Source organism: Fuchsiella alkaliacetigena (assembly GCF_023227765.1).
Lineage (GTDB): Bacteria > Bacillota > Halanaerobiia > Halobacteroidales > Acetohalobiaceae > Fuchsiella > Fuchsiella alkaliacetigena.
In genome coordinates this window covers 1-95,242 of sequence record NZ_JALKBZ010000004.1, presented here as the reverse complement: position 1 = coordinate 95,242, position 95,242 = coordinate 1, and the positions used below count along the sequence as shown (strand labels likewise).

Annotated in this window: 92 protein-coding genes; 19 read left to right on the top strand and 73 right to left on the bottom strand. The window is 35.0% G+C overall.

The genetic code is table 11. The features are described 5' to 3' along the window. Window positions 1–109 precede the first annotated feature (109 nt). Together MWH30_RS02250 and MWH30_RS02245 are read right to left on the bottom strand one after the other, a co-directional pair. Window positions 110–754, bottom strand: coding sequence for a uracil-DNA glycosylase (locus MWH30_RS02250; protein ID WP_248662421.1), 645 nt, complete (start codon window positions 752–754; stop codon window positions 110–112). Between the two features lie 18 nt (window positions 755–772). Then, entirely contained in the window at window positions 773–1,252 is a 480-nt protein-coding gene (locus tag MWH30_RS02245; RefSeq protein ID WP_248662420.1) for a hypothetical protein, read from the bottom strand. Between the two features lie 117 nt (window positions 1,253–1,369). On the opposite strand from MWH30_RS02245, the gene MWH30_RS02240 reads away from it, so the two are divergent. Continuing rightward, complete coding sequence (locus tag MWH30_RS02240; RefSeq protein ID WP_248662419.1) at window positions 1,370–2,773, top strand: flagellar hook-length control protein FliK; 1,404 nt, start codon at window positions 1,370–1,372, stop codon at window positions 2,771–2,773. A 14-nt stretch (window positions 2,774–2,787) separates the two neighbouring features. Then, complete coding sequence (locus MWH30_RS02235) at window positions 2,788–3,063, top strand: EscU/YscU/HrcU family type III secretion system export apparatus switch protein (protein ID WP_248662418.1); 276 nt, start codon at window positions 2,788–2,790, stop codon at window positions 3,061–3,063. Here the strand turns inward: MWH30_RS02235 and nth are convergent. After that, window positions 3,060–3,701, bottom strand: a complete 642-nt coding sequence (gene nth, locus MWH30_RS02230) for an endonuclease III (protein WP_248662417.1) — start codon at window positions 3,699–3,701, stop codon at window positions 3,060–3,062. The genes MWH30_RS02235 and nth overlap by 4 nt on opposite strands. Window positions 3,702–3,714: 13 nt before the next feature. Beyond that, window positions 3,715–4,485: an alpha/beta hydrolase gene (locus MWH30_RS02225; protein ID WP_248662416.1), complete on the bottom strand. Its 771-nt coding sequence runs from the start codon at window positions 4,483–4,485 to the stop codon at window positions 3,715–3,717. A 269-nt stretch (window positions 4,486–4,754) separates the two neighbouring features. On the opposite strand from MWH30_RS02225, the gene MWH30_RS02220 reads away from it, so the two are divergent. Genes MWH30_RS02220 through MWH30_RS02210 form a run of 3 tightly spaced genes read left to right on the top strand, consistent with a single transcriptional unit; the run spans window position 4,755 to window position 7,626 of the window. Further along, entirely contained in the window at window positions 4,755–6,065 is a 1,311-nt protein-coding gene (locus MWH30_RS02220) for an FAD-dependent oxidoreductase (protein WP_248662415.1), read from the top strand. Next, complete coding sequence (locus tag MWH30_RS02215; protein WP_248662414.1) at window positions 6,065–6,361, top strand: ferredoxin family protein; 297 nt, start codon at window positions 6,065–6,067, stop codon at window positions 6,359–6,361. Before MWH30_RS02220 ends, MWH30_RS02215 begins: the two co-directional genes overlap by 1 nt. A 20-nt stretch (window positions 6,362–6,381) precedes the next feature. Further along, window positions 6,382–7,626 carry an MFS transporter gene (locus MWH30_RS02210; protein ID WP_248662413.1) on the top strand — a complete coding sequence of 415 codons (1,245 nt, stop codon included), beginning with the start codon at window positions 6,382–6,384 and terminating at the stop codon, window positions 7,624–7,626. Here MWH30_RS02210 and MWH30_RS02205 read toward each other — a convergent pair. From MWH30_RS02205 to MWH30_RS02135, 15 genes are all read right to left on the bottom strand, one after another. Next, window positions 7,614–7,790, bottom strand: a complete 177-nt coding sequence (locus MWH30_RS02205) for a hypothetical protein (RefSeq protein WP_248662412.1) — start codon at window positions 7,788–7,790, stop codon at window positions 7,614–7,616. The two genes, MWH30_RS02210 and MWH30_RS02205, sit on opposite strands and share 13 nt — an antisense overlap. A gap of 9 nt (window positions 7,791–7,799) precedes the next feature. Beyond that, the gene (locus MWH30_RS02200) at window positions 7,800–8,252 is read right to left on the bottom strand and encodes a DUF441 domain-containing protein (RefSeq protein WP_248662411.1); all 453 of its coding nucleotides are present in this window, start codon (window positions 8,250–8,252) and stop codon (window positions 7,800–7,802) included. A gap of 27 nt (window positions 8,253–8,279) precedes the next feature. After that, window positions 8,280–9,014 carry a 2-phosphosulfolactate phosphatase gene (locus MWH30_RS02195; RefSeq protein WP_248662410.1) on the bottom strand — a complete coding sequence of 245 codons (735 nt, stop codon included), beginning with the start codon at window positions 9,012–9,014 and terminating at the stop codon, window positions 8,280–8,282. Window positions 9,015–9,040: 26 nt separating this feature from the next. Further along, window positions 9,041–9,868 (bottom strand): phosphosulfolactate synthase, encoded by an 828-nt coding sequence (gene comA, locus MWH30_RS02190; protein WP_248662409.1) that lies wholly within the window; start codon window positions 9,866–9,868, stop codon window positions 9,041–9,043. Between the two features lie 24 nt (window positions 9,869–9,892). Further along, window positions 9,893–10,165 carry a YqhV family protein gene (locus tag MWH30_RS02185; RefSeq protein ID WP_248662408.1) on the bottom strand — a complete coding sequence of 91 codons (273 nt, stop codon included), beginning with the start codon at window positions 10,163–10,165 and terminating at the stop codon, window positions 9,893–9,895. Between the two features lie 123 nt (window positions 10,166–10,288). After that, window positions 10,289–11,284: an ADP-ribosylglycohydrolase family protein gene (locus MWH30_RS02180; protein WP_248662407.1), complete on the bottom strand. Its 996-nt coding sequence runs from the start codon at window positions 11,282–11,284 to the stop codon at window positions 10,289–10,291. A gap of 36 nt (window positions 11,285–11,320) precedes the next feature. Continuing rightward, window positions 11,321–11,992, bottom strand: a complete 672-nt coding sequence (locus MWH30_RS02175; protein ID WP_248662406.1) for a hypothetical protein — start codon at window positions 11,990–11,992, stop codon at window positions 11,321–11,323. 96 nt (window positions 11,993–12,088) lie between these two features. Beyond that, window positions 12,089–12,838 carry an HTH domain-containing protein gene (locus MWH30_RS02170; RefSeq protein ID WP_248662405.1) on the bottom strand — a complete coding sequence of 250 codons (750 nt, stop codon included), beginning with the start codon at window positions 12,836–12,838 and terminating at the stop codon, window positions 12,089–12,091. A 93-nt stretch (window positions 12,839–12,931) separates the two neighbouring features. Beyond that, on the bottom strand, window positions 12,932–13,453 hold the full coding sequence (pgsA, locus tag MWH30_RS02165) for a CDP-diacylglycerol--glycerol-3-phosphate 3-phosphatidyltransferase (protein WP_248662404.1): 522 nt from the start codon (window positions 13,451–13,453) through the stop codon (window positions 12,932–12,934). A 53-nt stretch (window positions 13,454–13,506) separates the two neighbouring features. Beyond that, the gene (locus tag MWH30_RS02160) at window positions 13,507–13,788 is read right to left on the bottom strand and encodes an acylphosphatase (RefSeq protein ID WP_248662403.1); all 282 of its coding nucleotides are present in this window, start codon (window positions 13,786–13,788) and stop codon (window positions 13,507–13,509) included. Between the two features lie 299 nt (window positions 13,789–14,087). Further along, window positions 14,088–14,297, bottom strand: a complete 210-nt coding sequence (locus MWH30_RS02155) for a hypothetical protein (protein WP_248662402.1) — start codon at window positions 14,295–14,297, stop codon at window positions 14,088–14,090. Window positions 14,298–14,503: 206 nt separating this feature from the next. After that, window positions 14,504–15,943 carry a TrkH family potassium uptake protein gene (locus MWH30_RS02150; protein ID WP_248662401.1) on the bottom strand — a complete coding sequence of 480 codons (1,440 nt, stop codon included), beginning with the start codon at window positions 15,941–15,943 and terminating at the stop codon, window positions 14,504–14,506. Between the two features lie 12 nt (window positions 15,944–15,955). After that, window positions 15,956–17,353 (bottom strand): Trk system potassium transporter TrkA, encoded by a 1,398-nt coding sequence (gene trkA / locus MWH30_RS02145; RefSeq protein WP_248662400.1) that lies wholly within the window; start codon window positions 17,351–17,353, stop codon window positions 15,956–15,958. 81 nt (window positions 17,354–17,434) lie between these two features. After that, window positions 17,435–17,878, bottom strand: coding sequence for a type II toxin-antitoxin system RatA family toxin (locus tag MWH30_RS02140; RefSeq protein WP_248662399.1), 444 nt, complete (start codon window positions 17,876–17,878; stop codon window positions 17,435–17,437). A 489-nt stretch (window positions 17,879–18,367) separates the two neighbouring features. Then, entirely contained in the window at window positions 18,368–19,606 is a 1,239-nt protein-coding gene (locus MWH30_RS02135; RefSeq protein ID WP_248662398.1) for an aspartate aminotransferase family protein, read from the bottom strand. A gap of 253 nt (window positions 19,607–19,859) precedes the next feature. On the opposite strand from MWH30_RS02135, the gene MWH30_RS02130 reads away from it, so the two are divergent. After that, window positions 19,860–20,705, top strand: coding sequence for a methyl-accepting chemotaxis protein (locus tag MWH30_RS02130; protein WP_248662397.1), 846 nt, complete (start codon window positions 19,860–19,862; stop codon window positions 20,703–20,705). A 7-nt stretch (window positions 20,706–20,712) separates the two neighbouring features. On the opposite strand, the gene MWH30_RS02125 is transcribed toward MWH30_RS02130, so the two are convergent. Then, on the bottom strand, window positions 20,713–21,132 hold the full coding sequence (locus tag MWH30_RS02125) for a threonine/serine exporter family protein (protein ID WP_248662396.1): 420 nt from the start codon (window positions 21,130–21,132) through the stop codon (window positions 20,713–20,715). 16 nt (window positions 21,133–21,148) lie between these two features. Continuing rightward, complete coding sequence (locus MWH30_RS02120; protein ID WP_248662395.1) at window positions 21,149–21,895, bottom strand: threonine/serine exporter family protein; 747 nt, start codon at window positions 21,893–21,895, stop codon at window positions 21,149–21,151. Between the two features lie 113 nt (window positions 21,896–22,008). Between MWH30_RS02120 and MWH30_RS02115 the strand changes: the two genes are divergently transcribed. Further along, window positions 22,009–22,215, top strand: a complete 207-nt coding sequence (locus MWH30_RS02115; protein WP_248662394.1) for a hypothetical protein — start codon at window positions 22,009–22,011, stop codon at window positions 22,213–22,215. A 38-nt stretch (window positions 22,216–22,253) separates the two neighbouring features. On the opposite strand, the gene MWH30_RS02110 is transcribed toward MWH30_RS02115, so the two are convergent. The 6 genes from MWH30_RS02110 to MWH30_RS02085 all read right to left on the bottom strand — a co-directional run bounded on the left by MWH30_RS02110 (window position 22,254) and on the right by MWH30_RS02085 (window position 28,041). Then, window positions 22,254–22,637, bottom strand: coding sequence for a carbonic anhydrase (locus MWH30_RS02110; protein ID WP_248662393.1), 384 nt, complete (start codon window positions 22,635–22,637; stop codon window positions 22,254–22,256). Window positions 22,638–22,774: 137 nt separating this feature from the next. Continuing rightward, window positions 22,775–23,839, bottom strand: coding sequence for an ABC transporter ATP-binding protein (locus tag MWH30_RS02105; RefSeq protein ID WP_248662392.1), 1,065 nt, complete (start codon window positions 23,837–23,839; stop codon window positions 22,775–22,777). A gap of 643 nt (window positions 23,840–24,482) precedes the next feature. Next, window positions 24,483–25,295: an ABC transporter permease gene (locus MWH30_RS02100; protein ID WP_248662391.1), complete on the bottom strand. Its 813-nt coding sequence runs from the start codon at window positions 25,293–25,295 to the stop codon at window positions 24,483–24,485. Between the two features lie 21 nt (window positions 25,296–25,316). After that, on the bottom strand, window positions 25,317–25,901 hold the full coding sequence (locus MWH30_RS02095) for a CDP-alcohol phosphatidyltransferase family protein (protein WP_248662390.1): 585 nt from the start codon (window positions 25,899–25,901) through the stop codon (window positions 25,317–25,319). 17 nt (window positions 25,902–25,918) lie between these two features. Continuing rightward, complete coding sequence (locus tag MWH30_RS02090; RefSeq protein WP_248662389.1) at window positions 25,919–26,791, bottom strand: ABC transporter permease; 873 nt, start codon at window positions 26,789–26,791, stop codon at window positions 25,919–25,921. 17 nt (window positions 26,792–26,808) lie between these two features. Beyond that, window positions 26,809–28,041, bottom strand: coding sequence for an ABC transporter substrate-binding protein (locus tag MWH30_RS02085; RefSeq protein ID WP_248662388.1), 1,233 nt, complete (start codon window positions 28,039–28,041; stop codon window positions 26,809–26,811). Window positions 28,042–28,167: 126 nt separating this feature from the next. Between MWH30_RS02085 and MWH30_RS02080 the strand changes: the two genes are divergently transcribed. Beyond that, entirely contained in the window at window positions 28,168–28,665 is a 498-nt protein-coding gene (locus MWH30_RS02080; protein ID WP_248662387.1) for a putative ABC transporter permease, read from the top strand. Window positions 28,666–28,689: 24 nt separating this feature from the next. Here MWH30_RS02080 and MWH30_RS02075 read toward each other — a convergent pair whose 3' ends face one another. Continuing rightward, on the bottom strand, window positions 28,690–30,087 hold the full coding sequence (locus MWH30_RS02075; protein ID WP_248662386.1) for a [Fe-Fe] hydrogenase large subunit C-terminal domain-containing protein: 1,398 nt from the start codon (window positions 30,085–30,087) through the stop codon (window positions 28,690–28,692). Window positions 30,088–30,280: 193 nt separating this feature from the next. On the opposite strand from MWH30_RS02075, the gene MWH30_RS02070 reads away from it, so the two are divergent. Both MWH30_RS02070 and MWH30_RS02065 read left to right on the top strand, forming a co-directional pair. Further along, window positions 30,281–30,730 carry a MarR family winged helix-turn-helix transcriptional regulator gene (locus MWH30_RS02070; RefSeq protein ID WP_248662385.1) on the top strand — a complete coding sequence of 150 codons (450 nt, stop codon included), beginning with the start codon at window positions 30,281–30,283 and terminating at the stop codon, window positions 30,728–30,730. Further along, window positions 30,720–32,087: an MATE family efflux transporter gene (locus tag MWH30_RS02065; RefSeq protein WP_248662384.1), complete on the top strand. Its 1,368-nt coding sequence runs from the start codon at window positions 30,720–30,722 to the stop codon at window positions 32,085–32,087. Before MWH30_RS02070 ends, MWH30_RS02065 begins: the two co-directional genes overlap by 11 nt. A 15-nt stretch (window positions 32,088–32,102) precedes the next feature. Here the strand turns inward: MWH30_RS02065 and MWH30_RS02060 are convergent, their stop codons facing one another. The 5 genes from MWH30_RS02060 to MWH30_RS02040 all read right to left on the bottom strand — a co-directional run bounded on the left by MWH30_RS02060 (window position 32,103) and on the right by MWH30_RS02040 (window position 37,470). After that, window positions 32,103–33,356, bottom strand: a complete 1,254-nt coding sequence (locus MWH30_RS02060) for an MFS transporter (RefSeq protein ID WP_248662383.1) — start codon at window positions 33,354–33,356, stop codon at window positions 32,103–32,105. 155 nt (window positions 33,357–33,511) lie between these two features. Beyond that, on the bottom strand, window positions 33,512–33,955 hold the full coding sequence (locus tag MWH30_RS02055; RefSeq protein WP_248662382.1) for a hypothetical protein: 444 nt from the start codon (window positions 33,953–33,955) through the stop codon (window positions 33,512–33,514). Further along, window positions 33,939–34,652, bottom strand: a complete 714-nt coding sequence (locus MWH30_RS02050; RefSeq protein ID WP_248662381.1) for a hypothetical protein — start codon at window positions 34,650–34,652, stop codon at window positions 33,939–33,941. Before MWH30_RS02050 ends, MWH30_RS02055 begins: the two co-directional genes overlap by 17 nt. A gap of 34 nt (window positions 34,653–34,686) precedes the next feature. Continuing rightward, complete coding sequence (locus MWH30_RS02045; protein WP_248662380.1) at window positions 34,687–35,340, bottom strand: hypothetical protein; 654 nt, start codon at window positions 35,338–35,340, stop codon at window positions 34,687–34,689. 471 nt (window positions 35,341–35,811) lie between these two features. Then, window positions 35,812–37,470: an SWIM zinc finger family protein gene (locus MWH30_RS02040; RefSeq protein ID WP_248662379.1), complete on the bottom strand. Its 1,659-nt coding sequence runs from the start codon at window positions 37,468–37,470 to the stop codon at window positions 35,812–35,814. A 348-nt stretch (window positions 37,471–37,818) separates the two neighbouring features. On the opposite strand from MWH30_RS02040, the gene MWH30_RS02035 reads away from it, so the two are divergent. Beyond that, window positions 37,819–38,904 carry an NADH:flavin oxidoreductase gene (locus MWH30_RS02035; protein ID WP_248662378.1) on the top strand — a complete coding sequence of 362 codons (1,086 nt, stop codon included), beginning with the start codon at window positions 37,819–37,821 and terminating at the stop codon, window positions 38,902–38,904. 56 nt (window positions 38,905–38,960) lie between these two features. Here MWH30_RS02035 and MWH30_RS02030 read toward each other — a convergent pair whose 3' ends face one another. From MWH30_RS02030 to MWH30_RS01990, 8 genes are all read right to left on the bottom strand, one after another. After that, window positions 38,961–39,392 carry a MarR family winged helix-turn-helix transcriptional regulator gene (locus MWH30_RS02030; RefSeq protein WP_248662377.1) on the bottom strand — a complete coding sequence of 144 codons (432 nt, stop codon included), beginning with the start codon at window positions 39,390–39,392 and terminating at the stop codon, window positions 38,961–38,963. A gap of 87 nt (window positions 39,393–39,479) precedes the next feature. Beyond that, on the bottom strand, window positions 39,480–40,232 hold the full coding sequence (locus MWH30_RS02025) for an ABC transporter permease (RefSeq protein ID WP_308221593.1): 753 nt from the start codon (window positions 40,230–40,232) through the stop codon (window positions 39,480–39,482). 4 nt (window positions 40,233–40,236) lie between these two features. Beyond that, the gene (locus tag MWH30_RS02020; protein ID WP_248662375.1) at window positions 40,237–41,157 is read right to left on the bottom strand and encodes an ABC transporter ATP-binding protein; all 921 of its coding nucleotides are present in this window, start codon (window positions 41,155–41,157) and stop codon (window positions 40,237–40,239) included. Window positions 41,158–41,278: 121 nt separating this feature from the next. Further along, a complete protein-coding gene (locus MWH30_RS13765; RefSeq protein WP_282706133.1) occupies window positions 41,279–42,658 on the bottom strand; it encodes an ABC transporter permease in 1,380 nt (459 codons plus the stop codon). Continuing rightward, window positions 42,658–43,347 carry an ABC transporter ATP-binding protein gene (locus MWH30_RS02005; RefSeq protein ID WP_248662374.1) on the bottom strand — a complete coding sequence of 230 codons (690 nt, stop codon included), beginning with the start codon at window positions 43,345–43,347 and terminating at the stop codon, window positions 42,658–42,660. The genes MWH30_RS13765 and MWH30_RS02005 overlap by 1 nt, the downstream gene beginning before the upstream one ends. A 140-nt stretch (window positions 43,348–43,487) precedes the next feature. Beyond that, window positions 43,488–44,291, bottom strand: a complete 804-nt coding sequence (locus MWH30_RS02000; protein ID WP_248662373.1) for a hypothetical protein — start codon at window positions 44,289–44,291, stop codon at window positions 43,488–43,490. Window positions 44,292–44,431: 140 nt separating this feature from the next. After that, complete coding sequence (gene gyrB, locus MWH30_RS01995) at window positions 44,432–46,357, bottom strand: DNA topoisomerase (ATP-hydrolyzing) subunit B (protein ID WP_248662372.1); 1,926 nt, start codon at window positions 46,355–46,357, stop codon at window positions 44,432–44,434. Between the two features lie 229 nt (window positions 46,358–46,586). Beyond that, window positions 46,587–47,780, bottom strand: a complete 1,194-nt coding sequence (locus MWH30_RS01990) for a hypothetical protein (protein WP_248662371.1) — start codon at window positions 47,778–47,780, stop codon at window positions 46,587–46,589. 384 nt (window positions 47,781–48,164) lie between these two features. Here MWH30_RS01990 and gyrA point away from each other — a divergent pair, with 384 nt between their 5' ends. Next, entirely contained in the window at window positions 48,165–50,537 is a 2,373-nt protein-coding gene (gene gyrA / locus MWH30_RS01985) for a DNA gyrase subunit A (protein ID WP_248662370.1), read from the top strand. Window positions 50,538–50,597: 60 nt separating this feature from the next. Here gyrA and MWH30_RS01980 read toward each other — a convergent pair whose 3' ends face one another. The 8 genes from MWH30_RS01980 to MWH30_RS01945 all read right to left on the bottom strand — a co-directional run bounded on the left by MWH30_RS01980 (window position 50,598) and on the right by MWH30_RS01945 (window position 58,849). Next, window positions 50,598–51,662 (bottom strand): protein-glutamate methylesterase/protein-glutamine glutaminase, encoded by a 1,065-nt coding sequence (locus tag MWH30_RS01980; protein ID WP_248662369.1) that lies wholly within the window; start codon window positions 51,660–51,662, stop codon window positions 50,598–50,600. A gap of 19 nt (window positions 51,663–51,681) precedes the next feature. Continuing rightward, complete coding sequence (locus tag MWH30_RS01975; protein ID WP_248662368.1) at window positions 51,682–52,041, bottom strand: response regulator; 360 nt, start codon at window positions 52,039–52,041, stop codon at window positions 51,682–51,684. Window positions 52,042–52,053: 12 nt separating this feature from the next. Then, on the bottom strand, window positions 52,054–54,411 hold the full coding sequence (locus MWH30_RS01970; RefSeq protein WP_248662367.1) for a chemotaxis protein CheA: 2,358 nt from the start codon (window positions 54,409–54,411) through the stop codon (window positions 52,054–52,056). 25 nt (window positions 54,412–54,436) lie between these two features. Continuing rightward, window positions 54,437–54,913 (bottom strand): chemotaxis protein CheW, encoded by a 477-nt coding sequence (locus MWH30_RS01965; RefSeq protein ID WP_248662366.1) that lies wholly within the window; start codon window positions 54,911–54,913, stop codon window positions 54,437–54,439. Between the two features lie 118 nt (window positions 54,914–55,031). Further along, entirely contained in the window at window positions 55,032–56,732 is a 1,701-nt protein-coding gene (locus MWH30_RS01960) for a TIGR04190 family B12-binding domain/radical SAM domain protein (protein WP_248662365.1), read from the bottom strand. Between the two features lie 205 nt (window positions 56,733–56,937). Beyond that, window positions 56,938–57,711 (bottom strand): undecaprenyl-diphosphate phosphatase, encoded by a 774-nt coding sequence (locus MWH30_RS01955; protein ID WP_248662364.1) that lies wholly within the window; start codon window positions 57,709–57,711, stop codon window positions 56,938–56,940. Between the two features lie 141 nt (window positions 57,712–57,852). Then, the gene (locus MWH30_RS01950) at window positions 57,853–58,014 is read right to left on the bottom strand and encodes a hypothetical protein (protein ID WP_248662363.1); all 162 of its coding nucleotides are present in this window, start codon (window positions 58,012–58,014) and stop codon (window positions 57,853–57,855) included. A gap of 121 nt (window positions 58,015–58,135) precedes the next feature. Continuing rightward, entirely contained in the window at window positions 58,136–58,849 is a 714-nt protein-coding gene (locus tag MWH30_RS01945) for a cell wall hydrolase (RefSeq protein WP_248662362.1), read from the bottom strand. 231 nt (window positions 58,850–59,080) lie between these two features. Between MWH30_RS01945 and MWH30_RS01940 the strand changes: the two genes are divergently transcribed. After that, window positions 59,081–59,638 carry a metal-dependent hydrolase gene (locus MWH30_RS01940; protein WP_248662361.1) on the top strand — a complete coding sequence of 186 codons (558 nt, stop codon included), beginning with the start codon at window positions 59,081–59,083 and terminating at the stop codon, window positions 59,636–59,638. Window positions 59,639–59,717: 79 nt separating this feature from the next. On the opposite strand, the gene MWH30_RS01935 is transcribed toward MWH30_RS01940, so the two are convergent. The 6 genes from MWH30_RS01935 to MWH30_RS01910 all read right to left on the bottom strand — a co-directional run bounded on the left by MWH30_RS01935 (window position 59,718) and on the right by MWH30_RS01910 (window position 67,320). Beyond that, on the bottom strand, window positions 59,718–61,970 hold the full coding sequence (locus tag MWH30_RS01935) for an adenosylcobalamin-dependent ribonucleoside-diphosphate reductase (RefSeq protein ID WP_372494116.1): 2,253 nt from the start codon (window positions 61,968–61,970) through the stop codon (window positions 59,718–59,720). A gap of 202 nt (window positions 61,971–62,172) precedes the next feature. Then, window positions 62,173–63,312, bottom strand: a complete 1,140-nt coding sequence (locus MWH30_RS01930; protein ID WP_248662359.1) for a muramidase family protein — start codon at window positions 63,310–63,312, stop codon at window positions 62,173–62,175. Between the two features lie 102 nt (window positions 63,313–63,414). Further along, window positions 63,415–64,152 carry a sulfite exporter TauE/SafE family protein gene (locus tag MWH30_RS01925; RefSeq protein WP_248662358.1) on the bottom strand — a complete coding sequence of 246 codons (738 nt, stop codon included), beginning with the start codon at window positions 64,150–64,152 and terminating at the stop codon, window positions 63,415–63,417. Between the two features lie 152 nt (window positions 64,153–64,304). Continuing rightward, complete coding sequence (locus MWH30_RS01920) at window positions 64,305–65,495, bottom strand: glycosyltransferase (RefSeq protein ID WP_248662357.1); 1,191 nt, start codon at window positions 65,493–65,495, stop codon at window positions 64,305–64,307. A gap of 160 nt (window positions 65,496–65,655) precedes the next feature. Continuing rightward, window positions 65,656–66,015 carry a hypothetical protein gene (locus MWH30_RS01915; protein WP_248662356.1) on the bottom strand — a complete coding sequence of 120 codons (360 nt, stop codon included), beginning with the start codon at window positions 66,013–66,015 and terminating at the stop codon, window positions 65,656–65,658. A gap of 123 nt (window positions 66,016–66,138) precedes the next feature. Beyond that, window positions 66,139–67,320, bottom strand: a complete 1,182-nt coding sequence (locus tag MWH30_RS01910; protein WP_248662355.1) for an aminotransferase-like domain-containing protein — start codon at window positions 67,318–67,320, stop codon at window positions 66,139–66,141. A gap of 117 nt (window positions 67,321–67,437) precedes the next feature. Here MWH30_RS01910 and MWH30_RS01905 point away from each other — a divergent pair, with 117 nt between their 5' ends. Beyond that, the gene (locus MWH30_RS01905; protein WP_248662354.1) at window positions 67,438–68,154 is read left to right on the top strand and encodes an AzlC family ABC transporter permease; all 717 of its coding nucleotides are present in this window, start codon (window positions 67,438–67,440) and stop codon (window positions 68,152–68,154) included. After that, window positions 68,147–68,449 (top strand): AzlD domain-containing protein, encoded by a 303-nt coding sequence (locus MWH30_RS01900; protein WP_248662353.1) that lies wholly within the window; start codon window positions 68,147–68,149, stop codon window positions 68,447–68,449. Before MWH30_RS01905 ends, MWH30_RS01900 begins: the two co-directional genes overlap by 8 nt. 13 nt (window positions 68,450–68,462) lie before the next feature. Here MWH30_RS01900 and MWH30_RS01895 read toward each other — a convergent pair whose 3' ends face one another. Both MWH30_RS01895 and MWH30_RS01890 read right to left on the bottom strand, forming a co-directional pair. Beyond that, complete coding sequence (locus MWH30_RS01895) at window positions 68,463–68,828, bottom strand: SHOCT-like domain-containing protein (protein ID WP_248662352.1); 366 nt, start codon at window positions 68,826–68,828, stop codon at window positions 68,463–68,465. After that, window positions 68,821–70,620 carry a diguanylate cyclase domain-containing protein gene (locus tag MWH30_RS01890; RefSeq protein WP_248662351.1) on the bottom strand — a complete coding sequence of 600 codons (1,800 nt, stop codon included), beginning with the start codon at window positions 70,618–70,620 and terminating at the stop codon, window positions 68,821–68,823. Before MWH30_RS01890 ends, MWH30_RS01895 begins: the two co-directional genes overlap by 8 nt. 232 nt (window positions 70,621–70,852) lie before the next feature. Between MWH30_RS01890 and MWH30_RS01885 the strand changes: the two genes are divergently transcribed. Then, complete coding sequence (locus MWH30_RS01885) at window positions 70,853–72,691, top strand: HD domain-containing phosphohydrolase (protein WP_248662350.1); 1,839 nt, start codon at window positions 70,853–70,855, stop codon at window positions 72,689–72,691. 17 nt (window positions 72,692–72,708) lie between these two features. Here MWH30_RS01885 and MWH30_RS01880 read toward each other — a convergent pair whose 3' ends face one another. After that, entirely contained in the window at window positions 72,709–74,058 is a 1,350-nt protein-coding gene (locus MWH30_RS01880; RefSeq protein WP_248662349.1) for an FAD-dependent oxidoreductase, read from the bottom strand. A 12-nt stretch (window positions 74,059–74,070) separates the two neighbouring features. Further along, entirely contained in the window at window positions 74,071–76,599 is a 2,529-nt protein-coding gene (locus MWH30_RS01875; protein ID WP_248662348.1) for a PAS domain S-box protein, read from the bottom strand. 185 nt (window positions 76,600–76,784) lie between these two features. Here MWH30_RS01875 and MWH30_RS01870 point away from each other — a divergent pair, with 185 nt between their 5' ends. Beyond that, window positions 76,785–77,168, top strand: coding sequence for a HepT-like ribonuclease domain-containing protein (locus MWH30_RS01870; RefSeq protein WP_248662347.1), 384 nt, complete (start codon window positions 76,785–76,787; stop codon window positions 77,166–77,168). An 87-nt stretch (window positions 77,169–77,255) separates the two neighbouring features. Here MWH30_RS01870 and MWH30_RS01865 read toward each other — a convergent pair whose 3' ends face one another. Beyond that, window positions 77,256–78,281, bottom strand: coding sequence for a PTS sugar transporter subunit IIC (locus MWH30_RS01865; RefSeq protein ID WP_248662346.1), 1,026 nt, complete (start codon window positions 78,279–78,281; stop codon window positions 77,256–77,258). Between the two features lie 74 nt (window positions 78,282–78,355). Then, window positions 78,356–79,216 carry a mechanosensitive ion channel family protein gene (locus MWH30_RS01860; RefSeq protein ID WP_248662345.1) on the bottom strand — a complete coding sequence of 287 codons (861 nt, stop codon included), beginning with the start codon at window positions 79,214–79,216 and terminating at the stop codon, window positions 78,356–78,358. A 249-nt stretch (window positions 79,217–79,465) separates the two neighbouring features. Between MWH30_RS01860 and MWH30_RS01855 the strand changes: the two genes are divergently transcribed. Together MWH30_RS01855 and MWH30_RS01850 are read left to right on the top strand one after the other, a co-directional pair. Beyond that, window positions 79,466–79,603, top strand: a complete 138-nt coding sequence (locus MWH30_RS01855) for a DUF3796 domain-containing protein (protein WP_248662344.1) — start codon at window positions 79,466–79,468, stop codon at window positions 79,601–79,603. Window positions 79,604–79,798: 195 nt separating this feature from the next. Continuing rightward, entirely contained in the window at window positions 79,799–80,074 is a 276-nt protein-coding gene (locus MWH30_RS01850; RefSeq protein ID WP_248662343.1) for a hypothetical protein, read from the top strand. A gap of 25 nt (window positions 80,075–80,099) precedes the next feature. Here the strand turns inward: MWH30_RS01850 and MWH30_RS01845 are convergent, their stop codons facing one another. The 12 genes from MWH30_RS01845 to MWH30_RS01790 all read right to left on the bottom strand — a co-directional run bounded on the left by MWH30_RS01845 (window position 80,100) and on the right by MWH30_RS01790 (window position 95,085). After that, window positions 80,100–80,897, bottom strand: coding sequence for a 3'-5' exonuclease (locus MWH30_RS01845; RefSeq protein ID WP_248662342.1), 798 nt, complete (start codon window positions 80,895–80,897; stop codon window positions 80,100–80,102). Between the two features lie 43 nt (window positions 80,898–80,940). Beyond that, window positions 80,941–82,842 carry a DUF294 nucleotidyltransferase-like domain-containing protein gene (locus tag MWH30_RS01840; RefSeq protein WP_248662341.1) on the bottom strand — a complete coding sequence of 634 codons (1,902 nt, stop codon included), beginning with the start codon at window positions 82,840–82,842 and terminating at the stop codon, window positions 80,941–80,943. Window positions 82,843–82,981: 139 nt separating this feature from the next. Next, the gene (locus MWH30_RS01835) at window positions 82,982–84,907 is read right to left on the bottom strand and encodes a DUF294 nucleotidyltransferase-like domain-containing protein (protein WP_248662340.1); all 1,926 of its coding nucleotides are present in this window, start codon (window positions 84,905–84,907) and stop codon (window positions 82,982–82,984) included. Between the two features lie 227 nt (window positions 84,908–85,134). Further along, a complete protein-coding gene (locus MWH30_RS01830; RefSeq protein ID WP_248662339.1) occupies window positions 85,135–86,673 on the bottom strand; it encodes a VC_2705 family sodium/solute symporter in 1,539 nt (512 codons plus the stop codon). Between the two features lie 28 nt (window positions 86,674–86,701). Next, window positions 86,702–87,058, bottom strand: a complete 357-nt coding sequence (locus tag MWH30_RS01825) for a DUF4212 domain-containing protein (RefSeq protein WP_248662338.1) — start codon at window positions 87,056–87,058, stop codon at window positions 86,702–86,704. A 394-nt stretch (window positions 87,059–87,452) separates the two neighbouring features. Beyond that, window positions 87,453–88,190, bottom strand: coding sequence for a type I-B CRISPR-associated protein Cas5b (cas5b, locus tag MWH30_RS01820; protein ID WP_248662337.1), 738 nt, complete (start codon window positions 88,188–88,190; stop codon window positions 87,453–87,455). A 13-nt stretch (window positions 88,191–88,203) separates the two neighbouring features. Further along, window positions 88,204–89,118 carry a type I-B CRISPR-associated protein Cas7/Csh2 gene (cas7b, locus tag MWH30_RS01815; protein WP_248662336.1) on the bottom strand — a complete coding sequence of 305 codons (915 nt, stop codon included), beginning with the start codon at window positions 89,116–89,118 and terminating at the stop codon, window positions 88,204–88,206. Further along, window positions 89,118–90,971, bottom strand: coding sequence for a TIGR02556 family CRISPR-associated protein (locus MWH30_RS01810; RefSeq protein ID WP_248662335.1), 1,854 nt, complete (start codon window positions 90,969–90,971; stop codon window positions 89,118–89,120). The genes cas7b and MWH30_RS01810 overlap by 1 nt, the downstream gene beginning before the upstream one ends. Before the next feature lie 16 nt (window positions 90,972–90,987). Continuing rightward, complete coding sequence (locus tag MWH30_RS01805) at window positions 90,988–91,674, bottom strand: CRISPR-associated endonuclease Cas6 (protein WP_248662334.1); 687 nt, start codon at window positions 91,672–91,674, stop codon at window positions 90,988–90,990. Window positions 91,675–91,882: 208 nt separating this feature from the next. Continuing rightward, entirely contained in the window at window positions 91,883–92,083 is a 201-nt protein-coding gene (locus tag MWH30_RS01800) for a cold-shock protein (RefSeq protein ID WP_248662333.1), read from the bottom strand. A 133-nt stretch (window positions 92,084–92,216) separates the two neighbouring features. Then, a complete protein-coding gene (locus MWH30_RS01795; protein ID WP_248662332.1) occupies window positions 92,217–93,194 on the bottom strand; it encodes a glycerophosphodiester phosphodiesterase family protein in 978 nt (325 codons plus the stop codon). Between the two features lie 19 nt (window positions 93,195–93,213). After that, window positions 93,214–95,085 (bottom strand): LTA synthase family protein, encoded by a 1,872-nt coding sequence (locus tag MWH30_RS01790; RefSeq protein ID WP_248662331.1) that lies wholly within the window; start codon window positions 95,083–95,085, stop codon window positions 93,214–93,216. Between the last annotated feature and the right edge of the window lie 157 nt (window positions 95,086–95,242).

The following is a 95,242-nucleotide window of genomic DNA, read 5'->3' as shown; positions in this document are numbered from 1 at the left end:
AAGTCGAAAAATCTTTTTTTCGGCGAGGCACAAAAGGCCTCTTTCTTTCAGGCGACATTTAACAGTCTAACATATAATCTAAACCTTGTCAAGAGATATCTTGATCTTTTTAAAACTTTCCTTGCTCCTTTAACTCCCAGTAGCGTTGATAAGCCTTTTTAATCTTTAAAAAATCGTGCCAAACCGGTTTCTTCCAGCTTTCATTACGCAATAAAGCTGCTGGATGAAAGGTAGGTAAAAAGTAATAACCAGCCTTTTCTATCCACCTCCCTCTCATTCTAGTAATTTTGCCCTCTGGATCTAATAAACCTTTAACTGCTACTGAACCTAAAGGAACAATAATAGTTGGATTTAATAACTTAATCTCCTGAGCCAAAAACCAAAGACAGGACTTCATTTCCTTCAGTTTAGGATTCCGATTATTAGGAGGTCGACATTTAACTACATTGCTAATATAAACATCTTCTCTTTCAATTTTAGCAGCAGCCAGAATCTTATTAAAAAGCTGACCCGCTTTACCAACAAAAGGCAGCCCTTGTTTGTCCTCTACAGCTCCCGGGCCCTCACCAACAAACATCAGTGGGCTATTAGAGTTACCAGTTCCAAAAACAACCTGAGTACAGCCCTGGCGCAAACTACATCTTTGGCACTGTAAAGCTACTTTTTTTAACTCTTGCAAGCTATTCAACTTCTTTTTAGAAGATTTAATTTCAGTTAGTAAGTCTAATTGCTTCTTCCCTTCTTGAAATAACATCACCAAGCTCCTTTCCGCCTAAACCCCCTGTTGATTAGCCACTCTGCCTAAATAAGAAAAATTATTTAATCGCAAACAGCTCCCTTGTTCTAATAAAGCCTCTAAACGTACATAAATATTATTAAATTCATGTGAATCATTTAATAACCTCTTTTCAAAAAACCTATTACCTATTAAAATCAATAGCCGACAATTATCTAAATTAAGCTGTTCTAGCTTCTGATTTTTACAGTTTAATGAATCTTGATAGTAACCTATTCGTTCACTGCTTGATTCGTTAATCAAAGCAGACTGTAAATTAGTAATCCTACTTTCCAATTGACTACAGATTTGTAGATTATTAATCAGTTTAGTTATTAGCTCTTTTAACTCTCCAGATAGTTGTTGATTATATTCTAATATAATTAAAGGATAGTTATTGATAACTTTTTCGCCCAAAGCTATCAATAAATTTTTCACTTTACAATCACTTATTTGATAGTCTTTAAATAAGAACATCTACTTACCAACTCCTAATTACTATTAATCTTAGTAAAATTAACTTTATAAAAGGTTTAATAACTATAAATGCAGAAAACTTATATTAAAGCAAAGAAACAGGAGGCAAAATAACTAATGAAAATTCCTGATCAACCTTTTGAAGTAAAAAAGGACCTTAATTCAAACTCTCAATTTAAAGAAGAACTAAATTCTCAAAACTCAAACGATATTTTAGCTAAATTAGAACTTCCCACAACAGAAAGTAATCAAAAAATAGTAGAAAGTTTACTACAGTACCAACTGCCAATCAGCAAAAAATTAATTACAGAGCTTCAAAACTTAATCTCTACCGAAAAAGATCTATCTTTACTACTAAAATCGATGCTTCTCTTAAAAAAAGCCAATTTGGAAATCAACAAATCAAACCTCCAGTTATTAAACAATTTTTTAAGCAACAAAGAAAATATAAATACTGATTTATTGGAAAATATCAGTCCAGAAAAACTGAAACAAATTATCACTAATCCTCAACTTAAAAAAGAACTAAGTTCTCAAAGTATAAGCGACATTTTAGCTAAATTAGAACTTCCAACAACAGAAAGTAATCAAAAAATAGTAGAAAGTTTACTACAGTACCAACTGCCAATTAGCAAAAAATTAATTACAGAGCTTCAAAACTTAATCTCTACCGAAAAAGATCTATCTTTACTATTAAAATCGATTATTTTCTTAAAAAAAGCCGATCTAAATATTAATCAAGCCAGTATTGATTTATTAGCTAATTTTTTAAACGAAAAGCCTGACTTAGCTGCTGACTTAACAGAATTAATAAATAATAGTCCTCCCAAAACAGCAGAACAATTGAATAGTTTTATTCTTAAAACAAATCAAGGCAGCAACAGTTTTACAGCTCATCAACTTAAGTCCACAATTCTAAATTTAGGTCTGAATCTAGAAAGAGATATATTAATGAACAATCAGTTTAACAATAACTCTAAGCTTAAATCATTATTAATGAGCTTAAAAAGTAGCAGTCAACAGCTACCTAGCAAAACTATCGATAATCTCATTAATAATTTAACCAAGCAACAATTAATTATGCATAATAAAGGAAATGATGACAAGACTTTTCTCTATTTACAGTTGCCTATTCAGTTTAATCAACAGGTAAATACAGGTCACTTAATTATCTACCGTCGTCGCCACCAAAAGTCTGAGCAAGCTACTAAAAATAACAGCTTTAAACTAATCCTACAGTTGGAAACTGATAACTTAGGTCTAATGAATATAAAGCTTGACTTCCACCAACAAAAATTAAACTTAGATATTAAAGCTGCTTCAAAAGATACTTTAAATTTAATTAAGAATAGTATAGATTCTTTAAAGATTAAAATAGAAAGTTGGGACTTTCAAATTCAAAAACTTGATTATTCAATTTTAAAAAACGACCAAGATAATTTTAACTTAGAAGACCAAATTTTAGAACCTAATCCTTCGGACCTAGACTCAATATTACACCAAATAGATATCAAAATTTAAAGGAGGAACAAATAATGTCTGCAAATAAAAATAAAGAAAAAAAGAAAGCTGTAGCTCTAAAATATGATCTAAAAGAAAATGAAGCTCCTCAAGTAATAGCCAAAGGAAATCAAAAAACTGCTCAAAAAATTATTGAAAAAGCTAAAGAAAACGAAATCCCGATTCATAAAGATCCCGATTTAGTAGAAAATTTAATCAAACTGGATCTTAAAGAAGAAATCCCGGAAGAACTCTATCAAGTAGTAGCCGAAGTATTAAGCTTTATCTATCAACTGGATAATAAGGCTTAATTGGAAGCTAAGCTACTATAATAATCACATGAATTACTTAAAAAACATTCCTCACAACGAGGATTCCTAGCCTTACATAGCTCTCTCCCGTGAAAGATAAGCCAATGATGAGCTTGAGACCATTTTTCCTGGGGAATAATTTCCATTAGATCATTTTCAGTTGCTGAAACTCCTTCGCTATTAGCTAATCCCAAACGATTACTAACCCTGAATACATGCGTATCTACTGCAATAGCATCAAAACCAAAAGCACAACTTAAGACTACATTGGCTGTTTTGCGACCTACTCCTGGTAATTCCAACAACTCTTCTCTCGTCTGTGGCACTTGAGAATCATACTTGTCTATTAAAATTTTACAACTATCTAAGATATATTTAGCTTTATTTCTATATAAACCTACTCCTTTAATCTCAGCTATTAACTCTTCTAAGCTCAGCTTTACTAGATCTGTAACCCGAGGATATTTATCAAAAAGCTCTAAAGTTACCTTATTGACCTGCTTATCAGTGCTTTGAGCTGATAAAATAGTAGCAATTAATAATTGAAAAGGAGTGTCATAGTTTAATTCGGTTTCTGGAGCTGGATATTCAGCTGCCAATAGTTCTAAAATTTCAGTTACTTCTTTCTGCTCTTTCATAAAATCCCTCACTTTAAATATTTTCTATTAGCCATTGGGAAGTTCTATTCAAAACTTCTGCCTCCCATTCGGACTTATTATAAGTATGGTCAGCTCCTAATACTATGTGCTTTCGACAGTTTTGAGCAGAAAACAAATCATAGTACTCTTCAGAGTGTTTAACCGGTACTACCTGATCTTCACTACCGTGAATAATAAAGGCGGAACCTTGATACTCTTCAATCTCGGCCAAAGGTTCTATCTGCTCTAACTCTTCTACAAAATTAGCTCCTAACTTCAGTCCACCTAAATCCATATATCCTTGTTCATTTAATGATGCTAAATTTTCAGCGGAACTTTTAGCAGTAAAAACCTCCTCTAAATCAGCAATAGCAGACCACAAAACTAAAAATTTAACTCCTGTTGATCTAGCTGCTACACAACTGGCAATTAAACCTCCTAAGCTAAAGCCTAATAAGGCTAAACGAGAACTATTAACTTGCTCTAGTTTACTAACAAATTTAATTGCTTCTAAGCCATCTTCAATTTGGCTAGATATCTTTGTCTCTTTAAAACTCCCTTTACTATCACCGGAACCACGAAAATCAAATCTAAAAGCAACAATACCTTTTTCTGCTAACTTCCTAGCCATTTTTACAAAAATCCGATGCGGGCCCACTTTATCTCCTTTAAAGCCATGGCAAATTATAACCGCTGGCTTAGGATAATCAGTTTTAGAGTCCGGAATGTGCAAGATACCTACCATTTCACTTCCTTCTTTACCAAATAAAACCGGCTTTTCCACCCCAATCACTCCCTATCGAAATAAATTATATCATTTATATTAGCTGAATTCAAAAAAATATTAGTTAATTTCTTAAAATCAGTATTCTATTAAGTCTTTAAAAATTATTCTATATCTTAATCAAAACTCCTTTACTAAAATAAGATTATTTTAAACTATCCTGTCAAAGAATGTACTATATTACATAATTAAATTAAGGAATAAATTATCTGATAGCGTAAAGACTAAAACTGTATTTATCTAAGTCCAATATATAAGAGGTGACAGAAGTGAAAAGTGATCGTTATGATGCTATCGTGGTAGGGGCAGGGCCCGCTGGCTCTACTGCTGCTTTAGTACTAGCTCAAAATAATATATCTGTTCTGTTGATCGAACGAGGAGCAGAGCCAGGCAGTAAAAATATGTTCGGCGGCAGTATCTATCGCCAGCCAGTTGCTAAAATCATCCCTGCTTTCTGGAAAGAAGCTCCCTTAGAAAGAACTATAGTCAGCGATGAATTATGGCTAATGGACAAAAATTCAGCCGTTAAAGTAGGCTTTACTGGCTTAGACTTCAATCAAGAACCCTATAATAAATTTTCAGTAATCAGAAGTAACTTTGATTACTGGTTAGCTCAAAAAGCCGTTAAGGCTGGAGCTAAATTAATAACTAGTACTCTAGTTACTGATTTAGTTTATGAAAAAACCGGCTTATTAACAGAAAAAGTGGATGGAGTAAAGCTAGATAATGGAGAAATCATTTACGGAGATGTAGTTTTACTAGCCGAAGGAGCTAATGCACCTTTAACTGAAAAAGCTGGTTTAAGAGGTAAAATTGAAAGCTCCGATCTTTTTCTCTATGTTAAAGAAGAAGTAGCTCTACCTGCCGAAGTTATCGAATCACGCTTTCAACTTTCCGAGAATGAAGGAAGTAATATAGGTATGATCGGTTATCCTACTGCTGGCGTTAGCGGTAGAGGTGGAATTTGGACTAATAAAGAATCTCTTTCTATAATTCTAGGTGGTTATTTAAATCAAATTAATAATAAAGGACTCAGTCCCTATCAGCTATTAAGCAACTTTAAAGCTCATCCTTTAGTTAATAGACTAATTGCTGGAGCAGAAACAACTGCCTATAAAGCTCATATTATCCCTAAAGGAGGTTATACTAATCTTCCTCAATTTTATGATGATGGAGTTTTGGTAGCAGGTGATGCAGCTACATTAGTTAGCGGTCGTCGCGGATTAGATCTAGCAATGTTAAGTGGGCTTTATGCAGCAGAAACTATAGCTCAAGCTCAAGCTGCCCAAGATTTCACCAGCAAGCTGCTTCAAAACTACGAAAAAAAGCTTAAAAATAGTTTCTTTATTAAAGATATCAAAAATCAAAAGGGTAAAAATCAATACTATAAAAAACATCCAGATGGCGATTTTTTAATATCTAAAGCAACAAATAAAGCAGCTTATCAATTTTTCACTGTTGGTTTGGAGGAGAAGAAAGCTAAATTTAAAAAAATAAAAAGTAATTTCTTAAATATAGAATCCGATCAAAAATTGCTTAGTGATCTCTATTCAGGATTAAAACATTGGAGGTTTTTCTAATGAGAAATTTCAATAAAGAGCAAAGTTCACCTCTAGATTACGTAGATATTAAAGTAGACGATGAATCTCATATTAGTATTAAAAAGAAGGAAGTATGCTTAGAAAAATGCGAAAATAAACCTTGCACTTACTACTGTCCTACGCGGGTTTTTTCCTGGCAAGGAAAGCAAAATGAAATCAGAGTGGATTACCAAAGATGTATTGAATGTTTAGCTTGTCCTTACGGTTGTCCTTATGAAAATATAGCTTGGGAGTACCCTCACGGAGGTTACGGTGTTATTTATCAACGTTCTTAAGTTTAGGAGGAGTTTAATTAATGGAAAAAAAGTATAGAGCTATGTTAGCATCCTTTGCTACAGTACCTTTTTTAATGGTTTTAGGTAATTCGATGTTGATTCCAGAATTTCCTAGAATCAGTGCTGCTTTAAATATTAGCCAGTTTCAAGTAGGGCTCTTCATTACTCTGTTTTCAGGATCAGCAGCTGTTTCTATTCCCATACTAGGCTTTTTATCAGATCGATATGGGCGTAAAAGAATAATCATCCCTTCTTTAATACTCTACGGCAGCGGAGGCCTAATTGCTGGCTTAGCTGGCTTATTTTTAGGTAGCGATGCTTATAATATTATTCTAGCAAGTCGAGTAATACAAGGCATTGGAGCTGGAGGAACTGCTCCAATTGTAATGGCTTTAGTAGGTGATATATTCTCTATCAAAGAACGTAGCGAAGCTTTAGGAATAATTGAGTCAGCCAATGGAGTTGGAAAGATTTTAAGCCCTATTTTAGGAGCAGCTATTGCTTTAATTATCTGGTATGCTCTTTTCTTTGCCTATGCTTTATTGGCAGTCCCGGTCACTATTGGCATCTGGTTATTAGCTGAAGAACCTGAAGATAATATTAAAAAACAAACCATTAAAGAATACGCAGGACATATCAAGGATATTTTTCAGAAAAGGGGGATTTCTCTACTCTTAAGTCTATTAGGAGGAATGGTAGTTTTATTCCTGCTATTCGGTGTACTCGCCCACATATCTGATATTTTAGAAAGTAGATATAATATTAAAGAATTAACTAAAGGCTTAGTAATTGCCATTCCTATCTTTTTTATGTCTACTACCTCTTATTTTACTGGGCTTTATCTAAAGAAAAAAGAAAAATATTTCAAAGAAGCTCTTTCTTTGGGCTTAGTGATCAACGGAATTATTTTAATTTTACTGCCTTTCTTTCGTAATCTATATCTTTTTATGGCTTTGATTTCTGTTTTAGGTCTGGGAAGCGGCTTAATTCTGCCTACAGTTAATACTCTAGTTACCAGTTCCACTCCCAGTGAAGAACGAGGAGGTATTACTTCACTGTATGGCAGTGTCAGATTTATTGGAGTAGCCTTTGGCCCTCCTACTTTTAGTCTTTTAAACAGAATTAGCGAACAGACCATGTACTTTGGAGGAGCAACTGTAGGAATTTCAAGTGCAGTATTAATCTTCCTTTTTTTAAAAGAGGGAAAAATCATCTCCAGCGAAAATGATAATGAAGATAATAATGATGAAGATCAAGAAGGTTGATCTTTTTTTTCTTGATCTTCATTTTTTTGTTCAGAAACTTGTTTAAAAAAATGACTATAATTATTTTTATCTTTATCCTCTTGATCTTGATAAGGATGCCGAAAATGCAACCACAATAAAACCCCAGCTAAGGGAATTAAAACTAAACTTAAAGTACCACTCATTTAATCACCCTAACTAAGTATTATTTGAAAAACTTGGGCCAGCAAAGCAGTAAGTCCACTAGCCATCAACGGCCCTACTGGAATTCCATCTAAAAATATAATCCCCACTAAAGAACCAAAAACCATACCTATTATCAAACGAGGATCACTTTCTAATAAGTTAAGACCTACTCCGTTTAACTTAGTAGCTAACAATCCTCCTATTAAAGCAGCAATCCCTACCGGGGACTTAAAAATAGCCAACAGCTCTGAACTAGAAGTAGAGTTGCTGACTAAAGGAGTCAAAACGGCTAAAGTTAAAAATAACAAACCTAAATCCAAAGCCTGATTTTCTAAAAAAGGAAATAATAGATTAAGCTCTAAAACTTTAATTACAAAAAGAATCACAGCTGCCAAAGCAATCAAATCCGATTTAGCCAACAGTCCCAGTGCAAAAATAATAAAAAGTAATAGGTATTCCACAGCTAAATTACCACACCTTTTCTTATTTTAAAAGCTATTTTCTAAACTCTTTCTTTTGCAACTGATAACCCCCTCCGAATAACTAGGAACTAAAAAAAGAGCATCTTGTTGTAAAGCATAGTCTATATCAGCCTCTTTATTTAAGGCCAATAACCGTCTTCCATGCTCACTCTCTTTTAAGACCTTAGCTAGTTGACCTTGATTAGTTAAGTAGTTTTGATAAGCTACTAAAGATAGATCACTTAATTTTAAATCACTTTTTAAGCCTTTTAATTTATAAATTAAAGCTCCAGCAGTTAAAAAATCTTCTAAAGAAAATTCACCTCGGCTGCCAGCGCAACAGATTATTAACTCTTTTTCTCCCTTAACCGCTTTAGCTATACTACTTAAATTCAAAAAAGCAGCGATTAATATTCTCCGGGCAGAACTTAAATTTAATAAAAGCTTAGTCCCATTAGTGGTAGTTAAAACTAAGCTTTTATCTTGAATTTGCTGCTCCTGATACTCCACAGGCGAATTACCTAAATCTAAACCTTCAACTTTTTCTCCCTTTCTTTCTCCAGCTATAATTACATCCGAAAGAGTATTTTTATAACTAAGAGCCTCTTCTACGCTTAAAGCAGGAATTACCTCTTTTGCTCCCTGAGCTAAAGCCGTTAAAATTGTACTAGTAGCTCTAAAGGTGTCAATAGCGACTGTTGCTTTACCTTTAACCCGCTCTGTTTTAATTGAATCGGCAGTTAATATTAGTTCAATTTTCATAGATATCACCTCTATTCTTATAATCACTAAACTTGAGAAAAAGTATCCCAGTTATCCTCCTGCAAAAGAGCTGTTCTAAAAGTATCACCTCTTAAACCCACCCGTAGAGACTCTAAAGCTAATATTTCAGTGGGAGCTATATTACCTAAATTGACGTTAGGGCCCAAAGTATTAATCAATTCTACTTGTTGACTCTTCAAAGGAGCCTCCCAAATAACATCATCTTTATTATCCACCCCCAATAATAGCTGTTCTAATTTTCTTTTCTCCAGTTTCCCCTGCTCATCATAAATAGAAATTCCTTTTCCAGACTCTCTAGCCTCAACTATTACTTTGTAAGCACCATCATCTAGATCCTGCTTTAACTGTTTAAGCATTTTAGGTATTTCAAACTCCACTCTTTTATCCTTTTTTCCAATCTCACTCAAAACTTTAAAGCCTTGCTTAACAGCCTTCTTAATAGTTTGGGAACGCAAATCTGAGCTTAGACTAATAGTCCCATCAGAAACCTCAATAGCACTAAAGCCTAACTCTTTAGCTCTTTGTAAGTACTCAGCTAGCTTATCCTGTTTAATAGCTACCTCTAAATAAGTACCGCCAGGATAGATATCTATTCCATAAGCAGTTACTAGCTCTATCTTCTCCTTTAAAAGTTCAGGCTTATAAAGAGCTGAAGTACCAAAGCTCAGTTTATAAAAATCAATATAATCATCAGCCAGATTTAAAATATCTTCAGTTCTAGTCAACCCCAACCCTTTATCCAAAACCATTGTTAATCCTACTTGACGCGGTTTTTTCTGTCGACCCTGTAGCGGAAATTTAATATCTATTTCCCAACCCTTATTTTCCTCCATAACAAATCCCTCCCAGATTATAAATTAAAGTCTAATTCCTATTAAAATTAAAACTACTCCTAAAGCTATAACTACAAAGTTCATCAAGGATATATCTGCCGAAATTCCAGCTAAGCCTATAGCTGTCACTAATACTAATACCGTAGGGCCTACTAAAGCTAAAGCTGAATTTATCTGTAATGCTTTCTCTATTGAATTAAACTTTAACATTAATAAAGCAGCACTAAGCTCAACTATTCCGGAGATGATTCTCAATAAAGCCATGCTTGAAACTACTTTATCTCTAATAAATATCATTATTCAGCCTCCACAAAGTTAATAAATATCTAGGATATGCTATTATATAGTATACTAAAAAAAAATAAAAAAAAGAACTTCTTAAGTATTTTAAAACCAGAAGTTCTTTTAATATATATTAAATTAGATTGATTTATACTTCAATTCAAAGAGCTGCTTACCTAAATCTATGATATATTCTAAACCCTTCTCCTTATTTTCCATTAGCTCTAGCCATTCTTTAGGAACTGCATTTAAACCTCCGTAAGCTCCAGCTATAGCTCCAGTCATAGCTCCCAAAGTATCGGCATCTCCTCCTAAGCCTATAGCATAAGTAACAGCATCAACAAAGTCTCCTTGATTAAGTAAAAAGGAATAAATAGCTGTAGGTACCGAATTAAATACTCTAATATCATTACCTAACTTAGCAACCACTTCTTCCTTAGCAGGAGGCTCCTCTAAAAATTCCCCTACTAATTTCAACTTTTGCTTAAAAAGCTCTTGTGACTCGGTAAAATCTTTAAGCAAATCTAATAAGGACTTAACCGTCAAATCAGTTTCAGGATCCTGATTGCAAGCATAACCCACAGTCAAAGCCTGTAAAGCAGCGCCAGTTTTTCCTAAAGGATGAGCATGGGTAATATGACTCGACTGTCGGGCCCGCTTCACCAATAATTGATAATCATCGTGATAAAATACTCCAATCGGAGCCACTCTCATAGCCGCTGCATTACCAAAAGAGCCATTTCCATGGATTTTCTTACCGGATTCTTGCCAATTAATACCCGCTTCAATATTATTTAAAGCCTGAGAAGTTCCGGCTCCATAACCCCGATTTAAATTAAAATTATTTAAGAATTTCATCGCCATATCCTGCCCATCAAAACCCTGCGAATCAAGCAAAGATTCAGCAACTCCAATCATCATTTCAGTATCATCGGTATAAGTACCAGCACCAAACCTACTATTTATCATATTTACAATTTTTCCGTACTGCTCCTTAACTTCTTGATAACTTTTACCTTCCATAGACATTCCTAGAGCATCACCAACCATAGTTCCAACTAAAGCACCTAAGAACTTATCTTTTATTAAACCCAGCTTCACCAGTCGACTAACTCCTTTCTGAGTTATTTCCAAAGAAGAAACCCCTAATCAAAGATCAGGGACCAGTAATTAAATAACTATCTTTTCAATTTTAGCTAATTTTTCTTGAGCCTTAACTAAGTTCTCATCGAAGTCTAAAGCTCGCTCATACTCACTTTTAGCCTTTGCTAAGGCATCCCATTCCGTTTTCAAACTACCATTTTGGTATAGTGATTCGTTAAACTCTCCCCGTAAGCAGTGATAAATAGCATTCAAATGACGAACTAAATACTTATTCTCATTCAACTCCTGACATAAATTGTTATTAAATATAATAGCAATCTGCATTAAAGACTTTTGAATTTGAGAAATATCCTCAGCAGTAATTTCAGATAAATTATCAATTTGCTTAGAAATTTCATTTAATCTATCATAGATTTTATTACACACCTGCCAAGAATAGCTAGGATCCAAGTCAAACTTATCTTTAATCTTTAAATAGATTTCTTCCTCACTAGCAAAATAAACAAAACTTAAAAAACCGTCACTATCCTTAATCATTTGCTGAGCTCGTTCAGAGTTTTTATTTGCTAAGATTTCAGTTAATTTTTCAAGTTCATTATAAAGCAGCTTCATTTTTGATTTTATCTCCTGCTCTGCTGGTAACAGATCAATTACTAAGTTCTTAGCAAAGTTTAGCTTGTCTAAATAATTAAATCTCGGCTTTGAGCTACTTAAGTCGATTTCCTTTTCGTAACCCACTATGCTTCCTCCCTTTATAAGTTAGTAATTTCTACATTATCACTTATATTATTCTACATTAAATAAAGAATCCCTGCTTAATTTCAAATTAATAGATTAAATATCGAGAGTAAAAATACCTGATAGGCTTTCAACAAAACGAGGATCAGTAGCCAAAAGTTTGGAAATAGGCGGTAAAGGATCTAGCTCAAGCTTAAACTTTCTTTGTTTAGCTTTAAATAACTTAATTAAAATACGTCTTAATAAACGAGCACTACTCATAATACCTTCTTCTTCCTTGAGAACTTCAAAAGCTAAATCTATTAGTAACTTATTCTGCTCTGTTAAATCTAGTTCTGAAGGCGATATATTAAAATCATCTAAGCTATACTTAAAATTATTAATATCTAAAACCTCGATTATCAATTTAGAGCCCGGCTGAAGCTCAAAATCAGCATGCAGCTTATCAGCCATAATGGTCTGTCTACCTCTACTAGAGCAAAGATAAGTTTTAGCTTTTGTTTCAAACTCAATTTCAGTTACTACCTCTTGAATAGGAAAGTAGAACTGATAATCAGTCTTCACCTCCAAAGTCTGACGTTGACAGTCCTGGTAATCCAGTTCATAAATAAAACTTAAACCATCTATTAACCATTCTGCTAAACCCCAATAACCATCCCCCATTCTAATAAAATCATTTCGAGAATAAATGCAGGACTGAACTGAACTAGGATTTTTAACTTCCTTAACTTGAGATATCTTTGCAAAAATTGATTTATAATGCAAGGGTTCATTAGCTTCCGTCAATATCAAATAAGCCATCTCTGAAATGGTCATGGCCTCTTTTAACTTATCAGTCTCAAGCATATTTTTAATTCCTCCCTAAATCAATAAAAGCTAATTTATATAGATCATAAATCGTACTTAATAACAAAAGTAAATAGGTAGACCCTAGTCTACCTACTTTAAAAAGTAACTATATGCTTTTAAAGAATAGTCAACTCCAGATATTATAGTCAAAGGAATAGCTAAAAATATGAAAAACTGTAGAGCCTCCCACTTTACTATATAAGCAAAAGCAGTTATATAAAGAGCCACTGTGGCAAACTTACCAAACTTACTTGATTTGATAATTTGTACATCATCTTTTCTAAAGTAAACCAAAAGTGCTCCCGCTAAGATAATCACTTCCCGCCCAATTATCACTGCTAAAAACCAAACTGGCAATAAACGATTAATAGCTAAAGCAACAAAAACAGCAATCATTGTTAACTTATCAGCTAAAGGGTCTAATAATCTGCCTAATTCTGAGGTCTGATTAAAGGTTCTAGCTACATAACCATCCAAAAAATCAGTTGCTGCTGAAATAAAGATTAATAAGCCAGCAATTAATCTATGATACGGTAATTCAATCAAAAAAACAACTAAAAATATAGGGATTATTAGAATCCTGCTTAGAGTTAGTTTATTAGCCATATTCATTTGTAATCCCCTCCACCTCTCCCCAACATTATTAAAAAATAATCTCTTTTTATTTAATAGTTAATACTAAATCTAATAAAGTCCCCAGTATGTTCAATCCATTCCCAATTAACATCTTCAATTTCGGCTCTATTAGGACCTGACTCCAAAAGCTCCAATAGTTCTTCTAAAGAATCTTCTGCTCCTTCAGCAATTACTTCTACCTCACTCCCATCAGAATTTCTAATATAGCCTTTAAGACCTAATTTAGTTGCTTTTTGTTGGACAAAAGCTCTATATCCAACCCCTTGAATCCTCCCTGCTACTGACACCTTAATTGCTTTTTTTTCAGACATAATTATACCATCCTTTCAATTATTCAATATTTTATAATTTTACTCCTAACTTGAATAATTAAGAGCCTCTTAATTATTCAAGTATCCATTACAGAAGAACTCTATTAAGTATTATTCCCATAAAGACTATTTTTAACAATTATGTAAATAAGGAAGTAAAATTAAAAGTTACACTCTTTGAACAAATTTCTATAAAATAAATGTTTCTCCTGCTTATTATCCAAAAAATCTAATCTATCTGTGAATAAATAAAAAGATCTACTGTTATAACAGTAGATCTTTTTATTTAGAGCTAAATTTTAAGTAACCTGTTTACTAGTTAAATCCTGATAAAGATTATAGCTAATCCTTCCCAGTTCTTCTCGCTGATAAATAGTGGCTAAACAATAAACTTCTTTCACTTTTTCTTCAATAAATTGCTGAGATTTGCAGTCTTCTATCTGCTGATGCACAGCCTTTAATTCATCTAAAATATTGACTATCTGTGCCAATAACTCTCCTTCTCCCAATTAATATCCCTCCTCTTAAGTTTTAATTTCTTAACTTGTCCTTAGCTGATAATTATATAATAAATTATTAAATATCTTTATAGAAAAAGTCACTTAATTTAATGATAAATAAAAAACCTCTTAACATATTAACATAGCATCTTTTACATTATAGCATATATTATAATATATGTAAATCCATGGTACAAAGGCCATAGGTGCTTAATTTACTTTCTCCAAAAACCAGATAACATAAAAACTAAAACAGTATATATCTCCAATCTGCCTAATAACATACAAAAAGCTAATAATAGCTTTCCTACTACTGGCAAAGAAACATAAGTATTTAAAGGTCCTATTAAACCCAACCCGGGCCCAATATTACCTAAAGTAGCAGCTACAGCAGAAATAGAGCTAACTATATCTATCCCAAAAGAGGTTAAAGTCATAGCTGCGATTACAAAAACTACAATATACAGAAAGAAAAAGCCTAGGATACTAGTGGAGACCTCTTCGGAAACAGCCCGATTACCTATTTTAAGTGAGGTTACGGCCCGGGGATGGATTAACTTATATAATTCCTGAAAGCCCTTCTTCATTAAAGCATAAACCCGAATAATCTTAATCCCGCCGGCTGTAGAACCAGCAGAGCCGCCAATAAACATTAATACTAATAAAATCCCTCGAGCAAAAGGAGGCCAGATATCATAGTCCACAGTAGCAAAACCAGCAGTACTTATAATCGCTAGAGTTTGAAAAGCAGCATAGCGTATTGATTCTATTAATGTCTTGTAAACTTGTAAGCGTAAATTAATAGTAATTAAAGTGATCGCTGTTAATACCAAAAAAACATAAAATCTAAACTCTTTATTATCAATTAAAGCTTTAACATTTCCCCTCAAAACCTGATAATGAAGAGTAAAGTTAGTTCCAGCTAAAAACATAAAGAACACCATAATAGCTTCTATAATTAAGTTATCATAGATCTTAACACTCAAAGTTCGAGAAGAAAAACCTCCCGTAGAAAGAGTACCAAAAGAATGAATCAAGGCATCGAAAAAAGGAACCTCATTAATGCTTAACATTATAATCTGAGCCAGAGTTAATAAAAGATAGATTACCCATAAAGTCTTAGCCGTCTCCTTAATTCGCGGTCTTAATCTATCGTGAACTGGCCCGGGTACTTCAGCCTTAAATAACTGCATAGAGCCTGCTAATTCAGGTAAAATTGCAATGGACATCACAATAATACCCATTCCCCCTAACCAGTGACTCAAACTACGCCAAAAAAGAATACTATTAGGTAGACTTTCTAAGGACATAATCACTGTAGCTCCAGTAGTAGTAAAACCACTGACACTTTCAAAGAAAGCATCAACAAAATTATCAAAAATTCCTGACAACATAAAAGGAATAGCACCAAAAATTGAGATCAAAACCCAGCCTAAAGTCACAATAGCAAAGCCTTCCCGATGTCTAATCTCCTGTTTAGAATAAGAAAACTTCTGCATAACCTGACCTACACTAATAGTTAGACCCAAAGAAACTAAAAAAGAAAGAACATCTACTTCTCTATAAAGCAGAGCTACTAACAAAGGAAAAATTTTGGTTAAACCTACAAATATCAGTAATTTTCCTAGCATATTAAATACTATTTTCACGCGCACACTATCCGCCTCCTATACGTCACCAAAAAGCTCAGCTAGCAGATTATTTTTAGCTGTTAAAGTAAAGACCAATAACTGATCTGCTACTCTAAGTCTTAGTTCTCCATCAGGAATTATCAGTTCTTCATCTCTAATTACCACTCCAATTATCAAATCCGAAGCATGCTTAAGTTGCTTTAACTTTAATTTACGCCGACCTACTCTATCAGGTACTTCTAATTTCAAAAGATGCATCTGCCCATCAAGTATAGTTTCTGTATCTACTTGTCCCTGATGAAGAAAGTCTAATATCTTTTCTAAAACTAAGATTTGGGGACTTAAAATAGTATCTACATCCACAATCTCGCTAAAATAACTATACTCTAAGCTATTAACAATAGTAATTACCTTTTTACAGCCTAAGCTTTTTGCAGCCAAACCCGTTAATAAATTCTCTTCATCATTTGCTCCGGCAGCTACAAAAACATCTGCCTGTTCTATCCCCTCTTCTTTAAGTAAGTCGATATTTATAGCTTTGCCGTTTAAAACTAAAAGGTCTGAAATTTCTTCAGCTAACTCCTCACAACGTTCTTGCTTAGCTTCAATTAAAGTTAAAATACTCTGTTTTCCGGCTAAATTAAGGGCCAAACGATAATTGATCTCACTACCACCAGCTAAAACAACCTTCTGCTTTTTACGCCGATTCTTACTTAATAACTGACCTAACTTAGTTCTAAAGCCTTTTTTACCCAAAATATAAATAGTATCACCAGGATAAAGCTTATGTTCTCCGTAGGGGATAAAGAGCCTATTTCTTCTTAATACGCCGATAATTAATGAATTTCTAGGTAGATTAAGCTGAGAAATCTTATTAAAAGCAAAGGGATTACGATGAGAGATAGTAACTTCTGAAATCTGTACTTTCCCATCAATAAAGCTTTCAATTCCTGACTCCATACTAGGCCGAATTAAGTCTCCAATCTGCTCTACTACTACTTCCTCGGGATTTATTAGTAAATCAATTCCCAGTTCAGTATTGATTAGAAAATCATTATTATTTAGATAATCATCATCACTAACTTGAGCAACTATTCGTTCCACGCCTAATTTATGAGCATAAATTGAAGTTAAAATATTCTTTTCATCGTTCTCAGAAACAGCTAAGATCAGTGCTGTTTTTCCGATTCGGGCCCGCTTTAAAGTCTTTAAGTCAACGCCACTACCAACCAAGGCCATAACATCTAACTCTTCTTGAATTCTTTTTAAACGCTGCTCATCTTCAGCAATGATTACCACATCTCTGCTGAGCTTAGTTAATTGTTGGGCCAACTTAAAACCAATGGTATTAGCGCCATAAATTAAGGCCTGCTGAGTAACTGTAGAAGTCAAGTCTTGTTTAACAGTTTTTAATTTAGAAAGTAAATCAGTCATATTGCACCCACTTTCTCCAAAAGCAATATCATTAAAATTTATGTCTAAGCTCAACAAATAATAACTAAATCCAGAGTAAACTTAACCTTCTTCTCCCTCAACTTCTTCCTTAATTGCCTTCAGCATAGCTTCAGAATTGGAAGCCACCTTCCTCTTAAGAATTGGATTCAAAACTGGGGCCAACATAGGAATTCCAAATTCAAATTCTACGCTTAAGGTTATTTTTGTAGCTTCTTTTTGAGCAGTGATCTTCCACTGTCCTTTAAACTCCTCTAAATCACCTTCAATCTGTTCATAATAAATTTTTTGCTGCTGCTTATCAAAGTAATCTCTCTCTTTCCAGTTGATTTCTCTACCATCAACCTCAGTCTCCCAAGCAGTAACGGTGGTATTTCCTGCTCTTTCTAAAACTTCTACGCTGCGTACATTTTCCATAAACTGAGGATATCTTTCCATATCGCTAGCTAGCTGATATACATCGTCTGCATTACCGTTAACTAAGATAGTGTTCTCTACATAAGGCATGGCTATTCCTCCTGTTTTGTTATTTCAATTAACAATTAACAATGAATAATGAACAGCTAAAAAATAAAAAATATCGGTCTAATGTTGCACTGAGCGTGGGGGCCAAATGGGTGTTTAACGCTAGAAAAGTTTATTTTAGTACTTCTAAGACTCATCTCCACTCAAATAAAAGCAAGCTAATTTTAATTAGAAAAATTAGCTTGCTTTTATTTGAGCTCCGATTCGTCAAGTAGTACTAAAAAATAAACTTTAATATCGCTTATAAACACCCATTTGGTCGTGCTGATAACGAAAACCTACAAGTTGATATGTTTCAAAGAGCGACTCTTAAAATAGCCCGAAGGCACGGACGCCGGGAGGGCTATTTTTGAGAGAGAAGGAGGCAGGAAGCCGACTGAACGGCAAGTGGTTGAAACATATCAACTAGCTCAGGCTTTCGATAATAGCTATATCGCGAATGAAACAATATACCAATATTAATGCAAAAAATCACGATTTCAGCTCTAACACAGCCTCCAATGCAGTTTCCAAAATACCAATAACTCTATCCATCTCCTCTTCACTCATAATCAAAGGGGGTTCAATTCTAATCACTTGCGGTTGATTAAGAGTATAGACTGCTAATAAACCACGATCAATCAGTTCAGAGATTAACATTCCACCTACTCCCTCATCAACTAACTCAATCCCAATCAATAATCCCTTACCTCTAACTTCAGTAATTAAATCAGAATATTTAAGACTCAACTTCTCCAGTTCAGCTAAAAGCTTAGTCCCTATCCTTTTAGCCTGCAAAGCTAAGTTATCTCTCTCTAAAATCTCCAAAGCTTTTTTGCCAGCCACTGCTGCCAAAGGATTGCCGCCAAAAGTAGAAGTATGTAACAGAGGCGATTCAATAAAAGGCTCCCAAACTTCAGGCTTAGCTATCAAAGCTCCTACTGGCATTACTCCCCCACCTAAAGACTTGGCTAAAGTCATTATATCTGGTACTACTCCTGCAGCTTCTACTGCAAAGTTACTACCAACTCTTCCTAAACCTGTTTGAATCTCATCTACAATCATCAACACCCCTTGCTGATTACAAATTCCTCTAACCTCTGCTAAATAATCAGCTGGCGGAATAACTATTCCTCCTTCCCCTTGAATAGGCTCTAAAATTACAGCAGCTGTTTCTTCACTAATAGCTACTGTTAAAGCATCCACATCTCCAAAGGGAATATGTTTAAATCCCGCTACTAGAGGAGCAAAAGGCTTACTATACTGTTCTCTACCGGTAGCACTTAATGCTCCCATACTTTTCCCGTGAAAAGAGTTAATAGTAGAAATAATCTCCTTTTTACCAGTATAAAGGCGAGCTAACTTTAAAGCTCCTTCTACAGCTTCAGTCCCGCTATTACAAATAAAAGAATACTGCAATTCACCTGGAGTAAGCTCTTTTAACTCAGTAGTAAATTCAGCCAAGTGACGATTAAATAGTAGTTTGCTGGCTAAGGGCATTCTTCCTAACTGTTCTTTCACAGCTGCTACTATTTCTGGAGGACGATGACCAAAATTAAGACTACCATACCCTCCGACACAGTCTAAATACTCCCTGCCTTGATTATCTTTAATAATCATTCCTTCTGCTTCTACTTCAACACTATCTAAACCCATAAATTTAAACAGTTTAGCTAAAGCTGGATTTAAACTATCATGATACATTTCAATAGTCTCAGTTGTTAAATCCATCTTTTACCCTCCCCACTTATTAGCATAAAGACTAAACTTATTATCTGAAATGCTCATTAAAAATATACTATGTTACCATTAAAATCTCCAATCTTCAAGCTTTCTCTTATTTTTAATTGTAAAATAAAAAATTTTTTGAAAATTTAGAAGCTCAGGCAGGAGTTTAGGGTAATAACTATGAAATCAGTAAAGTAACAGGGAGAGTTTTTTCAATAAAAATATAAATTAATTTAAAAAGAGGGAGGGAATTATTTTGTCAAAAGAATGTAAAAATATTTTAGACTGCATATTAAATGTAGCTCCTTTATTAAATGATATGACTATGGATGATTTAGCCGTAGCGGTAGCGCATCTTGAGAGCAACGAATGGATAGCCTATCATAAGGGAGAAAATATTGATCTTGAAATTCCAATAGGAAGCGAGGTTCAAAAACATACAATAGCTGGAACAGCAATGCGCGAGGGAAGAAGGGTGGTTAAAAAAATAGATGCTGAAAAAACTAATTTCGGCATCCCCTATGTTGGAATAGGAGTTCCCCTCAAAGATGAAAATGGAGAAGTTTTTGCAGCTATTTCTCTTAACAAAAGTTTAGCAAGACAAGAAGAAATGTATAGAATGTCAGATAATTTATTAAACTCCATGAGAGAAATTGCTGACACTATTGAAACCTTATCAGCAGAATCGGAAGAATTAGCTTCCATCGGAACTAAGTTATCTGAAAATGCAGATCAATTAACTCAAAAGGTAGAAGAAACCGATGAAGTATTAACCGTTGTGCAAGAGGTTACTGATCAAACTAATCTATTGGGATTAAACGCTGCTATTGAAGCTGCTAGGGTTGGAGATGAAGGGAAAGGATTCGGAGTAGTAGCAGAGGAAATTAGACAGTTAGCTAATAATACTGCTTCTTCCTTAGAAAAGATTGAGGAAATACTAAGGACTTTACAGGAAAGCAATGAAGGAATTAATAGTGGAGTAGAAGAAATAGAAAAAATTAGCTTTCAACAAGCTGAAGAAATCCAATCTATTTCAGAAACTATTCAATCCATTAAAGATATGTCTGACAAACTATCCGAATTTGCTAAAAAAATGGTTTGATTAATTGTTATTCTGATCTACTTAACTTAGTAAAAATTCCTATAAAGACAATTCCAGCTGAAATAGCACCTGCAATTAAAAAAGCTTCTATTCCTTTTTCCAAGCCTAAAAGATACTCTCCTTCCACTAAATATAACATAGTAAAATAAGCTTGAGCCCCAGGCACCAAAGGAATAATACCTGCTACTATGAAAAGTGTAGCAGGTTCTTTTAATATTCGCGCACTTATTTCAGCAATGATAGTAAGTACCACTACTCCAAAAAAGCTAGCTGAAATCCGATTACCCACTAAAGTAAAAACTAACTGATAAGTTCCCCAACCTGCAACACCAGCCAAGCCGCTATTAAATAGGGCCCGCTTAGGCAGCTTAAAAATAACTCCAAAGGCTACTGTAGCTAAAAAAACCGTTAAAGTATCAATTAACATCCTTGACCTCCTCAAATTAAACTAAACTTCTAAGTCCTAATACAGCAGCTACTCCTAAAGCAATACCCAAAGCTGTTAAAAGAGCATTAATTCCTCGAATTATTCCTGCTAAAGAATCACCAGCTATCAAATCCCGAGCCGCATTAGTAATTGCCAAACCTGGTACTAAAATAATAACAATTCCCAAAATAATAGCATTCTTATCCAAACTAGGCCATAATAAGCTCAATCCAACTCCAAAAAAAGAAGCTATAAAACCACTGATTATCTGAGAAATAAACTTGTTAATTTTATTATTTTCTAACCACATCTCCAGTAAAAAAGCTCCCCAAAAGACTCCTAATAATTCCCAGCCTGAACCAAAGGTAAAATAAGTAAAGGTCATTCCTCCTATCCCTGCTGCTAAATAGGAAGTTATTTTTGCATAACTATCTTTTCCAGACTTAATATCATTCATTTCCAAAAGAGCTTCTTCTAAAGTAATCTTCTTAGCTACAATTCGCCGTGATAAATCATTAACTAAAGAAACCTTTTTTAAATCGATAAGTTGATGTTTGATTCTTGTTATTTTAGTCAAACTTTCACCACTCTGATCTTCTAAAGAAATAAAAATTCCTGTAGGTAAAGCAAACACTTCTATTTTATTAAAATTATAAGCATTGCCAATTCTAATTATCGTTTCTTCGACTCGATGCGTTTCAGCTCCGCTTTTAAGTAATGTTTCTCCCACTAAAGTAACTAAAAGTAAAACTTGCTGCTGCAAGACAGCTGCCTCCTTTAAAAATTCTATTTAAATAATAACTTTTGGCAAAAAAAAATAATTCCTTTATTATTTGAATTAAAATAGGACATACTATCTTAAAGGAGGCCTAAAATATGGTTGAAAAAATGCCTAATCATGATCCAGAGAGGGAGAAAGGTTCCCCACCTCCTCAAAGTATGCCGGCCTTATTTGGTTGGATAACCTTAGAATATCAAAGACGAATAGCAAAGGAGTTAGTAGAAATGAGCGAAGAGCTGACTCCAATTAAACAGCAAGAAAAAGAGAAGAAAAAAACAAATAATACTAAGGATCATTATTAATGATCCTTAGTATTATCATGCAAAAATAAAAAACTAATTTAAACTACTGTTTCAACCTGCCAATCACGATTAACCCAAAGTCCTATAATTTCAACTCCTAAATTCCAAGAGTTAACTAATTCAATTGAATCCTTAATCTGCTCAATCTGAGTTGTTTTATCAGCTAAATTAGCAGCACAATCATAATGACCTATTACTGCTATTAGCTCTGAATTATGTTTCTTTGTAGAAACCTCTACTCTATTCTTAATAGATTTAATAGTTGCTTTATCTTCTTCATCTGCTAAAATGAGATTGGGCCCTGGTTCAGTAATCATATCTACATAATCAACCCCATACTCCTCGTGTAACCAATTAATAACTGGTAACTGTACCCTACCGTCTATACAGTTAATAGCAGTCACAAAACTTCCCTCTTCCATTAACTCCACCTCCCTTTAAAAATATCAGCCTCGCTTCTTAACGAAATACCTGTTATTAGTTACATATTCTCTTTTTTTATAAAAACTCCTACCTTAATCTCTAATTAATCTCAATAACTTAATTAAGTTGCTCGATTTTAACTCAATAAAGAAATATTTGCGGGGTCAATAACTGCTTTTATTTCAGTATCTAGCTCAAACATTTCATCTGCTAAAGTGACAACTTCTAAGCTAAAGTTATCTTCAATCAATAATGAGTATCGTATTTTTTCACCTAAAAACTTTCTATCTAATATTTTTCCGGCAAGTATCATCTGTTGTTGATCATTATTTAATTTCTCATCCTTATCTTTCAACTTAATAAGTTCTGGTCTAATCAATAGTTCTACTTCATCTTCAAGATTATCTGGATAGCAATTAAGCTTAGTCAATGGTATTTTTATTGCTTTAGCAACTAAAAATCCCTCCTGCAACTGAGCAGATAAGTAGTTTGTTCGCCCAAAAAAATCAGCTACAAATTTATTATTCGGTTTTTTATATAGTTCCTCAGCCTTAGCAACTTGAACTATCCTTCCTTCTTTCATTACCGCAATTCGGTCAGCAATAGCAATCGCCTCTTGGCGGTCATGAGTAACAAAGATAGTAGTCATCTCTTCTTTTTCATGCAGTTGACGAACAAGCCCCTGCATTTCTTTTCTTAAATTAGCATCTAAGTTTGAAAATGGTTCATCTAACAATAACACTTTAGGATTAACTGCTAGGGCCCTAGCCAAAGCTACTCTCTGAGCTTGACCTCCTGAAAGCTGATTAGGCCAAAAATTCTGATAAGCAGAAAGATTCACTAGGTCTAACAGCTCTGTTACTCGCTTTTTTCTAGAATCTTTGGCTACTCCCTTCATCTTCAAGCCAAAAGCAATATTATCAGCTACGTTCAGATGAGGAAATAATAGATAGTCCTGAAAAACTAAGACTACCTCTCGCTTTTCAGTAGGAACATCTATAATTGAGTTTCCCGCTAACAGGATATCTCCTTCATCAACTGCTAATAACCCAGCAATCAGCTTTAAAGTAGTAGTTTTACCACAACCTGAAGGGCCTAGCAAAGCAAGTAATTCACCGGAGTTAATACTCAAATTTATTTCTTTTAATACTGGTTTATCTGCAAAATTTTTGCTTAAGTTTTCAAGAACTAGTTTAGACATTTTGATTGCTCCTTATTAAAGCAATATCGTTCTATTGTTTCAGAGGACAGGTGATAAATGATAGAGGATAAATTAAGGTCAAAAAATAAAGTTCAAAAACAATTAGACGCTGACTAAGTTCTGACAAAATCTGACTAAAACATAAAACCTTAAAACCTGTTGAAACCACTAATGAGCATGCGCCCTGAAGGGATGATAATCCCTGAAGAAGCGACGCGAAGCTAGTACCCTTGCGGTGAAGTCTTGGGCTGAATTAACACTAATAAAACCTTTAAATAATTTTGTTTTTTAATGTTTTGAACTTATTCGTGCTCATTAGTGTTGATTCACCTCAAGGGCACTTCCCAAAGTAATGACTAGCTAAGGGTCAAGCGTCGCCAGAGTAATAACTAGCCAAAATAATGGCGTCGCTTCTGGGCGCGTGTTTCCAAGTTTTCAAACTTAAGGTCTTTTATAACAATATATCTATAAAAGAACAAATCAACTAGAAAAATGTGTATTAAGTTGACGCGTATGTAATTCAAACTTAATTTTAATGTTTCTTTAAGTTTTTGATTTTATGTTTTAAGGTCTAGTCAGAACTTAGTCAGATTTTAGTCTGTGTCCAATAGCTTTTAATATCTTGAACTTATCTATTCTCTGTTTAGTCAACAATATAGAAATCACTTTCACCCTTAACTCTATCTTTTAAAATCAATTCCAAAATAACAGTAAAAATTAAAATAGCCAAAATAAATACCCAGCTATAAACTGCTGCTAAGGTTCTATTTCCCTGCTCTACCAAAGGAAATAAGACCATTGGAAAGGTAATTACCCGTCCTTCTCCCATTAAAAAGGTTAAAAAATACTGGCTAAAAGAGATAATAAAGACCATAATTCCCGCCGCTAAAATTCCCGGTTTAATTAAGGGAAAAGTCACATAAAAAAAACGCTGCCCTAAGTTAGCTCCTAAAACCTGGGCCTGCCTCTCTAATTTCTGGCCATTAACTCTAAAGGTATCGGTTAAAATCTTAATTGAATAAGGGATAGTAGGAATTAAATGAACTAGCATCACTCCCCAAATAGTTCCACTTAATCCATAACGCATAAAATTAATATGGATGCCCATGGTTACTGCCAGAGGAGGTATAATAATCGGAGCTAAAACTAATAACTTTATCAGTTCTTTGCCTGGGAATTGATAAAAAGCTAAAGATCGTCCAGCAGGGATACTGATCATAACTGCCAAAATAGTCACTCCACTGCCAATAATAAAGCTCTCTCGCAAAGCTAACCAAGCTTTATTCCCGCTGCTAAAAAAATCAAGCCAAACTTCTAAAGTTAAAGTCTGAGGAATTAAATAAGGCCAAGGCCAGCTACTGCCAATTGACCAGATACCTAGAAAGACCAAAGGAAATAATAATATAAATAATATTATACTAACTATAATTAATCTGATTAAATGACTCCTCTGCACACCATCAGCTCCTCTAACAAATTACTTTAAAAGCTTCCTTGCTTCCAGCATTCTCTGCAAAGCAGTAAACAAAACAGCCCCAGCATAAAACAAGGTAATTACAAAAATCCCTTCCCAAAATAACAGCATTAAAGTAAAGAGAATAAAGCCTTCGGATCTTTCCATTAAACCAGCTTGATAATAGAAAGATTTAATTCCTTCTTTCTCCGACAGGAGGCCTACAGTTAAAAATACAGTCATAGATAAGATAATACTAGCACACATCAATAATAAACTAAACTGTATTTCAGGAAAACGCAAAGCTAAGCCAATAATAAAGGATAATTCCACTACTCGATCAAAGGTAATATCTATTAAAGTTCCCCAGGAAGTAGGCTCATTAATCTCTCTAGCCATAGAGCCATCTACAGTATCCAAAAAGCCTGATAACCATAATAAGATAATTGCTAAAAGGAAATGATCAAGATAGATAAAGAAACCAGTAGTTAAACCGATTATAAAAGCCAACCAAGTTACCTGATTAGCGGATAAACCAAAATTCAATAAGCTTCTAGCTGACTTATTAATTAAAGGTTCGACTAATTTACGCGCTTTAGTATCAAGCATCTTTTACCTCCCTTACTCTATTTTTTCAATTGATAATAGTCCATTATCTTCTTATATATTAAAATAAGCAGTATACTAATCAAAGAAATCACCACTGTAATTGCCATCGCATAGGGCCGTTGGCTTAAATCAGAGCTAGCATATCTTTGATAGGCCAGTACTGGTAGCGTGCGGGGGTAACTCGGGCCCAAAAGCAAAGGAATCTCAAAAGCTCCAAAGGAAAAAGCAAAAATAATTATAAATGCTGAAGCAATTCCCGGCATAGCTAGCGGTAAATAAATATTCCAGAAAACCTGTATTTTACTAGCACCTAAATTCAAAGCTACCTGCTCCCAACGTTGATTAATATTTTTGAAAATCGTATAAACTATTAAGGTTACAAAGGGAATCTGTTTCCATAAATAAGCAAAGATAATCCCTATTCCTCGCCGATCAAAAATCAAGGCTGGAAACTGAGACATCTCTTCTATCCAGCCTAATCTATAAGCTAAGCGGGCCCAAAAACCGCTCTGAGTAAAAAGTAAGAAAATCAAAAGAGCTACTACAATATGAGGTACAATAATAGGTAGCTTATACAAAATATTAATCACCCGATATCTATCTGCTAACCTCATTAGCTGAAAAGCAAAGAAAACACCTACTATAACTGAAATAACTGCTGAAACAAGCGAGATATAGAGGCTATAACCTAGTGAAGTTAAAAAATGAGGATCAGCAAAAATCTCCCGAAAATAATCAAAGGTAAACTCTTCTAAGCCTAATAAGGGAAAATAACCTAGACTCTGCATTATAGCCAAAGCTACTCCCCCTAAAAATAGACCTACTAAAATAATTAAGGCTGGTAACAATAATAAATATGGTTTCCAAAATGAAGAATTAACTAGCTTCACAGTTACTCCCCCAAAGATTATCGATTAACAACTCGCTCCCATTCTCTTTCAATTACTGGTATAAGTTCTGCTGGCATCTCAGGTAAACGATGTTCATCCAAAACTTCCTGAGATAAAGTAGCTTCTCCTACATCGATACTATCTACTTTTTCCTGTTCTGCAGAGCTTAGTTTATCATAACTAAAAACCAGTAAGTCACCCCAACGCTCAGGATCATATTTAGTTAGCTGAGCTTCAAAACTAGCTAAGAAATTAGCAGTCACCATTGCTCCAGCTTTATTGGGAGCATTAAAGGGGATAGCTACAAAATGAGTATTAGCAATTGTACCGTTTTCCAAAACAAAGGTCCGGGCCGTATCCGGAAAATTCCCAGCCGCAATCTCCCCCGAAGTAAGAATAGAACTATAAGCCATAGTAGCCATCAGTTCCCCATCGGCAAACATGTTATTAAGCTGAGCCACTGTAGCTGGATATGTTTCACCCTCCCGCCACAAATAAGGTTTGAGCTCCTTTAAAAACTCCAAAGCTGGTCTAATCTTTTCTTTTAATTCTTCTTCATCTTCAATTTGCTGATACTGCTCATAACCACCAGTCACTTCATAAATAATATGCCGCACAAAAACGCTACCAACAAAATCCGCACTAGGATCAGGATAGGTAAACTGACCGGGATTTTCTTTAATCCAGTCTACAAACTCTGCAAAGGTATAGGGAGCCTCCTCGCTGCGAGCCTGATCATAAGTAAAAGTAAACTGAGCCTGTCCCCAAGGCGATTCATAACCCTCGGTAGGATAACCAAAATCGGTAGTTATCTCCGGTGACTCAGTATCCATGTACTGCTGATAATTAGGTAGTTTTTCAGCAAAGGGCCCGAATAATAAGTCATTCTCCTGAGCCTCTTTAAAGTTTTCACCGTTAATCCAGACTAAATCAATGCTTCCTTGCTGGCGTCCTACTTCTTTTTCACTTAATAGCTGGCTTAAGTAATCATCCGGGCCCATCGGTACCCGATTCAACTCAATACCATATTCCTCTTCCAAACGAGAAGCAGCATAATCATCAACCCACTGATTGATTCGCTGATCTCCACCCCACATGTAGAAATTAACCTCACTTCCTTGGGCTAGTTCTTCGATCCGGGCCCAATCCTCTTCCAATAACTCCTCAGTAACCTCTTCCTCAGCACTACAAGCAATCAAAGTTAAAAAAGCAAGAAGTACTATTACTAATATTAGTCCTTTTCTTTTCATTTTACTTACCTCCAGTTTATTTTTTATCTCCTATAAAAAAAACTTATTCGAATAATAATCTTAACTAATGGAGTATTTCTATATTAAATAACTTTTCCCTTTATTTTTAGATTACTTTTAGGAATATTGAAATCTAAAAATAGAATAGCGGAAGCTAAAAGTATATTATTTCCTTTTATACTCCGGCTATTTTTTACTCATACTATAGATATGACTATTCGATTTATTATTTACGGACTCTTAGGATGGTGTTTGGAAGTCTTTTGGACCGGCTTAGGCTCCTTAACAGCAGGACAGAGTGACCTGCGAGCTTGGACTTCTCTGTGGATGTTTCCTATCTATGGATTAGCTATTTTTTTAGAACCTATTTATGATAAAATTAAAGATTGGCCTATCATCACTAGAGGAGGGATCTACACTTTACTTATTTTTTCGGTTGAGTACTTAACTGGCTGGTTATTGCTAAATACAGTAGGCGTATTTCCCTGGGACTATAGCCATAGTCCTTTCTCCATCAATGGGATTATTCGTCTAGATTATGCTCCAGCCTGGTTCATAGTAGGCTTATTATTTGAAAGGCTTTATGAGTTACTTAAAGAATTAAATATTGATTATATAGATTAAAAGCTATCTTAATTAAAAAGACCACTAATTAGTGGTCTTTTTAATTTCTTCCCGGCTCAACAAATCTGCTTCAACTACCTCGACAACTTCTTTTATACCCAACTGCTCAAGTATTTTAACTACATTTAAATTATCAAAAGGAGTCATAATTAGCGAATCTTCTCCTAACTGATTAACTGACTTAGTAGCTGCTTCAACCTCCAGATTAGTTCTGGGCCCGCCTACACAACCACCTACACAGCCCATTCCTTCGATAAAGTTAGCCTCAAGATTCTGCTCAGTAACTAAACTCTCTAAAAGCTGCTGACATTCTTTAGTTCCTGCTACTTTTTGAGCTTTAAACTTAATTAATCTTTGGGGAGCAATTCGATTAACTATTGTTTTCACTGCAAAGCTAACCCCTCCACTGCGAGCATAAACGCGCCCGGCAAAAGAAGCTTGATCCTTCTCAGCAGCAGGCAACCGTTCTGGCTTAATCTGTACTGCTGTTAATACCTCTGCTAATTCTCTAAAGGTTAATACAAAATCTATCGCCCCTGCTAAGTCGTCAGCTTTAGCTTCCGCTTTTTTAGCAATACAGGGCCCGATAAAAACCACCTTAGCCTCCGGATATAACTCCTTTAGTACTCTACCCGCAGCAATCATCGGCGAAACCGAAGGAGACATCCGAGCAAAAAGCTTTGGAAACTTACTTTTTACTAACCTAATCCAGACCGGACAGCAGCAACTAGTTAAGAAAAAATCACCTTCCTCGGCAACTAGTTGGTCGAATTCAAAGGCTTCCTTAATAGTTAGCAGATCTGCAAATAAAGCCACTTCAACTAAATCTTCAAAACCCAATAGCTTAAGTGCCGTTCGCAACTGACCTAAAGATACCTCATTCCCAAGCTGACCGGCTATAGAAGGAGCAACCGCAGCATAAACTTCCGTCGAAGACTCCTTTAACAGCTCAACTAAAGGGATAAATTCAATCTTATCTGCTAAAGCACCAAAAGGACAGCTACTAATACATTTACCGCAGTTCAAGCATTTATCATTGACTATCACTGCTCCTTGATTGCGTCGATACTGCAAAGTTTCATATTTGCAGGCTTGATCACATTCTGCTTCGCTCTCCTCAATACAGGGCTGACATACCCCCTCAACCTTATTTATTATCGGCTTCTCAATTCGACTCAACTCCTGTAGTTCAGCTAATTCAGTGCTAAGTTCCCCTTTTTGATTAGGCTCCAAACCCATACTCACCCGCAACTGATCCTTAAGAAAAGACAAATCCTCAGCTTGATAATCATACTCCTCCTGCAACCAAGCTAAGATCTCCCTTAACTCTTCTTGAGTCAACTCTCCAGCCCAAATTTCCTTGACTAGCTTTTTAAATAGCTCCATTCGTTGATTTTGAAAATCACTCAACTCTTTTTTCATAACTATCACCTATCTATTTTTGATTATTTACTCTAAATCATTAAAAACTTCATTCTGCCTCAATTAACATATATTTACTAATATCATTACCAAACTCTTTTTCGATTATACTTTCACTTAAATATAGTTGCAATAGAAACTATTATCCTTTATAATATAGTTGCTGTGGAAACTATATTGGGAGGTGAAAACCTTGCCTGAAAATTATGATTCAATTGGTAAAAGGATTTCAACTTTATACCGTTATACTCAGATTTATTTAAACCAGGAACTACAAAGATTCGATTTAGACCGAAGCCAAACTCCCTTTTTAGCTAATCTGCTTAAAAACGATGGTTTAAAACAAAAGGAGTTAGCTGCTAAGCTTAATGTAAATAAAAGTACAGTTGCCAAAGCAATTAAGGGTTTAGAAGAAAAGGACTATATAGTCAAAAAGCAGTGTGCTGAAGATAAACGCTCGGCAAGGATATATGTAACTGAAAAAGCAGTTACAATCAAAGCAGAGTTCTTTGCAGTTTTAAAGAAGTGGACTGAAGTTTTAACTAATAACTTTAGTAGTGAAGAAGAAGTAGAAATCAGAAGACTATTAGATAAAATGGAAGCTAATATCTGTACTTATATGGAGGAAAAAAATGAAGTCTAAAAAAGCAGTATTAACCGAAGGAAAGATCAGAATAACTTTAATTAAGTTAGCCCTGCCTATGCTAGCAGGGATTCTAGGGATAGTTCTTTTAAACCTAATTGATACTTTTTTCATCGGTCAATTAGGAACTACGCAGTTAGCTGCTATCTCCTATACCTTTCCGGTAATTCTCTTTATCAGTAGTATCTCGCACGGTATAGGAGCCGGAACCTCGGCTATAGTATCCCGGGCCATCGGCAAAAAGAACCATCAACAGGCTAGAAGACTAACTACTGATTCGCTACTCTTAGCCTTGGTATTGGTAATAATATTTGTGGTAATCGGTATTTTAACTATTGAACCTGTCTTTAAGCTATTAGGAGCCGAAACAGAAGTGATGCCCTATATTAAAAGTTATATGGAGATCTGGTATCTAGGAATGTTCTTTGTAATCTTCCCAATCATCGGCAATAATGCTATCCGGGCCCTAGGCGATACCAAAACCCCCGGTTTAATTATGATAATTGCAGCTCTAATCAATCTAGCTCTTGACCCACTATTAATTTTCGGAATTGGCTTTTTTCCAGAGCTAGGTATTGCTGGGGCTGCTATTGCTACTGTGATAGCTAAAATGGCCGTTTTTGTAATTGCTATTTATGTATTAGGAATTAGAGAAAAACTAATTGTGCTACACAAAGTTCCGCTTAGGAAAGTTTTGATTTCTTGGAAAAGTATTCTTTACATTGGAGTTCCTACTGCTGTAACTAGAATGGTAATTCCAGCTGCTACTGGAGTCACTACCGCCTTATTATCCGGTTATGGAACTGCTGCCGTAGCTGGTTACGGAGTCGCTACCCGAATCGAGTTTTTTGCTTTGGTGTTTGTGAATGCTTTAGGCTCGGTAATCGGGCCCTTCGTAGGCCAAAACTTAGGGGCAAAAAAAATTTCCAGAATTAAAGAGGGTTTAAGCTTTAGTGAAAAGTTATCACTTTTCATAGGCGCCCTATCCTTTTTGCTACTGGCCGTCCTAGCTAGACCCATCGGCCGTTTATTCAATGATGACCCGGCAGTAATTAGCAATATTACCTTATACTTAAGAATTGTTCCTTTAGCCTACGGCTTTAAAGGAATTCTGCTGATCACTACTACTATCCTTAATGTTTTAAATAAACCTTTGGTGGCTTCAGGCTTAAATGTTTTGCAGATGTTTGTAATCTATCTTCCTTTAGCCTTTTTGGGTTCATTCTTATTGGGGATTCCGGGTATCTTCGCCGGCTTAACAGTTTCTTATTTTATTAGTGGAATTGTCTCTCATGTTGTTTTAAAAAGCAGCTTAAATGAAAAAGCAATAATAACTGAAAGTATTTTGGAGCATTAATTAAATAAGCAGAGCCTAAGCCCTGCTTTTGTTCACTATATCAACCTTTGTTTTCTCTAAGTAAAGCGACAATATACCACCCAAGAAAGCAATAAAAGCTGCCAAATAAAAAGCACTCCCAAAAGAGCTACTTAACTCTTTAATCTGTCCTGCCACTGCGGGCCCTAAAACAGAGCCAATAGAAAATAAAAAGGTTACTAAGCCTAGGGCCCGGGTGGAGTTCTTAGGGCCCAACAAATCCCCACAATAGGAAGCAATCAAAGCCGGAACACTCCAAGCTGTTAAGCCAAAAATAACTCCCGATAACCACATCAACCTAGTAGCAGTAGTCCCCGCTACTAACAGATAACTCAAAGCTTGTAATAAAAAAACTATCGCCATAGTATGAGGACGACCTAGCCGATCCGATAAAACACCCCAAACTATAGCACTACCTACAGAAAGCAGACCTACTAAGCCCCAAATCTCGCCAGCCACACTAGCAGCTACTCCTTTTTCCGCAATTAAAAAGTTAACAAAAAAGGTTATAAAAATTATATAAGAGAGACCATAGCAGAAAAAAGCAAAGGCTAAAATACGGATCTTTTTTAAGTTGATAATCTCTTTACTGGTATATACTTTGCTAACAGTGTTTCTGTTAACAGAACTACTATTTGCTTCTCCTAAAGGAGACAAGCCTTTTAGCGACGGATAGTTCCTCAGTAGTGCTAAAGAAAGCCCTGCTAAAGCTATAGTCAAGATCCCCAATACTATCCAGTTATAACGCCAGCCCTGTTCAGGATAGGCTTCCAAAATAAAAGGAACTAACCAGCCTGTTAAGAATATTGCTAGCCCCGAACCTCCTACTAAAAAGCCATTAGCCAGACCGCGTCGATTTTCTGCAAACCAGCTAGACGATAAGCCCATCATAGTAATATAGGCTCCGGCTGTACTAATCCCGGTTAAAAAACGAAAAAATAAGACAGTTCTAAATCCCTGAGCTAAACCTACCACAAGCATAGTCAACCCTATTCCTAACAAAGATATAGAAATCACCTTCCGAGAACCAAAACGAAGAACAATCCCCCCGGTGATTAGAGTACCTATTGTATAGCCGATCATATTAGCCGAAGCTAAAAAACCAGTTTGATTATGGGTCAGTTTAAGTCCTTCTTGCAGAGAAGGAAGAAGGATACCGTAAATAAATCTACCAATACCAAGAGAACCGGCGACTACTAAGCAGCCTACTACTAGTATTACCCAACCGTAGTGTATTTTAGATTCTTGCAAAGTTTCAACCTCCAATTTTTTAAAACTTCTTAAATATATATTTGAGTGTTCTTTTTCGATTTCCCTGCTTGTTTACTGTATTTAGACTATTAATTAGTAAAAACCAGGGATAGGGCCCTGGTTTAACTAGCTTCTTCAAGCATTATTTTAAAGCTTTAACTAACATTTTCTTGAAGCTCTAAAAGATTATTTTCAATTGTTTTAGAAAAGGCAATTGCCTTCTCTGCATCTTCTTTAAGATCATATTCTCCAGGATAAATTGTATCATAATCTGCTCTATTACGTGCAAAACGTAATTTTTTTAAATAGATACCGATGAGTTTTTGTTTCTTATTTAAACTTTCTTCTTGATATCTTCTATTTTCTACCTCTTTATACAGAGCCATTAACTTACGATGCATATCTCCTCGATTAGTATTTTTTATCCAATCATTTTTAATAGCAAAATCTCTAGCAAGGCAGAAACAACCATAATATGCTCTACTAATAGCTATACGCCGTGCACATTCTTTCATTTCATGTACTGCATTTCCCGTCAATACTTCAGCAACTTTAATATATTCCTTCCAATCAAATTCTTTATTATCGGCAGGTGACATCAATAAAGAACCTCCCATTAATTCTATCCATATTTTCAATATACCACTCATATTCAATTTGCTTAACTTTTTCTAATGCTTCATCAAATGGTATTGAAGCATGTATATAAGCATATAAACAAGTTAAATCAGAAATCTCTGGATCAACTTCTTTAGTAAGTACAATTTTTGTATCACCAAAGTATTCTTGAATTTTGTCCTTAGCTTCAAATAATACATCCTGAAGATAAGGATGTTCTACTAAAAATTCTCCAACTTCTTGCCAATTTCTAATATCGTAATAATCTCCTAATGAACTCAATAGGATTGCCTCCCCACTAGAAGTTCTAAACCTGCCTTCTAGTGTAGTATATGTATATTTATGGAAACTATTACGATATTTATTAATTATTTGCTCATATAATGTATAATAATCTTCACTTGTGCTAAAAATTTCATCATCCGAAATAAAATCTATTTTAGAATCACTCATTCTTTCTAAATCAGACATTCTAAATTCACTGTTAACTAAAATTTCATCTAATAAATTTGCCAAATAACTTAACAAGTTATTTGACTCCAATAAATCATCAAACCTTTTAGTATAAATTAATATATCTTCGGGGGTTTTTTCAATATTAAAACTATCATCTGACATTGTCAAATAAATTTCTCCTCCGCAACTTTGCCCTGAATATTGTTCTGCAGTTGTAAGCATAATTCATCCCCCCTTTCTAATTAATAGGTTATTATCATCTAACTAAAATCTCACCAAGATTATTAATAGCTTTATTATAATAACCTTTTAAGTCTTCTTTTAACTCATTGGTATTCGGAAATAATGTTCTTTGAAAATGCGTATTTAAATGTAATTTAAAAAAATTTGCTGGTTCATCAATAGGATTAAGAGAAACATTTAATGCAAAATCATCATATTCAACCATAAATTTTGGAGCAAATTTTGATATATTACCTCCGAGCTTACTTTCTAAATCATTAGATTCTTTAATAAAAATATTTTTAAATACTTCATCTGCTCTTTCCCCATCAAATTCTCCTTTACCATCAAAATTGAAACCATATCCTATTATATTTTTAGAATCTTCTACAGCTTCTTCTAGCTTATTAGCTACTTTTACAAAATGATCTAAAGGATAATCATTAATTTCTTTTAAATCTTCTGTTAAAGATACCATATTAATATGAAGACGATTCTCATTATAATTAGCCTGTATTCTGCATTTTTGAACTTCTTTTACAAAATCAACAATTTTTAAATATTCTGGTCCATCAATAATCTTGGCATCATCATAAGCCCTCTTAATTTTATCTATTGATATAAAAACATCCCTTAAAGTCTCATAAACTACAGTAATATTAATTCTTTTTAAATCAATTTCTGGCATAACTTCACCCCTTTCAAGATTATTTAATACTAACTATTAACAAGTAATCCTATTAAATTATATTAGAAATACTAAATTAGAAATATTTACTTAGTATACTAGTACTAATTATTTTTCTATAAACTTGTATTAATTTCCTTCATTTATTTAAATAATTTGCTAAAAACTAATTATAACATCTCAACCCCATTACTACACATCAGTTCAGCCTGCTCCTGAGCCCTATTCATTTATTTAGCTAGCTTGATTAACTCTTCAATTACTTCTCTAGTTTCAACAGCCCGGCTTCAATACTTATTAATAGTTTCCCTTTCACTACTTAGTTATCTAAGCATTATAAACTTATGTACAGATTTAGCCAAAGACTACAAATATTCCTGCCTAGAATCAAAAAAAGTATACATTTTTATAGAGCATACTTAAACTTTAATGAACAGATTTCAATCTCAAACCATCAATGTAATTAAAAAATTAACCAAGATTTTTCTGTAATTCATCCAAAAAAGCAGGCCGATTAGCAAACTCATTTCTTAAATCTCTTAAAAAAGATTCAATTCTGCCATCAAAAATCATTAAAGTCTTCAACTCCCGCAGATAAGGCATCAACTGTTGATAATGCTTACGACCAGTTTTACTCTCAATTAATCGCGGTAATACCTGAGTATAAGCTGCAAAGTATTCTTCCACAAACTTATCAGCTAACTGATCGTAATACTTACTCCACCAGTGTAGGGAATTCTCTTCTTGCAATACCTCCAAAGCCCGATCCCAAAGCTCCTCTCTTAAATAAACATTCACCAAAGCAGAATCTCTTCTTTTAGCCAAATTATCCTCTAGCTCTTCAAAATAGCGGGCCCACTCCTCAGCAGTAGCAAGCTCTTTTAATTCCTGATAATATTCAAAATCTAAAGTTTCACAGAAGAGAATTAGCAGATTATACTTATACTTTGCAGAATCAGTCTCTCTATAAATTTCACTTAAAAAACTTCTTAAACGGATAATATAGGTACTAGAACTATCAGCTAACATATCCTCTGCCACTTCCACTGCCTTCTCCAGCTTTCCAATTTCCTTTAATCTCTCAGCATACAGCAAGCAAAAATCTATATCATCTTGATAATACTTAGCTAATATCTGTTCTCGTTCTTCATCGCTACCCAACCTATCCAGTAGCTCTAGTTGTACTTTAACTAAATTTTGAGCCCAATAATGTTCAGACCAACTCTCATCTGAATCCGGCATCTCCTTTGGCAAATAAGGAGTCAATAAATCAAGACAGTACTCTAACTCCTCTTCACTTTCAAGAAGGTCTAATAAAGCTGCCTCATAATATTCGTTAAAATAATCAGGGTCACGTTCAATAAACTTAGCAAATAAATAATCAATATACTCTCCTTTCTGCTCAAAAGTCAGCTCTGCTTTATTAAGGGCTACTACATAGTCCTTCAGATAAATTTCAAACTCCATTCCGTAATAACCGCTTGAATCATCAACTCGATTCATATTTTCAGCGATGCACTCAAATAGGGCCCGATACACCTTAGCCGCCTCCAAAAATCTATCCTTTCTCAAGCATAACTCCGCTCGCTCAGCTACTGAAGAAAAATCCACCTCGCTATAATAGTCGATAAAACCACGATTATCAGCAGCATCTTCGTATAATAAATCAATCTCTTGCTTGTAATCATAAAGACTATTTTCACTAACAGAATCACCAAAGTATATCAAAAAACGCGATCGCAATTCAGCAGACCTCTCCAGTTCTTCTTCCAGAAACTCCTTTAACTCTTCCCACTCCACTCTAGCTAAAAGATCTTCAACATCTTCTTCATTATCTTTTTCTTCAGTTTTTAATCTCTCCAGCACATCACTACCACCTTCATTAACAGACAAAAGAGCAGCAATAATATGCTTGCAATAACCACTATAATCATAAGGACAGCTACAGTTAGCTGTCACAGTCTCTAAATCAACTTCAACCTTATACATCTGACTCCCCAACACTTTAGCCTTAAGCTGAAAATCATTAGTCTTTAACTCTTTAACCCGACCTTCAGCACAATAATTTAATGCTCGCTGAAATGAACTTTCAGTACATAGCTCTCGAATCTCTGCTCTAGTTAGCTCCATCTTAACCCTCCTACTTTAGCCAATACAGAATCACTTTATATCTCTTCTTTAATCAGTTCAATATTTTCTTCAGTCGATTAATTGCCTACTTCTACACGAAGAAAAAAACTCCTTTAAAATACAGAACTTTAAGTTTATTAGCTTAAAAAACCAAGCCCTAACTTTCAAACTAAATAAGCAGAATATTCAAATCCTATTTCTACTCCTACTCTAGAATTTGAATAAAATCGCTTGACAATAGTTTGATATCAAACTATAATATAATCACAGGTTGACTTCACACTTTTTTTTAAGCAGATAGTTTGATCACAAACTAAATTCAAACTATTAAAGGGGGAGTGATTAAAGATGAAAGACCTATTTGATGAAACTCAAATTAACGGAATGGAATTAAAAAATAGGTTTATCAAAGCAGCTACTTGGGAAAATATGGCCGATGAAAAAGGGCACTTAACAGAACAACTGACAAGTGTCTATGATGAAGTATCTAAGGGTGGTGTAGGTTTGATTATTACCGGCTATGCATTTGTTACCGAGGATGAACAGCCTAATCCGGGAATGATGGGAATATACGAAGATTCTTTTATAGACGAATATAGAGAACTTACAGATATGGTCCATAATAACGGTAGTAAGATTGTAATGCAGATAGTTTACGGAGGAACAAAGACTACTTTTAAAACTGAAGATAGAGTTATATTAGGGCCCTCAGCAGTTAAGAATAGCAAAACTGGAGTAATGGCTAAAAAGATGACTAAAGAAGATATCAACGATTTAGTTAAAGCTTATGGTAAGGCAGCAGAAAGATGCAAGAAAGCCGGTTTTGATGGAGTGCAAATCCATGCTGCTCATACCTATCTGTTAAATCAATTTTTAAGTCCTTATCATAATAGAAGAACTGATGAATATGGAGGGACAATAGAGAATCGGGCCCGTATTTTATTCGAAATTCATAACGAGATAAGAGATAGAGTAGGTGAGGATTATCCGGTATTACTTAAAGTAACTGCTGGTGACTTTGAAGAAGGAGGCCAAAGCTTTGCTGAAAGCCTAGATGTATGTAAAGCAATGGCTAAAAAAGGGATCGATGCCATAGAAGTAAGCGGAAATATACATTCAACTGCCCAAGAATATTTTGGTGAGGATTGGTATGGATATACTGTTAAAGAAGGCGCCTTCTTTAAAGATTATGCTACTAAAGTGGCTGCCGAAGTGAATGTACCTATTATTTTAGTAGGAGGACTAAGAGAGTTTGAGGTAATAGAAAATCTGCTCCAAGAAACAGAAATAGAGTACTTTTCAATGTGTAGACCGCTTATGGCTGAACCTAATTTGATTAATCGCTGGCAAGAAGGAGATAGATCCAAGTCAAAATGTAAATCCTGCGGAGAATGTTATACTGAGGAAGGTAATATCTGCATTTTAAATAGATAGAGTAAGATAAATAGCTCCTACATTAAATATCTGTAGGAGCTATTTTGATATATTAGTTAAAAGTTCAAATATAGCTTTTTTAATAATCGCAGAAAATCTTCTGTTTCTTCCTCAGTAAATCCTTCGTAGGCCGTTTTAATTAATTTTTGAGAAATAGAATCAAAAGTCGTTTGTATATTTTTACCCTTTTCTGTAAGTGCTATATAAGTAATTCTTCTATCTTCTTCAGACTTTTGTTTTTTAATATATTCACGTTTAGAAAGTTTATTAACAAGTTGAGTAACAGTAGATTTATCCTTGCCAATTAATTCAGCTATATCCTTCATTTTTAATTTTCCATTATTTTTATACAATACTGAAAGTATAGACCCATGCGAGTGAGCTAAATCATTAATCCCGTGTCTTTTTAACTCATTCTCTATAAATTTACCCGCTTTTTTTCTTATTTTGCTTATGAAAAAGATAGTATACTGTTTATTTTCATTCATCAAATTTCATCGCTGCCAACCTCGTTAATCTATCAGTAGAGAGGAAAGCGCTCTTTCTTTTCACCTCCCGATTGTTTTTTATTTCAATTAATCTTTAAGCTTATAACCTATTTTAAACAAATAGGTAACTAATATAAGCAGAAATATAAATGCTCCGCTAATCACCGTTAATGAAAATAGATAGTTAATATCCGACTCAGCAATAAAGGAATAACGAATCAGATCAACCATATAAACTACCGGATTAAAAAGAGAAACTCTACTCCAAACTCCTGGTAAGGAGCTAACAGAATAAAAAACACCACTTAAAAAGGTCAGCGGAGTAATAAAGAAGTTAGAAAAAATAGAAATATGATCAAACTTTTTCGCCCAAAGACCAGCAATAATCCCCAACAGAGAAAAGATACCGGCAATAATAGTACCGCTCCCCAATAAAAGTAAAGGATGAGCAATAACCGCTCCGGCAAAGAAGATTGAAACTAGATAAATAGCCACTCCTACCGCTAAACCCCGGGCGATACCACCAATCATTAAGCCTAAACTCAGTTGCAGATAAGAAAAAGGAGCCAGTAATAGCTCAATAATGGTTCCTTGATACTTGGCAATTATCAACGAAGAAGAGGTATTAGCAAAAGCATTCTGAATAATCCCCATTACTATTAAACCAGGAATAATAAATCTAGTATAGGAAACCGAGTAACCTACTACCTCTCTCCCTCTTAAAGAATAAGCAAAAATAATTAAATAAAGAGTAGTAGAAATCAAAGGAGCAAAAATAGTTTGAATGGAAACTTTAATAAATCTCAAAACCTCTTTTTTAACTAATGTATAAAATGATATATAATTAATTATTCTCCCCTCCTAGACTAGTTAATTTTAAAAATACATCTTCTAATCTAGCACTGGAGATATCCAGATCATTAATTGGCAGCTTTGATTGATAAAGCTTGTCTAAAAAAGGCTTTAGTTTCTTTTTACTTAGTTCAAAGCTGAGCTTTTTTGAATTCTCGTCAATTTCAAAGTCATGTTCAGTCAACTCCGTTGGTACTCCCTTTACCTGCTCAGACAGTTTAACCTCTACTATCTTCTTATCTATAGAGTTAATTAAGTCTTCCTTGCTATCCACAGCCACTATCTCACCTAAATTCAAAATAGCTATTCTATCACACAGTGCTTCCGCTTCCTCTAAATAGTGAGTAGTTAAAATAATTGTTTTCCCCTGCCTATTCAAGCGGCGAATATATTTCCAAAGGCTGCTCCGCAGTTCTACATCAACCCCGGCGGTGGGTTCGTCTAAAACGATTATCTCCGGATCATGTACTAAAGCCTTAGCAATTAAGAGCCTTCTTTTCATTCCTCCGGATAAATTACGAGCATAGGCATTCTTTTTATCCGCTAAGCCTAACGTAGTTAAAATTTGATTGATCCGCTCTTCATTATCCTTAATCCCAAAGTAACCCGACTGTAGTTTTAAAGCTTCAAAGGGGTTAAAATAGGGATCAATGACAACTTCTTGCGGGACAATACCCAGCTTATGCTTGGCCTGACGATGATTACGGTCAATATCAGTCCCTAAAATACTTACCTGACCTGAATCTTTATGAGCTAAGCCGGCTAAAATCTTAATTAAGGTACTTTTACCGGCGCCATTGGGCCCTAATAACCCAAAAAACTCTCCTTTTTTAATCTCTAAATTAATATCACTTAAAGCCTGTAAATCACCATAACTCTTATTTAAATTCTCAATTTCAATAGCTACTGACATAGTCGTTTTCCCTTCCATAAAAATTAGTATAATGTATAAAGTCCTTCTCGACGCAGACTAAAATCTGACTAGACCTTAAACCATAAAATCAAAACCTAGAATTATATTAAATTCAGCAAATTTAATCTATAAACTCCATTGGCTCATCACCATAAATACTTATTACTGGCAACAAGCAGGCTCCTAAGCCTATGAAAAATACACTCCCTAATAATATATCCTGTTGAGGCCAAAGACGAAACACATTAATAACAATTCCGGTAGTGCTCTCTAAATAACTACTTACAAAGTCTGCCACTAAATAACCGCCTAAGGTACCCAACAATAAACCAAGTAGGATAATTACTACTCCCTCTAAGAACACTATCAGCATCACCTTAATCTGCGAAGCCCCTAACATCCTCATTACTGCCATATCAGAGCGTCCTTCGGCAACAGAACTTAATAAAGCCAGTAAAATAGAGCTTAAAGCTACTGCTAAAGTAACAATCGCAAATATATTAACTACTGTAGTTCCTTCACTAATTACTTCCATCAACTGCCTCAATACTGGAGATACAGCAGCTGCCTGCAAAGAGTAATCACTTGAATTATTAAGCTCATTTTTTAGCGAAGAAAGAGCCTGGATATCGGTGCTTTCTACTAAAATTGCAGTAAGTTCCAAATCGCCAGCTTGATAATGAAAGTCATCGTGGCTATGTCCATTGTGACTGTGGTCATCGTGACTATGGCCATTGTGACTATGATCATCGTGACTGTGGTCATCATGACTATGGTCATTGTGACTGTGATCATCATGGGTACAAGCATCACTATCAATCTTATGGATTACAGCTTGACCCTCTTCGAAAAAAGAATAGTGAGTAGCATAAACATGATGAGCAGCCCAGACACTTTCTATATCAGTAAAGATTACTCTATCATCAACGCCCTGGCCTTCATCTAAAATTCCTACTACTTCATAGGTGAAGTCATGCTCATGGCCATTATGTGCTCCCTCAATTCCGTGTACTCCCTTAAAAGTAGAGCCTATTTCTAAATCCGTTTCTCTAATTAACTTAGCACCAATTACTGCTTCCCCTGCTTCTTCTATAAATCTACCTGCAATTAATAAGTCCTCTACCTCTTCGGGATCATCTCCAAAATAAGTATAATCAGTACCTACAATTCGATGTCCTTGATAACTATCACCTAAGGCCATCGGGACGGCCTTTTTAACTCTTTCATCTCCTTTAAGCTCCTCGAAAACTTGATAATCTATATTTCCCGAGGGAACCTCATAGTGAAACAAGGTGCTTAAAGTTAACTGAGTCGGACTACCTGGAGCTCCAATTACTAAATCATGGCCGCGCGGGCCCTCAACTATACTCTCCTGCAAACCCGAAGAAATAATTAAAATAGTAAGTAATAAAATAACTCCTAAAGCAACCGAAAGTATAGTTAAAATAGAGCGCAAAGGCTTATTTGATAAGTTACGATATACTAAAGTAAAAACTCCCATTAACTATTCTCCTTTCCTGCTGTCAAGGCTTGGTTAATTTCTAAAATATCTATTAAACGCGGAAAACTATTCCCTAACTCTCGATTATGAGTAGCAGTCAACAAAGTAATATTCTTTTCAGTACAGATCTCTCTTAATAGCTCCATAATCTCCCTACCAGTCTGATAGTCTATATTACCAGTAGGCTCATCAGCCAGCACAACCTTAACTCTATTAGCTAAGGCTCTAGCAATAGCCACTCGCTGGGCCTCTCCTTGCGAAAGCTGACTAGGTCGATGCTCTAAACGATGCTCTAAGTTAACCTTAGCTAATAACTCCTTAGCCCTCGTTCGCTGCTCATTCTTACTTCTTTCCCCAGCAAAAAGCATAGGTAACATTACATTCTCTAAAGCCGTCAAGGTACTCAGCAAATTAAGCCTTTGAAATATATAACCTACTCTCCGAGTTCGAAAAATATCCCGTTGATTTTGAGGTAGATCATTAAGCTCTATCCCGTCAACTCTTACCCGACCGCGACTAGGCATAATCACTCCGGCAATTAAGTTTAAAATAGTAGTTTTACCGGAACCGCTCGGGCCCATCAAAGCTACCTGACTCCCCGCTTCAATCTCCAAACGGGGAATATCCACCACTGTCAATTTGCCTGATTCAGTATTATATCCTCTTTCAATATTTTCTAATAAAATCATAACATTCCTCCTAGACTTTGAATAATATCTACAACTTTAGCTCCCCTATAGCTAAGTTAATCAAAAAAATAAAATAACCTGCTAAAAATAAGAAAAAAATCAAGCTTTTTAGCTAAAACCATTAACTTAGACATTACTTTTTAACAAAGTGAACGAAAATAATTATTTAATCTTTTTTGAAACAGTTCATCCCACCTCTCAGCAAAGGGATTTTTAGAAATATAAGGCGTATTATACATCACTGCCAAGGAAAAGCAGTCTGCAAATATAGTTTTCTTCCTTATTTTACTAGCCGGAGCAAATTTAGAAGCATAGATTTCTTCAAAACTGCTCGGAAAAGCCTCTTCTCCTTCAGTTAAAGACTCACATAATAGTAAGCCTACTCCATGCAAAAACTCAGTTTCAGGAGTTCTGCTCTGTTTTCCTTGCTCTTGTTTAGCTTTAAAAATGGCTATTAGATTAAATTCAGGGTGAGTAAATGAATTATACTCTCGATGACTATAAGGTATCAAGTATAATTTAAAAGCAAATTTATCTTGGCTATGCTCTACTAGCTTGCTTATTCCAAAGTCATATAACAGTTTAATCAATTCTAAAACAACTGCTTCCTCCAATAAATAATAGTCTGACTTAAAAAAGCCATTTAGAATTTTCAATAACTGTTGATATATCCTAATTTCCTTGCTTACATACTTTATTCTAATACTTCCATTTAAATATCTTAAAACAAAATCACATAAATCCTTTTTAATTTCAACTATCTCAAAAGAGCTTGAGTAATCTTGAGCAGATAACATATTTTCAATAAATAAATCACAAAAAATCAAATTTGACTTTCCACTAACACTTCTTTCTAATAGTAATTTCACTAACTTTTTCAGAGCAGCTAAGTCACCTGCTTCTATTAAGCTACTAACAGCCTCTCTGGGCCCTACCTCCTTCATAGCCTCTCACCCCTTTAAATAAAAAAAGCCTGCATAATTGCTACACAGGCCACTAAATATAATGCAAATATATTACTTATATCCTTATTCTTAATTTAAAACTTTATGAAAAGCGCAAGGTTAAATATTCATAAATTGTATTAAATATCCAGATTGTCAGCTAAATTAGCATTCTTCATAATAAATTCTCGTCTTAACCTAACCTTAGAACCCATCAAACGAGTGAAAACACCATCAGCTTCCCGTTCATCATCAATTTCTACCTTTTCTAGCCTTCTGTGTTCGGGATCCATAGTAGTAGTCCATAACTGTTTAGGGTTCATCTCCCCTAAACCCTTATAGCGTTGAATATTAACCTTGCTTCTATCCAGATCACCCTGTAAATACTGGCTTAACTGTTGCTCAGAATATAAATATTTGCTATTACCACGATAACTGACCTTATATAAAGGCGGTTGAGCAATATAGAGATGCTCTTCTCTGATCAACTCCGGCATATAGCGATAAAAGAAGGTTAAAAGTAAAGTGCAGATATGAGCTCCATCGATATCAGCATCGGTCATAATAATAATCTTATGATAGCGCAGCTTATTTATATCAAAATCCTCTCCAATCCCAGTACCTAAAGCGGTAATAATAGCTGCAATTTCATTATTATTAATAATTTTATCCAAGCGGGCCCGCTCCACATTCAAAATCTTACCCTTTAAAGGCAAAATAGCCTGAAACTTTCTATTTCGGCCCTGTTTAGCCGAACCTCCAGCCGAATCACCCTCGACTAAGTATAGTTCACTCCGTTCAGCTTTACGACTACTGCAGTCCGATAACTTACCGGGCAGTTTATTACTGCTTAATACTCCCTTGCGCCTAGTTAGCTCCCGGGCCTTTTTAGAAGCCTGGCGGGCCCTAACCGCCTCCAAGGCCTTATTAATCACCCGCTTAGCCATATCAGCATTACGAACTAAATAACGACTCAAATAATCGTAAACAGCACTCTCCACCACACTCCTAATTTCACTATTACCTAACTTAGCCTTAGTCTGTCCTTCAAACTGAGGTTCGCTAAGCTTCACATTCACTACAGCCGTTAAACCCTCGCGCAAATCACGTCCTGTTAAGTTGGAATCCTTTTTATTTAATAAGTTATTCTCCCGAGCATAGCTATTAAAAACTCTCGTCAAGGCCGTCTTAAAGCCTGTCAAATGTGCTCCCCCATCGGAGGTATTGATATTATTAGCAAAGGTATATATCCGCTCATTATAGCTTTTATTATACTGTAAGGCTACCTCTACATAAGCTTCCTCGAACTCCTCTTCTAGATAAATAATCTTTTTGTGGAGCGGATCGCGGTCTTGATTCAGATGTTCAATAAAGGCTTTTAAACCTCCCTCATACTGATAAACAACCTCTTTTGCAGATTCCTGGCGTTGATCAACTAAGCTGATCTGTAGCTCCTTATTTAAAAAGGCCGATTCCTGTAATCTCTTAGCCAATACTTCAAACTTAAACTCAGTCGTATCAAAAATCTCTGCATCAGGCTTGAATTCAATCTTGGTTCCACTTTTATTAGTAGGGCCCTGCTTTTCAAGCTCAGTAACCGGCACTCCCTGTTCATACCTTTGAAAATAAACCTGTCCTTCTCGATAAATCTCCAACTCCAGCCACTCCGATAAAGCATTAACCACCGAAATCCCCACTCCGTGCAGACCACCAGAAACCTGATAACCACCTTGTCCAAACTTACCTCCGGCATGTAAAGTGGTTAAAACTAGTTGAGCTGCCGGTAGATCCTTTTTAGGATGGATATCTATCGGAATCCCCCGCCCTTTATCTCTAACAGAAACCACATTTCCTGCTTTAATTTCAACTTGAATTTCACTTCCATAGCCAGCCAAAAACTCATCAATGCTATTATCCACCACCTCCCAAACTAGATGGTGTAAACCCTTAGTACCAGTACTACCAATATACATTCCTGGCCTTTTGCGAACCGCTTCTAAACCTTCTAAAACATGAATCTGCTCTGCATTATAGTCTAACTCCTGCTTCAAATTTACCTTAGCCAATTTTAATACCACCTTTCTTATCTCTAGACAATTAAAAGCTGATTAAATGTATATTTTTAACAGTTGAATTCAATTGTCTATTATTATACCAAAGATTTAGGCAGAATACCAGTTTTAAATCTAGCTTAAACAAATATGGCCCAAATTAAAGTATAATTCCTTTAACAAAAAAAGGAGAGCAGAATTTGCTCTCCTAACTAAATATCACTCAACTTTTAAAATTTTTCACCTAAATCAACAGCATTAAAAACATTACCATAAAGTAAACTAGCTGTTGTAAAACTCCTCTGCTTTCCAATCCCGGCTCTGGAATTGCTTTGATCTTTTGCTGATACTCATCTCGATTTAGCTCCCCACTTTCATATAACTGGATTAAATAACTCTTATACTTATTAGCAACTTGATAATACTGTTTTTTATACTCAGCTTCCGTTAGTAAATAATCACTATAAGCTTGATTTAAACGCTTACGATATATCTTAAAATCTTCAGCTGTCTTAATTTCAAACTTCTCCTTATCTACTACCCCAGATTCAACTTTATTTTTTGCTTCTTGCCCCTTTAATTCAGCAATTTTATTTTCTACATTAGCTATCCTTTTATCTATTTCCGCTATTACATCTGCTTCTGCTAATTTTATATCTGCTAGTTTAGCTGGAAAGGTAGAATAAATATAAGCAGCGGAATTTAAGTCACCATAAAGATAATTTTCGTCATAGGATTCATAATTATGTAAGAATAACAGCTTAAACAGCTCCTGATTAGCAAAAATAATATTTACACTTTCAATTTGACTAACTATCTTCTCCGGTAAATCCTTTCGCCATTTACTTCTATTACTATCCTCCAGCCAAGGCATTCTATATTCTGGGATTTCCATCACTGAACGATGAAAAGACTTAGATCTATTATGTATATGGATACTCAAACCTTCATTTCTCGACCTAATATAATTAGCATAAAAAGCCACTACTTCCTCTCTATCGTTTAAAAATACTACTAAAACTGGAACTTCAACTATTCGCCCACGATAATCGCCTGCTAAAAGATCTCTATTAATACTGTCCACCCTACCTTGATCTGGATAAAGATAGTCCTGATATCTATTTAATATCTCTACAGAACTTTGATAGTAATCTTGCTTTAAAGTTATCGATTTAGGAACACTTATCTCAATCTTGCCTGCTCCTCTATCTCGAACCTCCACTTCATCATCAATTTTCAGCTCAAACATTTTATAAGGATCTACAAAGTTCTTTAGCTCCTCTAAGTACTCTTTTATCATCTCTAGCCTAGCTATTCTTTGTTCTTCTATCTCCAACACAAGCTCCTGGCCAGCCAAAGGTTTTATAGTTGCAGCTTCTCCTACCCCAATCACTAAAACAAGCATCAAAATTAAGAGCACCACTCCCAACCTAAACATTGTCACTTCCCCCTTATTAAAACTTATTTTCAATTTATCACCTACAATCCACACCGCTTACTTACCAAGGAGAAATAACAGCCAGCCTATACTTAATAGCATCAAATTCTTAATATTCAGAAAATTTAGACAAATAGAAGCAAAAAAATTCTCTTAAAATTTCATCCAATTTTAAAAAGACTAAGTACTCGTAGTTGATGGTACACTAAGTAATTTCATTATATCAAACATAAACTTTAATTCCAAGTGAAAATTAAAAAAATATCTCTAATTATGTTTAAATCTTCATATTAGCAGCAAGTAAAGATAAAAATATTGACTAATAGCTAAATTAATATTATACTAAAAAAGGTCAAAGCTATTTTTTAGAAAGGAGACTTGAAAATGATTGAAGAAGATATTACTCCCATTGCTATTGAAGATAAGATGAAGGAGTCTTATTTAAACTATTCATTAAGCGTAATTATCGGTCGGGCCCTACCCGATGTACGCGACGGATTAAAACCTGTGCACCGTCGAATTCTTTATGCTACTCAAGACTTAGGTTTAAGTGCGGATAAACCACATAAAAAATCGGCTCGAATTGTAGGTGAAGTTTTAGGTAAGTACCATCCGCACGGTGATGCAGCCGTTTATGATGCTATGGTCAGAATGGCTCAAAACTTTAACCAGAGGTATACCTTAATCGACGGTCACGGTAACTTCGGCTCTATTGACGGCGATAGTGCTGCTGCTATGCGTTATACCGAAGCCCGGCTTACCGAATTAGCTCAGGAAATACTCGGCGATATCAAAAAAGAAACCGTTGACTTCGTTGATAATTTCGATGGTAATCTCCAAGAACCGACAGTACTACCGGCTAGAGTTCCCAATCTCTTAGTTAATGGCTCCAGTGGGATTGCCGTAGGGATGAGTACTGATATTCCTCCTCATAATCTCAGTGAAACTATTTCGGCTTTAATTCACTTATTACATAATCCAGACTCTAGCTTAGAGGAGTTAATGGAGCATTTACCCGGGCCCGACTTTCCTACGGGAGCCCAGATTATCGGCGATGAAGAAATCAAAAAAGCCTATCGAACCGGTAAAGGTAGAATTATCCTCAGAGCCAAAACCGAAATTGAAAAAGTAAGCAGCAGTAAAAAAAGAATCATCATCTCAGAAATTCCCTATCAGCTAAACAAAGCAAAACTGATAGAAGAAATGGCTACAGTAGTTAAAAAAGAAAAAGTAGAAAATATAGTCGATATCCGCGATGAATCCGATCAAGAAGGCTTAAGGGTAGTTATCGAACTAAAAAGCAAAGCTAATCCTGAAATTGTACTTAATCGGCTCTATAAATATACCTCATTACAGAGCAGTTATCGAATTAATTTATTGGCTTTAGTAGATCAAAAGCCACAGACTATGGGGCTTAAAACTATCTTACAGCACTTTTTGGACTTCAGACGCGAGGTTATCACCCGGCGAAGCACCTTTGAACTCAATCAAGCTAAAAAACGCCAACATACTTTAAAAGGGATTCAAACAGCACTGGACAGCTTAGATAAAGTGATAAGTGTCATCCGTAACTCCCCTTCAGCTAAACAGGCTCAGAAAAATCTCCAAGAAGAGATTGGCGTCTCGGCCCAACAAGCCAAAGCAATTCTAAACATGAAATTACAGCGCTTAGTAAGCTTAGAAAGAGAAAAAATAGAAGCAGAAGCCGCTGAGTTAAAGAAAAAAATAGAACGTTTAACCTCAATCCTAGAACAACGGCAAGTAATGAATAAGTTAATAACTAAAGAACTAAGAGAAATTAAAGCAGAATATGGAGATCATAGAAAAACAGAAATTATCGCTGATGGGTCAAAAGCAGAATTAGATGAAAGTGATCTCATCAAAGATGAAGATATAGTCCTTTCGCTATCTTATCACAAATATCTAAAAAGAAGTAACGACCGGGATAAGCTACGTGCCAGCAAAGACGACTATATTACTCATATTTTCAGCGGTACTACCAGAGATGATCTTTTATTCTTTACTAATCAAGGGCAGGTTCATATTTTAAATACACATCAAATCCCAGAGCATCATGGTCTATCCACCGGTGATCCTTTAAGCGACTTTTTGAAACTGCCTTTAGATGAAAAAATTGTAGGTGTGCTTCTCTTAAGCGAAGAAATTAAAAATAAATATATCAGCATTGTTACTAAAAAAGGGCGGGTCAAAAAAAGCTTAGCTCGAGAATACGAAACAACTATCTCCTCTCTGAAGGCCATTAAACTCAATCAAGACGACGAAGTAATCGACGTTAAGATCACCGACGGCAACCAAAAGTTTTTATTAGGAACTAAACAAGGACAGACTATTCACTTTGAAGAAGGCGAAATCTCCGCCACTGGTCGTAATACCAAAGGAGTTAAAGGAATAGACTTAGCGAAAAATGACGAAGTAATTGCCTTTAACCTAACTAAACCCCAAGACTTTGTAGTAGCAATTAGTGCCGATGGTAGAGGGAAGCGAAGTAAACTCGAGGCCTACACCACTCAGAATCGAAATGGCAAAGGACTGCAAACTTTAAGCAGCGATAAGTACGAACTAATCCAAGTGATAACAGCTGCCGAAAATGATCAACTGCTATTAGTAAACAGCGAAGGTGAATTGCAAAAGATTAATGTAGCCGAAATAACCTTAACTAAAAGAATAGGTAGTATGTACTCTCAACTACAGTCTTCAAATACAAAATTGGAAAAAGCAATCAAACTACCCAAATAAATTCAATAAAGCCTTTAATCCTGACGGGTTAAAGGCTTTCTAAGCTAATAATACAGTTTATTAATTAGTAAGTTTCATAATTTCAGTACTGATTAAAGGTAAAGACTTAACACTATCCACAACTCCAGCCTCAAAAGCTGACTTTGGCATTCCATAGACTACTGAAGTTTCTTCATCCTGAGCAATAGTATAACCACCAGCATTTTTAATTGCCTTCAGACCTCGAGTCCCATCGCGACCCATTCCAGTTAAAACTACTCCAATTATACTCCCCGGATAATGTTCCGCTGCTGACTCCATAGTCAAGTCTATAGCTGGACGTACATTATGCTGCTTAGCACTGCGGTCTATATCAACCTCTCCCTTTTTTCTAACCAACAAATGATAATCCCCTGGCGCTATTAAGGCCTTACCAGGCCTAATTTTATCTCCCGGCTCTGCCTCCTTAACCTCTAAAGCAGAAAGTCTATCTAACCTTTCAGCTAAAGATTTGGTAAAGTTAGGCGGCATATGTTGAACTACTAAAACTCCTAAACCAAAGCCACTTTCAAGGTTAGTTATTACCTCTTTAAGCGCTCTGGGCCCGCCAGTAGAAGCTCCAATAATCAATAGCTCCTGCTTACCCTTAACTCTACTTACACTACTTTTCCGTTTAGTTTCAGTCCTTGTGGTTGTTTTCGGAGTAGTTTCTCTTTTCTTTTCTAACTTATCTTGAGCCAGTAGCTTAGACTGAGCAGCCACCTTAACTTTTTTAACCAAGTCGGCTTCTATCTCCTCAATATCTAAAGAAATAGAACCTGAAGGTTTAGGTATAAAATCAATAGCCCCTAGCTCTAAGGCTTCAATAGTAGTCCGACTATTCTCTTGAGTTAGACTACTCAACATAATAGTTGGAGTTGGTTTTTTATCCATCAACCAACCTAAAAACTCTAAACCATCCATTCGGGGCATCTCTACATCAAGAGTAATTACATCTGGACTTAGTTTTTCCAGCTTTTTAATGGCATCTTCACCATTTCTAGCAGTATCTATCACTCTAATTCCCTCAACATCCAGCATTGAAGAAATCATTTTTCGCATAAAAGCAGAATCATCGACAACTAAAACCCCAATCTCCGTGGCCAAAAAATCACCTCTTTAGTTACTAACTTAAAATATTTTTCATAGCCTCTTTAACCTTTTCCGGCTTAATCGGCTTAACAATAAAGTCTTCAGCACCAGCCTCCAAAGCGTCTACCACCATTGGCTTTTGACCCATAGCACTACAAACAATAATCTTAGCATCTGGATCAACCTTCTTTATTTCAACCATAGCCTCAATACCATCCATTTCCGGCATAGTAATATCCATAGTCACCAGGTCTGGATTTAATTCCTGATATTTCTGCACAGCATCTATTCCATTAACAGCTTCTCCGACCACTTCATAACCTTCTTCTTCAACTAATTTAGATAACATAGTCCTCATAAATTGGGCATCATCAACGATTAAAACTGTACTCATCTAAATTCCCTCCTAACCATGTGTTATTTCTTCAATATCAATAATTAAAGCTACACTACCGTCACCCAAAATAGTAGCTCCTGCTATCTTTTCCACTCCATCTGATAAATCATTAATTCGTTTAATTACTACTTCCTGCTGGCCAATAATAGAATCAACAATTAAACCGTAACTTTCCTCACCAATCCGAACTACAACTACTGAAATCTGCTCCGGCTTCTGTTCATAGCTAGGCTTATTAAGTTCTTCTCTTAAAGAGATCAAAGGCACTACTGTACCTCGCCTTTGAATAACTTCCTCTTGACGGATAGTCTTTATATCTTCCTCAGTAACCTTAACAATCTCTTGAATAGTATCCAAAGGTAGCACATACTTTTGCTCCACAACTTCTATTAAAAATCCTTGAATAATAGCTAAGGTTAACGGAAGTTTAATAGTAAAAGTAGAGCCTACTCCTACCTGTGAATAAATATCAACTGAACCGCTTAACGATTCAATTTTATTTTTAACTACATCCATTCCTACCCCACGACCAGAAACATCACTTACTTCTTCAGTAGTGCTAAATCCAGAAGAAAAAATAAGATTAATTATCTCTTGGTCACTGAGATTTTCCGCTTCCTCACGAGTAACTACTCCTTTACTGACGGCCTCCTGCTTAATATACTCAGGATTGATCCCTCCTCCATCGTCTTTAATTTCAATAATTACATTATTACCTTCGTGAAAGGCTGACATCTTAACAGTACCAACAGGGTCCTTACCTGCCTTTTTTCTTTCTTCAGGACTTTCAATTCCGTGATCTACTGCATTACGAATAATATGTACTAAAGGATCACCAATCTCATCAATAATAGTTCTATCTAATTCTGTTTCTTCTCCCTCAATTTCCAAATTGATTTCCTTATTTAACTCCTGAGCTAAGTCTCTAATCATCCGTGGAAAACGATTGAAAACTATATTTATCGGCACCATCCGCATTTTCATTACCGAATCCTGTAACTCAGTAGTAACCTTACCTAAAGACTTCAGCTGTTTATTCAACTCATCTAGTTCATAGCTTTCTCCAACAGACTCTACTTGAGTACGCTTAATTACCAGTTCAGCTACTAAGTTCATTAAGTCATCTAATCTCTCTACATCAACCCGAATAGTACTGCTAGACTTCAACTTACGGGAGATAGAACTACCAGTGCTTTTTTTCTGCTGTTGAGCCTTCTTTTGCTGCTCCTCTTCTTTTAACTGAGCTAAAGATTCAATTCTCTTTAAGTCCAAGTCTTCAATCTCAGAAATTCTTTCTATAGCCTCTAAAATAGAGTCTGAATCTGCTTCACTTACAAAAAGAATATAAAACTCCTTAGCTACCTCTGCATTTTCTATATTTTCTAAAGCAGGGTTCCCCTTAATCAGTTCTCCCAATTCATCTAGTTCATCTCTAACCATCTTAGCTCGCAAGGATTCAAAAACACAACCATCATCCAAAGTTACTTTCAATAAGTAGATAGTTCCTGCTTCCAAGTCTATCTCTTCTTTAGCCTGAGCTATCTCTTGGTCATCTAAATTTAAAGCAAAGTCTTCAACACCAGTGCTTTCTGACTCAAACTCTATACTTAGGTCTGCTAAACTATCTATAACCTCTGTTTCTACTTCTTTGATTTCAGAAATTCCTACTACCAGCTCTGCTATATCTTCAGGAAGCATCTCTGTAATCAAAAGTATATGAAATACCTGACCTACTTCAGCATCTTCAATGTTTTCCAAAGGAGGATTACCTTTTAACAGTTCGCTATACTCAGCCAACTCATCACTTACCATTTTAGCTCGCAAAGATCTAAAAGCACAGTCCTCCTCTAAGGTTACTTTTAATAATAAAGGTACTGATTCTTCTGTTAACAGCTCCTGAGCAGCCTCAATCTCTGCCGCATTTAGACCCACACTATAATCCGTTCCCAAAGCAACAGTTTCTTGAGAAGTACTTTCTATTTCATCAATACAGTCACCACTAGCACACCCTTTAAGATTATCAATTACATCTGCTAACTCACCAGCTACAGCATCTTCACCTTCATTAATCAATATCTCTAAGGTATCCACTGCTTCAAAAAGTCTATTTATAATTTCAGTATTAACATTCATTTCCTGATTTCTTAACCTATCTAGGATATTCTCCATAACGTGAGTTAAATTGCTGACCTTTTCAAAACCCATAGTTCCAGCCATACCTTTTAAAGTATGAGCAGCCCTAAACAGCTCTTTAATAATCTCCAAATTATTAGGATTACTTTCTAAATCTAAAAGAGAGGTATTCAAAATTTCTAAATGTTCTCTAGATTCTGTAGCATACAGCTCCTTTAATTCATCCGTATCCATAATCTTACGCCCTCCTTTATCACGCTTATTCCTCTATAACCACATCTTCACTAACCTGCTCTAACTCAATCTTTTCTTCGGTAGTTAGTAACTTATCCAAAGCTAATAAAATTATAATTCTATCATCTATTTTTCCAATTCCCTTTAGGTAATCACCCCTGATTCCAGCAATCTTTTGAGGAGCATCTTCAATATCATTAGGATCTATCCTCAGAACTTCAGATACTGAATCCACAATCAAACCTACATCTTGATTATCCATCTCTACAATGATAATCCTGGTCTTTTTAGTATCCTCCTCTTCTACTCCAAAGCGTTTTCTTAAGTCAATTACCGAAATAATATCTCCTCGCAAATTAATAATTCCAGACATAAAGTCAGAACTATTAGGCAGTTTGGTAATCTCCTGTAGCCTGATGATTTCCTGCACCTTAGTAATCTTAACTCCAAATTCTTCACCACCTAAATTAAAAACGATTAGTTGTTGCGTACCATTACTCATCTTAATAATCTCCTCCTTCCAAAAACAAAAATAGCCAGTATTAACTCTTTGTAATATAAAAGTTCGTGACCTAATTAATAATTCCTGCATATTTTAAATAAAAAGAAAACGATCTACGTTACCAACTAAATAACATCTTAAATACTCCCCAAAACTTAAATTTAATAAACTTAGTCGTCCAGTCCAATTCCGTCTTATCACAGACAGTAGAAATACTAAACTTATCAAATTCTCCTTTTAAATTTAACTCTTCCCCACTCTCTAAAGCAGCCACTTTAGTATCCAAAAGCTCCTTTAACTTCTTAGCATCTTTAATTCTTTGGCTTACATGTTCTTTAGTAGCTTCATCTATTCTATTATACTTATGCTTTAATTCATTTAGTCTTTCAGCTGCGGAATATGTTTGTTCTACAATTTCCTTTCTAGTCATCCATTTTGTTTCATAGCTTAATATTTCTTGCCAAGAAGGATTAGTTAAACGTTGGCGATGATCTTCTAAGGTATGAGCTAGCTTTTTATAACCCATCAGCTCCGGCTTTTCAAAAGCTAAGCTACCTGGATCTAGAAAAGGGCCCATTGGCGAAATAAAACAGGATAATCGCTGATCATACTTGTTGAATAAATGTTCACAGTAGTCTATAGTCTCCTGCACCGATTGAACCGTCTGTTTAGGCAGTCCAATCATAAAAAAGACATCGATTCTATTACAGTCCAAATCCGCTGCTATATCCAAAGTTGCTTCCATTTCTTGATTAGTATAATAAACTTCTTTATCTTGAGCTGCTCTAACCTCTTCACAATGGCTTTCTGGAGAAAGCTCTAAACTCCAATTTTTCACTGCTTGATCTATGCCTTCTAAAAACTCTGCTGAAGCTGGACTAAATAGTTCAAATATAATCTCATTTTTAAGCTTAAGCTGTTTTAGTTTAGCTAAAAGCTGCTCAGCATACTCCTGGCCTGCCTGACGGATATCTCCGATAATAAAAATTGGGCCACGAGAAAAAGTAGCTATTTCCTTAATATTCTTAGCTAAGCTAGCCGGACTTCTAAAGATAGGGCCCGATCTCTGATTATAATGCTGATTAGTACAATTAGAACGTCCACAAGTTACACAGCCCTGTTGACAACCCTTAACTGAAAAAACCGTAGTAATAGGATTCTGCAACCAACCATCAAAAGGGAGCATGCTCTCCAAATCTCGATACTTCAGTACATTTTTAATCATAATATCCGTTCTCAAATCAACATAGTCTAAATTATCAGGATTAAAGCTAAGCTCATTAACTACCGTCTCTCCATCTTGCTGCCAAGTTAAATTAGGCACCTTACTTAGCGAAGTATCATCCTTAACACTCTTTAACAGTTCCAGAAAAGGCTTCTCTGTACAGTCACCCCGCAATACATAATCAACCTGTGAATATTCTATTAACTCATCATGAAAATAAGTAGAAGATAGTCCTCCAAAAACAACCGGAGTATCAGGATGCTCCTCCTTAACTATCTTAGCTACTTCCAAAGAACCATGAGCATGCGGAAGCCAGTGTAAGCCAATTCCAAAAAACTGCGGGTCTAAATCTGCAATAAACTCTCTAACCTCAAAGTCTTCATTTCTCATCATCTTTACAGCTAAATTAACGATTCTAACTCTATAACCCCGCTCTTCTAAATAACTTTGAATAGTTAAAAAACCCAAAGGGTACATCTCAAATACTGGCGAAGAAGGAATTAAATCACTAACCGGGCCATAAAGAATAGCTTTTTCGCGAAAATCATATACACTCGGTGGATGTAATAAAACCACATCTGTTTCTGTAAACATTAGCATCTTCCTTTACTTATAATTGATATTATTAAAATAAAAACTTGCTTTATTCATATTTCTGGCAAAGCAAAAAAGAATCCTTCTTTTTTGACTTAATTTATCAAAACAAATACCTACTAAACAAAACCTACCATCTGTTACTAATCAGAATATTGAGAATATCTTATTTAAAGTTATTATATAACCTTATACCATAGCTAACTTATACAAGCAGTATCACTAACAAGCCTAATATCCAACAATAATAAGCAAAAAAACTCATTTTTTTATTCTCTACAACCTTCATCAATAATTTAATAGCAATATAACCTGAAATCAAAGCAGATAAAGTTCCCACTAGTATCTGTAATAAAGTTACATCACCAGTTCCATATCGAATTAATTCTATACTTTCTAATAAAGTAGCTCCTAATACAATCGGAATCGACATTAAAAAAGAATAACGAACCGCTAGTTCTCTATCCAAACCCTTAAAAAGTCCGGTAGTAATAGTAACCCCTGAACGAGATAAACCCGGAAATAAAGCAGTAACCTGAGCTAAACCAACTACTAGGGCATCCTTAATATTCATCTCACCCATTGTTTTACCTTTTTTAATTACTTTATCAGAGAGCCATAATAAAACACCAGTAATTAATAACATAAACCCAAATACTATTGTCTGGCGAAATACTCCTTCAAAAAAAGATTTAAACAAAACACCTGTTACTCCGACAGGAATAATACCTATAATTATATATTTACTAAATCTAGGATAGTTAGAATCTTTATCAAATTTAAAGATTTCAACTATATCCCGCCAAAATACAGCTACAATAGCTAATAAATTACCAAAATGAAGAAAAATACTTAATGTTAAACGTTCATGAATCCCTAAAAACTCCTGTACAAATACCAGATGACCCGAACTACTGATTGGCAAGGGATCTACTACTCCTTGCACAATTCCTAAAGCTATTACTTCAATTAAGTTCATCTTCAGCCTCCCACCTATCTTTTAAGTAAAAAACTTCACTTACAATTCTACATTATAGCACAAATACCCTCCTAAAATCAATCAAAAGCAATTTTTATATCCAACAAATAAAAGCACCCTTAAGGGTGCTTTTAAAAGAGTTTATTCACAACAATTTATTTCTTCTGTAGCAGCAGAAACTTCATCCATTACCTGACCGCATCCTTCACAAAGAAAACTATTTCCAGCACTGCTCATCTCTTCTCCGCAACACAGTGGAGCTGAAAACTCAGTTCCGCAGTTTTCACATGCAAACTCACTCATGCTTTACCTCCTTTATAATTTGAACTCCAAATCACTGTTATTATCTTTTCATAAGCAGAGAAGATTATACTGGAATAAAATAACTCCCCCCCTTTCTCTAAGTTGATATGTACATTATTTTTTAATTTGTTCGCAAGCGAGCAAATAAATGTTGACCAATAGTTTTAATTGGTTCTGTATTCTCAAAAATCCAACTAGCAGTAGCAGTACGAGGATTATAATAATAAAGCGCTCCTCCGCTAGGATCCCAACCTCTTAAAGCATCTTCAGCAGCATCATAAGCCATCTGATTAGGGGTCAAATTAATCTGTCCATCCAAAACAGCTGAAAAAGCATAAGCACCATTAGTTCGCTGATAAACAACTCCATCAATAGTATTAGGGAACTCATTACTATCAACTCTGTTTAAAACTACAGCAGCTACTGCAACCTGTCCTTTATAACTCTCTCCTCTGGCTTCGGAATAGACTGCTCTAGCTAAAGTCTCCAACTCTCTTTGTCCAGCATTATAACGATAATAAACTGGAATTTCTTCAGATGACGAATCATCTTCTTCTTTCTCATCAGGTATCGTTTCTTCATAGTCTGTATCTGTTGAATCCTCCCCAGAAGAATCAGTCAAACCATCATCAGCCGGTATATCTGCCTCTGCATCTGAACTTCTACCTAATAAAGATAATAAAAATATCATTCCTATTCCTTTAAAAATATTCCTATAATCGTCTCTTTCCAAGGCCCAAGCAGTATCCACCAGCAAAAAACCTGTCATAAAAGGAACTAATAGACTAACAATCAACAAATAAACAATTATTCTTTTTTCAATTAATCTTCCCACTTCCAAGTTCTCCCCTTTCATTTTGCTTTATTTAACTTATAGTTGCAAACTATTATAGCAAATTTCAAGGAGGATTGGTATAGTAAAATGTGCTAGCCGATGTCAGTCATTTTAGGGCCCTAGCCACCTATAATAAAGGAATATTTGACAAGCTAAACTCCAAACTATATAATAACTCCATACTTATATAACTTATGACATATTAACATAAATAACAAGGAGGTTAAGCTAATGTCTTATCGTACACATTCTACTTTTGGAATTTTATTTGCTCTAATTATCATTCTAATCAGCAATAATCTAAATAGACTACTCCATTCTGACTTTCTTTTTGTTCTCAATCGGGCCGAACCTTTAACTCTCTATCTAGCAGTACTAATCGGGGCCCTACTCCCCGATATCGACCATGCTAATAGTAAAATTACCAGCAAACTAAAGCCTCTAAACTGGATTACCAGACTATTCGGAATCAAACACCGCGGCATAACCCACAGTTTAATTGGCTTAGCTCTTTTTTACATGCTAATCAATAAAATATTAGCTCTCGGCTGGATAAACCAAATCTGGTATTACGGCTTATTATTAGGATATATCAGTCATTTATTAGCAGATATGCTCAACCCAACGGGAATCCCTCTCTTTTTTCCTAATAGCCGTAGATTCAGCTTTGGAGTTAAGATCACCACCGGTAGTTGGCAGGAAAACATATTCTTTTCTTTAATTACCTTAGCTTTAGTAATAGTACTGATGATTAATCACGGCTATTTCACTGAATACCTCCCTTTTTAATTTTTATCTATCTTCTATCCTTTATAATCTATCATCTATAAAAAAAGAGTCCTACTTTATATAAAGTAGGACTCTTTTTTTAACCACAGTTGCTATAGCCACAGTTTTTACAGTTACTACAGCCCTGTTCAAAGTATAGTTCAGCTCCGCATTCTGGACAATCAGGATTTCCAAATGCTTCATTATCCAGATTGTCAATACTAAGCTCATCTTTAATATTTTCAGTTATTTGTACAGATAGCTCCTTAAATCCATTAGCCTCAATTATTTCCTTGAGGGCCCTACCTACTACGTCAGAACAACTGCGACCAATCAATTTCTTACCTTTGCCCTTTTGATACATAAAGCTAGGACAAGTGCTAGTAGAGCGCAACTGATCTATAATCTCCCGAGCATCTATTCCCGAACGAAGAGCCATGCTAGTTAACCTACTAACAGCTTCAGTCATCACACTGCAACCACCACCTGAACCAGTAGTCAAGAAGGTTTCAATAGGCCCATCGTCCTCTACATTAATGGTCAAGTACATCTTACCACAGCCAGTATCGTACTTAACAGTCTGTCCATTAGCTAGTAAAGGTCTTTCTTTAGGATGAATCTTATTACTCCACTCTTGCGTACCTTCGCTATCAGTATCAGACTGAAGAACCTGACTTTCTCGAGAGCCATCGCGATAAACTGTCAGCCCCTTACAACCCAACTCATAGGCCATCAGATAAGCCCGCGCTACATCCTCTCTAGTAGCTGAATTAGCTAAGTTAATAGTCTTCGAAACAGCATTATCCACGTGCTCTTGAAAAGCAGCCTGAATCTTAATATGCCAGCCCGGAGCAATATCCATAGTAGTTACCAGCACCTCTTCTTCAGCCTCTTCGGTAAAGTCATACTCAAAGGTAGAAACATTGCCCTCACCATCGGTATGAGTATAAGAAAAGGAGAAGAAGGGTTCAATTCCCCCGCTAGTGCCAGCCAAAAAGCTAATAGAACCTGTGGGAGCAATAGTAGTTAAGGTAGCATTTCGCTGCGGCACCTCATAATCACTTTCCTCCCAGGCTAGAAAAGGGCCCTTCTCTTCAGCTAGCTCTTGACTATACTGATGAGCATTATCATTAATAAAGCTCATCACCCGTTTAGCCATCTCCACAGCCTCCTGACTATTATAAGGGATACCTAACTTAATCAACAGCTCGTGAAAGCCCATTACTCCCAAACCTACTTTTCTAGCCTTCATCACCTGTTCTTCAATTTCAGCTAGAGGATAATTGTTCATATCTATGACATTATCCAAAAAGCGAACCGCTAACCTGACAGTATCCTTAAGCTGATTCCAGTCTACTTCTCCCGATTCAACAAACTTAGCTAAGTTAATAGAGCCTAAATTACAGGCCTCATTCGGTAAAAGTGGTTGTTCACCACAGGGATTAGTAGCTTCAATCTCTCCTAAGTTAGGCACCGGATTATGTTGATTAACTTCATCTAAAAAGATAATCCCCGGCTCGCCATTCTTCCAAGCATACTTAACAATTAAATTAAAGACCTCTCTAGCCTCTAACTCTTCCACTACTTCCTCAGTTCGCGGATTAATCAGTTCGTATTTTTGATCTTCCTTAACCGCTTCCATAAACTCCTCAGTCACCGCTACCGATAGATTAAAGTTAGAAAACTGTCTATCCAGTAGCTTCTGCTTATATCTTTTTAGCTTGTACTTAATCTTTTTAGGATCTATATAAGTATTTTCCAAGCTTTCCTTAAACTCTTGATATAGCTCTTGATTTTCTTCACTCAACTCTCCTTTAGCGTGAATAAAGTCTAAAATATCAGGGTGATCTACTCTTAACATTCCCATGTTGGCCCCCCTACGTTTTCCACCCTGTTTAACGGTGTCAGTAGCACTATTGAAGACCTTTAAGAAACTTAAGGGCCCTGAACTAATCCCTCCAGTAGACTTCACTACATCATTTTTCGGTCTTAAGCGACTAAAAGCAAAGCCTGTCCCGCCGCCACTCTTATGTATCAAGGCTGCATTTTTAACAGCACTAAAGATACCTTCCATGCTATCGGGTACCGGCAGTACAAAACAGGCTGCTAACTGTTGTAACTCAGTCCCCGCATTCATCAAGGTTGGGGAATTAGGCAGAAACTTAAACTCCGTCATCAACTCATAAAATTTCTGCTGATAATGTTCTCTTTTTTCCTGATCCTCTTCAGCAGCGGCAATATTCTCAGCTACCCTCACAAATAACTCTTCTGGTGTCTCAATAATTTCCCGCTCTTCATTTCTTTTTAAGTACCTATCTTCCAATAGATTCTCGGCATTTGCCGATAATTCAATACTCAAATTATTATACCTCCCTTTTAAAAAACTAACTAAATAAAATTCTAACAGTAAAGTATATTATATAGCTTTCAAATCAAAAATTCAACTCTGCTGAAATAATATATAGAATAAGTTGACTAGATAGTTATAAGTGACTAAGTCTAAATAAAACAGCCTACTTAAAAAAAGGACAGATTTAATCTGCCCCTTGAAGAATCTATCTACCAAACCAAGAATTTATAGGTCTTCCATCTTGATACTCTATCCATCTAGTTTTGCTATCTTCATCCTGAGGAACCAAGACAGTTGCTCCAGTAGCTAATTTTTGATTAGCATCATGCCAGTAATTAGCCTTCAACATAGATCTAATACTAACTCCATTTTCAAAAGCAATATCAAAAATATACTCCCCATCCTTAGCTACAGTATGAATTTTATGCTCCTTAAATAGGGCCCGATTCACAGGCATCAACAAGCTTTGTCCACTTCGCAACTCCTCTTCATCAGCTAAGCCATTAATTATCCGCAAAGCCTGCTTAGGCACTTCAAAATAAGCTGCTATATCCGCTAAAGACTCTCCAGCTTGAACTCGATACTGATTATTTAGTCGTTTCACAGTACTTTTTAAACTATTATACTTAGTAGAATCCTCTAAAGAAACTACCAGTAGATCACCCTCGCTTAAATCATTAACATCATTTAACTCATTAGCCTCCATTAAATCAGCAATTTTAACTCCAAAGTAATTAGCGATACTCCAAATTCTATCATTTTCTTGAACTTCATAATAATAATCTACTATGCTAGTAGATTTATCTTCACTTGACCTTGAAGATCTATCTCTCCATGATCTCCAAAAGCTATCTCGCCATGATCTAGAAGATTCATGATTATCTTCTTCCTCTTCTACATCTACAGGCACCATCAACTCTTGTCCTATAAATATTTCATAACCACTACCAATACTATTTAGCTCCACTAACTCTTCAACAGTAGTATTATGCTGCTGAGCAATACTCCACAGTATATCTCCTGATTGAATAACATAATAAATATAACTATCATCTTCAGTAGAATCTTCAGAAGAATCATAGTCAATTATCAGTCTTTGTCCAGGATAGATAACCCCAGCACTATCAATACCATTCTCAGCTCTCAACTTATCAATATCTATCCCAAAGTTTTGAGCAATCTTCCAGAGAGTATCCCCCTCTCTCACCAAATAAGACGCAGCCGAACTATTATTACTAACACTAGACCAAGAAACACTACCTACCACAACCTCTTGCGCCTGAATAGGGACTACCGAAAAAGCCAAAATAAAAGCCAAAAAAGCTGGAACAATAAACCTCCGCATTAGACTTTCTCCTCTCTATATAATTACCCTAAGTTTAGCACAAAGTATCCAGCTAAACAATAAAAAATAATTACTACTTAGAGAGAAAAAGCCAACTAAGCTCTAAACAAAATAAACGCTTAATCCTACTAAAGCACTACCTAATATCAGTTTCAACTTTTTCCCATCTAAACGATGAGCTAGATATCCTCCACTAAATACCCCTAATAGCTCTCCAGTCAAAGCCAATGCAGCTACTAAAAGCTCAATTCTACCGTTTACTAAATAGCCAACGGTCCCCGCCAAAGCTGCAAAAACACTAACAACTTGGCTAACTCCCACTGCTACTAACATCGGCCAGCCTAAAAAGATCAAAATAGGCACCAATAAGACGGGCCCGCCTACTCCCAATAAACCAGAAGCTAAACCAACACTAATCCCTAAAGTAAAAAATATCAGCTTCCCAAAGCGCCCTTCTAATTCAAGCTGCCAATCCATTCCCTGAGCAACTAACCTATCTTTAAAAATTGTAAAAATCCCCATTACTGCTAAAAATACAGCCAAAATAATCTCTAACCAGGTTTGGGATAAGGCTAAGTTCAACTGCGAACCAAATAAAGCTCCTATTATACTAGCACAACCCAAAAGCAAAGCTGCCGGCCAATTAATACTTCCTTGACGATGATAAATATAACTCCCCAACAAACCAGTACCAATAAAAGTAATCAAAGCCGTTCCCATAGCCACAGAAATAGGTAAATCAAGAGTTAGTATTAAAACTGGAGTTAAAAATATCCCCCCCATTCCCAACATACCTATTGATAGTCCAATTAAAATCGAAAGACAAAACAAAAGCATCATTTTTATCAAACCCCTTATTAATTAGCATATCAAAAAGTATAGTAAAACCAGCTCTCAAAAAAGAGTAGGCTACTATACCCATTTAGTTTAATCTTATAAGTTAATTATGTATCATTTTAACATATTTAAAGAAATATATCAAAAAGCTCCTGCTAATCCAATGCTGTTTTAACCTTCTCTCTTCCTTGATACTCAAACTTAAGTCGACGGTAAGAAGCCAATACTTTTTCAGCTAAGTTAGAAATATTATATTCTTTAGCCTTCTGCAAAGCATTCTGACCCATTCTGGCTCGTAATTCATCATTAACTAACAACCTTTCTACTTGCTCTCTAAAAACTGAGCTATCACCAGGAGTTAATAAAAATCCATCCTCGCCAGAAGTAATAATATCCCTAACTCCAGTTCCCTCCAAAGCCACCACCGGCGTCTGACCAGCAAAGGCCTCTAAGATTACTATTCCTTGCGTCTCAACTAAAGATGAAAAAACAAATAAATCGGCCAGCTTATATAGTTTAATTAGTTGCTCATGTTCTAAATTACCCATAAAAATAACTTTGTCTTCTATACCTAGCTCTACCGTTAATTCTACTAAGCTTTCTCTTTCCGGGCCATCCCCAACTATCAACAGCTTAGTTCTAGGCCGTGAGCTTAAAGTCTGCTCTAAAGAACTAATTAAAAAGTCAATATTTTTTTCGCTACCTAATCTGCCTACAAAAAGTAAAATATTCTCCACCTGTTCAGCAAACTGCAAAGGAAGTTCCAGATTTTCTTCTTCCAATTTAGAATACTTATTGAAATCAATCCCCGTCGGTATGACCTCAATTTTAGTATTAATCCCCATTTCGATTAAATGGTCAGTCATTCCTTTAGTGGGAGTAAATATTAAGTCAGAATCATTACAAAAGACCTTAACTATCTTCTCTAAAGTAGTAGCACAGATCTTATCAATCCCCGCCGGTAGATGAGAACAGTACTCTGTATAACGAGTATGATAGGTATAAACCATAGGTAAATTAAGTTTATGCGCCAACTTCTGTCCCACCCTGCCTAAGAAAAAAGGATGGTGTGAATGAACAAGATCCACCTGCAAATCGAGCAATTCATCCTTTAAATTACTCAAGCCAGATAAAGGAATAGGCAAACAAGCATCACCATACTTAATCATCTTCAAAGAAGGGATGCGAATAATATCCTGTTCATCCTGAAGATCGCTTTTATACTCGGGAGCAAAAATAGTAACTTGATGCCCTAATTTTCTAAACTCATTAGCAAAGCTTTCAATAGAAATTGGCACTCCACCTACAAAAGGTTTATAATTATTAGTAAACATAGCTATATGCATCCTATCAACTCCTTTACAAATAAAATCCCAAATATTATTAAAACAATCTTTATACATAGCTATTTTTTCTCTATTTTCCAGTCCTTATTCATTATCTATTCAAAAATTTAATAGTAAAAACTAAGGACTGCTAAACTAAAATAGCAGCCCTAGCTTTAAACTAAGTAATTTTAACTATTAACCTCTGACCAACCTGCTCTTCATTAGGAAATATCAGTTTGATTTCCTCTTCAAGTTCTTGTACAAATAAAGAAGCTGTTCTAAAATTAAGCTTTTTATTTTTATCAGCTAAATCCAGTTCTAACCTATAACCGCTATAATCAATCTGTTCAATATTTTCCGTCTCTTTAATTTTTCGCCGCCGACCATATCTTTTGCTCCGAGAAGTATTATCTATTAAGTCCACTTCAACTTCGGTCTGTGATAATAAATCTACTAGATTTTGAATCTTTTGATAGGCTCCTTGTCTATGTAAGGCCTTTCCTAAATAAGGTGTAAACTCATCCTTTACAGCTTCCATTTAGCTTTTAACCCCCTTGGGTCTAAATTAAAAATAATCCCATTTCTACTACTTATTATAACACAGACTACCGAAATTTAAACGAAACTTTCTTAAATGATTCAACTGCTTTGTTGAGTTTCTTTAAGTGATGATCTCTTTCATTGCTGCTCCTAATCTTTTAATACCGGTTTTAATCTCGGCTTTATCAACACAAGAATAATTCAGCCTTAAAGTATTTACAGCCTCTTCATTTATATAAAAGGGATCACCGGGTACAAAGGCTACCTTCTTTTCAATTGCTAATTCAAATAAGTCCATTGCTTTAAGGTGAGCAGGTAAAGTAATCCATAAAAACATCCCCCCGGCAGACTCTGCACATGAAACCTCCTTCGGAAAATATTTATCAATACTAGCCAACATCTCCCGACGATGACTGTTATAATTACTTTTAATCTTAGCAATATGTTCATCAAGGTCATTATCAAGCAAATACTGATATAAAATTCTTTGACTAATATAATTAGTATGCAAGTCCGAAGCCTGCTTAGCGATCACCAATTTTTCCATAACCACCTCTGGAGCTATAACCCATCCCACTCTAAAAGAAGGAGCAATAGTTTTAGAAAAAGAACCTAAAAGAATAGCCTGCTCTGGAATTAAACTTTTAAAAGATACTAAGTCCTCTCCCTCATATCTAAGCTCATAGTAAGGATCATCTTCTATGAAATAAACATTATTATCTTTTATAAGTTGGGCTACCTGCTTACGATTAGAGTCAGAATAAGAAATCCCGGAAGGATTTTGAAAATTAGGCACTCCATATAATAGTTTGGCCTGATTATTATCTAAAACCGACTCTAAATCATCAAGGTCCAAACCTTCATTTAATAAAGACACAGTTTTAAAGCTAGGGCTATATACTGAAAAGGCTTGAATAGCTCCTAAATAACCCGGTTCCTCCATTATCACCTCATCACCCACATCTAAAAAGATTTTACCTAATAAATCCAAAGCCTGTTGTGAACCACTAGTAATCAAAACCTCCTCCGCCGAAACCTCAATTCCTCGTTGTTCTCGATACCTTTGGGCAATAAACTCTCTTAAGGGAAGATACCCTTCGGAATTACTATACTGTAATACCTCTTCCCCAGCAACATCTAAAACAGAATTACTGGCTTCCTTAAGCTCTGTTACTGGAAAAAGTTCTTTATTTGGTAATCCTCCCGCAAAAGAAATTATCTCAGGATCCAAAGAAACCTTTAGTATCTCCCTGATAAAAGATTTTTGCACATCTACAACTCGATTAGAAAATAAGCCATCCATCAATTCCCACTCCTTTATAATTAGCCTTGTATACTATAATAGATTATTATATAATCTAAAACATAAACCATATAACATACATTTATTATATTGTACATTTTGAAAGGAGTTGAGTCAATGGAATTTAGAAAAGATTTTTTATCAGGATTAAAAAAGGGGAGTTCTATTGCTCTAGGATACCTACCTATAGCTATCACCTTCGGTTTAATAGCAAACTCAAAGGGAGTTCCTAATCAGATAAGCATATTAATGTCCTTGCTGGTTTTTGCAGGAGCTAGTCAGTTTATTGCTATTAATCTATTAAGTTTAAGTACAGCTTATTGGCAAATAGTAGTAACTACTTTTATAGTTAACCTGAGACATCTTTTAATGACGGCTTCCATAGCCCAAAAGATCAAAAATAAAGTCCCTAAAAAGTGGCTACCTCTGTTGGCTTTTGGAATTACTGATGAAACTTTTTCTTTAATCTCTCTCAGTCCTAAAACAAGTCTGAGCACTGCTTTTATTTTAGGAGTAAATATAATCGCCTACACAGCGTGGATAACAGGTACAGCCATCGGAGTCTATATCGGCAGTAGTCTCCCGAAAATAATCCAGGCCAGTATGGGTATTGCTCTCTACGCAATGTTTATCGGCTTATTATTACCTAGTCTCAAGGAGTCTCGACAAGTACTAATTATCTCAGCTCTAGCTATAGCAATTAGTTCACTTTTATATTGGGGCACCTCCAGCCTAGCAACGATATCTCAAGGCTGGCAGATTATTATAACTACAGTTCTAGCCTCTACTATTGGCGCTTTAATATTTACTGAGGAGGTAAGCAGCAATGAATAGACTAATCTTTTTAATAATCGGTATGGCCTTAGTAACCTACCTGCCCCGTTTACTACCTATGCTCCTATTTTCTAGTATTGAACTACCATCTTTCTGGAAACGTTTTCTAAGCTTTATTCCCTATACAGCTCTCAGTGCCCTACTCTTTCCAGAAATTTTATTCTCCACCGAAAGCATAGAGTCGGCTATATTCGGCGGGAGTATTGCCGTTATACTAGCTTATTATAATGTAAAGTTATTTTTAGTAGTTAGCAGCGCTATTGGAGCAGTTCTATTATGGGAATTAATCATTTGAAAAAAGTAACTATTTATTCTAAATAGATCTCTACTTTATCCCCATCATCCTGGACTTCAACAATCTTCTGAGTAGTTTCAGCATTTTCAATCTGCTGAATCACTTCATCTAAATCTATATTCTTCTCTCTCAGCTTCTTTTTAACTGAATCAGAGATAAAGTTCATAACTACCTTAGCTATAGAGAGAGGAATATTTATATTTACTTTATTCTCTCCCTCTTCATCAACCTTAATCCGCAAATGCTTAGCTTCTCCTTTGAACTGCTTCTCTACTTCCACTTCTTCTTCTAAAGCACTTAATAGCTTTTCTGCCTCAGATACATCTATCTTTCCAGCAGATAACATATCCAAAACCCTTCGTTTTTCTTCACTAACCATTTGTTAACCCTCCTTCTACTATATTTTTTATAAATAACTCTACCAACTCTGGGTCAAACTGCACCCCGGCCATAGATCTTAGCTCTTTCAAAATTTCCTCCTTGCTCAAAGGATCTTGATAAGGGCGACCACTGCTCATAATCTCGTAAGCCTCAACAATAGAGAAAATCCTAACTAAAATAGGAATCTCTTCACCTGCTAAGCCTCTAGGATATCCCTCACCATTCCACCACTCATGATGGCACAGAATTTCTTCACTAACTATACTTAGCTCTGTAGACCTAGCTATCTGATAACCAGCTTTCGAATGTTTTTCTATCTCTCGCCATTCTTCCTTTGTTAGCTGTTGAGGCTTTTTTAAAGTATCCTCTGAAACTACCACCTTGCCTATATCGTGATAGTCAGCTATTATTTCTAATTTATTCAGTTGCTTAGAAGACAGCTGACAAAGCTCTCCTAATTTTAAAGACAGTTCCTTTAAACGTTGACAATGTTCTGAGGTTTCATAAGCTTTTCCAGCTAATTCTTTTTGCAAGGAAGTTAATATTTCCTCCCTAAAGCTCTTACTACGATCTATTTTCTGTTTATACATCTGCTCTTCAGCATTTTTAATAGTCATTTCTATACTCTCAGTAATCTGTTTTTTCACAGCATAACCTAAAGAAACACTAGGCTTAATTGATTTAATCTTTCTTTGTCTACATTCATTATCAATCCGTTGACAAATATCGGCTACTTCCTCTTCTGCAGTCTGAGGAAGTAGAATTATAAATTCATCACCACCCCAACGAGCCACTAGATCCTCTTGACGACAACAGTCAGCTAGTATTTCTGCTATCTGTGACAGTAATTGATCTCCCAATTGATGTCCAAAGACATCATTAGCTAACTTCAATCCATTAACATCTACAAAAATAATTGCTATCGGTAACTGCCTTTCGGTATCATAGCGCTTAAGCTCTTCTTGAAAGTAAATCTTATTATATAAGCCAGTCAACTGATCATTGAAGGTTAAATATCTAATCTGCTTCTGTCTTTCGCGTTCTTCAGTAATATCGCGGGCCCAGCAGATAGCATACTCCACTTCACCTTTAGCATCTAACTTAGGAACCTTATTAACAGTTAATAAACGTAGCTCTCCCTGAGCATTTTCAATCCACATTTCTTCATTGAAGCTAATCTGATCAGAAAATACTTCTGAATTACCTTGAGTACAAATATCTACTCGTTCATTATCAATAAAATCAGAAATTTTCTTCCCTTCAATCTGTTCCTTACTCAAGCCTAAAAAATCAGCATGAGCAGAATTAACCTTTCCATAAGTCAGTTGATCTTTTAAATACCAGACCTGAACATCGATATTTTCTAATAATAACTCCTGTTCAACTGCTTTTTGTTCAAGCTGCTGACGAGCACTTTGCAACTCCAATTGATTCTGAACTCTAGCAATTACTTCCTGGCTGTGAAAAGGTTTAGTTATGAAGTCGACGGCTCCTAAATCAAAGCCTTCTACTTTATCTTCCACATTATTCAAAGCACTCAAGAAAATTATCGGAATATCTGCAGTAGTAGAGTCACTCTTCAACTTTTCACAAGTTTCAAAACCATCAAGTCCAGGCATCATAATATCCAAAATGATTAAATCAGGAGTCCTTTCAGCAATAAACTCCAATGCTAACTCTCCATTACTTACTGCAGCAATATTATAACCATTCCTTTTTAGCATATTCCCTAATACCTGTAAGTTATGCAAGTTATCATCTGCAATCAATATTAACTCATCTTTACTCATAATATAACACCACCGTATCAAATAATTAACATTTAAAAACACCTTTTAGTTAATAAAAATAACTATTTAACAAAAGTTCTGTTTTTATCTTATCATTTTTTAAAAGAAATTGAAACTTTTAGTCTAAAAATCAAGCTAATTTTGCCTCGATTTTTAATAAAAGCTTTTCATTACATATATTTTATGATATTCTATATATAAAGTAATAATTTCTTTATAAGGAGCTGAGATAATGACAACTAACTTAAAAAATTCATTTAAACAATTAGATTCTTATCAACATCTCGGCTTACTATACGAAAATTATGCCGAGTGGAAATCAGCAGTGGGTAACTTTGCCCTAGCAGCAATAGAAAATAACGAAAAATTCCTTTGCCTGGCTAAAAAAAGCTCCTTTAAAGTTATTAAAAAATTTCTACTTGCCCAAGAAGTAAATGTCTCAACAGCAGAAAAAAGAGGACAACTAGTTCATATAAATGAAGATGAATACTTTCCTGAAAATAAAAACCTTAAATTAGATAAAATAATTAACTTTGTTAACCAAAAAACCGAAGCAGCTCTTAATGAAGGCTATTCAGAGCTTAAAATAACTATAGAAACTAGCCTTTTATTTAAAGACAAACATGAAATTGATAAAATTACTGCAAAAGAACTTAAATTAAAACAAAAATTAATTAAAAATCAACCTTTAACAATTCTCTGTAGCTATAATACTAAAAAACTAAATCCAGACTTAATCAAAATAGCATTAGAAACTCATCCTAATGTAATTCATAATAATAATATCCACGAAAACCCTTATTATATTCCACCTGTAGAATCTAAGCCAAAAAATAAAACAGAACATCAAGTAAAAGCTTGGCTAAATAATATAGATACCTTCAGCAAAGAAAAAAATAAGTTTAAAGAAGAACTAGAAGCTAGTTACCAACAGTTAGAAGCCTACAACCAATCATTAGAAAAAGTAACTGAAGAGTTAGATAAATCCTTTTATAAAATGAATGAACTAGCTAGTAACTTTGAAAAAATGATCGAACTCACTGCCGATTTAAATAAAAAATCTTTTCAACAAGAAGAGAAATTTTTATCTAAATTACTTAATACAGCCATCAATATTATTCCCGAAGCAGATTATGGGCTCATCTATATCTTCGAGAACAATAAGGTAGACTTTAAAAATGCTATCGGTTATGATCTAAATAAACTTAATAGTCTATCAATAACTCCCGAAATCTTTAAAAGTAATTCGCGAGAAGCTATTACTACTGATAAATTTATCAAAACTCACCAATGCCCAGAATTAAGAAAAATTATTGACCAAACTAAAGAGTCTATCAAAATTGGGCTCTATATAAATCAAGAAGAAATCGGTGGATTAAGCTTAAGTATTGCTGAAGACAGCAAAGAAAGCTTTGGTCAAGATAGCAAAAGATTAATTAAAGCCTTTAGCAATATAGCTAACTCCTTTTTCACTTTACAAAAGCATAGTGAAATGCAGAGTGAATTCCAAAAAGAAATCATTACTTCCATTACTCAAATGTTAGAAATTCACGATAGATATACCAAAGGTCATTCACAAAATGTAGCTCAGACTGCTAAAAAAATAGCAGTAGAAATGGGGCTTAAAAATCAAGAAGTTGAAGATGCCTATTGGGCCGGTATTGTTCACGACATAGGCAAAACGGTTATCCCTGATAGAATCCTAAATAAAAAAGGCGAACTAAGCGACGAAGAGTACGAAGAAATAAAAAAGCATCCTCGCTGGGGCTATTTAACCCTCAAAAGTTCACCTAAATTAAAGAAAATAGGTGAATACGTACTAGCTCATCACGAAAGATGGGATGGGCAAGGATATCCACAAGGACTTAAAGGCGATGAAATCCCTCTAATTTCTCAAATTATTACTTTAGCTGATGCTTGGGATGCAATGAACTCAGATAGATCATATAGAAATAAACTTCCCCGCAACATAGCTTTAAAAGAAATTAGAAATAATAGTGGCCAACAGTTTTCACCGCAAGTAGTAGAAGCCTTCATCAAACTACTGAGAAAGAAAAAGATTAGCAGCTAAGCCGTTGCTAATCTTTTTTAATCAAACTCTTTGCCAGCCACTATCCCGGCAGTAAGCAGTCCATCTATCGGAGTAGAGTAAGGAGGAGCATAAGCTAAATCTAACTTAACAAGCTCTTTAACAGTCATTTGATTATAGATTGCAGTAGCCAAAACATCAATTCTTTTATCCACTCCAGCCTCTCCAACTACCTGGGCTCCCAACAATTTTTCATTTTCTTGATTAATCACTAACTTAATAAATATACTCTCCGGTCCTGAATAATAACCTGCTTTACTAGGCACTCGAACAGTAGAACTTACTACCTTAAAGCCCTCTTTTTCGGCCATCGTTTCATTAAGTCCAGTAGAGGCTACTGTCAAGTCACAAACCTTAGCAATAGCTGTCCCTAGTACACCTTCAAATTCAGACTTCTTACCTCCTAAATTACTGCCAGCCACTCGGCCCTGTTTATTAGCTGTAGAACCTAAGGGAATCCAAACAGACTTATCTGTTAACAAGTGCTTGCTTTCCACACAGTCTCCAGCAGCATAGATATTGCTTAATGAAGTTTCCAGCTTAGAATTTACTTTAATAGCTCCCGATTGACCTAATTCTATTCCTGCTTTTTTAGCTAACTCTACATTCGGACGCACCCCAATGGCTAAAACTACAAAATCAGCTTCTAGCTCTACCCCGGAGTCTGTAATTACCTTCTCTACTTGCTTTGAACCTGCAAACTCAACTACTCCATCATCAGTTAAAATTTCTACTCCCTTTTTAATTAAATGCTCACTAACTAGCTCTGCCATTTCCGGATCTAAAGTAGTTAAGATCTGTTCAGCCATCTCTACTACTGTCACTTGCAAATCCAAGGCTAAAAAGTTTTCTGCTAGTTCCATACCAATATGCCCACCACCTACAATTACTGCTCGCTGCGGATCTTTTTCTTCGATAAAAGACTTAATCCGCTCGGCACTGCGTACATTACGCAAGGTAAAGATATTATCTAACTCTACCCCAGGAATGGGCGGAATTACCGGTTCAGCTCCAGTAGCAATTAATAACTTATCATAGTTAAGACTATATGTTCTATCCTCCTCTAAATCCTTAACCTGTATCTCTTTATTAGCAGGTACTATCTTTTTCACTAACTGCTTAGTCCTGACCTCAACTCCCTTAGCAGCCTGAAATTCAGTTGGATTATAGACTATCAGTTCACCCCTACCTTTAATTAAATCAGATATGTAATAGGGAAAACCACATCCAGAATAAGAAATATCGCTATCTCTTTCCAAAATAATAATTTCCGCTTCGGGATTAATCCTTTTAGCTCTAGCTGCTGCTCTAGTCCCAGCTGCTACACCACCGATTACTACTATTTGCATTAAACCACTCCCTTAATTATTTCGTTTAATAATAAAAAAAGTAATATCATCTTGGGCTTCTAAGCTGCCAGTAAAATCTTTAAAGTCTTTATTAATACAATCAATTATGGTCTCCGGAGGTAAATGAGAACACCTGCTTAAGACACTTTGCAAGCGCAGCTCTCCATATTGAGAGCTCTTAACTCTTTCTTCTATCAGACCATCAGTAGTCATAAAGACTGTTTCACCTGCTGTTAACTCTATTGTTTTTTCCTGGTAGCCAGAAGCATTTAATTCAGCATAAATTTGATTTTTAATTGCTTTGGAAACCGGCAAACCACTACAATAAATAGAAGTTACTTCACCGGTAGTTGAAACTAACTGGGGTAAAATTTGAAAACCAGCATTACTAAAAACAAACTCCATCGTCTCCAAATCCAATACTCCTAAAAGAAGACAAATAAAATAATCATCTGGAAAAGACTCCTGTCTATACTTATCAATAATAAAATTAATTATAGCTGCCGGAGAAATAGACTGCTCCTGCTGATATTTATATATCAAATAGCTATTAATAGACTCTCTTAAAAAAATATTCAACATAGAACCATCTAAACCATGACCACTAACATCAGCTATATAAACTATTAACTGCCCGGCTATCTCTATTACATCATAAAAGTCACCACCTAATTTATCAGCAGGTTGATAATAAGCTCCAAAAGACAGCCCCTCTATTTTTGGTAGTTGATCCGGCAAAAACTGACTATGTAATTTACTTCCCTTTTCAAACTCCTGATTTAAGCTATTATAAAGCTCTTCTAAAACCATATTCTTTTCTTTAACCTCTAAGTGATAGTTTTTAAGCTTTTCTTCTCTTCGTTTGCGCTCTATAGCATTAATGAATATATCACCTGCTATTTCAAATAACGAAATTATTTCACTAGACCATTTATGTTCTTCTTCTATTGAATCGAAACCTAAAATACCGGTTAATTCATTTTTATAGATCAAAGGTATAATTAAAGCATGATCAACATTGAGATATTCAAAAAGCTTTCTTTCATAGTCAGCTTCCTTAGGCAATTGCTCAATATCTGTAATTTCCAAGGTTTCCCCTTGAGTTAGTTTGCGTAGCAGCCAATCAAAATCCTTCAAGCTTGAAGCTTGCCCTTTTCTAATCATGCTACTCATAGTACTTTCAACTTCAAACTCCTCACTCCACCATTTATAAGAATTGACAATATGCTCTTTGTCTTCAGATAATAAGTAAATATAACTATACTCAACCTCGATAAAACGAGCGATAGTCTCTAAAGCTTCTTCGATCTTACTGCTGATTTCAGTTAATTCCAAATTGATAAAACTTTTTGAAAACTTCATAATCAGCCCTTCTAACTCCATTCGATACTCCAAATGATTATGCAGTATTTCCTTTTCAGTAATATCCTCAGCCACCCCGGCGTAACGATAAACTTCATCTTTTTGATTATAAACTGGAAAAAACCTAGCCTCAATCCAACGAGTAGAGCCATCACCCCTGATTATCCTAAATTTCTCTTCAAATTCAATTCCTTTTTTAAAAGTCTGCTTAAGCTTAGCACTCACTCGATCTCTATCTTGACAATAAATAGTTTTTAACCAAGATAAAGGCTTTTTATAAAGATTTTCGCGACTTCTTTGCCAAACTTCTTCATAGGCCGGGCCCACATAAAGCATCCTTTTTAGATCAACACTTACCATGAAAAAAACTTCATGGATACTTTCAGTAAGCTGACGAAACTTCTCTTCACTTTCCTTTAAGGACATTTCTGCTAACTTTCTATCAGTAATATTCTTTTTAAAGCCAATATATCTATCTTCAGTCAGTTTTACTGCATTTAAAAGAGTATAAAAAATCACGCCGTCTTTTCTTTCTATTACTAGTTCCTTATGTAATTCCCCTTCATCAATTAAGTTTTTAAAGTCCTCGCTAATCTTTAGCGATTCTTCCTGGGCATTTAGCTGGCCCACGTACATATTAAGTAGCTCTTCTTCATTATAACCTGTCAACTCACAAGCAGCCTGATTCACCTCTATATACTTACCTTGTCCATTTACAACAAAAACTGCATCCGGAGCAGAGTCTATATACTTGCGAAACTTTTCTTTGTTTCTTTTGATTTTTTCTTGGGCCCTTTTCAATTTTAGATGGTTCTCGACTCTAGCTAAAACCTCCTCTTGCTGAAAAGGCTTAGTTATAAAGTCTACCCCTCCTACTGCAAACCCCTTTAGTTTACTTTGCACATCTCCTAAAGCACTAATGAAAATTATCGGTATATCTCTAGTAGGCTCCATTGACTTTAATTGCTGACAAACCTCAAAACCATCAATCCCAGGCATCATTATATCTAATAATACTAAGTCTGGAACTCTCTGCTTTACAAATTTCAGAGCCTGTTCTCCATTCTCTACTGCTGCTACTTGATAAGACTTATCCCTCAACATACTACCTAAAACCTGTAAGTTGCGCGATAAATCATCAACTATTAAGATTAAAGTATCCTGAGATATAACTATCACCTCTTTTCTCAGTTAAATAATCTTTTTTAAAATCATCTTCATTCATGCTTATATTCTAGACCTGCCTAGTATTTACCTTCATAATAATAAGGATTATTAGCTAAAGCTTTAGTACTGATAACCTTTGCAGTATTAATAAAAATTTTATATAATATACATAATTAAAGATTTAAGGAGTGACAAACATGAAAAAAAAGCAGCAAGCTGTTATCGATAGTATTCTTAATTCAATCAATCAAATTGAAAAACTAAGCAAAGACTTAGTTTACGAAGACTTTATCAGCAATAAAAAAATCCAAGAAAAAATCACTAAAAGTTTAAAGTCTTTAGAGAAAAAACTTCACCAATCCTCTCGAAGTCTAGAACAAAAATACTCAATTACTGAAACAGATACTCATTGGCAAAGACTGACTAACTTAAGTAGTATTATCACTAAAAACTATACTAAACTTAACTTACCTGATTATTTAGGAATAGATTTAGCAATTATTTGGGAAATAACTAAAAATACAGTTCCTAAAGTTAAAACAGAACTAAAAACTATCTCAACTAAAATAGAAACTAATTAATACACTTAACTATTAGCTTTGAAAACATATTGTCTTAAAGATAAAAAAACAGAGCTACTATCTAACAGCTCTGTTTATCAGCCTTAACTATAAATCTAAATATAAGTCTCCTTCTTTAATCCAAGCTTTACTGCGCATAAATTGAGCAATCAATAACGTAAGCACTGCCGGAGATATAAAGTGAAGAATAATAATTTCCGGCAGAACAGCTAAACCCATTACCTCTACAGTCCCAAACTGTCCTACCAAACCTGCTGTTCCCATTCCAGAACCAATAGGATTATTTTTCATACTAAAAACTGTAGTAGCCACAGGCCCCAGTATAGCTGCAGTCAAAGTAGGTGGAATCCAAATCAAAGGATTCTTAACAATATTAGGTATCTGTAACATAGAAGTACCTAAACCCTGAGAGATTAAACCACTAATTCCATTTTCGCGATAGCTAGCTACAGCAAAACCTACCATCTGCGCAGCACAACCTACCGTAGCTGCTCCCGCAGCTAAACCTTCTAAACCTAACATAATACCAATAGCAGCACTACTAATAGGCAAAGTAAGAGCCATTCCCATCAGCACAGAAACTATAATTCCCATTGGCACTGGCTGTAATTGAGTAGCTTGATTAATTACAGCTCCTAGTCCCTGCATTAAAGAATCAACAACAGGGCCCGCAAACTGCGCAACTAAAAGCCCAGTAATAATAGTTATAACCGGAGTAACTACAATATCCACTGGAGTCTCCTTAGAAACAGCTTTACCAAACTCAGCTCCCACAACTGCTGCTAAAAAAGCACCTACTGGCCCGCCTAAAGCAGCCCCAGCAAAACCGGTTACTGCCGAAGTATAGATCACTAAGCCAGGGGCCTGTAAACCATGAGCTACTGCCACTCCAATAGCAGGGCCCATCATCTCCATAGCTGTCTCCCCAAACTCATATAAAAGCTCAATCCCTAACTGTTCACCTAACACATTCAAAATCAAACCAACAATCAAAGAAGCAAAAAGACCTAAAGCCATAGCTCCTAAAGCATCAATTCCATATCTCTTAACAGAAATCTCTATATTCTTTCTTTTTAAAAAGCTTTCCTGTTTAATAGAACTATCATCCCCCATAATAAGCTTACTCCTCTCTATCATCTAACTATTAAATTTAATAAACAAAGCACACTACTCTTTAGTAGCTAAGTTCATTCATTTACTACTACCAAATGCTTATAAGGAATTATAATATCTTCCTCATCAAATCTTTCCTTAATTCTGCGCTTAATTATCCGTTCTATTTTCCACTGTTCTAAAGGCTTTACCATAGCCATTATTCTAATATTAACACTGGAGTCCGCTAGCTCCTGTACTCCTAAAACTTCAGGGCCCTCTCTAATTACATCATACTCCTCTTCTAACTGCTGACTAACCTCTTGAATAACCTCTACTGCCTCTTGAATATCCTGCTCATAATCAATAGGCATATCCACTAACACTCTACTATTAGCAGCAGAATAATTAGTCACTTCCTCAATATGACTATTAGGTATAATATGCACATCCCCAGCAAAGCTCTTAATAGTAGTAATCCTTAAACCAATCTCCTGTACTATTCCTTCCAAAGAAGCTATCTCCACATAATCCCCTACCACAAACTGTTCTTCAAAAATAATAAAAAACCCCGTAATAATATCCTGCACTAAATCCTGAGCCCCAAAACCTATCGCCAAACCAACTACTCCTGCTCCAGCCAAAATAGAAGAAGTAGGAATCCCTAAAACCTCTAAAAACATAGTAGCAGCTATAAAGTAAATTACATATTTAACAGCACTTTTGGAAATTACCTTTAAAGTTTTATTCTTTTGTTGAGTATAATAATCTCCTTTTTCATGAAATAGATTATTAATTAATAGGTGAGCCAATTTTCTCAATAATTTAGTAATAACTATAATCGCTAATAACTGTACAACTATTAATAAAATTCCAATCAAAAAATCTTTATCAAAAATAGTAGTTTCTAATAAAACAAGTAACTGTGTCAACTCTACATTAATTAAGTCTACCATTTAATACCTCCTCATTTCATAACCCCACAGTACCACTCATCTTCAGGGTAAAATATCTTAGCTTAAATCTTTTACATGCTAATAATTCTGCAAGCTGTATAACTAATCCTTCCTAATTAAAAAATAGTTCCAATTAAAATAATTTGCTAATAAACAGTTATTAGTCTGGTAATTCATTCAAAAATATATTAAAATAATACTAGGTTAAGTTAAATTCAAAAATAAAATTAGTTAATGGAGGTGTCAACAATGAAATTACGTAAATTAGGTTGGCTAGGATTAATTGGCTTGGCAGGTTTAGTAGGAATAATTGTAGATGATCCTAGATGGTTTTCTCTCTTTGGCTTTTATGGCTTTTATGCTTTCTTCGCCTTAAGAAAAAGATAAAAATACCATCAGTTTAGAACTTAAACAAAAAAAATTGTCTACCCCTTAATCAGGTAGACAACTCCTATTTAGAATACTGAAATAACAGATCAAGTATACTATCTTAGCAAAAATAAGTTTAATCTGGGAAGGAGGAAAGTAACTAGCTTAGCTAATAATAAAACTACTAATATATTAAAAGCTAGTTAAGTTATTATGGCCGTTTATCTAATATCTTATAATTTAGATAACTCTAATCAAAATTACGATAAACTTTATAAACATATTAAAGAAATTAGTTCTTCCTGGTGGCATCATTTAGACTCCACTTGGCTAATCCAAACCCATATCTACAATGCATCACAAATAGCTAATATCCTTAAAAGAGAAATCAATGATAACGATGACTTATTGGTAATTAAAGTTGATAAAGATTACTCAGGTTGGCTACCTAAAGAGGCTTGGCAGTGGATCGAACATATGCTTTCTTAATCATAAGCACAGTTAAAATAAATAGTTAACAAATTATTCCTTGCTCTACCTTATGCTCTCTTTTGCATTGTTTAAAGTTTTTTTTCCAAAAATTAATTAAGTCTTCAATTGTCAAAACTCCCTTGCGATTAAGCTTTTTAAGCATATTTAAATAGATACGAGCCGTAATCAAAGCATCATTTAAAGAAGTATGTCGACCTATAACCGGTAAATTATTAACACCAGCTAAATAATCCAAAGAATAAGAATCCAAATAAGGATAGGTAAGTCTAGCTAACTCACAAGTATCTAACACTGCCAAATTCAACTTTCTATTACAGTATTTTTGCAGTTTGAAATTAATAAAAGAAGTATCAAAAGAAGCATGATGGGCTATCAAATGTCTACCATCAACAAAATCCAAAAAATCATTTAAAACTGTCATAATATCAGGACTATCTTTAACCATCTCTTCGGTAATTCCAGTCAGTTCAACCACCTTTTCTGGAATCCCGCGTTGAGGATTGACATAGGAATGAAATGAATCATAAGCTTCAATTTTTCCATCAATAATCGGCACTGCCCCAATAGATATAACCTCATCACCAGCAAAAGGCTTAAAACCTGTAGTTTCCAAATCAAAAACTACATACTCATTTTTTACTAGCGGCTGTTTAAAGTCAAGCTTAGTCTCTTTAGCTAATTTTTGCTCTACTTCTTTTAAAGTAGATTCATCAATCTCCAAATCACAGCTTTCTGACTTTAAACTTTTAAATCGAAAATAAATATCTTCAGCAAACGAAACTAAAAAAGACTTAGAGGCTCCCCCCCTATTAATAAACATTAAGCTCCTCCCCCTTATTTCCTTCACTTTTATTCATTATTTTCTAGATAACAAAAGCATGCCCAGTCAGATTCATCAACTCATCAACAGCTTTCAAGGATTCTTTTAGGGACTGATATTCTCCTTTGCTTAGCTGATCAGGATCAATATAGTTATCAGCTTCTTGACCTGACTCCACCTTATTTAAACCATCTCTAATTCTCAATCCCAATAACTGTTGATAGGCACTAATAAACTTATCTCTGCTCTCCTCAGAAATAGCCTTCTTTTCAGCTAATACTTCTAACCTTTCAAAGGTAGAACTTTCAGTAATCCCCTCTTTTAAAGCAAAAGCTCGTGTACAGTCTACCATTTGTACAGAACCACCTAACTTCAAATTAAGCTCTCCCCGATGTTCTTCAGAACTTTCAGTAATTAACCTCCCAAAGATACCTAAAGGAAGATCATTATATAAAGCAACCTTACCTAAATAAAATAAGGTAGTTTGACTTTGTTGAAACTTATCTATCAAATACTCTCTAATCCGTTGAGCTAAGTATCGCTCTCCATAGATAGGCCGAAAATCAAAAAAGATATTAAAGGCCCTAACTCTAGCAAAAGTTAAATCAGCTACCCACTGCCTAATAATTTCTTTCCACTTGCTAAAGGAATTGCGCCAATAATGGTTGCTGACCATCACTCCTCCATCACATTCTTCGAAGCCACATTTGACGAGTTTATCAACAACTTTTTCACCTAAAATTCTGAAATATTCTTGAACTTCTTCTTCTTTTTCTTCAGGATCAGCAAAAATAAAGGCGTTATCCTGATCTGTCCGCAAAAACTGCTCCTTACGACCAGCACTACCCATCTGTAAAAAACAGTAATCCACCGGCGGAACACCATAACCCTCCTGCTTCATCTCTTCTTCACAGAGCTTAATTACTCTCTTAGTTAAACGATCATTAAATTCAGTTATTAATTTACAGATCTCACGAGTCGATGCCTTCTCCACTACTAAAGCCTTTAATACTTTATCAACTTTTTTACGAGCTTCATTCAAACCAGCCACAGAGTTTTTAGTCTCTATCTCATTAACGATTGTTACTAAGCCAGCATCTCTAGTTTGAGCTAAATCACGAATAGTAACTATCCCTACTATCACATTTCGTTCAACTACTACTACGTGTTTAAGTTGATGCTTTACCATATTATATAAGGCTTGATAAAAAAAAGCGTTTTTAGGTACCGTTATCACTTCAGTAGACATAATCTCTTCAGCAACAACCTGCCCAGTATCCTTTTTTGCCGCTACCAGCTTATGAACCATATCTTTTTCAGTTATAATACCCACTGGCCTATTTCTTTTTTCAACTACCACTGAACTTACATTCTGTTTCTGCATAATTTCAGCTACTTGATCAACAGGCGTAGTTTTAGTACACGTCGCCACTGGAGAACTCATAACTTGAGAAACCCTTTTTCGAAAAGGATGAATATCAAGAGCATTATCTTCTTTCTGCTGATAATCTTCTCTTTTTAAAAGAGACTGATAGCAGGACTCCTTCCAATTAATCAAAGACTTTATTAAATGCTCTGCTAATTGAGGTTCCTCTTTAATTAATAACTGTAAATCTTTTTTACTTAACACAAGACATTTAGCATCATCAGCTGCTACAGCAGAACTACTGTAAATCTGCTTTTGACTAAAAACTTCTTCACCTAAAAAATCACCTGGATAACGATAGCCAATAGACTTACTAATTCCTAATTCATTACTAACAACTAGCTCTATAAATCCAGCTAAAATAATATAAAGCTTATTATCAACTTTCTCATTCTGTTCAAAAATATAATCATCTTCAACATAACTTTTTATTTTAGCTTCTGGAGCTACTTTAGCTAATAATTCTACTGCTGAAACTTCTGAACTAATAAACTCATCTAATATTTTTACTGCTTCCATAATATATCCTCCATAAGTAAAGCTTATTATTACTTTCTACGATTAGTATAACACAAAATTAGTAAAAAAACAATAATCTTCAGACAATTCTAATAATTGTGATCTTTTTAACAAGTCTTAAGATTATTCTGTTCAATCTTTAGGTAAAAACATTAAAGGCATGCCCAGTTAGTTTCATCAACTCATCCACAGCTCCCAAAGAATCTTTTAGAGCCCGATAATCCTCTTTATTTAGTTGCTGAGGATTAATATGGTTATCAACCTCTTCTCCTAACTCTAACTTATTTAAGCCATCTCTAATCCTCAAGCCTAATAATTGCTCATAAGCATTAATGAACTTATCCTTATCATCATTAGAAATTATACTCTCCTTTGCCAAAGCCTCTAATCTCTCAAAAGTAGAAGTTTTAATAATTCCTTCCAGCAAAGAAAAAGCTCGCACACAATCGACCATCTGCACACAACCACCTAGTTTTAAATTGATTTCCCCTTTATGTTCTTCGGAATTTTTAGTAATTAATCTTCCAAAAAGTCCTAAAGGAAGCTTATTTTGAAGTGCATACTTACCTATATTATGAGTTATTCTCGCATTTTTCTGAAAATACTTTAGTAACTTGTTTTTTAATTCTTTAGCTAAATAAAGATCACCATAAATGGCTCTAAAATCAAGAAAAATAGAAAGAGACCTAATCCTAATATTATCTAATTTTGCAAGCCACTTCTCCATAATCTCTACCCATTCAGCAAATGAGTTTCGCCAGTAATGATTATTAACCATCACTCCTCCATCACATTCTTCAAAGCCACATTTAACCAACTTATCAACAATTTTTTCACCTAAAATTCGAAAATATTCCCGAATTTCTTCTTCTTTTTCTTCATCATCAGCAAAAATAATGGCATTATCCTGATCCGTCCTTACAAACTGCTCCTTACGACCAGCACTACCCATCTGCAAAAAACAGTAATCTACCGGAGCTAAACCATAACCTTCCTGTTTCATTTCGTTTTCACAAAGCTCAATCACTCTTCTAGTTAAACGGTCATTAAACTCGGTAATCAACTGACAAATTTCTTTAGTTGATGCCTTTTCCACTACTAAAGCTTTTAAAACCTGGTCTACCTTTTGTCTAGCTTTATTTAATTCCGAAATAGAGCGTTGAGACTCTATTTCATTTACAGTAGTAACCAAACCAGTATTTCGAGTCTGTGCTAAATCACGAATAGTAACTATGCCTACTATTACTTCTCGTTCAACAACTACTACGTGTTTTAATTGATGCTTGACCATACTATATAGGGCTTGATAAAAGAAAGCATTTTTAGGCACCGTTATTACCTCGGTAGACATAATCTCTTCAGCTAAAACTTTATTAAAATCCTTTTTTTGAGCAATTAATTGATGTACTATTTCTTTTTCAGTAATAATTCCTACTGGCTTATCGTTCTCAGCAACTACTACCGAACTTATATTTCGTTTCTGCATAGCCTGAGCTACTTCCCAAATATGCGTTGTTCTAGCACAGGTTTCCACAGGAAAATTCATTACTTCAAAAATCTTTTTTCGAAAAGGATAGATTTTAATAGTCTCTTGTTGATCTCCTTGATAATCTTCTCGTCTTAAAAGCGCTTGGTAACAGGAGTCTTCCCAATCAATTAAAGAATTTAACAAATACTCTACAAACTTATGTTCTTTTTTGATTAATAGTTTTAAAGACTTTTTAGTTAATACAAAGCAGGAAACATCTTCAACTGCTAAAGCAAAATTATTATAGGTCTGCCTTTCGCTAAAGCTGCTAAAAGCTTCTTCACCTAAAAAGTCCCCTGGATAACGATAGTCAATAGATTTATTAACTCCCAGTTCATCACTGATAATTAACTCTACAAAGCCCTCTAAGATAATATACAATTCAGTTCTTGCTTGCTCATTCTGTTCAAAAATATAAGTACCTTCTGTATAGCTTTCAACTCTAGCTTCTGCTCCTGCCTCTGCTAATACTTCCTTTAATTCTTGAGCAGAAATTTCTAAATTAATTACCCGCGCCAGCATTTTTATACTCTTCATAATTCATCCTCCATAAATAAACAGTATTGTTCTTCTTTACTAAATTTTATTATAGCACAAAGCTTATTGAAGAGCAATAATACTCAAATAATTCTAATTATTATGACTTTTTTAAACAAAACTTATTAAAAGTTACTACTAAAAAGAAATATATCCGGAGAAGAATATAATCCTCCTCCGGAATCTAAGTAAGTCAGGTCAAGAAATTTATAGATATTAATCTTTAATTACTGATGAGTCGGACTATGCACTTTACGTACCATCATCCGTACCTCTTCAGGCGGTGGTGAGGTTAGCTTAGAAACAATGATTATAATAATAAAAGCCAAAGGAGCTGCTACGATAGCCGAAGATGTAGCGGGAATCCACGTATCCCAAAAGGCATGCCCGCGCATAAATAAGGCTGTTAAGGAGATAACAAGCCCTACAAGCATCCCGACAATAGCTCCTTCCTTGGTAGTTCTCTCCCACCACAGCCCTAAGAAAAAGACCGGGAAGATAGTACTACCAGCTATAGCAAAGGCCATACCTACTAAATCCGCAATTAAAGCCGGTGGATTTAGGGCTACGATAGTTACTGCAACCCCTAAACCTAGAGTAGTCAAACGAGCTACTACCAACTGCTGCTTTTCAGTAGCATCAGGTTTGATAATACTGGTAAAGAGATCGTGAGATACTCCAGCTGAAGCAGCCATAAATAGTCCCGAAGTAGTACTAAAGGAAGCTGCTACTGCCCCGGCTGCTAAAGCTCCTACTATAAACTGCGGTAAATCAGCAAATTGAGCCGCAATAACCACAATTACATCTGCCATTTCCGAAGTAACAGGATAAATACTATTGATATCGAAGTTTAACATATTTCCAAAAGTAGCATATGCAGGAGCACTCCAGTAAAGAACACAGATAAAGAAGAGACCCCATACACAAGACCAACGAGATGTCTTTTCGTCTTTAACTGTATAGAAACGAGTCAGTACATGTGGTAAACCACAGGTACCTACGATCATCGTAAAGGCTAGAGCAATCCATTGATAAACGCCAGCATTAGCAAAGGGCTCGGAAAACTCCCTAGCAATCTCGGTGGTTACATCACTGACCGCTGCTCCATAGCCAATTTGAGGAATTGCCGCAAAATAACCTAAGCGACTAGCAATTAAGAATAATGGGATCAGATAAGCAATAATCAAGATTGCGTACTGAATAGCTTGATTTCGAGTAACTCCTAACATACCGGCTAGCAAGATATAACTAATCACAGCTATGGTTCCTACTATCACTCCGGTACTATACTCCATTCCAAAGATATAACCAAACATCAAAGCAATACCTCTATACTGAGCCACGGCATAAACAAAACCAATAATTACTGTAGTTACAGCAGCAATACCCCGGGCCCAATTAGAGTAATAACGATCACCTATAAAGTCAGGTGCCGTATACTTACCGTACTTTCGAATCTGAGTTGCCATAAAGATCAACAGAATAAAGTATCCAGTAGTCCAACCAACTATATAGGCTAGACCAAAAAATCCTAATAAACCAATAGTTCCTGCCATACCTAAGAAACTAGCAGCACTCATCCAGTTTCCGCCAATAGCCATTCCATTTTCAATTGCCCCTACTGAACGACCAGCTACCCAATAGTCATCTACATCAACAACTTTTCTGGTAATTCCTACAATTACAAAGAGAGCAATAATACCAATCATTAATAATGCAGGACCCAGTTTAAAACTAATGTCAAGACCGACAGCTACTTCTTCCATTTTCCTCCACTCCTTTCGTTGTTAAGGTTTAATGTCCTGCTTCTTCATCATCATCCTCGTCTAAGATTCCGTATTCTGAATGGAAACTATCCATTCTGTAAGCAAAGACTCCGCTTAAAACCAAAGCTGTTAACGGAGAACCCTGAGCAGTCATCCACCAAGCAAACGGGAAACCTAAAAATCTAGCTCTCCATAAAGGACCAGCTCCAGTAGCAGTTTCAGCAGTCAACCACAGTAAGATCGGACCTCCAAAAACAACTACTACCCAAATGATAAATGTAGTCCAAATGATAAATAAGCTTTCTCTCATAAAATCAGTACCTGGACTGATCAGATTTACCTCTTTAGAAAGATAATCCACTTCTTCTTTGTTTTCAATTGCCATTAAAAACACCTCCTGATTAATAGTTGATTTACTTAGACTTTGACAACCCTGTACAAGCTTTGTTTAAAATCACTTTTCCCTCTTAAATTCATCTGCCAATATTAAAAAACTCACCTCCTCTTTTAATATTCAAGCTCAACTAGTATCAAGTTCATTATTGCTAATATTAGCAATAATCTTATTATTCTTATAAGTTTTTATATTGCCATGATTATGAATCTTATAAATGTTTTAAATTTTCTGACAATTAACTTGTAATATATTTATTCAAGATAAATTGGAATATTCCTGCAAGAATAATAAATTTTTTTAAAAAATTTTATAATTAACGTTAAATAGAATAAATAATTATTTTTTTAAGCATTTTTTCTACTTTAACAGTAAAGGTTCTTATTTATAGCAAGAGTATTTTTTCTTCAGTTTCTAATTGATAATAATAACCAGGTCTAATCCGAATAGACCGCCCCTTCTTTTCTAACACAATCTGACCATAATCTACTACCTCTCGATTCGGCTTCATCTCTAAAGCTAACTTATCAACTAAATACTCTCTATCTTCCTGAGTAAAGTCTATATCCGCTTTGGATAAACCTTTGGTATCAATCCGCAAAACTGTTATTAGTTCTAACCAAGAATTATTAGCATCTATTTTTTGTAGTTCATATTCAGCAATATACCTAAAATTGGCTAAGCACTCACTTAAACCCAAAGAAATGGAGTATACAGTCTTATGCTGAACTAAGTAACTCTTTAGTTTTTGATAAGTACTAGTTTGACTATGCCAAAAGTAAATTCTATATTTGACATCCTTCAGCAGTTCAGTTTTAATCCGAGTTCTATTATCAATACGAGCCATCAATTTAGCTGACTTAGTATCGATCAAATTCAGATTAACTCTAGTTTTTTTAATAGGCTTTTTGATCTGAATCCCTATCTTACACTGACCCGGCTTAAAATAATTTAAGTAGTTATCTTTACTTAAGCCTAAAATAGCCCCTATTATGCCGTAAAGAGTAGTTTTAGGAGGAATAGAAAAGGTCAAAGGAGAGGTAGTAGTATAGTATTTTTTAAAATGAGCATAGTCGGCCCAAATATCGAAAACTAATACTTTGTTGATATCGATTTTCCCCACCTCCTTGAATAACTCAAAAAACAATTCTCTTAAAACCATCAATCTCAGCCAATTGTACCTCCGTCCCTTCAGCAATCAGTTGAAGTCTAGGATTAAGCAAGTATTCAACAGAGTCCACTTTATCCCAAAATCTATTTAATATCTTTAATAGCCCAGTAATATCCAGTTGATAATCAACAACATCTCTAAGCTGCTCCCCTCGCTTTTCCGTAACTAATTGCAGATAATTTTTCAGTTCACCAATAAAAAAGTTTTTCTCAGAATAATTAACCTTTAATAACAAGCGAGGAGTCTGCCCTATCTTACTGCGACTATGTAAACTTTTAGTCCCCTTCCAGATTCCTTCCAGCAACAACTGTACATCCTCTTCGGTTAAGTTAGTCTTTTGGCCGGTATTTTCATTAATGATTCCGTAAAAACCAATCAAAGAATAGCTAAGTATATACTCCTCGCGAAAAGTCTTTTTACTCTTTCCTGTCTGCGAAGCAAAAGCCCCAGTTCCTTTAATATATTTTAACTCCACAGGATGTAAAGAACGGCCCATTTGAAATTGAACGGGCCCGGTATAAGTAATAGAATCTTCCGCTAAAGGAATTACCCCACCAAAAAGCCTCACATCAATACAGCTTTCCAATATTAACTCAGGATCCTCGGCAAAATCTTTAGCTCGAGTCTTACTATCCTGAATACCATCTTTAGTCTTTATTTCGCGCACAAAGATATCTTTATTTTTAGACTGCCCATCATAGCCTCGATATTCATAGAGATAATCTCTAATAGTTCTTTTTAAACGTACGTCAGTAACTAAATTAACTCCCGTTTCTTTATCAAGACGAGGCTTATTCTCATCCAAAGGATCACCATTAGGATTAGCATCTTTGATATCATAAAGAAAAACTAACTCGCTTCTTTGCTGCAATAGTGGCATCAATTGCTGACCTCCCATCTCTTATCCTGAGGCTGAAGTTTAGTAGCCTGGCTCATTCCAAAGGCAAAGTAAAAAGAAAGTTTATTATTGGTGATTGAATTAAAATCACTATCTACAAAAAGATCTGTCATTAGCTTCTTTAATTTTTTTAACTGTAGAGCAGAGATTTGAAGATAATCATTCAGCTTAGTAAATAATTCAGGATGAAGATCTTCTAAAAGCTTTTGGTTCAATTTTAAACCATTCAATTTATCTCTAAAAGGAGCAATCCCGTTATACTCTTTCTTTTGTAAATTCAATATTTTTTGAGTAAATAAACCTTGTAGAAAGATCAGTTGTTTAATCTTAGAATCCAAAACATCACTCTGCTCAGCTAAAAAATTTATTATTGGAAATTCAATCTCATCAAAAAACTTTAAACAGCCTTCCACTTCTTGCTCACCCCAGTTCAACAGTTCCAACTGCTGCAAAAACTTCAAAATCATTACTGCTTTCAGAGTATCACTCCAAATAGAACGTTTAGCTCTAAATTTTTCCTGTAAATGATCAGCAAATCTCTCCATTAATAGTGCTTCCGAAAGTCTTTGGCCAGTAAAAATACTACTGATAATCTCCAAAAACTCTGTAGTAAAGTCCAGTTTATGCTCACGATTTATATAAAAGAAGTTAGCAATCAGTTCAAGTTTAAACTTTAAATCTAGCGAAGCATCACTAACTGCTAGATTTTTAAATAACTCTTCTTCCTCAACTCTCTCTTTAACAGCAAATATCCTTCGTAAGTAAGTTGGAGTAATGTTTTCCACATATAACAAAATTCGAAAAGCACTATTCTGCTGTTCATAAAATAATAGATTAAAACTAATAAAGTTCTCAAGCTCACTCATCGACCTAAAGAAATCCTTTTTAGCATTAGTTAAATTCTTTCCCTCTGTTTTAGTTTCCAAAGTTTGAACTTGATTTAAATACTCTAAAATTTTAAAAAGCTCCTGCTTATCTTCATTTTTACTATTAAAAATTGTCTTAGGGATAATGAAGTAATCAATTCCACATAAATTAGTCTTTAATTTATTTTCCAGGTACTTTCTACCTAAACTTAAAGCCTTAGCACATTTAGGACAGACAGGATAGTTTCTCCAAGCCTGCTGGCGATTAAAACCTCCCGTAGTAAAGCCTGGTTTATCTAAGGTATAGAAAGAAAAAGTCCCTACATAGCCATAAGTTTTATCAGCCTGCTGCGAACAGATATAACAGAGGTTATTTTCACCAATAGACTTCTGCTCCTGTTTAAGATAGGAGCTTTTATAGTAAAACTGTTTTTCATAACTCTCCATCAGTAACTCCACAAACTCCTGAAAGTCTCCCACATACTTCAAAGTACTATCCTTATTCTTGAAGGCTATAGTCAGTATAGCCTCATCAGAATACTTTATTTCAGCTAGCCGATTATATATTTTGCTAGCCACTTGCTGCTCTTGAAACTGCTCATAGATTGCTAAAATTATTTCCTCGCTCTTCTTTTTTCCTTTCAATCTACTATAAATTTTCTGCAAAGGACGCTGGATTCTTTGAAAAGTCTTTTCTAAATCGGTCAATTTAGAAGTAGGTGTTAGATCTCCCCCACGAGGACTACCATACTTATAAGCATACTTAGTCAACTTTTCTTTACTAAAATCTTCAACTACTACTTTATCAAAAACTATCTGAGCTGCCTCTTCTTTAAAAGCAATCACCAATACAGTATTATAACTACCTCTGGAGTTAGGATTATCTACTATCTGAGCTAACAAATCTTGATCTGAACTCTCTCTTTTATAATCCCCTATCGATTTCAAAGCATGAATCAAAGTTATCACTCCCTCCAAATAATAGCTAATCTTTTTTCGCTTCAATTATTGTCCCAAAACCTCTAGCAGATGATTTGCCAAGACCTATATATTCGGGTAAAAAAATATTTGTTTGAAAATAACCTATAAAACCGATCATTAACTGACCCTTAAAGTTAACCTCCACCTCTTCTAACTGTGAAACTACCTTAATCTCCTCTTCTACCCACCAATCTACTCCTTTAGCAAAACTAAGAATATTACCGATTAATATTTTAGCTAAAAACTGTTGCTGTTGTGCTAAACAGCTATCCTGTATTTCCGCGGAATAAAATCTATAATTTTCCTGATTCAAAGCTAGCCAAGGAGAAAAAAATCGATATCGATATTTCAACTGATCAATCTTAGAAAGTACCTTCAGCTTTTCAGCGATAACCTGCAGTTCCTTTTCGGGATCTACATATAACCGTTGTCCTAAAGTTAGTTTATCAATTTCCAAAAAGTTTTGGCTTAAAAGTTCAGCTCCTTTAGCTAAACCAATTACTGTAGGCTGTCCTTGATATATCTTATACTGGATTAAGGGGTAAGCATATCTATAACCACCGTCTTGATGGTGATTATGAAAGAGTATATTTTCAAAGCGCTTAGCAAAGAAACCTCTTAATTTATAACCATAACTTAAAGGAAGTTGATCTGCTAATTTGAATTTTAATACTGCTTTTTTTATCTTCATTACTCTTAAGCACTCCTTCATTTTGTATTATATTCATAATATTCTGAATATTAATAATAAAAAAACTATTCAGTTATTATTTTAACATTATTCATAGAAAAGTTCAATCATTACTCAGCAAAAACCATAATAATAAATAAAAAAGGAGTCCCGTATAGGACTCCTTTTTTAGAAATAATCTATATTATTGCTTGCGCATAATAAACGATTATAACTTAGTTACATTTTCAGCTTGAAGACCTCTATCGCCTTCAACTACTTCAAACTCTACTTCTTGACCTTCATCCAAAGTTTTGAATCCATCCTCCTGAATAGCAGAGAAATGTACAAATACATCATCTTCTCCCTCAACTGTGATAAATCCATAACCTTTTTTCCCGTCAAACCACTTTACTGTTCCTGTTTTCATAAAATTTATTCCTCCTAATTTGTCTGGCTTAATAGCCAACAAACATATATTATCACGATATACAGTCGTTGTCAAGAAAAAGCTACTATTATCTCCAAAAAACTTTAAATTATTATTACTCAATTCCTAAAATTCAAACCTCATCTTCAAGGTCTTTTACTAGTGATTTAGGAATTCTATCCAAAAAATCCAATACCACATCCGGTCTATCGGTTATATAGCCACTGGATTGAAAGTGAGCCAAAACTTTAACCTGCCACAGTTCATTGATAGTATAAGGAAAAACAAAAAGCCCTTTTTCGTGAGCCGCAGCAATATACCAAGGCCAGCTCATAAAACCTTTAGTACCTAAACCATCAGCTAAACCCTCTGCTCTTCCCAACCAGTGGGCCCAACTCCGCCGAGTAATCATATTATCAGTAATTAATAAAAGTCGAGGAATCTCTGGAATTAACTCTTTAAACTCTCTTAAGCTATCCTCTTTAAAAGAAAAAAATATAGTTTTAGCAAAGTCCTCTTTTTCCTTATCAGCCGCTAACCAACCCTCTTCCTCTAAAATATCGACTATTTCTGCTTCAATACCTGGATACTTTTGAGAATCTTTAGTTTCCAAGATTAAACCGGGAGTATGTTCGCCACCTTTAGCAATCTCAATCAGCTCTGTTAAAGTAAGAATCTCCAAACCCTGATACTCCTCCCGAGCATAGCGAGAAGTTTGGTTAAACCAGCTCCCGAAATCCAACTTTTTTAACTCTTTATAGGTAAAACTTCCTACTGGATCATCTTTTCTTTTCGGAAAAATCTCCTCTACATTAGAAGTTCTACCCAAAGTTTGATCGTGAATAACCACTATTTCTCCGTCCTTAGTTCTTTGCAAATCTGCCTCCAAATAATCAGCTTTCATCTCTCGCGCTTTAATATAAGCAGCAGCAGTAGACTCCGGAGCTTCTATAGAAGCTCCTCGATGAGCAATCACAGTTGGATAAGGAATACCCTGCCGATTAAGTATTTCTTCTCCCTGTAAATCGGGATTTATTAAATAATAACCACCATAAAACAGCATGAAAAAAGAAAATAAAATCGCCATGATAATAGCTAATTTCACTTTCATTTATTTAACCCACCCTTGATTAATTCTGAGCCCGCTCTGTAACTAAGATCTTCTTTCTTAAATATTCCATAATATCCAACACCTTATCCTTTTCTTTCGTCGGTAGCTCTACTTTTTCCTCTCTTCTATCCTCAAGATAACCTATTTTTTCAAACTCTCCTAACTGCTCAACAAAAAGATGGTCTTTATACAGAACCTGAGGCAGTTCATGCATAAAAATAACTGGAGCTTCCTCACCTTTCAATAGCGAAGAACCAATAAAACCCTCTGGTTTCGTTTCCGCACCCATTATATCTAAAATCGTAGGTGCCAAATCAGTAATAGTACCAGTCTTTTCAATAGTACCGGCTTCAAGCTCGGGATGCTTAATCAATAAGGGGATATGTTCTGGCTTTTTGACATTTTTATCGAGCTTAAAGTCTACACTTGAAGAGTATTCTGGAGTATCAATACTAGCATCATGATCTGAATAAATAACAAATAAAGTATCTTCCTTTAAGCCTTTTTCTGCTAATCCTTCAATAAACATTTCTAAAGACTTGTCTACAAAGGAAATAGATTGAAAGAAGTCATGAAGCAGTTGATCTTCAATATCACTATAAGCTTCTATAGTTTGATCGTCAGGATAAAAACTAAAGGGAGTATGGCTAGTTACAGTAATGAAATAAGCAAAAAATGGACTATCAGCTTCTGCTAAGTAATCTAAAGACTGCTTAAAGAAATCATAATCGTTTATCCCCAGATAACCCTCTTCCATCTCCATCACCCGATCAGCACTAGAAAAGTCCTCTCGACTATAAAACTCATCAAAGCCTAGCTCAGGATAGGCCAGATGTCGATTAAAGAACCTTTTATCATTACCATGAAAAGCTAGAGTCTCATATCCCTGCTTTCCTAAAACTCTAGCTAAAGAATCGAATTCCGTCATATCATTATTTTTAAAGGTATCAGTTCTATTAACTGGATACAATGAAGTTAACAGCGAAAAGTCAGCATCAAAACTCCCATTCACATGTTTAGTGTAAAAGTTCTCAGCATAGAGACTATCCTCCTTAAGCTCATTCAAAAAAGGAGTTAACTGACGCTCATTATGCTCATAACCAAGTAATTTCTCATCTAAAGACTCCACTTGAATAACAATTATATTGCTATCTTCTTCAATTAATGCTTCCCCATCCAGTTCATCCGCTAATAAAAAAGGGGGAGTTTCCGGCTTAACTGCATATGATCTATCTACATAAACAGATTCATAAAGTTCATATAAATAAAGCGGAATAACCCCATATACATTAACAAATCCGGAAGTACTTCTATTATAAAGTTCTGGCGCTGTTTTATTGTTTAACAATAAATTAGTAGTAAAAACCTGAATAATTAATAATAAAGCTATAACAACCCCCGCTAAAACCCGAGGTTTTTTCTGGCTCTTCTTAATAGGTAATCTATCCCCAAACTGATTACTAATACTTCCTTGCTTATCCTTAAACAAGAAGGCAGCTAATAAAATTAGATCTACGATAAAAACAAGATCCCAATAATTAATAATATGACTAAACAAAACCTTACTAGAACCACCAGCTTCACTTCTAGCCATATCAACAACACTTAAATAGTTGCCAAAATAGCGATTATACCAAAGATTTGCTAAAAAGAACAATGAAAATAAGGATAGTATTAATAATAAAAAAATACGACCTTTTTTAATTTTTAGCATAGGAAATAGAAAATAAACACTAAATAAAATAAAAACTAAATTTTTGAAAATAACCCCGGTAAAAGAAGGAACATTAAATATCTGGATTAGAAGATAGTTATATTTAATCAAAAATCCTAGCAAAAAAGTTACAGCAAAACATTTTTGTTTTTTTGTTAAATTATTTAAACCTTGCATTTATACTCCTCCTAATAGCTATGGTGCAATAAAATTATATAAGACTTCGAGTTTAATATCAAGCATTTTCTTTTTCAGATCAGGGCAATCGCATGAATAAATTTTATTTTAAAACTCAATCTTATTTCTTATACTCAGTTTGAATTTAAAAAATGCA

What these genes read in the sequence shown, in the direction of transcription:
- MWH30_RS02030 (WP_248662377.1), bottom strand. Translation starts at nt 39,392, where the DNA reads ATGAATGAAAATAAACAGTATACTATCTTTTTCATAAGCAAAATAAGA.
- comA (WP_248662409.1), bottom strand. Translation starts at nt 9,868, where the DNA reads ATGGAGGAAAATAAGGGTTGGGAAATAGATATTAAATTTCCGCTACAG.
- MWH30_RS01865 (WP_248662346.1), bottom strand. Translation starts at nt 78,281, where the DNA reads ATGGGGGATGATAGTTCTATTAAACAGGAAAGCTTTTTAAAAAGAAAG.
- MWH30_RS01920 (WP_248662357.1), bottom strand. Translation starts at nt 65,495, where the DNA reads ATGCATATAGCTATGTTTACTAATAATTATAAACCTTTTGTAGGTGGA.
- pgsA (WP_248662404.1), bottom strand. Translation starts at nt 13,453, where the DNA reads ATGAATATGGCTAATAAACTAACTCTAAGCAGGATTCTAATAATCCCT.
- trkA (WP_248662400.1), bottom strand. Translation starts at nt 17,353, where the DNA reads ATGACTGATTTACTTTCTAAATTAAAAACTGTTAAACAAGACTTGACT.
- MWH30_RS01825 (WP_248662338.1), bottom strand. Translation starts at nt 87,058, where the DNA reads ATGGCAATTGAAAACAAAGAAGAAGTGGATTATCTTTCTAAAGAGGTA.
- MWH30_RS02035 (WP_248662378.1), top strand. Translation starts at nt 37,819, where the DNA reads ATGAAAGACCTATTTGATGAAACTCAAATTAACGGAATGGAATTAAAA.
- MWH30_RS01850 (WP_248662343.1), top strand. Translation starts at nt 79,799, where the DNA reads ATGGCCGTTTATCTAATATCTTATAATTTAGATAACTCTAATCAAAAT.
- MWH30_RS01845 (WP_248662342.1), bottom strand. Translation starts at nt 80,897, where the DNA reads ATGTTTATTAATAGGGGGGGAGCCTCTAAGTCTTTTTTAGTTTCGTTT.
- MWH30_RS01880 (WP_248662349.1), bottom strand. Translation starts at nt 74,058, where the DNA reads ATGCAAATAGTAGTAATCGGTGGTGTAGCAGCTGGGACTAGAGCAGCA.
- MWH30_RS02055 (WP_248662382.1), bottom strand. Translation starts at nt 33,955, where the DNA reads ATGTCACCTGCCGATAATAAAGAATTTGATTGGAAGGAATATATTAAA.
- MWH30_RS02075 (WP_248662386.1), bottom strand. Translation starts at nt 30,087, where the DNA reads ATGAAAAAAGAGTTGAGTGATTTTCAAAATCAACGAATGGAGCTATTT.
- MWH30_RS01855 (WP_248662344.1), top strand. Translation starts at nt 79,466, where the DNA reads ATGAAATTACGTAAATTAGGTTGGCTAGGATTAATTGGCTTGGCAGGT.
- MWH30_RS02050 (WP_248662381.1), bottom strand. Translation starts at nt 34,652, where the DNA reads ATGCTTACAACTGCAGAACAATATTCAGGGCAAAGTTGCGGAGGAGAA.
- MWH30_RS01970 (WP_248662367.1), bottom strand. Translation starts at nt 54,411, where the DNA reads ATGGATACGGATGAATTAAAGGAGCTGTATGCTACAGAATCTAGAGAA.
- MWH30_RS01860 (WP_248662345.1), bottom strand. Translation starts at nt 79,216, where the DNA reads ATGGTAGACTTAATTAATGTAGAGTTGACACAGTTACTTGTTTTATTA.
- MWH30_RS02210 (WP_248662413.1), top strand. Translation starts at nt 6,382, where the DNA reads ATGGAAAAAAAGTATAGAGCTATGTTAGCATCCTTTGCTACAGTACCT.
- MWH30_RS01940 (WP_248662361.1), top strand. Translation starts at nt 59,081, where the DNA reads ATGTCTTATCGTACACATTCTACTTTTGGAATTTTATTTGCTCTAATT.
- MWH30_RS02085 (WP_248662388.1), bottom strand. Translation starts at nt 28,041, where the DNA reads ATGAAAAGAAAAGGACTAATATTAGTAATAGTACTTCTTGCTTTTTTA.
- MWH30_RS02195 (WP_248662410.1), bottom strand. Translation starts at nt 9,014, where the DNA reads ATGAAAATTGAACTAATATTAACTGCCGATTCAATTAAAACAGAGCGG.
- MWH30_RS01900 (WP_248662353.1), top strand. Translation starts at nt 68,147, where the DNA reads ATGAATAGACTAATCTTTTTAATAATCGGTATGGCCTTAGTAACCTAC.
- MWH30_RS02040 (WP_248662379.1), bottom strand. Translation starts at nt 37,470, where the DNA reads ATGGAGCTAACTAGAGCAGAGATTCGAGAGCTATGTACTGAAAGTTCA.
- MWH30_RS01790 (WP_248662331.1), bottom strand. Translation starts at nt 95,085, where the DNA reads ATGCAAGGTTTAAATAATTTAACAAAAAAACAAAAATGTTTTGCTGTA.
- MWH30_RS02250 (WP_248662421.1), bottom strand. Translation starts at nt 754, where the DNA reads ATGTTATTTCAAGAAGGGAAGAAGCAATTAGACTTACTAACTGAAATT.
- MWH30_RS01915 (WP_248662356.1), bottom strand. Translation starts at nt 66,015, where the DNA reads ATGGAAGCTGTAAAGGATGAGTTTACACCTTATTTAGGAAAGGCCTTA.
- MWH30_RS02065 (WP_248662384.1), top strand. Translation starts at nt 30,720, where the DNA reads ATGAAGTCTAAAAAAGCAGTATTAACCGAAGGAAAGATCAGAATAACT.
- MWH30_RS02205 (WP_248662412.1), bottom strand. Translation starts at nt 7,790, where the DNA reads ATGAGTGGTACTTTAAGTTTAGTTTTAATTCCCTTAGCTGGGGTTTTA.
- MWH30_RS02110 (WP_248662393.1), bottom strand. Translation starts at nt 22,637, where the DNA reads ATGGAAGAGGGAAGTTTTGTGACTGCTATTAACTGTATAGACGGTAGG.
- MWH30_RS02125 (WP_248662396.1), bottom strand. Translation starts at nt 21,132, where the DNA reads ATGTTAATTGATACTTTAACGGTTTTTTTAGCTACAGTAGCCTTTGGA.
- MWH30_RS01965 (WP_248662366.1), bottom strand. Translation starts at nt 54,913, where the DNA reads ATGAGTAATGGTACGCAACAACTAATCGTTTTTAATTTAGGTGGTGAA.
- MWH30_RS01950 (WP_248662363.1), bottom strand. Translation starts at nt 58,014, where the DNA reads ATGAGTGAGTTTGCATGTGAAAACTGCGGAACTGAGTTTTCAGCTCCA.
- cas7b (WP_248662336.1), bottom strand. Translation starts at nt 89,118, where the DNA reads ATGCCACTATTGCAGCAAAGAAGCGAGTTAGTTTTTCTTTATGATATC.
- MWH30_RS01870 (WP_248662347.1), top strand. Translation starts at nt 76,785, where the DNA reads ATGAAAAAAAAGCAGCAAGCTGTTATCGATAGTATTCTTAATTCAATC.
- MWH30_RS02020 (WP_248662375.1), bottom strand. Translation starts at nt 41,157, where the DNA reads ATGTCAGTAGCTATTGAAATTGAGAATTTAAATAAGAGTTATGGTGAT.
- MWH30_RS01925 (WP_248662358.1), bottom strand. Translation starts at nt 64,152, where the DNA reads ATGATGCTTTTGTTTTGTCTTTCGATTTTAATTGGACTATCAATAGGT.
- MWH30_RS01800 (WP_248662333.1), bottom strand. Translation starts at nt 92,083, where the DNA reads ATGAAAACAGGAACAGTAAAGTGGTTTGACGGGAAAAAAGGTTATGGA.
- MWH30_RS01885 (WP_248662350.1), top strand. Translation starts at nt 70,853, where the DNA reads ATGACAACTAACTTAAAAAATTCATTTAAACAATTAGATTCTTATCAA.
- MWH30_RS01960 (WP_248662365.1), bottom strand. Translation starts at nt 56,732, where the DNA reads ATGTTTACAGAAACAGATGTGGTTTTATTACATCCACCGAGTGTATAT.
- MWH30_RS02105 (WP_248662392.1), bottom strand. Translation starts at nt 23,839, where the DNA reads ATGTCTAAACTAGTTCTTGAAAACTTAAGCAAAAATTTTGCAGATAAA.
- MWH30_RS02045 (WP_248662380.1), bottom strand. Translation starts at nt 35,340, where the DNA reads ATGCCAGAAATTGATTTAAAAAGAATTAATATTACTGTAGTTTATGAG.
- MWH30_RS01955 (WP_248662364.1), bottom strand. Translation starts at nt 57,711, where the DNA reads ATGAACTTAATTGAAGTAATAGCTTTAGGAATTGTGCAAGGAGTAGTA.
- MWH30_RS01990 (WP_248662371.1), bottom strand. Translation starts at nt 47,780, where the DNA reads ATGTTTAGGTTGGGAGTGGTGCTCTTAATTTTGATGCTTGTTTTAGTG.
- MWH30_RS01805 (WP_248662334.1), bottom strand. Translation starts at nt 91,674, where the DNA reads ATGAAGATAAAAAAAGCAGTATTAAAATTCAAATTAGCAGATCAACTT.
- MWH30_RS02160 (WP_248662403.1), bottom strand. Translation starts at nt 13,788, where the DNA reads ATGTCTGAAAAAAAAGCAATTAAGGTGTCAGTAGCAGGGAGGATTCAA.
- MWH30_RS02215 (WP_248662414.1), top strand. Translation starts at nt 6,065, where the DNA reads ATGAGAAATTTCAATAAAGAGCAAAGTTCACCTCTAGATTACGTAGAT.
- MWH30_RS02005 (WP_248662374.1), bottom strand. Translation starts at nt 43,347, where the DNA reads ATGATTTTATTAGAAAATATTGAAAGAGGATATAATACTGAATCAGGC.
- MWH30_RS02185 (WP_248662408.1), bottom strand. Translation starts at nt 10,165, where the DNA reads ATGATATTTATTAGAGATAAAGTAGTTTCAAGCATGGCTTTATTGAGA.
- MWH30_RS01905 (WP_248662354.1), top strand. Translation starts at nt 67,438, where the DNA reads ATGGAATTTAGAAAAGATTTTTTATCAGGATTAAAAAAGGGGAGTTCT.
- gyrA (WP_248662370.1), top strand. Translation starts at nt 48,165, where the DNA reads ATGATTGAAGAAGATATTACTCCCATTGCTATTGAAGATAAGATGAAG.
- MWH30_RS01840 (WP_248662341.1), bottom strand. Translation starts at nt 82,842, where the DNA reads ATGGAAGCAGTAAAAATATTAGATGAGTTTATTAGTTCAGAAGTTTCA.
- MWH30_RS02135 (WP_248662398.1), bottom strand. Translation starts at nt 19,606, where the DNA reads ATGGATTTAACAACTGAGACTATTGAAATGTATCATGATAGTTTAAAT.
- MWH30_RS01795 (WP_248662332.1), bottom strand. Translation starts at nt 93,194, where the DNA reads ATGAAAGTGAAATTAGCTATTATCATGGCGATTTTATTTTCTTTTTTC.
- MWH30_RS01930 (WP_248662359.1), bottom strand. Translation starts at nt 63,312, where the DNA reads ATGCGGAGGTTTATTGTTCCAGCTTTTTTGGCTTTTATTTTGGCTTTT.
- MWH30_RS02245 (WP_248662420.1), bottom strand. Translation starts at nt 1,252, where the DNA reads ATGTTCTTATTTAAAGACTATCAAATAAGTGATTGTAAAGTGAAAAAT.
- MWH30_RS02240 (WP_248662419.1), top strand. Translation starts at nt 1,370, where the DNA reads ATGAAAATTCCTGATCAACCTTTTGAAGTAAAAAAGGACCTTAATTCA.
- MWH30_RS01895 (WP_248662352.1), bottom strand. Translation starts at nt 68,828, where the DNA reads ATGGTTAGTGAAGAAAAACGAAGGGTTTTGGATATGTTATCTGCTGGA.
- MWH30_RS02000 (WP_248662373.1), bottom strand. Translation starts at nt 44,291, where the DNA reads ATGAAGGAGGTAGGGCCCAGAGAGGCTGTTAGTAGCTTAATAGAAGCA.
- MWH30_RS02140 (WP_248662399.1), bottom strand. Translation starts at nt 17,878, where the DNA reads ATGCCTTATGTAGAGAACACTATCTTAGTTAACGGTAATGCAGACGAT.
- MWH30_RS01890 (WP_248662351.1), bottom strand. Translation starts at nt 70,620, where the DNA reads ATGAGTAAAGATGAGTTAATATTGATTGCAGATGATAACTTGCATAAC.
- MWH30_RS01910 (WP_248662355.1), bottom strand. Translation starts at nt 67,320, where the DNA reads ATGGATGGCTTATTTTCTAATCGAGTTGTAGATGTGCAAAAATCTTTT.
- MWH30_RS02170 (WP_248662405.1), bottom strand. Translation starts at nt 12,838, where the DNA reads ATGCTTGAGACTGATAAGTTAAAAGAGGCCATGACCATTTCAGAGATG.
- nth (WP_248662417.1), bottom strand. Translation starts at nt 3,701, where the DNA reads ATGAAAGAGCAGAAAGAAGTAACTGAAATTTTAGAACTATTGGCAGCT.
- MWH30_RS02235 (WP_248662418.1), top strand. Translation starts at nt 2,788, where the DNA reads ATGTCTGCAAATAAAAATAAAGAAAAAAAGAAAGCTGTAGCTCTAAAA.
- MWH30_RS13765 (WP_282706133.1), bottom strand. Translation starts at nt 42,658, where the DNA reads ATGGGAGTTTTTACTTTAGTATATCGTAACTTATCAAATAAGCCTTTG.
- MWH30_RS01835 (WP_248662340.1), bottom strand. Translation starts at nt 84,907, where the DNA reads ATGAAGAGTATAAAAATGCTGGCGCGGGTAATTAATTTAGAAATTTCT.
- MWH30_RS02115 (WP_248662394.1), top strand. Translation starts at nt 22,009, where the DNA reads ATGGTTGAAAAAATGCCTAATCATGATCCAGAGAGGGAGAAAGGTTCC.
- MWH30_RS02095 (WP_248662390.1), bottom strand. Translation starts at nt 25,901, where the DNA reads ATGCTTGATACTAAAGCGCGTAAATTAGTCGAACCTTTAATTAATAAG.
- MWH30_RS01975 (WP_248662368.1), bottom strand. Translation starts at nt 52,041, where the DNA reads ATGAGTACAGTTTTAATCGTTGATGATGCCCAATTTATGAGGACTATG.
- MWH30_RS01830 (WP_248662339.1), bottom strand. Translation starts at nt 86,673, where the DNA reads ATGGAAGAAGTAGCTGTCGGTCTTGACATTAGTTTTAAACTGGGTCCT.